The sequence below is a fragment of the Pseudomonas agarici genome, from assembly GCF_001543125.1.
Lineage (GTDB): Bacteria > Pseudomonadota > Gammaproteobacteria > Pseudomonadales > Pseudomonadaceae > Aquipseudomonas > Aquipseudomonas agarici.
This window is the reverse complement of record NZ_CP014135.1, coordinates 481133-594862: the sequence shown is the minus strand read 5'-3', so window position 1 is coordinate 594862 and position 113730 is coordinate 481133. Positions and strand designations below refer to the sequence as shown.

General features: G+C 61.6%; 104 protein-coding genes and 2 pseudogenes (1 of these 106 running past the window's edge). 50 read left to right on the top strand and 56 right to left on the bottom strand.

The genetic code is table 11. From position 1 onward, the window contains the following. The 11 genes from AWM79_RS02760 to tssA form a co-directional block, all read right to left on the bottom strand. Positions 1-1923, bottom strand: partial view of a type VI secretion system Vgr family protein gene (locus AWM79_RS02760; RefSeq protein ID WP_060782108.1) — the 5' portion only. The gene continues 18 nt to the left of window position 1, outside the view; 1923 of the gene's 1941 nt are visible here — the first part of the coding sequence; the start codon lies at positions 1921-1923; its stop codon lies beyond the left edge, outside the window. 59 nt (positions 1924-1982) lie between these two features. Next, positions 1983-4664 (bottom strand): type VI secretion system ATPase TssH, encoded by a 2682-nt coding sequence (gene tssH, locus AWM79_RS02755; RefSeq protein WP_060782107.1) that lies wholly within the window; start codon positions 4662-4664, stop codon positions 1983-1985. Next, positions 4657-5709: a type VI secretion system baseplate subunit TssG gene (gene tssG / locus AWM79_RS02750; protein ID WP_060782106.1), complete on the bottom strand. Its 1053-nt coding sequence runs from the start codon at positions 5707-5709 to the stop codon at positions 4657-4659. Before tssG ends, tssH begins: the two co-directional genes overlap by 8 nt. Next, positions 5673-7532, bottom strand: a complete 1860-nt coding sequence (gene tssF, locus AWM79_RS02745; RefSeq protein WP_060782105.1) for a type VI secretion system baseplate subunit TssF — start codon at positions 7530-7532, stop codon at positions 5673-5675. The genes tssG and tssF overlap by 37 nt, the downstream gene beginning before the upstream one ends. Continuing rightward, positions 7529-8038 carry a type VI secretion system baseplate subunit TssE gene (tssE, locus tag AWM79_RS02740; protein WP_060782104.1) on the bottom strand — a complete coding sequence of 170 codons (510 nt, stop codon included), beginning with the start codon at positions 8036-8038 and terminating at the stop codon, positions 7529-7531. The genes tssF and tssE overlap by 4 nt, the downstream gene beginning before the upstream one ends. Then, positions 8032-8457, bottom strand: coding sequence for a hypothetical protein (locus AWM79_RS02735; RefSeq protein ID WP_060782103.1), 426 nt, complete (start codon positions 8455-8457; stop codon positions 8032-8034). The genes tssE and AWM79_RS02735 overlap by 7 nt, the downstream gene beginning before the upstream one ends. Next, positions 8457-8903, bottom strand: a complete 447-nt coding sequence (locus AWM79_RS02730; RefSeq protein ID WP_060782102.1) for a type VI secretion system amidase effector protein Tae4 — start codon at positions 8901-8903, stop codon at positions 8457-8459. The genes AWM79_RS02735 and AWM79_RS02730 overlap by 1 nt, the downstream gene beginning before the upstream one ends. Before the next feature lie 64 nt (positions 8904-8967). Continuing rightward, the gene (locus tag AWM79_RS02725; protein WP_060782101.1) at positions 8968-9456 is read right to left on the bottom strand and encodes an Hcp family type VI secretion system effector; all 489 of its coding nucleotides are present in this window, start codon (positions 9454-9456) and stop codon (positions 8968-8970) included. Positions 9457-9539: 83 nt separating this feature from the next. Beyond that, positions 9540-11033, bottom strand: coding sequence for a type VI secretion system contractile sheath large subunit (gene tssC, locus AWM79_RS02720; protein ID WP_060782100.1), 1494 nt, complete (start codon positions 11031-11033; stop codon positions 9540-9542). Between the two features lie 15 nt (positions 11034-11048). Beyond that, positions 11049-11564, bottom strand: coding sequence for a type VI secretion system contractile sheath small subunit (gene tssB, locus AWM79_RS02715; protein WP_060782099.1), 516 nt, complete (start codon positions 11562-11564; stop codon positions 11049-11051). Between the two features lie 81 nt (positions 11565-11645). Beyond that, complete coding sequence (gene tssA, locus AWM79_RS02710) at positions 11646-12674, bottom strand: type VI secretion system protein TssA (protein WP_060783933.1); 1029 nt, start codon at positions 12672-12674, stop codon at positions 11646-11648. A gap of 398 nt (positions 12675-13072) precedes the next feature. Here tssA and tagH point away from each other — a divergent pair, with 398 nt between their 5' ends. The 13 genes from tagH (at position 13073) to AWM79_RS02645 (ending at position 30827) form a co-directional block, all read left to right on the top strand. Next, the gene (gene tagH / locus AWM79_RS02705; RefSeq protein WP_060782098.1) at positions 13073-14470 is read left to right on the top strand and encodes a type VI secretion system-associated FHA domain protein TagH; all 1398 of its coding nucleotides are present in this window, start codon (positions 13073-13075) and stop codon (positions 14468-14470) included. 90 nt (positions 14471-14560) lie between these two features. Then, on the top strand, positions 14561-15058 hold the full coding sequence (gene tssJ / locus AWM79_RS02700; RefSeq protein ID WP_060782097.1) for a type VI secretion system lipoprotein TssJ: 498 nt from the start codon (positions 14561-14563) through the stop codon (positions 15056-15058). Positions 15059-15073: 15 nt separating this feature from the next. Then, positions 15074-16408, top strand: a complete 1335-nt coding sequence (gene tssK, locus AWM79_RS02695) for a type VI secretion system baseplate subunit TssK (protein ID WP_060782096.1) — start codon at positions 15074-15076, stop codon at positions 16406-16408. 6 nt (positions 16409-16414) lie between these two features. Next, a complete protein-coding gene (locus AWM79_RS02690) occupies positions 16415-17740 on the top strand; it encodes a DotU family type VI secretion system protein (protein ID WP_060782095.1) in 1326 nt (441 codons plus the stop codon). Next, entirely contained in the window at positions 17737-21240 is a 3504-nt protein-coding gene (tssM, locus tag AWM79_RS02685) for a type VI secretion system membrane subunit TssM (protein WP_060782094.1), read from the top strand. The genes AWM79_RS02690 and tssM overlap by 4 nt, the downstream gene beginning before the upstream one ends. Then, positions 21237-21890 carry a type VI secretion system-associated protein TagF gene (gene tagF / locus AWM79_RS02680; protein WP_060782093.1) on the top strand — a complete coding sequence of 218 codons (654 nt, stop codon included), beginning with the start codon at positions 21237-21239 and terminating at the stop codon, positions 21888-21890. The genes tssM and tagF overlap by 4 nt, the downstream gene beginning before the upstream one ends. After that, positions 21891-22619 carry a PP2C family protein-serine/threonine phosphatase gene (locus tag AWM79_RS02675; RefSeq protein WP_060782092.1) on the top strand — a complete coding sequence of 243 codons (729 nt, stop codon included), beginning with the start codon at positions 21891-21893 and terminating at the stop codon, positions 22617-22619. Between the two features lie 11 nt (positions 22620-22630). Beyond that, positions 22631-25636, top strand: a complete 3006-nt coding sequence (locus AWM79_RS02670; RefSeq protein WP_060782091.1) for a serine/threonine-protein kinase — start codon at positions 22631-22633, stop codon at positions 25634-25636. Continuing rightward, on the top strand, positions 25636-26352 hold the full coding sequence (locus AWM79_RS02665; protein ID WP_060782090.1) for an ABC transporter ATP-binding protein: 717 nt from the start codon (positions 25636-25638) through the stop codon (positions 26350-26352). The genes AWM79_RS02670 and AWM79_RS02665 overlap by 1 nt, the downstream gene beginning before the upstream one ends. Next, positions 26352-27554: an FtsX-like permease family protein gene (locus AWM79_RS02660; RefSeq protein WP_060782089.1), complete on the top strand. Its 1203-nt coding sequence runs from the start codon at positions 26352-26354 to the stop codon at positions 27552-27554. The genes AWM79_RS02665 and AWM79_RS02660 overlap by 1 nt, the downstream gene beginning before the upstream one ends. Next, complete coding sequence (locus tag AWM79_RS02655) at positions 27547-29271, top strand: formylglycine-generating enzyme family protein (RefSeq protein WP_060782088.1); 1725 nt, start codon at positions 27547-27549, stop codon at positions 29269-29271. The genes AWM79_RS02660 and AWM79_RS02655 overlap by 8 nt, the downstream gene beginning before the upstream one ends. Before the next feature lie 94 nt (positions 29272-29365). Further along, the gene (gene tagQ, locus AWM79_RS02650; protein WP_060783932.1) at positions 29366-30310 is read left to right on the top strand and encodes a type VI secretion system-associated lipoprotein TagQ; all 945 of its coding nucleotides are present in this window, start codon (positions 29366-29368) and stop codon (positions 30308-30310) included. Positions 30311-30449: 139 nt separating this feature from the next. Further along, the gene (locus AWM79_RS02645) at positions 30450-30827 is read left to right on the top strand and encodes an SCP2 sterol-binding domain-containing protein (protein WP_060783931.1); all 378 of its coding nucleotides are present in this window, start codon (positions 30450-30452) and stop codon (positions 30825-30827) included. 27 nt (positions 30828-30854) lie between these two features. Here AWM79_RS02645 and AWM79_RS02640 read toward each other — a convergent pair whose 3' ends face one another. From AWM79_RS02640 to exbB, 6 genes are all read right to left on the bottom strand, one after another. Then, positions 30855-32255 carry an aminoacyl-tRNA deacylase and HDOD domain-containing protein gene (locus AWM79_RS02640; RefSeq protein ID WP_060782087.1) on the bottom strand — a complete coding sequence of 467 codons (1401 nt, stop codon included), beginning with the start codon at positions 32253-32255 and terminating at the stop codon, positions 30855-30857. A 78-nt stretch (positions 32256-32333) separates the two neighbouring features. Continuing rightward, complete coding sequence (gene recG, locus AWM79_RS02635) at positions 32334-34409, bottom strand: ATP-dependent DNA helicase RecG (RefSeq protein WP_026013005.1); 2076 nt, start codon at positions 34407-34409, stop codon at positions 32334-32336. Positions 34410-34414: 5 nt separating this feature from the next. Continuing rightward, positions 34415-35335 (bottom strand): hydrogen peroxide-inducible genes activator, encoded by a 921-nt coding sequence (locus AWM79_RS02630; RefSeq protein ID WP_060782086.1) that lies wholly within the window; start codon positions 35333-35335, stop codon positions 34415-34417. 223 nt (positions 35336-35558) lie between these two features. Further along, positions 35559-36308: a TonB family protein gene (locus AWM79_RS02625; protein ID WP_017130343.1), complete on the bottom strand. Its 750-nt coding sequence runs from the start codon at positions 36306-36308 to the stop codon at positions 35559-35561. After that, positions 36305-36733: a TonB system transport protein ExbD gene (gene exbD, locus AWM79_RS02620; RefSeq protein ID WP_017130342.1), complete on the bottom strand. Its 429-nt coding sequence runs from the start codon at positions 36731-36733 to the stop codon at positions 36305-36307. The genes AWM79_RS02625 and exbD overlap by 4 nt, the downstream gene beginning before the upstream one ends. A 6-nt stretch (positions 36734-36739) precedes the next feature. Then, positions 36740-37711, bottom strand: coding sequence for a tonB-system energizer ExbB (exbB, locus tag AWM79_RS02615; RefSeq protein ID WP_060782085.1), 972 nt, complete (start codon positions 37709-37711; stop codon positions 36740-36742). A 187-nt stretch (positions 37712-37898) separates the two neighbouring features. Between exbB and AWM79_RS02610 the strand changes: the two genes are divergently transcribed. Further along, a complete protein-coding gene (locus AWM79_RS02610; protein WP_060782084.1) occupies positions 37899-38753 on the top strand; it encodes an NAD-dependent epimerase/dehydratase family protein in 855 nt (284 codons plus the stop codon). A 55-nt stretch (positions 38754-38808) separates the two neighbouring features. Here AWM79_RS02610 and AWM79_RS02605 read toward each other — a convergent pair whose 3' ends face one another. The 6 genes from AWM79_RS02605 to AWM79_RS02580 form a co-directional block, all read right to left on the bottom strand. Beyond that, on the bottom strand, positions 38809-39546 hold the full coding sequence (locus AWM79_RS02605; RefSeq protein WP_060782083.1) for a hypothetical protein: 738 nt from the start codon (positions 39544-39546) through the stop codon (positions 38809-38811). Between the two features lie 88 nt (positions 39547-39634). After that, positions 39635-40015: a RidA family protein gene (locus tag AWM79_RS02600; RefSeq protein ID WP_017130338.1), complete on the bottom strand. Its 381-nt coding sequence runs from the start codon at positions 40013-40015 to the stop codon at positions 39635-39637. A gap of 32 nt (positions 40016-40047) precedes the next feature. Further along, entirely contained in the window at positions 40048-42153 is a 2106-nt protein-coding gene (gene spoT / locus AWM79_RS02595; RefSeq protein ID WP_060782082.1) for a bifunctional GTP diphosphokinase/guanosine-3',5'-bis pyrophosphate 3'-pyrophosphohydrolase, read from the bottom strand. 60 nt (positions 42154-42213) lie between these two features. Then, positions 42214-42477 (bottom strand): DNA-directed RNA polymerase subunit omega, encoded by a 264-nt coding sequence (rpoZ, locus tag AWM79_RS02590; protein ID WP_010447888.1) that lies wholly within the window; start codon positions 42475-42477, stop codon positions 42214-42216. 169 nt (positions 42478-42646) lie between these two features. Continuing rightward, a complete protein-coding gene (gene gmk, locus AWM79_RS02585; RefSeq protein WP_017130336.1) occupies positions 42647-43267 on the bottom strand; it encodes a guanylate kinase in 621 nt (206 codons plus the stop codon). A 12-nt stretch (positions 43268-43279) separates the two neighbouring features. Further along, positions 43280-44143, bottom strand: a complete 864-nt coding sequence (locus AWM79_RS02580; protein ID WP_060782081.1) for a YicC/YloC family endoribonuclease — start codon at positions 44141-44143, stop codon at positions 43280-43282. 231 nt (positions 44144-44374) lie between these two features. On the opposite strand from AWM79_RS02580, the gene rph reads away from it, so the two are divergent. After that, the gene (rph, locus tag AWM79_RS02575) at positions 44375-45097 is read left to right on the top strand and encodes a ribonuclease PH (protein WP_017130334.1); all 723 of its coding nucleotides are present in this window, start codon (positions 44375-44377) and stop codon (positions 45095-45097) included. A 72-nt stretch (positions 45098-45169) separates the two neighbouring features. Here the strand turns inward: rph and AWM79_RS02570 are convergent, their stop codons facing one another. Then, positions 45170-45949 (bottom strand): exodeoxyribonuclease III, encoded by a 780-nt coding sequence (locus AWM79_RS02570; RefSeq protein WP_060782080.1) that lies wholly within the window; start codon positions 45947-45949, stop codon positions 45170-45172. Between the two features lie 82 nt (positions 45950-46031). Between AWM79_RS02570 and pyrE the strand changes: the two genes are divergently transcribed. Both pyrE and AWM79_RS02560 read left to right on the top strand, forming a co-directional pair. Continuing rightward, on the top strand, positions 46032-46676 hold the full coding sequence (gene pyrE / locus AWM79_RS02565; RefSeq protein ID WP_017130332.1) for an orotate phosphoribosyltransferase: 645 nt from the start codon (positions 46032-46034) through the stop codon (positions 46674-46676). 6 nt (positions 46677-46682) lie between these two features. After that, a complete protein-coding gene (locus AWM79_RS02560) occupies positions 46683-47264 on the top strand; it encodes a DUF4124 domain-containing protein (protein WP_026013002.1) in 582 nt (193 codons plus the stop codon). Positions 47265-47311: 47 nt separating this feature from the next. Here AWM79_RS02560 and argB read toward each other — a convergent pair whose 3' ends face one another. From argB to coaBC, 4 genes are all read right to left on the bottom strand, one after another. Beyond that, a complete protein-coding gene (gene argB / locus AWM79_RS02555; RefSeq protein WP_017130330.1) occupies positions 47312-48217 on the bottom strand; it encodes an acetylglutamate kinase in 906 nt (301 codons plus the stop codon). 52 nt (positions 48218-48269) lie between these two features. Continuing rightward, positions 48270-49664 carry a phosphomannomutase/phosphoglucomutase gene (gene algC, locus AWM79_RS25360; protein WP_208599941.1) on the bottom strand — a complete coding sequence of 465 codons (1395 nt, stop codon included), beginning with the start codon at positions 49662-49664 and terminating at the stop codon, positions 48270-48272. A gap of 1291 nt (positions 49665-50955) precedes the next feature. After that, a complete protein-coding gene (gene dut, locus AWM79_RS02545) occupies positions 50956-51411 on the bottom strand; it encodes a dUTP diphosphatase (RefSeq protein WP_017130328.1) in 456 nt (151 codons plus the stop codon). A 5-nt stretch (positions 51412-51416) separates the two neighbouring features. Further along, positions 51417-52625 (bottom strand): bifunctional phosphopantothenoylcysteine decarboxylase/phosphopantothenate--cysteine ligase CoaBC, encoded by a 1209-nt coding sequence (gene coaBC, locus AWM79_RS02540; protein ID WP_017130327.1) that lies wholly within the window; start codon positions 52623-52625, stop codon positions 51417-51419. A 133-nt stretch (positions 52626-52758) separates the two neighbouring features. Between coaBC and radC the strand changes: the two genes are divergently transcribed. Then, positions 52759-53433 carry a RadC family protein gene (radC, locus tag AWM79_RS02535; protein WP_017130326.1) on the top strand — a complete coding sequence of 225 codons (675 nt, stop codon included), beginning with the start codon at positions 52759-52761 and terminating at the stop codon, positions 53431-53433. A 22-nt stretch (positions 53434-53455) separates the two neighbouring features. On the opposite strand, the gene AWM79_RS02530 is transcribed toward radC, so the two are convergent. Next, a complete protein-coding gene (locus AWM79_RS02530; protein ID WP_060782079.1) occupies positions 53456-55045 on the bottom strand; it encodes an ABC transporter substrate-binding protein in 1590 nt (529 codons plus the stop codon). A 449-nt stretch (positions 55046-55494) separates the two neighbouring features. On the opposite strand from AWM79_RS02530, the gene rpmB reads away from it, so the two are divergent. The 3 genes from rpmB (at position 55495) to AWM79_RS02515 (ending at position 57437) form a co-directional block, all read left to right on the top strand. Further along, the gene (gene rpmB, locus AWM79_RS02525; protein WP_007921114.1) at positions 55495-55728 is read left to right on the top strand and encodes a 50S ribosomal protein L28; all 234 of its coding nucleotides are present in this window, start codon (positions 55495-55497) and stop codon (positions 55726-55728) included. Between the two features lie 12 nt (positions 55729-55740). Next, complete coding sequence (rpmG, locus tag AWM79_RS02520) at positions 55741-55896, top strand: 50S ribosomal protein L33 (protein WP_003177274.1); 156 nt, start codon at positions 55741-55743, stop codon at positions 55894-55896. 158 nt (positions 55897-56054) lie between these two features. After that, complete coding sequence (locus tag AWM79_RS02515) at positions 56055-57437, top strand: hypothetical protein (protein ID WP_060782078.1); 1383 nt, start codon at positions 56055-56057, stop codon at positions 57435-57437. Here the strand turns inward: AWM79_RS02515 and AWM79_RS02510 are convergent, their stop codons facing one another. Next, positions 57438-57800, bottom strand: coding sequence for a cupin domain-containing protein (locus tag AWM79_RS02510; RefSeq protein WP_060782077.1), 363 nt, complete (start codon positions 57798-57800; stop codon positions 57438-57440). It lies immediately after the preceding gene. 239 nt (positions 57801-58039) lie between these two features. On the opposite strand from AWM79_RS02510, the gene AWM79_RS02505 reads away from it, so the two are divergent. After that, entirely contained in the window at positions 58040-59533 is a 1494-nt protein-coding gene (locus AWM79_RS02505; protein ID WP_060782076.1) for an aldehyde dehydrogenase, read from the top strand. A 1-nt stretch (position 59534) separates the two neighbouring features. On the opposite strand, the gene AWM79_RS02500 is transcribed toward AWM79_RS02505, so the two are convergent. Then, a complete protein-coding gene (locus AWM79_RS02500; RefSeq protein ID WP_208599924.1) occupies positions 59535-61088 on the bottom strand; it encodes a phospholipase D family protein in 1554 nt (517 codons plus the stop codon). A gap of 210 nt (positions 61089-61298) precedes the next feature. On the opposite strand from AWM79_RS02500, the gene AWM79_RS02495 reads away from it, so the two are divergent. Further along, positions 61299-61652: a YkgJ family cysteine cluster protein gene (locus tag AWM79_RS02495; protein ID WP_026013001.1), complete on the top strand. Its 354-nt coding sequence runs from the start codon at positions 61299-61301 to the stop codon at positions 61650-61652. 43 nt (positions 61653-61695) lie between these two features. On the opposite strand, the gene AWM79_RS02490 is transcribed toward AWM79_RS02495, so the two are convergent. Then, positions 61696-62184, bottom strand: a complete 489-nt coding sequence (locus AWM79_RS02490) for an Lrp/AsnC ligand binding domain-containing protein (protein ID WP_017130319.1) — start codon at positions 62182-62184, stop codon at positions 61696-61698. 302 nt (positions 62185-62486) lie between these two features. On the opposite strand from AWM79_RS02490, the gene dadA reads away from it, so the two are divergent. The 6 genes from dadA to AWM79_RS02460 all read left to right on the top strand — a co-directional run bounded on the left by dadA (position 62487) and on the right by AWM79_RS02460 (position 69072). Then, the gene (gene dadA, locus AWM79_RS02485; protein WP_017130318.1) at positions 62487-63788 is read left to right on the top strand and encodes a D-amino acid dehydrogenase; all 1302 of its coding nucleotides are present in this window, start codon (positions 62487-62489) and stop codon (positions 63786-63788) included. Next, the gene (locus AWM79_RS02480) at positions 63760-64113 is read left to right on the top strand and encodes a RidA family protein (protein ID WP_017130317.1); all 354 of its coding nucleotides are present in this window, start codon (positions 63760-63762) and stop codon (positions 64111-64113) included. The genes dadA and AWM79_RS02480 overlap by 29 nt, the downstream gene beginning before the upstream one ends. Before the next feature lie 90 nt (positions 64114-64203). Then, a complete protein-coding gene (alr, locus tag AWM79_RS02475) occupies positions 64204-65277 on the top strand; it encodes an alanine racemase (protein ID WP_026013000.1) in 1074 nt (357 codons plus the stop codon). A gap of 115 nt (positions 65278-65392) precedes the next feature. Next, positions 65393-65941, top strand: a complete 549-nt coding sequence (locus AWM79_RS02470) for a cupin domain-containing protein (protein WP_026012999.1) — start codon at positions 65393-65395, stop codon at positions 65939-65941. Positions 65942-66128: 187 nt separating this feature from the next. Continuing rightward, positions 66129-66554, top strand: coding sequence for a c-type cytochrome (locus AWM79_RS02465; protein WP_017130314.1), 426 nt, complete (start codon positions 66129-66131; stop codon positions 66552-66554). A 577-nt stretch (positions 66555-67131) separates the two neighbouring features. Further along, positions 67132-69072: an acetyl-CoA hydrolase/transferase C-terminal domain-containing protein gene (locus tag AWM79_RS02460; protein ID WP_060782075.1), complete on the top strand. Its 1941-nt coding sequence runs from the start codon at positions 67132-67134 to the stop codon at positions 69070-69072. On the opposite strand, the gene AWM79_RS24085 is transcribed toward AWM79_RS02460, so the two are convergent. The 8 genes from AWM79_RS24085 to AWM79_RS02420 form a co-directional block, all read right to left on the bottom strand. Next, positions 69063-70082, bottom strand: coding sequence for a fimbrial protein (locus tag AWM79_RS24085; protein ID WP_244159614.1), 1020 nt, complete (start codon positions 70080-70082; stop codon positions 69063-69065). The two genes, AWM79_RS02460 and AWM79_RS24085, sit on opposite strands and share 10 nt — an antisense overlap. Before the next feature lie 83 nt (positions 70083-70165). Further along, the gene (locus AWM79_RS02450) at positions 70166-70687 is read right to left on the bottom strand and encodes a fimbrial protein (protein WP_060782074.1); all 522 of its coding nucleotides are present in this window, start codon (positions 70685-70687) and stop codon (positions 70166-70168) included. A gap of 58 nt (positions 70688-70745) precedes the next feature. After that, a complete protein-coding gene (locus tag AWM79_RS02445; protein ID WP_017130309.1) occupies positions 70746-71273 on the bottom strand; it encodes a fimbrial protein in 528 nt (175 codons plus the stop codon). 40 nt (positions 71274-71313) lie between these two features. Then, positions 71314-72276, bottom strand: a complete 963-nt coding sequence (locus tag AWM79_RS25490; protein ID WP_082712567.1) for a fimbrial protein — start codon at positions 72274-72276, stop codon at positions 71314-71316. A 61-nt stretch (positions 72277-72337) separates the two neighbouring features. Continuing rightward, on the bottom strand, positions 72338-74938 hold the full coding sequence (locus AWM79_RS02435) for a fimbria/pilus outer membrane usher protein (protein ID WP_060782073.1): 2601 nt from the start codon (positions 74936-74938) through the stop codon (positions 72338-72340). Positions 74939-75075: 137 nt separating this feature from the next. Next, positions 75076-75861: a fimbrial biogenesis chaperone gene (locus tag AWM79_RS02430; protein ID WP_060782072.1), complete on the bottom strand. Its 786-nt coding sequence runs from the start codon at positions 75859-75861 to the stop codon at positions 75076-75078. A gap of 19 nt (positions 75862-75880) precedes the next feature. Beyond that, on the bottom strand, positions 75881-76651 hold the full coding sequence (locus AWM79_RS02425; protein ID WP_060782071.1) for a fimbria/pilus periplasmic chaperone: 771 nt from the start codon (positions 76649-76651) through the stop codon (positions 75881-75883). A 61-nt stretch (positions 76652-76712) separates the two neighbouring features. After that, positions 76713-77276, bottom strand: coding sequence for a fimbrial protein (locus AWM79_RS02420; RefSeq protein WP_060782070.1), 564 nt, complete (start codon positions 77274-77276; stop codon positions 76713-76715). Positions 77277-77574: 298 nt separating this feature from the next. Here AWM79_RS02420 and AWM79_RS02415 point away from each other — a divergent pair, with 298 nt between their 5' ends. Continuing rightward, on the top strand, positions 77575-78243 hold the full coding sequence (locus AWM79_RS02415) for a response regulator (protein WP_017130303.1): 669 nt from the start codon (positions 77575-77577) through the stop codon (positions 78241-78243). Positions 78244-78285: 42 nt separating this feature from the next. Here AWM79_RS02415 and AWM79_RS02410 read toward each other — a convergent pair whose 3' ends face one another. Further along, the gene (locus tag AWM79_RS02410) at positions 78286-78855 is read right to left on the bottom strand and encodes a xanthine phosphoribosyltransferase (RefSeq protein ID WP_017130302.1); all 570 of its coding nucleotides are present in this window, start codon (positions 78853-78855) and stop codon (positions 78286-78288) included. A gap of 55 nt (positions 78856-78910) precedes the next feature. After that, a complete protein-coding gene (rep, locus tag AWM79_RS02405; RefSeq protein ID WP_017130301.1) occupies positions 78911-80920 on the bottom strand; it encodes a DNA helicase Rep in 2010 nt (669 codons plus the stop codon). Positions 80921-81187: 267 nt separating this feature from the next. Here rep and AWM79_RS02400 point away from each other — a divergent pair, with 267 nt between their 5' ends. After that, positions 81188-82858 (top strand): putative bifunctional diguanylate cyclase/phosphodiesterase, encoded by a 1671-nt coding sequence (locus AWM79_RS02400; RefSeq protein WP_060782069.1) that lies wholly within the window; start codon positions 81188-81190, stop codon positions 82856-82858. Positions 82859-82878: 20 nt separating this feature from the next. Here AWM79_RS02400 and AWM79_RS02395 read toward each other — a convergent pair whose 3' ends face one another. Continuing rightward, the gene (locus AWM79_RS02395; RefSeq protein ID WP_060782068.1) at positions 82879-84285 is read right to left on the bottom strand and encodes a NorM family multidrug efflux MATE transporter; all 1407 of its coding nucleotides are present in this window, start codon (positions 84283-84285) and stop codon (positions 82879-82881) included. A gap of 609 nt (positions 84286-84894) precedes the next feature. Here AWM79_RS02395 and AWM79_RS02385 point away from each other — a divergent pair. Continuing rightward, positions 84895-86871, top strand: coding sequence for a methyl-accepting chemotaxis protein (locus tag AWM79_RS02385; protein ID WP_017130297.1), 1977 nt, complete (start codon positions 84895-84897; stop codon positions 86869-86871). A 113-nt stretch (positions 86872-86984) separates the two neighbouring features. On the opposite strand, the gene AWM79_RS02380 is transcribed toward AWM79_RS02385, so the two are convergent. Both AWM79_RS02380 and AWM79_RS02375 read right to left on the bottom strand, forming a co-directional pair. Continuing rightward, positions 86985-88490, bottom strand: coding sequence for a YifB family Mg chelatase-like AAA ATPase (locus AWM79_RS02380; protein WP_060782066.1), 1506 nt, complete (start codon positions 88488-88490; stop codon positions 86985-86987). Between the two features lie 246 nt (positions 88491-88736). After that, a complete protein-coding gene (locus AWM79_RS02375; protein WP_017130294.1) occupies positions 88737-88997 on the bottom strand; it encodes an accessory factor UbiK family protein in 261 nt (86 codons plus the stop codon). Positions 88998-89410: 413 nt separating this feature from the next. Here AWM79_RS02375 and glnK point away from each other — a divergent pair, with 413 nt between their 5' ends. The 5 genes and pseudogenes from glnK (at position 89411) to sutA (ending at position 92357) form a co-directional block, all read left to right on the top strand. After that, a complete protein-coding gene (glnK, locus tag AWM79_RS02370; protein WP_002555808.1) occupies positions 89411-89749 on the top strand; it encodes a P-II family nitrogen regulator in 339 nt (112 codons plus the stop codon). 35 nt (positions 89750-89784) lie between these two features. Further along, positions 89785-91125, top strand: a complete 1341-nt coding sequence (locus AWM79_RS02365) for an ammonium transporter (protein WP_026012997.1) — start codon at positions 89785-89787, stop codon at positions 91123-91125. 207 nt (positions 91126-91332) lie between these two features. Then, a pseudogene (locus AWM79_RS02360) lies at positions 91333-91665 on the top strand (secondary thiamine-phosphate synthase enzyme YjbQ); the annotation flags it as partial. A 161-nt stretch (positions 91666-91826) separates the two neighbouring features. Further along, positions 91827-91919: pseudogene (locus AWM79_RS24810) on the top strand (secondary thiamine-phosphate synthase enzyme YjbQ); the annotation flags it as partial. Between the two features lie 102 nt (positions 91920-92021). Continuing rightward, positions 92022-92357: a transcriptional regulator SutA gene (sutA, locus tag AWM79_RS02355; protein WP_060782065.1), complete on the top strand. Its 336-nt coding sequence runs from the start codon at positions 92022-92024 to the stop codon at positions 92355-92357. A gap of 119 nt (positions 92358-92476) precedes the next feature. Here sutA and AWM79_RS02350 read toward each other — a convergent pair whose 3' ends face one another. Genes AWM79_RS02350 through lptM form a run of 6 tightly spaced genes read right to left on the bottom strand, consistent with a single transcriptional unit; the run spans position 92477 to position 97075 of the window. After that, on the bottom strand, positions 92477-93184 hold the full coding sequence (locus tag AWM79_RS02350; protein ID WP_060782064.1) for an HAD family hydrolase: 708 nt from the start codon (positions 93182-93184) through the stop codon (positions 92477-92479). After that, on the bottom strand, positions 93181-94080 hold the full coding sequence (xerC, locus tag AWM79_RS02345; RefSeq protein ID WP_060782063.1) for a tyrosine recombinase XerC: 900 nt from the start codon (positions 94078-94080) through the stop codon (positions 93181-93183). The genes AWM79_RS02350 and xerC overlap by 4 nt, the downstream gene beginning before the upstream one ends. A gap of 2 nt (positions 94081-94082) precedes the next feature. Continuing rightward, positions 94083-94808, bottom strand: a complete 726-nt coding sequence (locus AWM79_RS02340; protein ID WP_017130289.1) for a DUF484 family protein — start codon at positions 94806-94808, stop codon at positions 94083-94085. Positions 94809-94821: 13 nt separating this feature from the next. Continuing rightward, the gene (gene dapF, locus AWM79_RS02335) at positions 94822-95652 is read right to left on the bottom strand and encodes a diaminopimelate epimerase (RefSeq protein ID WP_017130288.1); all 831 of its coding nucleotides are present in this window, start codon (positions 95650-95652) and stop codon (positions 94822-94824) included. Between the two features lie 4 nt (positions 95653-95656). After that, positions 95657-96904 carry a diaminopimelate decarboxylase gene (gene lysA / locus AWM79_RS02330; RefSeq protein ID WP_017130287.1) on the bottom strand — a complete coding sequence of 416 codons (1248 nt, stop codon included), beginning with the start codon at positions 96902-96904 and terminating at the stop codon, positions 95657-95659. 9 nt (positions 96905-96913) lie between these two features. Then, positions 96914-97075: an LPS translocon maturation chaperone LptM gene (lptM, locus tag AWM79_RS24075; RefSeq protein ID WP_017125495.1), complete on the bottom strand. Its 162-nt coding sequence runs from the start codon at positions 97073-97075 to the stop codon at positions 96914-96916. 215 nt (positions 97076-97290) lie between these two features. On the opposite strand from lptM, the gene cyaY reads away from it, so the two are divergent. The 3 genes from cyaY to rnk all read left to right on the top strand — a co-directional run bounded on the left by cyaY (position 97291) and on the right by rnk (position 98448). Next, positions 97291-97659, top strand: a complete 369-nt coding sequence (gene cyaY / locus AWM79_RS02325; protein WP_017130286.1) for an iron donor protein CyaY — start codon at positions 97291-97293, stop codon at positions 97657-97659. After that, positions 97659-97883, top strand: a complete 225-nt coding sequence (locus tag AWM79_RS02320) for a DUF1289 domain-containing protein (RefSeq protein ID WP_039792128.1) — start codon at positions 97659-97661, stop codon at positions 97881-97883. The genes cyaY and AWM79_RS02320 overlap by 1 nt, the downstream gene beginning before the upstream one ends. Positions 97884-98034: 151 nt before the next feature. After that, entirely contained in the window at positions 98035-98448 is a 414-nt protein-coding gene (rnk, locus tag AWM79_RS02315) for a nucleoside diphosphate kinase regulator (protein WP_017130284.1), read from the top strand. 6 nt (positions 98449-98454) lie between these two features. Here rnk and AWM79_RS02310 read toward each other — a convergent pair whose 3' ends face one another. From AWM79_RS02310 to AWM79_RS02300, 3 genes are all read right to left on the bottom strand, one after another. After that, positions 98455-101301, bottom strand: a complete 2847-nt coding sequence (locus AWM79_RS02310) for a class I adenylate cyclase (RefSeq protein WP_060782062.1) — start codon at positions 101299-101301, stop codon at positions 98455-98457. Positions 101302-101485: 184 nt separating this feature from the next. Then, on the bottom strand, positions 101486-101731 hold the full coding sequence (locus AWM79_RS02305; RefSeq protein ID WP_060782061.1) for a TIGR02647 family protein: 246 nt from the start codon (positions 101729-101731) through the stop codon (positions 101486-101488). A gap of 155 nt (positions 101732-101886) precedes the next feature. Beyond that, positions 101887-102171, bottom strand: a complete 285-nt coding sequence (locus AWM79_RS02300) for a hypothetical protein (RefSeq protein ID WP_017130281.1) — start codon at positions 102169-102171, stop codon at positions 101887-101889. 126 nt (positions 102172-102297) lie between these two features. Between AWM79_RS02300 and AWM79_RS02295 the strand changes: the two genes are divergently transcribed. Continuing rightward, entirely contained in the window at positions 102298-102957 is a 660-nt protein-coding gene (locus AWM79_RS02295) for a glutathione S-transferase family protein (protein WP_060782060.1), read from the top strand. Between the two features lie 50 nt (positions 102958-103007). On the opposite strand, the gene argH is transcribed toward AWM79_RS02295, so the two are convergent. Then, positions 103008-104429, bottom strand: a complete 1422-nt coding sequence (gene argH, locus AWM79_RS02290) for an argininosuccinate lyase (protein ID WP_060782059.1) — start codon at positions 104427-104429, stop codon at positions 103008-103010. Between the two features lie 204 nt (positions 104430-104633). Here argH and AWM79_RS02285 point away from each other — a divergent pair, with 204 nt between their 5' ends. The 8 genes from AWM79_RS02285 (at position 104634) to AWM79_RS02250 (ending at position 112048) form a co-directional block, all read left to right on the top strand. Beyond that, complete coding sequence (locus AWM79_RS02285; protein ID WP_156430070.1) at positions 104634-105695, top strand: sensor histidine kinase; 1062 nt, start codon at positions 104634-104636, stop codon at positions 105693-105695. Then, complete coding sequence (locus AWM79_RS02280) at positions 105692-106438, top strand: LytR/AlgR family response regulator transcription factor (protein WP_017130277.1); 747 nt, start codon at positions 105692-105694, stop codon at positions 106436-106438. Before AWM79_RS02285 ends, AWM79_RS02280 begins: the two co-directional genes overlap by 4 nt. Positions 106439-106576: 138 nt before the next feature. Then, positions 106577-107518 (top strand): hydroxymethylbilane synthase, encoded by a 942-nt coding sequence (gene hemC / locus AWM79_RS02275; RefSeq protein WP_060782057.1) that lies wholly within the window; start codon positions 106577-106579, stop codon positions 107516-107518. Further along, a complete protein-coding gene (locus AWM79_RS02270; RefSeq protein ID WP_060782056.1) occupies positions 107515-108282 on the top strand; it encodes a uroporphyrinogen-III synthase in 768 nt (255 codons plus the stop codon). The genes hemC and AWM79_RS02270 overlap by 4 nt, the downstream gene beginning before the upstream one ends. A 17-nt stretch (positions 108283-108299) precedes the next feature. Next, a complete protein-coding gene (locus AWM79_RS02265) occupies positions 108300-109427 on the top strand; it encodes a uroporphyrinogen-III C-methyltransferase (protein WP_060782055.1) in 1128 nt (375 codons plus the stop codon). Further along, positions 109424-110662: a heme biosynthesis HemY N-terminal domain-containing protein gene (locus AWM79_RS02260; RefSeq protein ID WP_060782054.1), complete on the top strand. Its 1239-nt coding sequence runs from the start codon at positions 109424-109426 to the stop codon at positions 110660-110662. The genes AWM79_RS02265 and AWM79_RS02260 overlap by 4 nt, the downstream gene beginning before the upstream one ends. Before the next feature lie 224 nt (positions 110663-110886). Further along, positions 110887-111399, top strand: coding sequence for a disulfide bond formation protein B (locus tag AWM79_RS02255; protein WP_060782053.1), 513 nt, complete (start codon positions 110887-110889; stop codon positions 111397-111399). A 190-nt stretch (positions 111400-111589) separates the two neighbouring features. Continuing rightward, positions 111590-112048 (top strand): Rsd/AlgQ family anti-sigma factor, encoded by a 459-nt coding sequence (locus AWM79_RS02250; RefSeq protein ID WP_017130271.1) that lies wholly within the window; start codon positions 111590-111592, stop codon positions 112046-112048. Positions 112049-112112: 64 nt separating this feature from the next. Here the strand turns inward: AWM79_RS02250 and AWM79_RS02245 are convergent, their stop codons facing one another. After that, positions 112113-112778, bottom strand: a complete 666-nt coding sequence (locus AWM79_RS02245) for an FKBP-type peptidyl-prolyl cis-trans isomerase (protein WP_060782052.1) — start codon at positions 112776-112778, stop codon at positions 112113-112115. A gap of 332 nt (positions 112779-113110) precedes the next feature. Between AWM79_RS02245 and AWM79_RS25220 the strand changes: the two genes are divergently transcribed. Further along, positions 113111-113730: AlgP family protein (locus tag AWM79_RS25220; protein WP_208599923.1), on the top strand; the 620-nt coding region annotated here is incomplete at its 3' end.

Below are 113730 nucleotides of genomic sequence, written 5' to 3'. Positions count from 1 at the left end.
TTGGGGAAACATGAAATCGACGTTGGCGTCGATGGTGCTTTTGAGCCCTTGGCCCATCGGGGTCGTACCCGCTTTGCCGCCGATATTCATTTTCAGCTTGCCTCCGGTATTGATTTGCGAATCGGCTTCGGAATAGACATTGATCTTTACCCCCGTCAGGTTGATTTCCCCGGTGACATTGAGCTCCAGCACGCTTTTGCCGCAGACCAGGCGCAGGTTTTCACCGACTTCGATCAAGTAGCTTTTGCTGATGGCGTCGGTCTTGCTGCAACCGACCAGGAGTCTGTCGTCATGCTTGATTGCGAAGTGGCGATCATTACCAACGGTCGCCACCTCGTCATTGCCGATGTTCTTATTGCGGTCATGGCCCACCGAATGGCTTTCATCGACCTCGACCACGATGTCCTGGTTGCGCTCGGCATGGATATACAACTGCTCGGCGCCCTTCTTGTCTTCCATGCGGATTTCGTTGAAATTGGCCGGCGTGCCACCCTTGCTCGAACGGCTTTTCATGCCGCTCTGGGTGGCATTGGCGGGCAGGTTGTAGGGCACCGTCTGTTCGGCGTTGTAGACCCGGCCAGTGATGATGGGCCGGTCGGGGTCGCCTTCGAGGAAGCTGACGATGACTTCCTGGCCGATTCGCGGTATCTGCATCGAGCCCCAGTTCTTGCCAGCCCAGGCCTGTGACACACGAATCCAACAGGAGCTGTTTTCGTTAGACTGGTCGTGACGGTCCCAGTGGAAGTGCACCTTGACCCGGCCGAACTGGTCGGTCCAGATCTCCTCGCTGGCGGGACCGACCACCACGGCGGTCTGCGGGCCGTTGACGATGGGCCGCGTGGTGTTCGCCAGCGGCCGGAAGCTCTGCTGCGCGTCGATGCAGGTCAGGTTGCTTTCGAACTGTGCGCCAGTCGCGGCGGCGCCGGACTCCAGGCTTTCCTGGGTCATCTGGTAGCGGGCGGCGACGATCAGGTATTCGCGGTTCTGGTCCTGGCGACCGAAGCCGGTCAGGCTGAACAGGTGCCCGGCACCGACGCCACGGGCATTGCCGTCGAGCTGGACGCGCTCATGCAGGCTCTGGAAGGCTTCGATGCGGGTACGGGCATAATGCTCGCCGTCCTGGCTTTGCACATAGCTGCCGGGGTAGTCGTAGAGCGGGTAGTCGGCGGCGGTGTGCGGGCGCGGCGTGGCCGAGCGCACGCCGATCCGCGCGCTGGGGCGCTGGAAGTCATAGTCGTTGAGTTCCAGGGAGCCAGGTTGGACTTCCTGGGCCAGATGCCAATCGTTGAGGTGGTCGCGCTCGCGGTGCTGGCCGTCCGGCGGGTAGTAGGGCAGCGACTCGTAGCCCGGCGCCGGATGATGCGCGCCATAGGCGTCGGCCAGGACCAGCACGTGCCGATCCTTTTCATGGCGGAAGTAATAGTAGATGCCTTCCTGTTCCATCAGCCGGCTGACGAAATCGAAGCTGTTCTCGCGGTACTGCACGCAGTATTCCCACTCGCGGTAGGGCTGGCTGAGGAGGTCTTCGAAGTCGGAAAAGCCGAGGTCGCGGAACACCTGTTTGATGATCTGCGGGATGCTCTGGTGCTGGAAGATCCGGCAGTCGGAGGTCCGGGTCAGTAGCCAGAGCCAGGGTCGCAGGGTCACCGAATAGCTGGCGAACTGGCCCTGGCTGACGTTCTGGCTGCACCGTGCGACGATGCCGTGAAAGTAGCGCAGGCCACCCTGGATCTGCAGCGACAAGCTCATGGACTTGCCCAGTAGCCGGTTCAGGTCAATAGCGCCGTCGTTGGAGGTCAGGTGCAGTTGGTAGTCGAACAGTTGCCCGAGTTCATCGCCGCCGCCGAATTCCTTGAGCAACAGCACGTCCGGTCCGAGCGGGCTGTGGACTTGGGCCAGGCGGGTGGCTTGGGTGAATGGCATCGGCTATCTCTGGATTCTGTGGGGTTCGGTCTGGCTTGCTCGCCACAAAGGGGTTCGGTTCAGGCAACGGTCTCGCTGAACTGGTAATGCAGTTCGTTGTTGCGCTCGCTGATCCGCACTCCCGCCAAGGCCTTGCCTTCGAGCATGCGCGTGAGGAATTCGCGGCTCATGTCCGGCAACAGGCTGTTGGTCAGGAGGGTGTCGATCATCCGGCCACCACTTTCGGTCTCGGTGCAACGCGAGACGATCAGGTCGATCACCGCGTCGTCGAAATCGAAGGCGACCTTGTGGGTGTTCTCCACACGCTGCTTGATGCGGCCCAGTTGCAGGCCGGTGATTGCCTTGAGCATGCTGTCGCTGAGCGGGTAGTAGGGAATGGTCACCAGGCGCCCAAGCAGTGCCGGCGGGAAGATTTCCAGCAACGGTTGGCGCAGTGCCTTGGCGATCTCCTGCGGATCGGGCACGTGGCCGGGGTTTTTGCACAGGTGCGCGATCAGGTCGGTGCCGGCGTTGGTGGTGAGCAGGATCAGGGTGTTCTTGAAGTCGATCACCCGGCCTTCGCCGTCTTCCATCACGCCCTTGTCGAAGACCTGGAAGAAGATTTCATGCACGTCCGGGTGGGCTTTTTCCACCTCGTCCAGCAGCACCACGCTGTAGGGTTTGCGCCGCACCGCTTCGGTCAGCACGCCGCCTTCGCCATAGCCGATATAGCCGGGCGGGGCGCCTTTCAAGGTGGAGACGGTGTGGGCTTCCTGGAACTCGCTCATGTTGATGGTGATGAGGTTCTGTTCGCCGCCATACATGGCTTCGGCCAGGGCCAGGGCGGTTTCGGTCTTGCCCACGCCGGAGGTACCGGCGAGCATGAACACGCCGATTGGCTTGCTCGGGTTGTCGAGGCCGGCACGGGAGGTCTGGATGCGCCTGGCGATCATCCGCAGTGCATGGTCCTGGCCGATGATGCGTTTTTGCAGGTGCCGGTCGAGGCTGAGCACGGTTTCCAGTTCGTTGCGGGCCATGCGGCCCAGCGGAATGCCGGTCCAGTCGGCCACCACGCAAGCCACCGACTGATAGTCCACGGTCGGCAGGATCAGCGGGGTTTCGCCTTGCAGGGTATTGAGGCGCTGTTGCAGGTCGACGAGCTTTTCTCGCAAGGCGTGTGCCTGTTCGGTGCCGGTCTCGCGGTCGACCACGCCGACGCTTTCGCGTAGTTCGACGCGAGTGGCGAGCAGTTCGTCCACCAAGTCTTTTTCTTCGGCCCAGCGCCTTTCCAGTTCGGCTAGGCGCTCGCGTTCATTGCTCAGCAAGGTTTCGCTGTTGCCCTGGCGGGCGCCGGTATCGATGCCGATGGCGTGTTCGCGGGCAATGATTTGCAACTCGGTTTCCAGCGCTTCGATGCGCCGGCGGCTGTCATCGACGTGCGCCGGTACCGCATGCAGGCTGATGGCAACGCGCGCGCAGGCGGTGTCCAGCAGGCTGACGGATTTGTCCGGCAACTGCCGCGCCGGGATATAGCGATGGGATAATTTGACCGAGGCTTCCAGCGCTTCATCGAGGATGTGCACCTGGTGATGTTTTTCCATGGTCGAGGCGACGCCGCGCATCATCAGCAGGGCCTTGGCTTGCGAGGGCTCGGCGACCTGCACCACCTGGAAACGGCGGGTCAGCGCCGGGTCTTTCTCTATGTGTTGCTTGTACTCGGCCCAGGTGGTGGCGGCCACGGTGCGCAGGGTGCCGCGAGCCAGCGCGGGCTTGAGCAGGTTGGCCGCGTCACCGGTGCCGGCGGCGCCACCGGCACCGACCAGGGTGTGGGCTTCATCGATAAATAGGATGATCGGCTTGGGCGCGGCTTGGACGTCTTCGATGACCTGGCGCAGGCGTTGTTCGAACTCGCCCTTCATGCTCGCGCCGGCCTGCAACAGGCCGACATCGAGACTGCGCAGCTCGACATCTTTCAAGGCCGGCGGCACGTCGCCCGCGACGATGCGTAGGGCGAAACCCTCGACCACGGCGGTCTTGCCGACTCCGGCTTCACCAGTGAGGATCGGGTTGTTCTGGCGCCGACGCATGAGGATATCCACCAGTTGGCGGATCTCCTCGTCCCGGCCAACGATGGGGTCGAGCTTGCCACTTCGGGCCTGTTCGGTCAGGTCGACGGTGAAGCGCTTGAGGGCTTGCTGCTTGCCCATGGCGCTCGGGGCCATGGCGGCGCTGGCTTCGCCCGGCACGGCGCCGACATTGAAGCCGTCGCTGGCGGCCAGGTGGTTTTCCGGCGAGTCGCCGACGTATTCGTCGAAACGTTCGCTTAGGGCCTCTGCCTTGATCTTGTCGAACTGCGCCGACAGTCCCAGCAGCGCATGGCGCAGGCTCGGCGTCTTGAGAATACCGAGTACCAAGTAGCCGGTGCGCACCTGGCTTTCGCCGAACATCAAGCTGCCATAGACCCAGCCGCGCTCCACGGCTTCCTCGACATGGGACGACAGGTCGGTGATCGAGGTGGAGCCACGGGGCAGGCGATCCAGCGCTTCGGTCAGGTCGCGGGCCAGGTGCGCCGGTTCGAGGTTGAACTGGCGCACCAGCCTGTGCAGGTCCGAGTCGTGCAATTGCAGCAACTGGTGCACCCAGTGGGCGAGCTCCACATAGGGATTGCCCCGCAGTTTGCAAAATACCGTGGCGGCCTCGATCGCCTTGTAGGCGACGCTGTTGAGTTTGCCGAACAGCGCGGCGCGACTGATTTCACCCATGCTCTGTGCTCCTTGAGTGGTGGGCTGGTGTGGCGTGTTCGGCGTAATGCCGGGCCAGGATCAGATCGCTGGCATCCTCTGGGGGGGAGCCGATCCAGGTGTTGAAACCCAGGCGAAACCGGCGGTTGAGTTGCAGCCTGGGGATTTCGGGCTGTTCGAGGATCAGGTTGAGATCCCAATCCAGCTCGTGTCCCAGGTATTCGGCGACCCAGGCCACCAGATGGCGGAAGGGCTCGCCATCGGGCAGCAGGCTCATGTATTCATCGAGCTTCAGCGGGCCGAAGCGGATCCGGAACTTGTGCTGGCGGTCCCAGACGTGGCGCCCGAGGCACAAGTCCACCCCCAGTTGGTGGGCGCTGACACCGACCCGGCTGCGCTCCGGCAACTCCAGCCACTGGCCGACGTATTCCTCGATGGCCACCGGCAGGCCGAAATACTCGCCGAGGATCGCCTTCAGGCCGTCCGGGTAGCGGGTCTGCGCAGCCAGGTGGCCGCTGAAGTGCAGCTTGGCGATGTCCGCGATCAAGCTCTGCTTGAGCAGGCTGGGCATGCCTCGGCCACTCAGGGCGGCGAGGCGCGCGGCCCAGTAGTCGTCGTCGGGGCGGTCATGGCTGACGGTCGGTCGCGCTTCGGCCCAGGCCCGATAGAACAGGCTCAGCAGGCGATGATGGAACACATCGAGAAAGCGCTTGCTGGTGCTGTCGGCATGGTTGCGCTGGCGCTCGCGGATGTATTCGGTGAGGTGCAGCGGCAACGGGCCGTTGGGGCCGCCGAGGCCGAAGAAGAATTGCTCCAGGCGCGCCGCGCTGGTCTCGGTGGCCGGCGACAGCGCCGCCAGTGTCGCCGGGGCGAAGGCACAGTCGAGCTGCTGGCCGAGGCGCAACGGGTCGTCCGCCAGGCGCAATGAATGACCGAGGCGCGGCAGGTGCGACGATTCGCACTCGATACGCCGCAGCGCCTGGAAGAAGTCGTATTCCCAGGGTTTGGATTGCATCGCCGTGAGCGTGCTCAGAGGGTCGGACGGCGTCCGGGTTTGGCTTTCCATCGCATGATCTCGCCGCGTTCGGTGGTACGGATCACCGTCTCGGTAAAACTGTTGATCGACACGTAGCGTGCCAGGAAACGTTCGAACACCGCGCCGAGGAGAAACACCCCGGTGCCGCGAAACGCGTTCTCGTCAAATTCCAAGGTGATCTCCAGCCCACGACCGAAGACGATCGGTCCCGGCATGGGCAGACGTCGTGTGCAGGCCTTGCTGCTGACCTCGCGCAGACCTTCGATCTGCAAGTGCAGAGCGGCGTCGTTGCTGTCGCCGTACAGGCGCAGCAGTTCGCGCAGGGCGGCGGCGCCATGGCCCTGTTCGCTGAGCGACAGGTAGTTCAGCGACAATTGGCTGATCAGGCGCCAGGCCTTGTTGTCGTGGGCATGGCTGGCGCGTGGTCGGCTCGGTCCCGCCAGGCAGCGCACCGCCGACACCGGGGCGCTGTCGGCCAGGGTGAAGTCGCTCTGGTCGGTGCCGACGCTCATGAACAGCGGCAGGTCGCGGTTGGTGCACAAGGCGCTGAAGCCCAGTTGATGCAGGTCGTGGCGGTACGGTGCCTGCTGGCTGTCCACCAGGCTGATGAAAGTCTCGCTGCCGATATAGGTCGAGCGGGTGCCCTTGCGCCGTTGTTTGCTGGACAGCACCCGCGGTTCGCGGCGCAGGGTGTAGTAGGCCTGGTCACGGCCATAGCGGGAAGGATCGCGCACGGCATAGAACGGCAGGAATGGCTGGTCAGGCCCGTGGCCATAGCCGGTGACGGCGGTCAGCGAGTGGATCTCTAAGTCCATGGGCCGGGTCCGGTCGGCGATCAGATGGTGTTCGTTGACCTGCTCGGACAGGTGGCTGCGATCGGCGCGCAGGGGGAACAGGTTGATTGCCGGCGTGCAGAAAGGCACGAACTGCGCGCTGCCGACGCTGGCTTCCAGGTTCGGATCGAAGCGTTCGAACAGCACCATCAGTTCCAGCTCCCGGCCCGCGCAGCGTTTAACCGCACGGCCCAGCCCGGCGAACTCGACGAACAGATAGCGTTGGGGCAAGGCGAAGTATTCCTGCAGCAACCGATAGCCCTGGAAGGCCTGGGCCACCACCGGCATCGCCGCCTCGCGGTCGTCGAAGCCGCAGGCGCGCAGAGCGTCGGCTGGCAGGCGTTCAACCCAGTCGCCGCCTGGGGCTCGGGCGAAGACCGCGCAGGCATTGCCCAGCAGTTGCTCGTAGAGCCGGAACGGCTGTTCGTCGGCGCCATTGAGATACAGCGGCAGGCTGTCCAGCTCAAGCTGGTTGAAGGCCAGCCCGGCCCCGGTACGCAGGGTCAGGCGCAGGCCGGCCTTGGCTTTCGGTTCGCTGGCGGCCAGGCGCCCGAGTACCGCCGAGGGGTTGCCGAAGTATTCGGCGTGGCTGACCTGTAGCGGCCATAAGGTCACAGCATGGGCGCTGCGGTATTCGCAGACGGTATGGGTGTCCTTGCCCAGGGGCGTGCGTAGCGCGCTGTCGCGGGGCAGGGTGAAACCGCTGGCTAACGAACCCTCGTCGGGATTGGTCTGCAGTTGCACCACGGTCATCGATGGGGTCGGGGCCAGGTAGTGTGGGTAGGCGATTTCCAGCAGGTTGTGGGTGAACGTCGGGTATTCGGCATCCAGCTTGAGCTGCACCCGTGCGGTGAGGTAGGCGAAACCTTCCAGCAGGCGCTCGACATAGGGATCGGCGCAGTCGATCCCGGACAGCGTCAGGCGCCCGGCGATCTTCGGGTATTCCTTGGCGAACTCGGCGGCGCTTTCGCGCACGTGCCGCAGTTCCTGGTTGTAGAGGTCGAGCAGGCGTGGGTTCATGGGCGTCTCCGTTGCTCGACCGGAACCACGCGCACCTGGCCGGACTCCAGGTCGAGGTCAGTGCGCAGCAACAATGGCAGGGAGACGGGCAGCGTCCAGAGATCCCCCTCGATCTCGAAGCTGAGGGCGTTGTGGTTCATCTCGCCCTGGGCGACCTGGGCGCGGACCTGCAAGGTACTGGCCATGATGCGCGGTTCGAAGGTGACGATAACGTTGTGGATCAGCTCTTTCAGGGCTGGGATATTGATGCTAGAGGCGCTGTAGCCGGCCAGCGCCGGCAGGCCGTAGTTGATCACCGAGGTCCCCGCCGGGGTGTGTGCGGTGGCGTCGGCGTCGAGCAGCGAGGTGGTATTGAGCAGCCAGGTCAGGTCACGCAGCACCGACGCCTGGAGCTGGCTCAGGGACACTACCCGCTTGTCGGTGCCTTCCCGTAGGTGGCCGGGCTCGTCGTCGGTCAACCGGTCCAGCAGGGACAGGTGGACGCGGCGGGCGATTTCGGTCACCATACAAAAGGAGTTATATACATTTTTTGGTCTGTGCCGGGTCCGCAGGACGCGAACGTGCTTACCACTCCCGCTTCCAGGATTCCCTTGATCTGGCGGACAGCCTGCATTTTACTCAGGCAGTGGTGACTGGGCGCCGGCATGTGCTCGCTACGCCAGACCGAAAAAATCGGAATGTTGTCGAACGTTTCTATGCGCAGTTTCTGCTGGTTATTCAAGCTGAAGCTGCAAGGCCATTCCATATCCAGTTTCATGCGACTCTGGTCGGGTCTGACCAGCGTGCATTGGCCTTGATCGTCAACCAGCTGGAGCGGCTGGCCCACGAATATGGCCTGGGTCGTTGGCGTTGTGGCATGTTCGGCGAAGGCGCTCAGGCTGATCAGACCTGTCGCCAGGCCTATGGCAAGCAATGGCTTTTTCATTACGCGAGCTCCCAGAACCAGACAGCTTTGGATCTGTAGAAGAGGTCCTCAGTTAGAGTCAGGCCGCGATTCCATAGATCAATATGATCGCCGGTACGGTTTTCCTCGAACTCCCCTGACTGCTGGAAGCAATCCTTGAAGAAGATCAGCCCCGTCTTGCCCATCAACTTGCGGCGATCTTCGGCGCTGTTACTCAGGATGGTCGGGCGCCCGAGATGATGCTTCCACAACCAGTTCGCCAGCGATTCGGCACCCCTTGCATGCTCGTGCGCACACTTGGGTTCGGTGTAGGTGGACTTGTTGACCTTGATGGTCAGTTCCCTATTGAGCGCAATGCTCATGCGAATAGCACACTGGTTCTTCCAGGGACCATCACAAGCTGGAGGATGCGGCGGGGAGTAGAGTGGATAACTATTCCACAAATTGATAAACGAAGGCTTGGCCATAAATCCGACTCTCTGATTCGAAAGGACATGAAACGCCCCATCGATGACGACGGGGCGCAGGCAATCAAAGCTTGGTGTTCGAGCGGATATTCCAGCCGTATTTGATCGGACCGCCTTCGCGGGCGCCATCGGCTTTCTGTGGTTGGTAGTCGACCCGTACCTGAGCGAAATTCAGGGTGATGGTTTCGGTGGAGCGATCATCGCTGCCAGAGACGCCGGTGCTCAGAGAGGTGATGATGACTTCTTCCAGATTGATCACCAGGTACTCGACCTGGCTGTCGCCACCGGCCTTGCGCACCGTCAGCCTGACCTTGTCGATGTGCTTGCCGCTGCTGCAATACATCATCAGGTTTGGCGTGGACTTGTCGATGTACTTGTTGATCGCCAGGTCGCGGATTTCGACCTTGCCGGCACCGCCTCCGCTGCCGGCATGCATGTTGCCGGACTGGGACATGCCCCAGCTCCAGTTGAGGACGTCGATCTCGTCCTTGTGGGCTTCGTCCTGGGACTCGCCCTTGATGTCGCCGATCTTGATGAAGATATCAACAGCCATGCTTTCTCCTCCGTGGTCTTTACCACGATGTTGTTAGCCGCAACCCGCCTTCGGTGGGGGTTCGCTGTGGTTGCGGGTGCGGGTTACGCCCCTTTCGCCGACGGCAATTTCGAGACCAGGCGCAACGAAACCGTCAGGCCTTCGAGCTGGTAGTGCGGGCGCAGGTAGAACTTGGAGGTGTAGTAACCCGGGTTGCCTTCGATGTCCTCGACCACCACTTCCGCCGCCGCCAGCGGGTGCTGGGCCTTGCTGGTTTCGCTGGAGTGGGCCGGGTCGCCGTCGACGTATTGGAGGATCCAGTCCTGCAACCAGCGCTGCATCTCGTCCTTCTCTTTGAACGAACCGATCTTGTCGCGCACGATGCACTTGAGGTAATGCGCGAAGCGGCAGGTGGCGAACAAGTAGGGCAGGCGGGCGGCCAGGTTGGCGTTGGCGGTAGCGTCCGGATCGTCGTATTCAGCCGGTTTCTGCAGCGACTGGGCACCGATGAACGCTGCGAAATCGGTGTTCTTCTTGTGCAGCAGCGGCATGAAGCCGTTCTTCGCCAGTTCGGCTTCGCGACGGTCGGAGATGGCAATTTCGGTTGGGCACTTCAGGTCCACGCCGCCATCGTCGGTTGGGAAGCTGTGGGCCGGCAGGTCGTGGACCTCGCCACCGGACTCGACGCCGCGAATCCGCGAGCACCAGCCATAGTGCTTGAACGAGCGGTTGATGTTCACCGCCATGGCGTAGGCCGCATTGGCCCAGGTGTATTTGCTGCTGTCGGCGCCGTGGGTGTCTTCTTCGAAGGCGAAAGCTTCCACCGGGTCGGTCTTGGCGCCATAGGGCTGGCGTGCGAGGAAGCGCGGCATGGCCAGGCCGATGTAGCGCGAGTCTTCCGATTCGCGCAGCGAACGCCAGCCGGCGTATTCCGGGGTGGTGAAGATCTTGCTCAGGTCACGCGGATTCGACAACTCCTGCCAGGAGCCCATGCCCATCACCGTCGGCGAAGCGGCGGCAATGAACGGCGCATGCATGGCCGCGCAGACCTTGGACAGTTCGCCGAGCAATTCGACATCCGGTGGCGACTGGTCGAAGTAGTAGTCGCCCACCAGACAGCCGTAGGGTTCGCCACCGAACTGACCGTATTCCTCTTCGTACATCTTCTTGAAGATCGGGCTCTGGTCCCAGGCCGTGCCCTTGAACTTCTTCAGGGTCTTGTGCAATTGCGGCTTGGCGATGTTCAGCACGCGGATCTTCAGTTGCTCATCGCTTTCGGTGTTGCTGACCAGGTAGTGCAGGCCGCGCCAGGCGCTTTCCAACTGCTGGAAATCAGGGTGATGGATCACCTGGTTGATCTGCGCGGTGAGCTTGGCGTCGATGGCGGCGATGATCGATTCAATTGACTTGATGGCATCGTTGGACACCAGACTGGTCTGTGCCAGGGCCTGCTCGGCGAGGGTGCGCACGGCACCTTCGACGGCTTCGCGGGCGCGCTCGGTCTTGGGCTTGAACTCCTGCATCAGCAGGCTGGCGTACTCACTGGGTTCGCTGGTGGTGCTTTGCAGAGGCTGATTGTGTTGCTGCAACTGGGTCATGATCGTTCGTCCTGATTAAGCGCTGGGCTCGGAATCCTGGGGCTTTGGCGCACTCGCCAGGGCCTGGAGCAACGCCGGATCGTTGATGGCTTTCATGATGATTTCCTCGGCGCCGGTCTTGCCGTCCATGTAGGTCAGCAGGTTGGCCAATTGGGTCCGCGCTTCGAGCAGCTTGTTCAGCGAGTCGACCTTGCGCGCCACGGCGGCGGGGCTGAAGTCGTCCAGGCTCTCGAAGGTGATGTCCAGGCTTAGGTGGCCGTCGCCGGTCAGTTCGTTCGGCACGTTGAACGCGACCCGTGGCTGCATGGCCTTGAGGCGCGAGTCGAAGTTGTCGACGTCGATTTCCAGGAACTTGCGGTCGGCCACGGCGGCCAGGGGTTCGGCGGGCTTGCCGGTGAGGTCGGCCATCACGCCCATGACGAAAGGCAACTGGACCTTTTTTTCGGCGCCGTAGAGTTCCACGTCGTACTCGATCTGGACCCGCGGCGCACGGTTGCGCGCGATGAATTTCTGAGAACTTTGCTTCGCCACGTTGCTGCTCCTGGTCGCTGCTGCGACGGTGTAGGCGTCATCGGTATGGGCCGTTAACGTAACTGCGTGGTCCGTGCGGGCTTATTCGCCTTCGGGGCCACGCAGGGTTTCAAACTGGGATATGCCATCGGGAATCAGGTTGCGCACGATGGCTGCAAAGTCGGCGTGGACCAGGTTTTTCGCCCGATTCAACAACACCGGTAGCGGGCTCGAGGGCTCGTGGCGGGTGTAGTAAGCGAGGATGCAGTCAAGGTTGCGCAGCACATCATCGCGGTTGCCGATCTCGCCCGTGGCGCGTGGAACCGCTGCCGCATGGGCGCCGACAGGGTGATGGTCGGGGGGGGCGGCGCCACGCCCGGTGTTGTCGGGTTCCGGCTCGTCGGCGCTGCCCGGGGCATACTCTCCAAGTACTTGCAGTGCGAGCTTGAGCGGCTGGCGCAAGGCGCTCAGGTCGACACCCTGGGCCGAGCCGACCTGCTCGCAGACGAAGCGTTCGATGGCCTCGAGGTTGCCGCAGGCTTCGCTCAAGGTGCGGCGCACGGCTTGCAGTTGCCGTGCATCGGTGTCGCGCAGGGCGCCGCCCAGCTCGTCGGCGCTCAGGCTCTCGTCGGAAAAACCCTGCAGGCCGCTGGCGTTCAGTGCCGCCCGCAGGGTAACGGTGCCGAAGGCCCTGGAGCGGGTCAGCACGCTTTCGCGCAGCAGGCGTATATTGGTTTCGCAGGCCAGGCCCGAGAGCGCATTGACCCGCACAGTGGGGTCATTGTCGTCATCGGCATCGAGCAATGGGTAGAGCTCGGCCCAGTGCCGCTGGAGCAGTTGGTTGATCAGGCTCAGGGCCTGGTTGAGGCCGGCGAAGCCGTGGAGGGCCAGAGCACTTTGCGCCAGGAAATGGGTGATGCGCAGGTCTTTGCTGCGCTGTAGCAGGGCCACGCTTGACTGCTCGATGGCACGCCAGGCGGGAGGCTCGGCCAGGTGCACCGAATCGCCCATGCTACGCTCGGGTTTACCTTGGGCATCGCGCTCCAATTGCAAGAATTGCGCGTCATATTCCAAGTCCTCGCCGCAGGGCGAGTTCGCGGCAACAGCGGCGAGCAACAGTGGCACATCCACCAACTTCGATCTCCTTATCGGGCTGTCGGGCAGCCAGGAATTTGTTTCGAAAGTTTACTTAGAGAACTTCCATGTCTTACAGGTATATACGCTGCAATGCTGTTGAGTCATTACTTCAAAACAAGAAGTTTCACATTTTTGGTGTAGTAGTTATGGCTTGTCAAGTGTAAGCTCTCGGTTCTTTGTTACTGATATGACACACCCGTAGGAATTTTCTGTTATTGGGTCAGAAAGTTTTCGTTTTTTAATATCTCGTAGGAAAAATCCTACTTTCTTTGTTCGGTAAGTTAGTAAGGATTTGACATATTTTTTCCAGGATTCTCGTGACCCGAAACAAGGCCCGCCGCAAGGTCATTGCGGCAGGCTGATCATGTGTGGAAGTACGGCAAGGAGGCGCAATGTCGCTGTGTTTGACTATTACTAGTTATCACAAGATCACCCCAGGTCAATGTTCAGAGAAATCCATGGACAAGGGAGTTATGGCAATTGGCCGTGGCTGCGAAAACGACTGGGTACTTCCCGATCCAGAGCGATTGGTTTCCTCACGACATTGCGTTATTCAATATAAAGAGGGTCGTTACTATCTGACCGATAACAGTACAAATGGAGTGGAGCTGGTTAATGCAGGCATTCGTTTGCGTAGAGGTAACAGCGAGCCATTGCAGGATGGCGAAGTTATCCGTATCGGTGAATACGAGATCCGCGCACGGATCGATTTCAATCTGCAACTGGCCGATGTCGCTCTTTGCGCAGCGGACACTTCCAATAGTTTCGAGGCGCTGATGGGGCGTGCGGCTCCAGCGCCGATACCAGCGTCGGTCAATACCTCCGCGATGCATTTCCAGGGCAGCTCGGCGACGGATACCCTGCCCGACCTGTTCGACTTCCTGGCACCGTCGAGCGTACCGCCGGCTACCCTGCCGGATCATGTGCCGGCGCAGCAGCATGATTTCCGTCCGCCGACACCGTTGAGCCCACCGTCTGCCGTGGCTGCACCTGCGATTGCTAGCGTGGCGGGGGTGATTCCGCAAGACTGGGATCTGGTCGGCGATACGCCGGAGGTCGCGAGCACGCCGCCAGTCGCCGTAGCGGTGATGACGCCCGAGGTTGTCGAGCCGACTTGCGCGCCACCCGTGACAGCAATGACCGAGCCATCCGTTGCGCCTGTGGTTCCGCTACTCGGCTCTCCGGCGCCGACTGAATCGCAGGCGTTGCTGCTGCAAGCGTTCCTGCGCGGTGCGGGTCTGGACCGGTTGCGGATCGACGGCGCCGAAGTGGAGGCACAGATGGAGGCCATCGGGCGCAGTTACCGGCTGATGGTCGAGGGTCTGATCGACGTCCTGCGTGCTCGCAGCAGTCTCAAGGGCGAGTTCCGCATGCAGCAGACGATGATTCGCCCAATGGAAAACAATCCGCTGAAGTTTGCGCCGAATGCCGATGAAGCGCTGCTGTTGCTGCTGCGTCATGGCAACCAGGCCTTCATGGCGCCGGACCAGGCGGTGCAAGACAGTTTCGATGATCTGCGGGCCCACCAGATGGCAGTCATGGCCGGGGTGGAAGCGGCAATCAAACACTTGCTCAAGCGCTTCGAGCCGACCGAGCTGGAGGCCCGTATGAGCCGGCCCGGTGGTTTGTCGAAGCTGTTCAGCGGTTCGCGCCAGGCGCAGTACTGGCAGCAGTTTACCGAGCTGTATACGAACATTTCCCGCGAGGCCGAAGAGGACTTTCAGGACTTGTTCGGACGGGAGTTCAGCCGGGCCTATGAAGAACACAGTGCGCGGTTGCGCGGCGGATAGCGCCAGGGGCTGGCATGGCGGCCGCCGTTCTGCGGGCCGAATGCACAACAGGATTTAACGGAAAGTTCAGCACGTCATTGAGGACGCAGGATGATTCACCGAGTTTTACTCGCCGTAGCCGCGACGCTGCTGCTGAGCGCATGTACCAGGAACGCGGCGGCTCCCGCGCCCGCCGTTGCCCCGGTTGCCGATAGCGCCAGCATTGTCTTGAATTTCCAGGCCAGCGCCGGCCTCAACCCTGGCGCCAACGGCGCGCCGGCTCCGGTGCGCGTGCGTATCTTCGAGCTGAAGAACACCGCCAACTTCAGCCGTGCCGATTATTTCGCCCTGGCGGAGAGGGCCCGGACCACCCTCGGTGCCGATCTGGTCGACCAGGATGAAGTGCTGGTCCGGCCCGGCGAGCAATTGAGCGTCGAGCGCCTGCTCGACCCCGCGACCCGCCAAGTCGGGCTGGTGGTGGGTTATCGCGAAATCGACCAAGCGCTCTGGCGCAGCGTGTTCAACGTCCCGCCCAGACAAGTTACCGACTATCAGATCAGCCTCGATGCGCATGCTGTACGTAGCGCCGTCGAACGCACCGCCCCTTAGGCAAACGGAGAAGCCATGTCCTGGAACAATCGAGTGGTCTGGTCGGAAGGCATGTTCATCGCAACGCAGCACTTCCAGCAGCATGACCGTTATCTGGAAAACCTGATCGATGCCCGCAGTCGCCCGTTGGCGGTCGGCGCCTGGGGTTTTTCCGAGCTGTTGATCGACCAGGGTCTGTTGGCCCAGGGCAAGCTGGCCATCGTTTCCGCTCGGGGCCTGCTGCCGGATGGCACGCCGTTCAATATTCCCCATGACGACGTGGCACCCAGTCCGCTGAACATCGAGGACGGCCTGCGTGACGGGGTGGTCTATCTCGCCTTGGCGCTCAAGCGTGCCGGTGCCCGCGACACCGTTGACGAAAGCGAGGAACTCGGCAGTGCGCGCTACCTGAGCCAAGTGCGCGAAGTGCGTGACGATAACGCACCGTTCGAGAATCGTGCGGCGGTAGCCGTCGGCTCCCGTGCCTTGCGCCTGCTGACCGCTGGCGATGGCCTGAGCGACTACGCGGCCATCGGCCTGGTGCGGATCAAGGAAAAACGTGCCGACCGCGTCCTGGTGCTGGATGAGCGCTATATCCCGCCGGTACTGGACGTGGCCGCCAGTCAGCCGTTGACGGCTTTTCGCAGCGAGCTGGTGGGGCTCTTGCACCAGCGTGGCGAAGCCCTGGCTGGCCGGGTCGTCGCCTCGGGCGCGGGCGGCGCTTCGGAGATCGCTGACTTCATGCTGCTGCAACTGGTCAACCGCGCCGAACCGTTGGTCAATCACCTGAGCCAGTTGAGCCCGTTGCACCCCGAGCGTTTCTACAGCGAGCTGGTGAGCCTGGCCGGCGAGTTTTCCACCTTTTCCCAGAGTGGCCGACGCTCGGCCAAATACCCGCAGTACCAGCACGATGCCCTGGCTTTGAGCTTCACCCCGGTCATGCAGGCGCTACGCGAAGCGCTGTCGATGCTGATCGACAGCAAGGCGACGCCGATTCCGATTGCCGAGAAAGCCTACGGCGTCCACGTGGCGATGCTCACCGACAAGACCTTGATCGACAACGCCAGCTTCATTCTCGTGGTGCGCGCCGATATCCCCAGCGAAACCTTGCGCGGGCGTTTTGCCCAACAAAGCAAGATCGGCTCGGTGGAGCACATCCGCGACATGGTCAACTTGCAGTTGCCGGGTATCGGCTTGTTGCCGTTGCCGGTGGCGCCCCGACAGATCCCGTTCCACGCCGGTTCCACCTACTACGAACTGGATCGTGGCAGCGAGCAGTGGAAGCAACTGACGCACTCCGGTGGCTTCGCGTTCCATGTCGCTGGCGAGTTCCCGGGGTTGGACCTGGCCTTCTGGGCCATTCGAGGATAAGCCGCGATGCACGCCAATGAAGATCCGTTGGGCCAGCCCGCGCCGGTCCCCAACGAACGTACCCAGTTCATGCCGCGCCCCGGTGGCCGGTTGCCGCAAGCCGCGGCCCGAGCCGAGCCGGTGGCGCCCTTGTCGATACCGGCCGCGCCCTTGCCGACTGGCCAGTCGCAGGGCCTGAATCCGTTGGAAAGCGCCGCCGGTGTGTTGCTGGCGTTGCTGACGCGGTTGCGCAACACCATCGCCCATTCGGCGCCGGCGAGCTTGCGCGCGCAACTGCTGGCCTATCTACGTCAGTTCGAAGAGCGCGCCGAAGCCGCCGGGGTTGCCCGCAACGAAGTGCTACTGGCGCGCTACGCGCTGTGCACCGCTCTTGATGAAGCGGTGCTCAGTACGCCGTGGGGCAGTGCCAGTGAATGGGGTAAGCAGAGCCTGCTGATCACCGTGCACAACGAGGCCTGGGGCGGCGAGAAGGTGTTTCAGTTGCTCGAGCATTGCCTGCAGAGCCCACGCGAGCGCCTGTACCTGCTGGAGCTGCTGTACCTGTGCATCTGCCTGGGGTTCGAAGGCCGTTACCGGGTAATGAACGACGGTCGCCGCCAGCTCGATGCCCTGCGCGAACGCGCCAGCGCGACGATTCGCAGCGCCCGTGGCGAGTACGAGCGCGAGCTGTCGCCGCATTGGCGCGGCCTTAGTGTGGCGCGTGATCGCCTGACCCAGTTCGTGCCGCCCTGGGTCGGCGTGGCCCTGGGCCTGGGGTTGCTGCTGGCGCTATTGATCGGTCTGCGACTGCAGCTGGCCGCCGATGCCGAGCCGGTGTTCAAGAGTATCCATGCCCTGGGCGAGATCCCGGTGCAGACCATCGACCGTCCCGTGGCGCAGCCCAAGCGGGTGGAACGGCCACGCCTGGCGGGGTTTCTCGCCGATGAGATCAAGGCTGGCAAGGTCGCCGTCGAGGATCAGGTTGATCGCTCGGTGGTGACCCTTCGCGGCGACGAACTCTTTGCCTCGGCCAGTTCGAGCATCGTCGATGACTTCCAGCCGCTGATGTTGCGCATCGCCGATGCCATCCACCAAGTCAAAGGGCAGGTAAGGATCAGCGGCCACAGCGATAACCGCCCGATCGCCACCCTGCGGTTTCCGTCGAACTGGGCTTTGTCCCACGCGCGAGCCGAACAGGTGCTGCAGATCCTCGCGGCGAAGACCGGCACGCCTGCGCGTTTCAGCGCCGAAGGGCGCAGCGACACCGAGCCATTGGCCTCGAATGCCACGGCCGAGGGCCGGGCGAAGAATCGTCGGGTGCAAATCACCGTTTTGGCGGAGGGAGTCGAGTGAAGGGTTTTTCCGGTTTTGTCATTCGCTGGGTGATCCCCCTGGTGGGGCTGATGTTCCTGAGCGGGATCATCTGGTTTGCCGGCCCGGTGCTGGAAGTGCTCGTGGCGCAAGGTCGGCGCTGGGCGTTGATCATCCTGATTTTCGCGGTGTGGTTCGGCTATCGCCTGTTCCGCTTGATCCAGGCTCACCGCCAGACGGCGAAGGTCATGCAGAGCCTGGCCGCGGAAACCGTGGCGGACCCCGCCAACGTGGCCACCGCCGAGGAACTGGCGATCCTGCGCCAGCGCATGGACGAAGCGCTGGCCTTGCTTAAGAAGGCCAAGCTCGGCGGTGGCGAGCGGCGTAACCTGTACCAATTGCCGTGGTACGTGATCATCGGCCCGCCGGGCTCGGGCAAGACCACGGCGCTGGTCAATTGCGGCCTGCACTTTCCCCTGGCCGCGCAGCTCGGCGCCGGGGCGATCCGCGGTGTCGGTGGCACGCGCAACTGCGACTGGTGGTTCACCGACGAAGCGGTGCTGCTGGACACCGCCGGGCGTTACACCACCCAGGACAGCCATGCCCAGGTGGATAAGGCGGCCTGGCTGGGCTTTCTCGACCTGCTCAAGACCCAGCGTTCGCGCCGGCCCATCGACGGTGCTTTCATCGCCATCAGTCTGTCCGACCTGCTGCTGAGCACCGATGCCGAGCGGGCGGCTCATGCCAGCGCGATCCGTGCGCGAATCCAGGAGTTGTACACCCAGCTCGGGGTGAGTTTCCCGATCTACCTGATGCTGACCAAGCTGGACCTGGTGCCGGGGTTCATGGAGTTCTTCGATGCCCTGAGCAAGGAAGAACGGGCGCAGGTCTGGGGCATGACCTTTGCCTTGGACGACGGCAAGAGCAGCGAAGGTCCGTTGCCGCACTTCAAACGCGAATTCGCGGCGTTGGAGCAGCGGCTCAATGCCCGCCTGGTCGAGCGCCTGCAGCAGGAGCGCGACCCGGCGCGACGCGACCTGATCTACGGTTTCCCACAGCAGTTCGGCGCGCTGAAGGAATGCCTGCAAAGCTTCCTCGACGGCGTATTCAAACCCAACGCCTATGAGAACCGGGCACTGCTGCGCGGCGTGTACTTCACCAGCGGCACCCAGGAAGGCAGCCCGATCGACCGCCTGATCGGTGCCATGGCCCAGAGCATGAACCTGGATCGCCAGCAACTGGCCCGCCAGGATGGCACCGGGCGCAGTTATTTCATCGAGAAACTGTTCACCGCCGTGGCCTTCGCCGAACGCGGGCTGGTCGGGGTCAATCCCACGGTCGAGCGGCGGCGCCGATGGCTGGCCCGTGGCGTGCTGGCAGCAACGGTCGCGGTGGTGGTGTTGGTGGGTACGTTGTGGCTAGTGAGCTACCGCGCCAACCAGGTCTATATTGCCCAGGTCGACCAGAAGGTCGCGCCGCTGGGCCAGAGCGTGCAGAACCTCAGCTCGGCACAGCGCGATGTCCTGGCGGTGCTGGCGTTGCTCAATGCGGTCAAGCACCTGGCCGGCGATGCGCCGGGCTGGTCCGAAGGCCTGGGGTTGTATCAGGGCGACATGCTTGAGGCCGAGTCCGCCAGTGTCTATCGCAAGCTGTTGATCGCGGTGTTCGCGCCGCGCCTGCTGACCCGTGTCGAGGAGCAACTGCACGGTGGTGGCAACTCGGACTTCCTCTATGAGGGGCTGAAGGCCTACCTGATGCTCGCCGACAACGAGCATTACGATGCGCAGTTCATCAAGGCCTGGATCGCCCTCGACTGGGATCGCAGCCTGCCCCGTGATTTGCCTGCGCAGCAGCGGCTGGCCCTGGGCGAGCACCTCAAGGCGTTATTCGAGCGTCGCCCGCCGAATGCCCGACTGGATGAGCGACTGATAGACGACCTGCGCCGACAATTGCAGCAGTTGCCGGTGGCGCAGCGGGTCTACGACCGGGTCAAGCGCCAGAAGCTGCCGGAAGGGGTGCCCGAGTTTCGCTTGAACGAAGCCGTGGGCCGCGATGCCGCGCTGGTGTTCAGCCGCAAGAGCGGCAAGCCGCTGGGCGATCCGCTGAGCGGCTTTTTTACCGCCAAGGGCTATCGCGAGGCGTTCCTGCTGAGCAGCCTGAGCCAGGCCAGAACCCTGGCCGAAGAACAATGGGTGCTGGGCCGTGACCAGGCCGAGCAACAGAATGTCGCCAGCCTGGCGGCGGATGTGCGGCGCCTGTATTTCCAGGACTACCTGCGCCAATGGGAGGCCCTGCTGGCGGATATCGACTTTGTGCCGATCACCAGCGTGGCCCAGGCGGCCGATGTCCTGCGGGTGATTTCCGGTCCGACCTCGCCGCTGAAAAAACTGCTGGTGGCGGTGGCAAAGGAAACCGATCTGCAACAGGAACAACGCTTGCTGGAGGCTCAGGGCCAGAAAGTCGACAGCGGTGTCGATCAGATCAAGCAGCGCCTGGGCTCGATGCTCGGCCTGGAGCAGGCGACCGGCACGGCGCCTGCGGTGGTGAGCGAGGACCCGGTCAGCGCGCACTTCGCCGAACTCAATGCCCTGGTCAACAAGGGCGAGGGCGAGCCGGCGGCCATCGATGGCCTGCTGGCGGACATCAATGCGTTGTACGTGCAGGTCAGCGCCATGGTCGGTGCCAGTGGCGATGCCTTGCTCGGTGAAGCGAAGCACCAGGCCAGCGCCGCCGCCGCGCGGGTCAGCCTGAGCGCCGAGCGCCAGCCGCCGTTGGTCCAGGGGTTGGTCAAATCGGTGGTCAGCGCCACCACCAACAACATGATGGGCGGGGTGCGCAACCAGTTGAACGCGGCTTGGACCCGTGAAGTGGTGAATGTCTACCGGCAATCTCTCGGCGGCCGTTATCCGCTGGCCCCTGGCAGCGCCCGGGATGCGACCTTGGATGACTTCGGCCAGTTCTTCGGGGTGGGCGGGGTGATGGACAACTACTTCCGTAAATACCTGCAACCCTACGTCGATACCTCGGCGGCGACCTGGCGCTGGCAGCCGGGCGCGGCGCAGAAGCTGGGGATTGCACCGAGTGCGCTGCAGACCTTCCAGCGGGCCGCGTCGATTCGCGATGCCTTCTTCCGTTCCGGTGGCACTCAGCCGATCGTGCGGTTCGAGTTGAAACCGCTGGCGATGGATGCCTCGATCAGCCAGTTCCAGCTCGATCTCGATGGCCAGCAGATCAGCTATGACCACGGTCCGAGCCGGCCAGTGGCGATGCAATGGCCCAATCCGGGGAGTATCGGCGTGGTCCGCTTGTCGATCTCGCCGGCTTCGGTGACGGGTCGCTCCGCCATCACCCTGGATGGCCCGTGGGCCTGGTTTCGCCTGCTGGAGCAGTCGGACCTGGTAGCTGGCCAGTCCCCGGACCGTTTCAACCTGCGTTTGCGCGTGGACGGTGCGAGCATCTCCTATGAGCTGCGCGCCAATAGCGCGTTCAACCCGTTCAAGAGTCGTGTGCTCAGTGGCTTCAGCCTGCCGGAGCGCCTATGACGACGGCGGGTTTCTACGGCAAGCTGGCCAGCCGCGGCGACTTTATCAGTCGCGGCCTGCCTCAGGGTTTCGTGGAACCATGGGACGCCTGGCTGGCCCGCGGCCTGCTCGCCAGCCAGCAGCAGCTAGGCAGCGACTGGTTGAATGTGTATCTGGTCAGTCCGCTTTGGCGCTTTGTGCTGGCGCCGGGTGTCTGCGGGCTCGAGGCGATTGCCGGCGTGCTGATGCCGAGTATCGACCGGGTGGGTCGTTATTTTCCGCTGACCATCGCCCAACCGCTGGAGGCCGGACAGGCATTGGCGATGGTGGTCGGTGGCGCCGATGACTGGTTCGAACAGGCCGAGGCCCTGTTGCTGGCAACCCTGCAAGACGAGGCCAGCTTCGAGGTCTTCGACCAGGGTGTGCGCAACCTCGGTGGGTTGCCGTTTGCCAATAAGGCCTCGACCTGTGATTTCGCCGGCTTGCAGCGCTTTACCGCGCTGGATGCGCGAAGCCGTGGCCTGGCCTTGGCCGAGCAGGCCTGTGTCGGTGCGAGTCTGTGGTGGGGCCTGGGTTCGCAGCGGATCGCCGCCGGTCTGATGCGCTGTACAGGGCTGCCGGCGACCGCCCATTTCGGCAGTTTTCTGTTGGGCAGCGGGGTGCCGAGCTAAATGTCCGGCGCTCCTGCAATCAGCTACCGGTCCGCCAGCTACAGCCATGTCGGCATGGTTCGCCAGATCAACGAAGACGCTTGCCTGGAATTGCCCGCCGCTGGCCTGTGGGCTATCGCCGATGGCATGGGCGGGCACACGGCGGGCGATTACGTCGCCAGCCTGATCGTCGACACTTTGCGTCGTATTCCGCCATCGGAGTCCTTAGCGATCTACAGCAACGCCCTGCGCACGCGTCTGGCCGAGGTCAACGCAGCGGTCCGCGAGGAAACCGCCCACCGTGGCGTGTCGATGATGGGCAGCACCGTGGTCCTGCTGGCGGTGCGCGGTGATGCCGCCGTCTGTCTGTGGGCTGGCGACAGCCGCCTGTATCGCCTGCGCGACGGCCAGTTGGAGGGTATTTCCCGCGATCACAGCTACGTCCAGGAGCTGCAGGACAGCGGCCTGCTCAGCGCGGCTGAGGCGCGGGTGCATCCACGGGCCAATATCGTCACTCGGGCGATTGGCGTCGAGGCGCGGTTGGAGCTGTCGATGAGCAACTTCCAGGTGCTCTCCGGTGACAGCTACCTGCTGTGCAGCGACGGCCTGAACAAGACCGCCGAGGATGCGGAAATCCGCGATGTGCTCGGCCACCCGCAGCCCTATGAAGTGGTGCGCAGCCTGGTGCACCTGGGCCTGACCCGGGGCGCTCCCGACAACATTACGGCAATCGTCGTCAAAGCCAGTTGAAGACCCAGCCCATGAACATACTGATTCCCGGATTCGACATAGACGGCCAGATTGGCGAAGGCGCCATGGCCACCGTCTACCTGGCGACCCAACGCTCGCTGGAGCGCAAGGTGGCGCTGAAAGTCATGGTGGCCGCGCTGGCCGCCGACCCGAGCTTCTGCGAGCGCTTCCTGCGTGAAGGCCGGACCCTGGCGCGGCTGTCGCACCCGCATACCGTGACCATCCACGATATCGGCAATGTCGACAAGCTGTACTACATGGCCATGGAGTATCTGCCCAACGGCACGCTCAAGGAGCGCATCGCCGCCGGCCTGAGCCCGGAGCAGGGCCTGGGCTATATCCGCCAGATCGCCTCGGCGCTGGGTTACGCCCATGCTCAGGGACTGGTGCACCGCGATGTGAAACCGGCCAATATCCTGTTCCACGCCGATGGTACGGCGGTACTCTCGGACTTCGGCATCGCCAAGTCACTGGATGATCGCACTCAGTTCACCCAGGCTGGATTCGCGGTCGGCACACCGAGCTATATGAGCCCGGAGCAAGCGCGGGGTCAGGATATCGATGGTCGCGCCGATCTCTATGCGCTGGGCGTGGTGTTCTACGAGATCCTCGTGGGTAAGCTGCCGTATACCGGCACCGACGCGCTGTCCACGGCGCTGGCGCACCTCACCGAGCCGTTGCCGGAGCTGCCGCTTCAGCACGGTCGTTACCAGGACATCCTGCGCCGACTGCTGGCCAAGGACCCGGCGGAGCGTTTCCCGGATGCGGCGACCTTGCTGGCCGCGCTGGACAACCTGCCGTCCGAGACGCTGGAGTCGACCCTGATCCAGCCGCTGGCGGTGCCGACGCCGGTTCCGCAGCCGATGTCGCCGCTGGGAACCGATCTGGGTGGGCTGATCCCGGTGTCGATCGAGATCCCCACCAGCGCACCGGCGCAACCCGTGCCGCGACCGGCTCCACCACCGCAGCTCACCTCGGCTTGCGACTCGCAGCCACCTCGTGGCCCGCTGTTCGCGTTGCTGGCAGTAGCGGCGCTGAGCATGGGGGGCGTCGGTTACTGGTGGCTGGGCACGGATACGCCAGCGACCGCCCTCGCCCCCTCGGGCAGCCAGTCGAGTGCATTCCCGACCTCCGGCGAACCGATCCCGGATGAACAGGACGGCGGCAAGCGGCCCTTGCTGATGGCGGGCAAGAAGACCTTGTTCCAGCGCGTGTTGAGCCAGCCCGGCGCGCAACTCTACAGCTCGCCGGGTGGGCAGAAGGACGCAGTCCTGCCGACGTTTTCGGTGCTTTATGTCTATCAGCGCAAGAGCGTCGATGGCACCGATTGGTTGCGCGTTGGCGCGGCCAGTGACGGGCGCAGCGCGGGCTGGTTGCCGGGCTCGCAGGTCAGCGAATGGAAACAGAGCCTGGTACTGAAGTTCACCGAGCGTTCCGGGCGGGCGCCAGTGATGTTCCTGCGCGAGTCCAGTGACCTCGACCGTCTGTTGGCCGATCCGTCGGCGGCGAAGAACCTGCTGCTCAATGCTCGGAAGAATCCAGCGGACGACCGGCGGGTGCTGGCCCTGGAGCCGGCGGCCAGCGCCGTGCCGCAGAATCAGTTCTACCTGTTGCCGATTTTCGCCTCGCGGGAAAGCTTCGATGAAAACGGCCAGCCGGTGCAGTTGCTCAATGTCGCCTCGATCGACCCCGGTACCGCAGGGCAAAGCGCTGGCAGCAGTACGGCGCCGATAGTGGCGGCGACCGACAACTTCCGTACTGCCATTGTGCTGGTGGTGGATACCACGGTGTCGATGCAGCCCCATATCGACCAGATCCGCGATGTGGTCCATGAACTGCAAAAGCAGATCGCCCAGCGCGGCGAGCTGGACAGCGTCAGTTTCGGCCTGGTGGGTTTTCGCAACAATATCCGCAAGACACCGGGCCTGGAGTACCTGGCCAAGACCCTGGTGACCCTCGACCAGGGCCGCGATCCCGTGCGTTTCCTTGAGCTGGCGCGGCAAGTCAAGGCGTCGACGGTGTCGAGCCACTCGTTCAACGAGGATGCCTTCGCCGGGGTCATGCAGGCGGTCAACGGCATGGACTGGTCTGGCTACGATGGTCGGTTGATCCTGCTGATCAGCGACGCCGGTTCGCTGCGCAAGAACGACCCCTACAGCAGCACCCAAATGAACGAGGCGCAGATTCGCCAGGCCGCGCTGGGCAAGCAGATCAAGATCTATGCGCTGCACCTGCGCAGCGATGCCGGGAAGCAAAATCACACCTTCGCCGAGCAGCAGTACCGGACCCTCACCGCCGACGCCAACCCGAAGATCGGCGATCTCTATATCCCGGTCCAGGGTGGCGACGTGCGCAAGCTCGGCGAGCGGGTCGGCGAGATCGGCGCGGTGTTCGCCAATCTGGTGCATCAGGTTCGTAGCAACCAGCCGCAGGCCGTGCCGCTGCTGGCGGCGGCGAGTCTGGCGGACAAATCGGCGGCCATCGGTTATGCGATGCACATGGATTTCCTCGGGCGCCAGAGCGCCAGCCAGGCGCCGCAACTGGTCAGTGCCTGGACCGCCGACCGCGATCTGACCAACCCGGCCCTGCCGGCGTTCCAGGTCTGTGTGATGCTGACCAAGCTGCAGCTCAACGACTTGCAGCAGTCGCTGAAACTGATTGTCGATGCCGCCCGCAAGACCCAGACCTCGGCCAAGGATTTCTTCCAGGAAATCGCCAGCGCCAGTGCCTATATGAGCCGCGATCCGGCGGCCCTGCGCAAAGGCGGCAACCTTGCCGATGGCGGTGTCCTCGGCGAATACCTGGAAGGCCTGCCGTATCGCAGCAAGTCGCTGAGCATGACCCAGGACCTGTGGTTGTCCCTGAGCGTCGCCGAGCAAGAGGGCTTTATTGACGAACTGGACTCGAAGATCCGTCTCTACCAGACCTTCCACAACGATGTGACCAACTGGGTCCGGTTCGGCGACGCCGAGCCGGGTGACGCGTTGTACCGCGTGCCGTTGTCGACGCTGCCGTGATGATCAGCCTGCGCGAGGTGCGTAAGACGCGGGGCGAGGGCGCCCAGCGCTACAGTTTGGTGATTCCGCGCCTGACCCTGGCGCCCGGCCAGCAGTGGGCGGTGGTTGGCCCCAGCGGCTGCGGCAAGAGCACGCTGCTCGACCTGCTGGCGCTGATCTTGGCGCCGGACCGCGCGAGCCTGTTCACCTTCGATGACCACAGCAGTGCCCTGGACATCGCCGCGCTCTGGCGCCAGGGTCGCCATGCGCAGTTGGCGCAGGTGCGCAGCCGCTACCTCGGCTATGTGTTGCAGACCGGTGGCCTGCTCGGGTTTCTCGATGTGCGCACCAATATCGGCTTGTCGCGCAAGCTGTTGGGGATGGGCGATGACGGCACGGTGCGGCGGCTCGCCGAGCAGTTGGAAATCGCCGATCAACTGGACAAGCCGCCCTGCGCTCTGTCGGTGGGGCAGCGCCAGCGGGTCGCTTGTGCCCGGGCCCTGGCCCATGGGCCGCAACTGTTGCTGGCCGATGAGCCGACCGCGGCGCTCGACCCGCTGAACGCCGGGCGGGTCATGCAGTTGCTGCTGAGCCAGGCCCGTGAGCAGGGTGCGTGCTGCGTGATCGCCAGCCATGACGAAGCGCTGATGCGCGAACTGGGGTTGGCGGTGCTGCGGATCAGTTGCCAACGAGATGCCGATGGCGGTGTCACCGCGACCCTGGGAGCGGCCTCGTGATGCGCGCTGCGCTGGTGGCGGCGCTGGCCTGGCGGGATTATCGCGCCGATGCGCGCCTGTCGGCCTGTTCGGTGCTGGCGCTGGTGGCGGTGATCGCGCCGTTGCTGGTGCTGTTCGGCCTGAAATTCGGGTTGATCAGTAGTCTGACCGAGCGGCTTGAGCAGGACCCCACGGTGCGCGAGATCATTCCCCTGGGAGGCGGCCGTTTCAGTGCGGCCTATATCGCCGAGCTGGGACGCCGCGAAGAGGTGGCGTTCGCCTTGCCGCGTACCCGGCAGATCGCCGCGACCGCCGATCTGTCCACCGGCAAACAGGGCCTGGCACTGACCGTCGAGATGCTGCCGACCGCCGAGGGCGATCCGTTGCTGGGTGGCTTGCCGGCGCCGATTGGGCTGGCGGCGATGTTGTTGAGCCAGACGGTGGCCGAGAAGCTCGGGGTGAGGGCGGGTGATTGGCTGGAGGTGTCCGTCAGCCGACAGGTGGCGGGCCGGGTGGAAAGTCAGCACACACAGATCCAGGTGCAGGCGGTGTTGCCGCTGGAAGCCTTCGGTCGCGATGCGCTGTTTGCGCCGCTGGGCCTGCTGGAGGCCGCCGAAGATTATCGCGACGGTCGTGGCGTGCCGTTGCTGGGCTGGAGGGGCGAATCCACGGGCTCCTCCGCACAACGGGTGTATCCGGCCTTCCGCCTGTATGCCCGCGAGTTGAGCGATGTCGAATCGGTGCGCCGCTATTTCGCCGAGCGCGGCCTGCTGGTCTCGACCCAGGCCCAGACCATTGCTCAGGTGCAGTCCCTGAGCAGCAACCTATCCATCGTGTTCTGGATCATCGCCGCGTTGGCCCTGGCGGGCGCTTTCGCGGCAATTTTCGCCGGGGCGCTGGCGGCGGTCGAACGCAAGCGTCGAGAGCTGTCGGTGCTGCGCCTGCTTGGCCTGGGGACCGCTGCCTTGCTGCTGTTCGTGGTGTTGCAAGCGCTCTACAGCGGACTGTTCGCCGTAGCGTTGAGCGTTGCGTTGTATGCCGTGGCGGAGCAGGGCCTGAATTATCTGTTGGTGCAGGTGGCCGGCGAATACGCCAGCCAGTTGCTGTGGCGTCATTACCTGCTGGCGCTTTTTTCGGTGTTGGTGGCCTGCACCCTGGCTGCCGCCCTCGGTGGCTGGCGTGTGGCGCGGATAGAAGCTTCGCAAGGAATCCGAAATGTTTAAGCTGCACGCGGCCCTGGCGGTTCTTGTCGGTTCCCTGGTCGTGGATGGTACGGTCCGGGCCGACGACGACGGCAACAAGCTGGACAACCCCAAACCCTTGAGTGGCGATATCAGCCTGCCGCTGCCGTGCGACGGCGAGATGGTGTTCCGCTACGTCTATATCCTCGCCCAAGGCCTCCTGGATGATCGTGAAATCAGCCTGGGCTACCCCTTCAGCGAAGATGAGCCCGGCTATAAGCAGTCGTTCATTTCCGGCTACCGCCGCGACTTTATCAACGGCCAGTTCACCTTCGAGGATCTGCCCATCGATTGGCAGAAAGCCATTTCTCCGACCCTGCCGAAAATCGATAGCGGCTCGCCATTGAAGCCGATGTTCTATTTCATGGGCAAGTACCCGGTGACGGCGCGCCAGTACGCGCTGGTTATGGCCCAGGCGCCATCGCTGGCCGGCGATGAGCCGGTCCCGGTCTGCGAAGCGCCGCCGGGCATCGCCGGGCGCCTGCCCAAGGTCAAAGTCTCGCGGTTCGATGCCGAGCGTTTTTCCGCCGTCTACAGCGCCTGGCTGATGAAATATCACCGTGATCGCCTGCCGGTCAGCGGTCGGGGCTCATCGGCCGACGACGGTGGCCTGGGGTTCGTGCGCCTGCCGACCGAAGTCGAATGGGAGTTCGCTGCCCGTGGTGGCCAGGCGGTCAGCCGCCAGGACCTGGAAGGCCGGCTGTTTCCCCGGCGCCAACCGGGCAGCGATAGCGACGGCCCGCTGGCCGATTACGCGGTGTTCAACCAGGTCGCCGGCGGTACCGGCCAGGCGGCGCGCCTGATGCCGGTGGGAACCAAGCTGCCCAACCCCATCGGGTTGTTCGATGTGCTCGGCAATGCCGCGCAGATGGTCCAGGAATCCTTCCAGTTGGTGCACGCCGGGCGGCGCCAGGGCGCCTATGGCGGTTTTGTGGTCAAGGGCGGTAACTACCTTGAGGGCGAAGGGACGCTGTTTACCGGCATGCGCCGCGAGTATCCGCTGTTCGCCGCCGACGGTACCGAGCAACGCAACGAGACTACCGGTTTGCGGGTGGCCGTCGGCGCGCTGTCGGCGCCGCGCTCGCGCTACAAGGAATTGTTCAGCCAATGGGAGAAGGAAGGCCGCCTGGCGGCCCTGACCGATGCCATCGACGATGCCCGGGACCCGACCAAGCGCCTGGACGGGATCATTTCCGCCAGCAGCGACCCGCGTCTGCAAGCCGAACTGGGACTGGTCAACGAAGAGCTCAAGCGCAACGTCTCGCTGATCGCCCGCCAACGCGAGGAAGCCGCCGGCAACCTGATCCAGTCGGCGGCCCTGGTGGCCGAAACCGTCAACAACTACAACATCCGCCTGACCAACCTGAAGAAGAGCCGCCAGCAGGTCCTCGACGCCAAGGACGAGGCCAGCGCCGTGCTGTTCGCCACCGCCATCGATAACGGCAGCAGCGCGCTGGACGGCGCCGTGACGATTTATATCGACAACCTGGCAACGGCCACGCGCTACACCGATGCGGTGATCCAGGGGCAGCTCCAGCGGGTCAAGGAAGAACTCAATCGCAAGCCCGTGCTCGGCAACAGCCTGGTGGCACGGGCGACCTTGTTCGTTCGTCATGTCGAGGACTACCGCAAGCAACAGCGGGCCGATCCGGCGGCGATCTTGAACGCGTTACTCGCATCGACCGCCCAGACGCCTTGAGCGGTCGAGATCCGGCGAGTGTGGGTCTGTACGAAAACTAGCCGGGCGGCAGGGTGCCGTCCGGGCAAGTCAAACCAAGATAGGGAACATGAACATGACTTTCTCCAGCCAACCCCTTGCCTTAACCTCCAAGTGCCGTGCCGCGCTGTGGGTTGTCGCCGGATTCAGCACCGTGCTGATCGGCGGTTGCGCCACATCCGCGACCTCCAAGGTCGGCGCGATCACTAAGGTCGAGTACTACCCGGCCTGCTACGAGCCGGTGCAACACCTGCGTGCCACGGACTCGGACATGACCAAGTCCGTTGCCACCGGCGCGGTCTTCGGTGCCTTGGGCGGCGCGGCCCTCGGCGCGCTGACCGGCGACTCCGACAAGCGGGGTCGCAACGCCGCCATCGGTGCCGCCGGCGGTGCCCTCGCGGGCGGCGCGGTGGGCTACTACACCGAGAAGCAGAAGCAGATCACCGATGACAACCAGCGTATCGGTTCCTATGCCACCGATATCAACAAGAGCTCCGCCGATATCGATCGCAGCACCGCCTATGCCAGGGCGTCCCAGAGTTGCTACCAGGGCGAGTTCACCAACCTGGTCAATGCGCGCAAGGCCAAGACCCTCAACGACACCGAGGGCCGCAAGCGTCTGGCGGAAATCGTTGCCGGCCTGAAAGAGTCCAATGACCTGATCGTCGCGGTGCATGGCAAGGCTAGCGAAGACCTGAGCAACTACACCCAGGCCTACGAAAAAGACCTGCAGACCGTCGGTGTCCAGCGCAAGGACGTGGTCACCGTGGCGCGCGCCGATACCGCTCCGGTGGTTGCGCCGGGCGCTGGTAAGGGCAAGAAACCAGTCAAGGTCGCGAAGCGGCCAGCGCTGCCGACCGTGCCGAAAGAAGCGGTCGCGACCGAGAAGACCCTCCAGGACGCCAACGCCAAGAAAGCCGCCAGCCAGGAAGTAGCGACCATCGGGCAGTCTCAGGTCAACAGCATGTGCAGGAACCCGGATCTGGGCGACTGGGCACCGGTGCCTTGCCCGAACGTCTGAGTGACCAATGGGTTATTAACATGCTGAGATAAGCAGCAAACGCCCACCGATCTTCTTGTAATGAAGCAGATCGGTGGCGTTCCCCGAACAAATCGCTACACTGCGCCGGCTATTCAATTTTTTCGCCGAGGCGCTGTGCATGAAATTCCGTTTTCTTCTCTGGGCACTGGGTCTGCTGATGGCCCGGGCCAGTCGCAATAATCCAGCGTTCCAGCAGCAACTGGCTGATAAGACGCTGGTCTTCCAATTGCAAACCCTGGACGGCAAAGTGGCGCGTCACTTCACGGTCAAAGACCAGCGCATTACCAGCAAGTCCGGGACTTATCCAGAGCCGACGTTTGCCATTGCGTTCAAGGATGCCGCCTACGGCTTCGCCACGATGCAGGCGAAGAACAAGCAACTGGCGTTCATGTCAGGGATTCAAGACAAATCGATCCAGATCAAGGGCAACCCAGCGTTAGTGATCTGGTTCCAGGGCCTGACCCAGTACCTCAAACCGAAGAAAAACAAGGCCTGAGGTCTGACTATCAGGGCTGCCACAGTGTCAGGGCTGGCTGAACTGCGAAGCCAGTTCGCGCAGCAACACTTCTGCTTCCAGTACCTTATTCACCACGTCCTCGGCCTTGTCGCGGCTCAGGCCGAGGCGGGCGAGCAGGGTATCGGGAATCTCTTCTTCCTGCCCGGAACCGATGTTGTGGCTGCGCAGTAGACGTACCGCCAGGCACACCAGGTTGGGGTACTCGGCATAGTCGCCATCGTAGCTTGGGTCGTGCTGGAAGCGCAGCGCGGTGGCCAGTTCCTCCGGCATATCCCAGTAACGCATCAGCCAGGAACCGATCTGCTCGCGGCTGATCCCCAACAGGTGCTGCTCGACATAGCTGTGACACAGGTGCGGGTTGACCTCCAGGTGGCGGCAGATCAGCGAGAAGTGCGGTGGGAATACGTGGGCCAGCAGCAGGTAGCCGAAGTTGTGCAGCAGCCCCGCCAGATAGGTCAGGCCGGCTTCCGGACGCTGTGTGCGAGGCATGGCGCGGGTCAAGCCTTCGATCACCGCAGCGGTGTAGATCGACTGCTGCCAGTAGGGTGTGCTGTGTTGTGGGCGGTCTTTGGGCAGGCTCAGGGTCTTGCCCAGAGCCAGGCCGAGGGCCAGGTTGATCACCAGATCGAAACCCAGCACCCGCACAATGGCATCTTCCACCGAGCGAATCTTGCCCGGCGAAGCGTAATACGGTGATGCCGCCCAGCTCACCACCTGCGCGGCCAGTGCCGGATCGGTCTCGACCACTCCGGTGATGTCGTCGATTGTCGCATCGGGATCGACCCGCAGCTTGATGATCTTCTGCGCGGTTTCCGCCAGGGGCGGGATCTCGATGATCGCTTCCAGGCGTTGCTGGATACGCCGGGCGGTAAAGGCTTGGACCGCTTGAGTGATTTCCTCGCGGTCATCGTCCGGGCGGTCGAGGTTCAGGCGGATGCTGCTCAGCGCTTCGCCGAAGCTGGCGGCGCTGGCCTTGGTGAGCAGGCTCTTGAAGTCGTCGCTGGAGATTTCCAGCAGCAGGCCGAGCTCACCGGAGCTGATCAGCACACTGGGTTCACGCAGCAGTTGTTCTTCGTACAGGCAAGGCGAGTTGATCAGCGCCGGCAGGCCCGGTAGCCGGTGCAGATTGTGTTTGCCGAGCAGGTGCTGCAGGCGCTCGGTTGGCACGGCTGTCAGGCGCCGACCGGTGAGTTCGGTCAGGCGGTTGAGGTCGAGCAGTTGGCTCTGTGGGAACAGGACCATAAGCGCGCCGATTGCGTCGTCGAGCAGCACCGCTTGTACCTTGCGAGCCACCGGTAGGCCAGGCAAGTCTGTGACTTCACGGTAGTTGATGGCTAACTTGTCGAGCAGCAGTCGGACCACAGACGGGGTGTGCGGGGTTGCATCGATGAGGGCAACTTCTGTCATGGTCTGTATCCGGTTTCCTACAATTTTACCAGTATAACCAGCTTATCCTGGTGACCGGGCCCTGAATTGTGAGGTCTATCACACTTGGCCGTATTGTTGCCCATGGCGCAGCCAGCGCTCCAACAGCGGACTGACATGTTGTGGCCAGCGGGCGAGCAAAGCTTGGGCCGCGTCACGCACGGCAGGGAGCAGATCGGCGTCGCGCATCAGGTCGGCCACCTTGAATTGCAGCAGGCCGGTCTGGCGGGTGCCGAGCATCTCGCCGGGGCCGCGTAGCTCCAGGTCTCTTTCGGCAATGATAAAGCCGTCGTTGGTTTCACGCATGATGCCCAGGCGCTGGCGTCCGATCTGCGACAGCGGTGGATGGTAGAGCAGCACGCAATGACTGACGGCGCTGCCCCGGCCAACCCGACCGCGTAACTGATGCAGTTGCGCCAGGCCCAGGCGCTCGGGGTTTTCGATGATCATCAAGCTGGCGTTGGGCACATCGACACCCACTTCGATCACGGTGGTGGCCACCAGCAGTTGCAGGTTACCGGCCTTGAACTCGGCCATCACTGCGGCTTTTTCCGCTGGTTTCATGCGTCCGTGGATCAGCCCGACGCGCAGTTCGCCGAGGGCGGCGGTCAATTCTTCGAAGGTGGTTTCGGCGGCCTGACAGGTCAGCTCTTCGGATTCTTCGATCAGCGTGCAGACCCAGTAGGCCTGGCGCCCTTCGGCACAGGCGGCGCGTACCCGCTCGACCACTTCGAAGCGTCGGCTGTCGGCCACCAGCACGGTGTTCACCGGTGTGCGTCCGGGCGGCAACTCGTCGAGGATCGAGGTGTCGAGATCGGCGTAGGCGCTCATCGCCAACGTGCGGGGGATCGGGGTGGCGGTCATGATCAACTGATGCGGGCACATGCGTGCGCCCACGCCTTTCTGGCGCAGGGCCAGGCGTTGCTGAACACCGAAGCGGTGCTGTTCGTCGATGATCACCAAGGCCAGGTTGTGGAACCGCACTTCGTCCTGGAACAGTGCATGGGTGCCGACCACCATCGGTGTGCCGCCGGCGATTTGTTCCAGGGCGGCGGCGCGGGCCTTGCCCTTGAGTTTGCCGGCCAGCCACGCGGTTTCGATACCCAGTGGGGTCAGCCAGCGCTGAAAGTTGATGAAGTGCTGCTCGGCGAGGATCTCAGTCGGCGCCATCAGCGCCACCTGGTAGCCGGCCTCCAGGGCCTGCAAGGCGGCCAGGGCGGCGACCACGGTCTTGCCGGCGCCGACATCGCCCTGGATCAGTCGTAGCATCGGCTCGGGTTGGCTGAGGTCGTAGGCGACTTCGTTGGCGACCCGTTGCTGGGCACCGGTGGGCGGGAATCCCAGGTTGGCGAGAAACCGCTCCGGCAATTGGCGGGCCTTGGGCAAGGCCGGCGCGCGCAAGGCCCGCAGGCTTTCGCGCAGGCGTTGCTGAGACAGTTGGTGAGTGAGCAGTTCCTCGAAGGCCAGGCGATGCTGGGCCCAGTGATGACCGAGGGCGAGTTCCTCGACGTCGGCATCGGCCGGCGGCTGGTGCAGGTAGCGAATAGCATCGTCCAACGGCGCCAATTGGTAGTCGCGTGCCAGCTCCTGGGGCAGCCAGTCCGGCAGGCTGCGTGGACCGAGCATCGCCAGGCTTTGCTGGCTCAGCAGGCGCAGGCGCTGCTGGGTCAAGCCTTCGGTCAGCGGATAGATCGGAGTGAGGGTCTGGTCCACCGGCGGTGGTTCGTCGCCGGTCAAGGCGCGGTATTCCGGGTGATAGATCTCCAAGCCCGAGGCGCCGGGGCGGGCCTCTCCGTAGCAGCGCACCTGAGTGCCGCGCTTGAAACCTTCTTTCTGCGCATTGCTGAAGTGGTAGAAGCGCAGGCTCAGGCTACCGGTGCCATCGTTCAGACGCACCAGCAGGCTGCGACGCTTGCCCATGACCACGTCGGCGCCGCTGACCATGCCCTCGATCACCGCGTCCTGGCCGGGTCGCAGAGCGCCGATGGGCACGATACGGGTGCGGTCCTGGTAACGCAGGGGCAAGTGAAACAGTACGTCCTGGATGTTCTCCAGACCGACCTTGGCCAGTTTCTCGGCCATGGCTGCGCCGACCCCCTTGAGTGCCGTGACCGACACTTGCGACAGCTCAGTCACGGCATTCAGCTCGCGACGGGCGGCTTGGCCACCGAGCACAGGCGGATCGAGTCGGCGAGGATTTCAATCGCCTTGGGGCGTGGGAAGCTGGCACGCCAGGCGATGACCACGGTGCGGAACGGCACGGGCGGCGCGAGTGGCCGCACCTCGATGACGCCGGGCGCGTAGTGATGGCTGTCCACCGCCGAGAATGGCAGCACGGAAACACCGAGCCCGGAGGCGACCATGTGGCGGATGGTTTCCAGGGAGCTGGATTCAACTGTGGTGTGCTTGGCCGCTTCGCTGCCCTTGACCAGGGTCGGACACGCTTCGAGGACCTGGTCGCGGAAGCAGTGGCCTTCGCCCAGCAGCAGCAGGCTCTTGTCGTTGAGCAGGGCGCTGTCGATAGTTTCCTTCTGGGCCCAGGGGTGCGAGGCTGGCATCAGCACGTAGAATGGCTCGTCATACAGCGGCAAGGTCAGCACATCGGCTTCGCTGAACGGCAGGGCGATGATCACCGCGTCCAGTTCGCCGTTGCGCAGCTTGTCGCGCAGGATATGGGTGAAGTTTTCCTCGATATACAAGGGCATCTGCGGGGCGACCCGATGCAGTTGCGGAATCAGGTGTGGGAACAGGTAGGGACCGACCGTATAGATCGCACCGACTTTCAGCGGCGCGACCAGTTGGTTTTTCCCGGCCTGGGCCAGTTCACGGATGCCCTGGGCCTGTTCCAGGACCTTTTGTGCCTGGGCAACAATGCCTTCGCCGACTGGCGTCAGGCGCACGGCGCTCTTGCTGCGCTCGAAAATCAGCACACCGAGTTCGTCTTCCAGCTTTTTCACGCCCACCGATAGCGTCGGCTGGCTGACATGGCAGCGTTCGGCCGCGTGACCGAAATGCTGCTCTTGGGCAAGGGTAACGATGTAGCGTAATTCTGTCAGAGTCATAGCAAGCGTCCATAAGGTTGCAGGCCAAGCATAACGGCTGCAATCGATAGACGCACGTTATCAGACGCAGGATAAGTGACGATTGTCGTTAATTTAATTAAACGACCGATTTGTGGGAGTGGACCGCAAGCTCCGGGGAATACCGCACCTGCGGGAGTGGGCTGGCTGGCGACGTTTTCAGCGGCCATCGAGGGTTTTCTCGCGACGGTTCGGCGTCGCTCCTCTAGCGGCCACGTTTGTCGATGGAGTAGACGAAGGGCGCGACAATCTCAATGCTGCCGTTGGTGAGCATGTCTGCCGGTGGCTTGGGCAGCGGCTCGGCACGGCGGATCATTTCCAGAGTAGCACGGTCCAGGTCGGCATTGCCCGAGCGGCCCACCAACTCGTAAGAGAGGACCTTGCCTTCGGCATCGACGACGAAGCGCAGACGGTTCAGGCCTTCCTTGCCACGCGATTGAGCAGCCGGCGGGTACTTCTTGTATTTGCTCAGGTGTGCCAGCAAAGTGCCCTCCCAGCTTGCCTTGGCGGCGAGCTGCTGTGGCGAAGGCCCCGGTGCCGGTGCGGCGGATTTTTCCGGAGGGCGGTTGGTCGGCGGCTCTTCGGCAGGCTTCTCTTCCTTGGGCTTTTCCTTTTCCGGTTCCTTCTTCACTTCCGGTTTCGGTGGCTGCGGTTTGGGCTTGGGTTTGACTGGCTTTGGTACCGTGATCGTCGGCTTCGGTGCTTCGGCGAGCTTGGGCAACGGCGGTTCTTCCACGGGGGCCGGTGGCTGCGGTGGCGTCACCACCTTGGGCGGTGCCGGAGGCGGCGGAGCTGGCGCAAGAGGGGCCAGCTCGACCATCATGGCCTGCGGCGGCAGTTCGATCGGTTTGGACACCGACCAGTTCAAGGTGGCGAGAATCGCCGCCGCGTGAATGCCCAGCACCAGGGCCAGGCTGGCGCCGTAACGCGTCAGCTTATGGCGCGTCGTGATCATTTCTTGGTTGCCGTCTCGAGTCCGACCAGGCCGACCTTCAGGTAACCGGCTGTGCGCAGGGAATCCATGACGCGCATCAGGTCGCCGTAGTCCACGCCCTTGTCGGCCTGGAAGAAGATGGTGGTGTCTTTTTTGCCGTGGGTCTTGGCGTCCAGGGCTGCCCCCAGGGACTCGGCCTTGACCTCGTCTTCACCGAGGAACAGGCGTTGATCGGTCTTGACGCTGAGGAACAGCGGCTTCTCCGGACGTGGAACCGGCTTGGCCGTGGAAGCAGGCAGGTCGACCTTGATGTCCACGGTGGCCAGAGGGGCCGCGACCATGAAGATGATCAGCAGCACCAACATTACGTCGATAAACGGCGTGACGTTGATTTCATGGTTCTCGGCCAGATCGTCGTCCGCGCCTTCTTTCAAATGCAGACCCATGGCCGATTACCCTACTTTGACCATGTGCGGTTGGCTGGTGCGTTCCGGCAGCAGGTGATCGAGATCGCGGCTGACCAGCAGCAGGACTTCAGCCGAAGCGTCGGACACCTGGGCCTTGTAGCCGGCGATGGAGCGGGCGAAGACGTTGTAGATCACCACCGCCGGGATCGCGGCGACCAGGCCCAGGGCAGTGGCCAGCAGGGCTTCGGCGATGCCGGGGGCAACCACGGCGAGGTTGGTGGTCTGGGTCTTGGCGATGCCGATGAAGCTGTTCATGATGCCCCATACGGTACCGAACAGGCCAACGAACGGCGCGGTAGAACCGATGGTGGCGAGCACGCCAGTGCCGCTGCTCATGTTGCGACCACAGGCGGCGACCAGGCGTTCCAGGCGGAAGCTGACGCGTTCCTTGATCCCTTCTTTCTCGCGGCTGTTGGCCGACAGGCGCATTTCTTCGAGCGCGTCGTGTACCAGCAGGTTGGCCAGGGTGCCCGCCTTGGCTGCGCTGGCGCTGGCTTCCTTGAGGGTGGTGGCGGTCTTCAGGTTGGCGATTTCACCACGCAGACGACGTTTGGCGCCCAGCAACTCGAAGCCTTTGGCGATCCAGATGGTCCAGGTGATGATCGAGGCGATGGCCAGGCCGATCATGACTATCTTCACGATGATATCGGCATTCTTGTACATACCCCACGGCGACAGGTCATGGCCCAGGCCCAGGCTGGTGTCCTCGGCTGGCAGCACGTCGATGTCGGTCGGCGTGGCGCTTTCAGCCTGGACCGAGTCGGCAGCGACGCTAGGGGTGGCCTGTTCGGTCGTAGCCGGTGCGGTGGCCGCAGGCGCGCTGTGGTGGGTCGGCTCGTCGGCGAATACGGCGGTCGGGGCCAGCAGCAGGCTGAACAGCAACGCAGCAATCGAACGCCAGGCGCGTGAAGGGGTGTGGAGCTGGTTTGGCGAGGCGGTGGATTGATTGCGTATCATGCTGGCCGGACCTGAGCGAATTAAAATGGATCTTGTCCTTCCAGGCCTCGTTGGGCCGAGAACAAATGGTCGGGCATTATTGCAAGTAATTCTTGTTAACAGAAGTGATAGTGTCTGTTTTTTCTTTCATTGCTAGCGGTTCGTCCATTCTCGACGCTAGTCCTTGGCTCTTTTGTGGAGATTTCCGATGTCTGCTCCTTCTGTTCTGATCGCCGGTTGTGGTGATGTCGGTGGTCGTCTGGCAACTCAATTGCTGGTCCGGGGTTGGCAGGTGTATGGCCTGCGCCGCTCGATTTTGCGCCTACCGGAAGGTGTTCTGGGGGTGGCGGGCGACCTGTTCGCCGAGCAGCGTCCGGCGGACTGGCCGAGCGGTCCACTGGATTACCTGGTGTATTGCGCGGCGGCCACCGATCACGATGAAGCCGGTTATCGGGCTGCTTATGTCGAAGGCTTGCGACATGTCCTGAACTGGCTCAAGCAGTCGCAGCAGCAGCCCAGGCGCTTGCTGTTCGTCTCCAGCAGCAGTGTGTATGTGCAACGCCAGGGCGAATGGGTCGATGAAACTTCGCCAACCGAGGCCGAGGGTTATTCCGGGCGCTTGATGCTCGAGGCCGAGCAACTGGCGCTCGACAGCGATTTTCCGGCGAGTCGGGTGCGTCTGACGGGGATCTACGGGCCAGGCCGCGAGTGGTTGTTGACGCAGGTGCGTCGCGGATATCAGGTGGCTGTCGAGCCGCCGTTATATAGCAACCGCATTCATGTCGATGACGCTGCCGGGTTGCTGGCGTTCCTGCTGGAGGCGGATCGGGCGGGCAAGGCGTTGGAGGATTGTTATATCGGCGTCGATGACACGCCAGCGCCCCTGGCCGAGGTGGTGGGCTGGTTACGCGAGTACCTGGGGGTGACCGGGTGGGACACCGAGTCCAGTGTTCGTCGCACTGGCAGCAAACGTTGCAGCAATGCCCGGGCGCGGGCGCTGGGTTGGGTGCCTGGGTACGCAAGCTATCGCGCGGGGTATGCGGCGATTCTTGGCGGGCGTTGAGAGGCGTTCATGGAGCCCGCTCACTGCAAGGGGGCTGCGCAGATGAGGGCTTGCCCTACTTCTCCAGCAGCCACTGGCGATTGCCGGGGTAAAGCTGTGGTTGTTCATCGGCTTGAGCCGAGTTCAACGCCTGGAAAATTTCCAGTTGCTTGTCCTTGCGCACAAAGATCCAGGCACTGCCCTGGTCACCCTGTTGCAGCCAGATACTGTCGTTACCGCTGCTCATGGACGCACAGTCGCCCGCCAGGCACAGCGCATAGCGGTCGTTGCCCGGCAAGCCTTCGAGGCGTCCGTCCGCAAAGAATTTCACCCGAGCACCTTCACCTGGGCCGCTGACGATTTTCCAGTCGCCACCCATATAGCTCGAATAGAGGGCTTGTTCGAAGCTGGCGCCGACCGGGGCACCGACCGGCAGCTCTGCCTGGGCGCGGACAAACGGTTGTTCGGGCTCGGAATCGCTGGCGCCCTGAATCAGCTCTTTGCCGTCCCGGATCAGTGAGGTGCCGGTGCTGCCATAGAAATCAACATGCCACTTCTGCTTGCCGTCTTCTCGCACATGCCCTTCAGGGCGTTCGAAGCCGTTGCTGTATTTAGCCTGGCCGTTGCGGGTGTCGACATTCCATTCCAGGTTCGGCCCGTAGGTTTCCAGGGCTTCACGCAAGCTGCCCTTTTTTACGGCCGCGTCGATGGCCTTTTGGTTGATCCAGGTGCCGCTGATGTCATATTTGGCGGGGTCGCTGGCACAACCGCCGAGCAGGAGGGCAAGCGCCGAGAAGGCAAGCACTTTGTGCATGGTGGAATCCTTGCAGACGAGGCTGGCGCAGTGTGGAAGGCTGCACCAGGCCGTGCGGGGTTGTTCCGCGGGAACGTGACCGCAGTGGTTATTCGATGACCAGGATCGCGTCCATTTCGACCTGCGAGCCACGGGGCAGGGCTGCGACACCGATGGCGGCGCGAGCCGGGTACGGTTGTTCGAAGTACGTGCCCATGATCTCGTTGACCTTGGCGAAATGGCTCAGGTCGGTCAGGAAGATGTTCAGCTTGACGATGTCCTTGAACGAGCCGCCGGCTGCTTCGGCCACTGCCTTGAGGTTCTCGAAGACCTGGACGGTCTGAGCTTCGAAGCCTTCGACCAGTTCCATGGTTTTCGGGTCCAGGGGAATCTGCCCGGACATGTATACGGTGTTGCCGGCCTTGATCGCCTGGGAGTAGGTACCAATGGCGGCCGGGGCCTTGTCGCTGCTGATAACGCTTTTGGTCATGCTTGACTCCTTGTAATGTTTGGGCTGGGCGGTTACGCGCGCATGCGGGTAATGCGGATCACCCCGGTCAGGGCGCGCAATTTCTTGATCACGCGGGCCAGGTGTACGCGGTCGTGCACGCTGACCACCAGTTGGACCACACTAATGCGACCATCGCGTTCGTCCATGCTGATTTTCTCGATATTGCCATCGGCCGCGTTGACACTGCTGGCCAACAGGGCGATCAGGCCGCGCTGGTGTTCCAACTCCACACGCAGCTCGACGTTGAATTCGCCGGTGACATCCTTGGCCCAGGAGAGCTGGATGCATTTTTCCGGATTGTGGCGGATTTCGCTGATATTACGGCAGTTGTCCAGGTGTACGACCATGCCCTTGCCTGCGGACAGATGGCCGACAATCGGGTCGCCGGGGATCGGCGTGCAGCACTTGGCATAGCTGAGTACCAGGCCTTCGGTGCCGCGAATCGCCAGCGGACCTTCAGGGCTGGGCAGTTGTTCGCCTTCGCCGAGCAGGCGGCGGGCGACCACGTAGGCCATGCGGTTGCCCAGGCCGATATCTTCCAACAGGTCCTCGATCAGCTCCAGGCGGTACTCGTTGAGCATCAGTTGGATACGTTCGGCCGGGATTTTGTCCAGGGCACTGTCGAAACCGTTGAGGACTTTGTTCAGCAGGCGTTCGCCAAGGCTGATGGATTCGGAGCGGCGCTGTAGCTTCAAGGCATGACGGATATGTGTGCGAGCCTTGCCGGTGACCACAAAGTTGAGCCATGCCGGGTTCGGTCGGGCGCCAGGGGCGCTGACGATTTCGACGGTGGAACCGCTTTGCAACGGCTCGGACAGTGGCGCGAGACGACGATTGATCCGACAAGCAATGCAGCTATTGCCGACATCGGTGTGTACCGCATAGGCGAAGTCGACCGCCGTGGAGCCTTTCGGCAACTCCATGATCCGGCCTTTGGGCGTGAAGACGTAGACCTCGTCGGGGAACAGATCGATCTTCACGCTCTCGATGAATTCCAGGGAGTTGCCAGCGCGCTGCTGCATCTCCAGCACGCCCTTGACCCACTGGCGGGCGCGGGCATGGGTGCCCTTGGGCTGCTCGTCGCCGCTGGACTTGTACAGCCAGTGGGCGGCGATGCCGTTGTTGGCCATCTCTTCCATTTCGCGGGTACGGATCTGGATCTCGATCGGCACGCCGTGCATGCCGAACAGTGTCGTATGCAGCGACTGGTAGCCGTTGGCCTTGGGAATCGCGATGTAGTCTTTGAAGCGACCGGGCAGGGGCTTGTACAAATTATGTACAGCGCCGAGCACGCGATAGCAGGTATCGACCTTGTCGACGATGATCCGGAACGCGTAGACGTCCATGATCTCGTTGAAGGCCCGGCGTTTGCCGCGCATCTTGGTATAGATGCCGTAGAGGTGCTTCTGTCGGCCGCTGACCTCGCCCTGGATGCCATCGATGGCCAGGCAGTGGCTGAGGGATTGCTCGATCTTGTTGACGATTTCCTTGCGATTGCCCCGGGCGCGCTTGACTGCCTGGTAAATCCGCGCCGAACGCATCGGGTGCATGGCCTTGAAGCCAAGATCTTCGAACTCGACGCGGATCGCATGCATGCCCAGCCGGTTGGCGATGGGTGCGTAGATTTCCAGGGTTTCCTTGGCAATGCGTCGACGCTTCTCGCCGGACAGCACCTCCAGGGTCCGCATGTTGTGCAGGCGGTCGGCGAGCTTGACCAGGATGACGCGGATATCGCGGGCCATGGCCATGGCCATCTTCTGAAAGTTTTCCGCCTGGGCCTCGGCCTTGGTCTCGAAGTTCATCTGGGTCAGCTTGCTGACCCCGTCGACCAGTTCGGCCACGGTCTCGCCGAACTGCGCCTGCAGCGCTTCCTTGGCGATTCCGGTGTCTTCGATCACGTCATGCAGCATCGCGGCCATCAGGCTCTGATGGTCCATGTGCATGTCGGCAAGGATATTGGCCACCGCCAGCGGGTGCGTGACGTAGGCTTCGCCACTGCGACGACGTTGGCCATCGTGGGCTTGTTCGGCGTAGAAATACGCCCGGCGGACCAGATTGACCTGGTCGGCGCCGAGGTAGGTCGATAAGCGATCGGCGAGGGCGTCTATGCTCGGCATGAGGTTTCCCTCGACCGAAGCCTTGTACCTTGCGCCGTGCTGTCTCGACCCGGCATAGGTTTAGACGGCCTCGTTGGACTCGTCCTCGAACGCCGCGAACAGAGGTTCGTCTTCGACGATCTCCTCGTTGGCGATCATTTCGTAGCTCACCAGGCCTTCGGCAATTTCACGCAGGGCCACAACGGTAGGCTTGTCGTTTTCCCAGGCGACTTTCGGCTCTTTGCCACCGGTCGCCAGTTGACGAGCACGCTTGGTGGAGAGCATGACCAGCTCAAAACGGTTATCCACGTGTTCTAGGCAGTCTTCAACGGTTACGCGGGCCATGGTGTTCCTCGTAGCAAATGCGGTAGGCGCGCTGCCCGGATGGGCGAGCGGACTGAACAGTTTAAAAAATCACCAGCGATTAGGGAAGCGCTGTTTTTTTGCAGACGCCTAAGCGTGCTACTGATAAGTAGCAATGTAAGGCCCCCGTAGCGGCTTTGGGAAGCCTTGGTTACGCCAGCAATTCACTCAGCAGGACGCTGAAACGCTGCTGCTGGGATTGCTGTTGCAACTGGTTGGCGCGGAAAATCGCCTTGAGGTCGTCCAGCGCATGGGCAAAATCGTCGTTGATGATCAGGAAATCGTATTCGACGTAGTGACTCATTTCACTGACCGCTTCGCGCATCCGGCCTTCGATGATCTCGTCGCTGTCCTGGCCTCGGTTGGTCAGGCGCTGGCGCAGGGCGTGCTGGGTCGGCGGCAGAATAAAGATCGATTTGGCTTGGGGCATTTGCCGGCGTACCTGTTCGGCGCCCTGCCAGTCGATTTCGAGGATCAGGTCGTGGCCTTCGTCGAGGCTCTGCTGCAGGTGACTCTGCGAGGTGCCATAGAGATTGCCGAAGACTTGCGCCTGCTCAAGGAAGTCGCCCTGCTCGATCATCCGCACGAACTCCGTGCGGTCGACGAAGTGGTAGTTCACTCCGTCGACTTCGCCCGGACGCATGGCGCGGGTGGTATGCGAGACCGAGACGCGGATCTGCGGTTGAGCATCGATCAGCGCCTTGACCAGGCTGGTCTTGCCCGCGCCCGACGGTGCGGAAATGATATAGAGGGTGCCAGTGCTATGGGTCATGTCGGGGTAGCCTTACTCGATATTCTGTACTTGTTCGCGCATCTGCTCGATCAACACCTTGAGGTTGACCGCTGCGGTGGTGCTGCGCGGGTCGAAGGCCTTGGAGCCTAGGGTATTGGCTTCGCGGTTGAGCTCTTGCATCAGGAAGTCCAGGCGCCGGCCAGCGACCCCGGCGGATTTGAGCACCCGGCGTACTTCGATAATGTGGGTGCTCAGGCGGTCGAGTTCTTCGGCCACATCGCTTTTCTGTGCCAGCAAGACCATTTCCTGTTCCAGGCGTAGCGGGTCCAGCTCGGCCTGCATGTCGGTGAAGCGGTCGAGGATTTTCTGGCGTTGGGTGGCAAGCATTTGTGGCACCAGCTCGCGCAGGATCAGGACATCTTCCTCGATAGAGGTCAGGCGTTCGTTGATCAAACGGGCCAGCTCCGCACCTTCGCGCTCGCGGCCATTCTTCAGCTCCTTGAGGCCTTTATTGAACAAGGCCAGCGCTTCCTTGTTGAGGGCTTGCGGGTCGCTGGCATCGGCCACCAGCACGCCAGGCCAGGCCAGCACTTCCAGCGGATTCAGCGCGGCCGGCTGCTTGATCAGGCCGGCGACGGTCTCGGCGGCGGCAATCAGTTGCGTAGCGCGTTCGCGGTCGACCTGCAGTGGCTTGCCGGTGGTTTCCTCGCTGAAGCGCAGAGTGCATTCCAGCTTGCCCCGTGACAGTCCCTGGCGCAGGGCCTCGCGCACTGCGCCTTCGAGGTCGCGAAACGCTTCCGGCAGGCGCAGGTGCGGCTCCAGGTAACGGCTGTTCACCGAGCGCAACTCCCAGCTCAGGGTGCCTTGGATTGCGGCGCTTTCGACGCGGGCGAAGGCGGTCATGCTGTGGACCATGGAAGTACCTCGCTGTTCGGGCCTGCCGGCGTTGCCGGGCTTGACCTGATAAATAAATGAACGCCGAGCGGCAGCAAAGGCACGGGATTGTAGCGCAGTGCGGTGAATGCCCCAAAACTTGTGGGAGCGTTTCATGGGTTTGGCGCGACGGTAACTTTTAAGCAGTGCCCAGCACAGGCTATGACCTCTATAATGCCGGGTAGATTTCCGTCCCTGTGCAGGTATTCCCAGATGAAACGTCCAAGTGGTCGTGCCGCCGATCAGCTCCGCTCGATCCGCATCACCCGCAACTACACCAAACACGCCGAGGGATCTGTACTGGTCGAGTTCGGTGACACTAAAGTGATTTGTACGGTCAGCATCGAGAATGGGGTGCCACGCTTCCTCAAGGGGCAAGGTCAGGGCTGGCTGACCGCCGAGTACGGCATGTTGCCGCGGGCCACCGGCGAGCGTAACCAGCGCGAAGCGAGCCGTGGCAAGCAGGGCGGCCGGACCCTGGAAATCCAGCGCTTGATCGGTCGGTCGTTGCGCGCTTCGCTGGATATGTCCAAGCTGGGCGACGTGACCCTGTATGTCGATTGCGATGTTATCCAGGCCGATGGCGGTACCCGCACCGCCTCCATCACCGGTTCCATGGTGGCGCTGGTCGATGCCCTGGCGGTGATCAAGAAGCGTGGTGGCCTCAAGGGCGGTAGTCCGCTCAAGCAGATGATCGCCGCCGTCTCGGTGGGCATGTACCAGGGTGAGCCGGTGCTCGACCTGGACTACCTGGAGGACTCCGCCGCCGAGACCGACCTTAATGTGGTGATGACCAGCACTGGCGGTTTCATTGAAGTTCAGGGCACTGCCGAGGGCGCGCCGTTCCAGCCGGAAGAGCTGAATGCGATGCTGGCACTGGCACAAAAAGGCATGAACGAGATCTTCGAATTGCAGAACGCTGCGCTGGCTGACTGATTATTCGGATTTTCCCGCCAGCCACAAAAAAGCCGACGCGATGTCGGCTTTTTTGTGGCTGTGGATAACTGCTCAGATAGTCAGCATCCAGTCGTAGTCGACGATCAGCGGCGCGTGCTGCGAGAAGCGCGGCTGGCGCGGCAGGCGTGCGCTGCGCACGAAGCGGCGCAAGCCCGGCGTTAGGATCTGATAATCGAAGCGCCAGCCGAGATTGAGCATCTCGGCCTGCTCGTTATCCGGCCACCAACTGTACTGGTCGCCTTCGCGGCTGACTTCGCGCAGGGCATCGACATAGCCCATGTTGCCGACAATCTCGTCCATCCAGGCCCGTTCAGGCGCCAGGAAACCCGGAGATTGCTGGCTGTCGCGCCAGTTCTTGATGTCGAGCTTCTGCTGCGCCACGTAGAGTGAGCCACAGTAGATGTACTCGCGTCGCTTGCGCCGCTGTTTATCCAGGTAGCGGGCGAAATCGTCCATAAGCTTGAACTTCTGGTTCAAGTCTTCATCGCCGTTGCGCCCTGATGGAAGCAGCAAGGTCGCAATGCTGACCTTGTCGAAATCGGCTTGCAGGAAGCGCCCATAGCGGTCTGCCGTCTCGAAACCGAGACCGCTGATGACAGCCTTCGGTTGCAACCGCGAATACAGAGCCACGCCACCTTGGGCGGGGACTTCGGCATCGCAGGCATAAAGGAAGTAGCCATCCAGTTGGAAGGCTGGGTCGTCCAGTTCAAAGGCGGAGGCGCGGGTGTCCTGCAGGCAGATAACGTCGGCATTCTGGGCTTGCAGCCAACTGAGCAAACCTCGCTCGACTGCGGCCTGAATACCATTGACGTTCACACTAATGATCCGCATAAATGGCCCCAAAAATCACGTGCGTGTATGATACCCGAGGTCTACCTAATTAGCTAAATCCGTGGTACTTGGGACTTTCTTCATGCAGGCGTATCAGCGCGATTTCATTCGTTTTGCCATCGATCGCGGGGTTTTGCGCTTCGGTGAGTTCACTCTGAAGTCCGGACGCACCAGTCCTTACTTCTTCAATGCCGGCCTGTTCAACTCGGGCTCCGCCCTGGCTCAGTTGGGGCGTTTCTATGCCGCGGCGATCATCGACAGCGGTATGGCTTTCGACGTCCTGTTCGGTCCGGCCTACAAGGGCATTCCCCTGGCGGCCGCGACCGCCGTGGCGTTGGCCGAGCATCACCGGCTCGATCTGCCATGGTGCTTCAACCGCAAGGAGGCCAAGGCCCATGGTGAGGGCGGCAGCCTGGTTGGCGCGCCCTTGGCGGGCAATGTGCTGATCGTCGACGACGTGATCACTGCCGGCACCGCGATTCGTGAAGTGATGCAGATCATCGCCTCCCAGGACGGTGCCCAGGCTGCGGGCGTGTTGATTGCGCTGAACCGCCAGGAGCGCGGCAACGGTGAGTTGTCGGCGATCCAGGAAGTGGAGCGTGACTTCGGGATTGCGGTAGTCAGTATTGTGTCGCTGAACCAGGTCCTTGAATTCCTCGCCGACGACCAGCAGCTCAAGCAGCATCTGCCGGCGGTCGAGGCTTATCGCGCACAATACGGGGTCTGACCCTTCTTGAGGCTCGGATACCCGTGGCTGGCCCTGGTTCTTGGGGCTTCTGTCGCCGTGCAGGCGGACGATGTGCTGCTGTACCGTTATGTCGATGACAAGGGCGTGACGGTATTGAGCCGTCAGGGCGTACCGCCGGAGTACATCGGCCAGGGTTATCAGGTGCTCAACCCACGTGGCCGGGTGATCCAAACCGTGGCCCCGGCGCTCAGCGTCGAACAGATCCAGCGGCAGCAGGTCGAGAAAGTCCAGGCCGATGCCAATGCCCGGTTGCTGCGGCGTTACTCCAGCGTCGATGAGGTCGACAAGGCGCTGGCGCGCAAGCTGGTCGAGCTGGATGGATTGATTGCCAATGCGCAGACCAATCTCCAGGCGTCGCTGGCCCGCCAGGCCAGTTTGCATGGTCAGGCAGCGGAGCAGGAGCGCGCTGGCAAGGAGGTTTCTCCACAGCTGCTGGCCCTGCTCGCCGGTTTGCGCGATGAGCAGGCCCGAATGAAAGCCGATATTGATAAGTATCAGGCGGCGCGGGTCCAGTCCCAGCGGGATTTCGCGGCGGACCGGGCGCGGGTCGAGCAGTTGTTGCGCTGATTGGCAAAAAAGCCCTACCCGGTTTCCCGGAGCAGGGCTTTTTATTGCTAGTGGCGCTTGCGATTGCTGATCAGGGTGCCCATGCCGGTATCGGTGAAGATCTCCAGCAGGACGGCATTCGGCACCCGGCCGTCGATGATCAGCGAGCTGCCAACGCCGCCCTGGACCGCCTCCAGCGCGCACTGGATCTTTGGCAGCATGCCGCCGTAGATGGTGCCGTCGGCGATCAGGCCGTTGACCTGGTCAGTGCTCAGGCCGGTCAGAACGTTGCCTTGCTTGTCCATCAGGCCCGCAATATTGGTCAGCAGCATCAGCTTTTCGGCCTTCAGTGCTTCGGCAATCTTGCCCGCGACCAGGTCGGCGTTGATATTGTAGGACTCGCCATTAGCGCCCACGCCAATCGGCGCGATCACCGGAATGAAATCGCCCTTGACCAGCAGGTTCAGCAGATCGGTGTTGATACCGACCACTTCGCCGACCTGTCCGTAATCGATGATTTCCGGTGCGGTCATTTCCGGGGTCTGGCGGGTCACGGTGAGCTTTTTCGCACGAATCAGTTCCGCGTCCTTGCCGGTCAGACCGATGGCGCTGCCGCCATGGCGGTTGATCAGGTTGACGATGCTCTTGTTCACCAGGCCACCGAGGACCATCTCCACCACGTCCATGGTCTGTGCGTCGGTGACGCGCATGCCGTCGACGAAGTGGCTCTCGATGGACAGGCGCTTGAGCAGGTCGCCGATTTGCGGGCCGCCACCATGCACCACCACAGGGTTGATACCCACGGCCTTCATCAACACGATATCGCGGGCAAAGCCGGTCTTCAGCTCTTCGCTTTCCATAGCGTTGCCGCCGTACTTGATTACCAGCGTCTTGCCGACGTATCGGCGAATGTAAGGCAACGCTTCGGAAAGAACCTTGGCGGTATTGGCGGCGGCATCGCGTTCGAGGGTCATTCAGGGCTCCGGTGGAACAGGTGGTCAGACGGTGTTTTACACCGTCTGGAGGTCAGAACGGTAGTAGCAGGTCGGGTGCAACGCGTTTGAGCTGCGCGTGGAACACATCCTTGATGCGCTGCAGCTCGGCTTCGGTATCGGCTTCGAAGCGCAGCACCAGCACCGGTGTGGTGTTGGAGGCGCGAACCAGGCCCCAGCCTTTGGGGTAGTCGACCCGCACACCGTCGATGGTGGTCAGGTTGGCGTCGCCCCATTGTGCGTCGTGCAAGGCTTCAATGATGCTGAATTTGCTCTCGTCAGTCACATTGATATTGATTTCCGGCGTGGAAATATCATTGGGGAAAGTCGCGAACAGTTCCTCGGCGCTGGCTTTCTCCTGGCTGAGGATCTCCAGCAGGCGCGCGGCGCTGTAGATGCCGTCGTCGAAACCGAACCAGCGCTCCTTGAAGAAGATATGGCCGCTCATCTCGCCTGCCAGCAGGGCACCGCTCTGCTTCATTTTCTTCTTGATCAACGAGTGACCGGTCTTCCACATGACTGGGCGGCCGCCATATTCCTGAATCAAGGGAATCAAGCGCCGAGTGCATTTGACATCGAAGATGATATCCGCGCCCGGATTGCGCGACACCACGTCCTTGGCGAACAGCATCAGCAGGCGGTCGGGGAACACGATGCTGCCGGTGTTGGTCACCACGCCGACACGGTCGCCGTCGCCGTCGAAGGCCAGGCCCAGGTCGGCGTTGGTTTCCTTGACTTTGGCGATCAGATCCTCGAGGTTTTCCGGCTTGCCAGGGTCCGGGTGATGGTTCGGGAAGTTGCCGTCGACGTCGCAGAACAGCGCAATCACTTCGCAGCCCAGGGCTTCGATCAGTTGCGGGGCGATCACGCCGGCGGCGCCGTTGCCGCAATCGACCACCACCTTGAGTTTTTTCGCCAGTACGATGTCTTCGCGGATCTGCTTGAAGTAGCGGTCGAGGATATCGACTTTCTCGATGCTGCCCTTGCTACTGCTCAAATCGTTGGTTTTCAGGCGGGTATGCAGGGCCTGGATCTGTTCGTTGGCCAGGGTGTCGCCGGCGATGACGATCTTGAAGCCGTTGTAGTTCGACGGGTTGTGGCTGCCGGTGAGCATGACCCCGGACTTGCCGGCCAGCACGTTGGCGGCGTAGTACAGCGCCGGTGTCGGCACCAGACCGACATCGCTGACATGGCAGCCGCTGTCGTACAGGCCCTGGATCAATTGTTGGACCAGCTCCGGGCCGGACAGGCGTCCGTCACGGCCAACCGATACATTCGGTTCGCCCTGGGCCAGGCTCTGGGAGCCGATGGCGCGACCGATCCAGTAAGCAGTTTCGGCGGTCAGGGTTTCCGGAATCGTGCCGCGAATGTCGTAGGCGCGAAAGATGCTGTCGGGGAAAGTCGGGACAGTGCGTGTGGTGCTGTTCATGGCGAGAGGATGCTCCGTTCTCAGGAAATCTTGGTTTTCGTCGAGAATGTCGATATCAGGGATATCGGTATCTTGGAACAGCGGGTCGATCCATTCGGCAACTTGGGTGGCAGTCTGGATTGGCGCTGGGGCACTGCTGGTCGTCGGGCCTGGATCGATGCCGGGATTATTCGCGGTGGCGACAGGCTGACCGTTGCGCTGAGAGAAGCGTGCCAGATCCTGCGCCAGTCCGTTGAGGGCCGGCAGGCTCAAACCGAAGGCTTTGACGGTTTTTCCGCCAGAGAGTTCGTGAAACAACTGTTCCAGCTGTCGGACATCGCCGTCGAGGCGGTTTTGCAGGCGTTTGTGGGTCAGATAGATGCCCAGCAAGGCGCCGCCCAGGGCGAACAGGGCGGCAAGTGCCGTCAAGACGTAGGCGCTCAAGGGGTAAGGCAACTTGAGCAAGGGGCCGGGGCTGAATTTCAGCACCCAGTTGGGATTGCCGGTGCCCAAGGGATAGCTTGCGTCCGTGGTGGCCGTTCCGCGCTGATCCAGCACTTGTTCCGGGCTACCGAAGACACTTTGCGTCAAGCGCAACTCACCCGTCTGCGGGTGCGATGTGGCGAGGGGTTGGAGCAGTCGTTGCAGATCGAAGACCAACAGCAGGGTGCCGCCACTTTGGGTTTCGGCGGGCGCCGTGAGCGAGGCGACGCTATAGACCAGCCAACGTTGGCCAAATTTGTAGGCTTGTGGCGCCGGACGGGTCCCTCGCTCGGCACGGGTGATCATATCCAGCACCGAGAAATTCAGCGGCGCGGCGCGGTCATTGCCCGGTTGGGCCTGGCCGGGTAGGTAGAGTTGCGCGTCCACCAGGCCGTTGGCGAAGCGCAGGCCTGCTTCCGCGGCCTTGACCTGATCGGCATTCTGGCTTTGCAGGGCCTTGAGCAGCGAGGGGTCAAGGGCCGTCGCCTCGGTCTGGGCGATCAGATCGTGGGTCGCCTGGCTCAGACCCGCGGACGCCACAAGGCCGGGGAGCAGCGCATAGTTGCTGCGCAGCGTGTGGCTCCACGGCTCGACCACGCCAAACCACAGCAGCGCGGCAGCCAGGACCAGCCCGCTCAAGGCAATCCCCAACCCTGGTAACAAAGTCGTGGTGACATCGCCTGGAGGCTCATGGCCGTTGCGTTCATGACCGTTGGCGTTTTTTGCGCTGCGTTTGATGCCTTTCAAATACCGCCTCCGCGAAACTCATCCTCAAATGCAGCGCGAATTATTCAGGCCGGGTGCGGGACCCGACATGAATCAGCGTAGGTCAATGGCTGCCGGAATGCCCGAACCCCCCGGCACCGCGTTGGCTTTCGTCGAACGCCTCGACCAGCTCGAAGTGCGCCTGTACCACCGGCACCAATACCAATTGGGCAATGCGCTCGCCGACGGCGATATTGAAGGCGGTCTGGCCGCGGTTCCAGCACGAGACCATCAGCTCGCCCTGATAGTCCGAGTCGATCAGGCCGACCAGGTTGCCCAGCACGATACCGTGTTTGTGGCCCAGGCCGGAGCGCGGCAAGATCAGCGCGGCCAGGCCCGGATCGCCGATATAGATCGCCAGGCCGGTAGGGATCAGCAGGGTCTGGCCCGGTTCCAGCACGCTGTCATGTTGGAGCATGGCACGCAGGTCGAGGCCGGCCGAGCCAGGTGTGGCGTACTGCGGTAGCGGGAACTGGTTGCCGATGCGTGGGTCGAGAATCTTGGCTTGCAAAGCATGCATGTGGATTAAACCTGGTTCAGTCGTGTGGCGATAAAAGAGATCAGTTGGCGGGCAATCTTGCCTTTGCTGGTCTGGGCGAAAAGTGTCTCGTGTAGCTCCCGATCGATCACGCTGCAGGCGTTTTCCTCGCTGTTGAAGCCGATACTGGGATTGGCCACGTCATTGGCGACGATCAGGTCGAGGTTCTTGTCTTTCAGCTTGCGCGCGGCGTAGTCGAGCAGATGCTCGGTCTCGGCGGCAAAACCGACGCTGAATGGGCGATCGGGGCGGGAGGCAATGGTGGCCAGAATGTCCGGGTTGCGCACCATCTGTAGCAGCAGGCCGTCGCCGTTCGTAGGGTCTTTCTTGAGTTTTTGCCGGGCGACGACTTCCGGGCGATAGTCCGCGACTGCCGCCGAGGCGATGAACAGGTCGCACGGGATCGCGGCTTCGCAGGCGGCGAGCATGTCTCGGGCGCTGACCACATCGATGCGGGTGACCCGATCCGGAGTCGGCAGGTGTACCGGACCGGTGATCAGGGTGACACGGGCACCGGCTTCGACGGCGGCCTCGGCCAGGGCAAAACCCATTTTCCCGGAGCTGTGGTTGGTGATGTAGCGTACTGGGTCGATGTTTTCCTGGGTTGGGCCGGCAGTGATCAAGACCTGCTTGCCGGTCAGCGCCAGGTGCTGGAAGCAGTCGGCGGCGCGCTGGGCCAGGTCGCTGGCTTCGAGCATGCGCCCCAGGCCGACATCGCCGCAGGCCTGGCTGCCGGAGGCCGGGCCGAAGACTTTCAGGCCCCGGCTCTGCAACAACTGGGTGTTGGCCTGGGTCGCTGGGTCGCGCCACATGGCCTGATTCATCGCCGGGGCGATGGCCACGGTGGCGTCGGTGGCGAGCACCAGGGTGGTCAGCAGGTCATCGGCGATGCCTTGGGACAGCCGTGCAATCAGGTCGGCGGTCGCGGGCGCGATCAGCACCAGATCGGCCCATTTGGCCAGTTCGATATGGCCCATCGCGGCTTCGGCTGCCGGGTCGAGCAGATCCAGGTGCACCGGGTGCCCGGACAGTGCCTGCAGGGTCAAGGGGGTGATGAACTCGCTACCGCCACGGGTCATGACCACGCGCACTTCGGCGCCCTGATCGATAAGTCGGCGAACCAGCTCGGCGCTCTTGTAGGCGGCAATGCCGCCGCCGACGCCGAGAACGATGCGTTTCCGATACAGCCGCTGCATAGGCTTGCCTTTTAGTCCAATGATTGCCACCCCTGACGACGCCTCCCCAGGCCGGATCAGGGGTAAAAAAGATGGGCTACGATAACACAGCGCCCGTTATGGAACAGCGGGCCCCAAAGGACAGGGAGGTGTGATGAGTATCCGTAATTGGCCGGCCGCGGAGCGGCCACGGGAGAAGCTTCTGCAACTGGGATCGGCGAATCTGTCCGATGCCGAGCTACTGGCGATCTTCTTGCGCACTGGCGTTTCCGGCAAAAGTGCGGTGGATTTGGCGCGACATCTTTTGGGAAAATTCGGTAGTTTGCGTAGCCTGCTGGAGGCGGATCAGCGCGAATTCAGCCGTGAGCTGGGCTTGGGGCCAGCGAAGTTCGCGCAGTTGCAGGCGGTGCTGGAGATGGCCCGCCGTCATCTGGCCGAGCGCCTGCGCCGTGATTCTGCCCTGGAAAGCCCAGGGGCGGTGCGCGATTACCTCAAGGCGATGCTGCGCCATGAACCTCATGAGGTGTTCGGTTGCCTGTTTCTGGACGCCAAGCACCGGGTGCTGGCCTTCGAAGCGCTATTTCGCGGTTCCATCGACAACGCCAGCGTCTATCCACGGCAAGTGGTCAAGCGGGCGCTGGCGCACAACGCGGCGGCGTTGATTTTGTGCCACAACCATCCTTCGGGCGTTGCCGAGCCCAGCCAGGCGGATCGGCTGTTGACCCGGCGTCTGCAGGACGCGCTGGAGTTGGTCGATGTGCGGGTGCTCGATCATTTCATTATCGGCGAGGGCGAGCCGTTTTCGATGATGGAGCATGGGTTGATGTAATGCGCCCTCGATGAATGTTCGATCAATGCTTGAGAGTGATCCTGGAGAAGTCCTGGCGCCCGAATGGGCTCACCTGATAACCCTGGACATCCTGGCGTACCAGGGCGAAGGCGGTCGGATGGGCCAGTGGCAGCCAGAGCGCCTGTTGCTGGATCTGGGCCTGGGCCTGCTGGTAGAGCTTGCTGCGCACGCCCTGTTCGCTGGTGGTTTTCCCGGCGCTGATCAGCTTGTCCAGGCCGGCATCGCAATAACGCGCGAAGTTGGTGCCGGACTTTACGGCGGCGCAGGAAAATTGTGGGGTCAGGAAGTTGTCCGGGTCGCCGTTGTCGCCAGCCCAGCCCATGAACAGCAAGTCATGCTCGCCTGCCTTGGCGCGACGAATCAGCTCGCCCCATTCGATCACGCGAATTTGCGCCTGGATACCTATTTGCGCCAGGTCAGCCTGCAGCAGCTGCGCGCCAAGGCTCGGGTTGGGGTTGAGCAAACTGCCTGAGGGACGGGTCCAGAGGGTGGTCTTGAAACCGTCCTTGAAGCCGGCCTTGGCCAGCAACGCCTTGGCCTTCGCCGGGTCGTAGGCGTAGCCGGGCAGATCCCCGGCATAGCTCCAGGTATTGGACGGGTAAGGGCCATGGGCGGCTTCGGCGGTGTCTTCGAAGACGGCCTTGAGGTAGCTGGTCTTGTCGAAAGCCAGGTTGATCGCCTGGCGGACTTCCGGCTTGTCCAGCGGTGGATGCTGGCTGTTGATGGCCAGGAAGGCAGTCATGAAGGCCGCGTTCTTCTCCACTTTGAGCGCAGGGTCCTTGCTCGCCGAAGCGACGTCCAAAGGCTTGGGCGACAGGGCGATCTGGCATTCGTTGCGTCGCAACTTCTGCAGCCGCACGTTGGCGTCCGGGGTGATCGCGAATATCAGGTTGTCGACCGCCGGTTTGCCGGCGAAGTAGTCCGGATTGGCGGTATAGCGGATCGACGCATCCCTCTGGAACTGCCTGAAAACGAAGGGGCCGGTGCCGATCGGTTGACTGTTGAGTTTCTCCGGCGTATGGGCGGCCAGCAACTTGTCGGCGTATTCCGACGAATAGATGGAGGCAAAGCCCATACTCAGCGCCGCCAGAAAGGTCGAGTCCGGGTGATCCAAGGTAAAGCGCACGGTCAGCGGATCGATGGCTTCGATGCGTTTGATCAGAGCTGGCAGTTGCAGCGATTGGGCATGGGGGAAACCGCTTTGGGCGATCTTGTGCCAGGGATTGGCTGGGTCCAGCATGCGTTCAAAGCTGAAGCGGACATCGGCCGCAGTCAGGTCGCGAGTCGGCTTGAAGTAGTCGGTGTGGTGGAATTTTACCCCCGAGTGCAGCTTGAAGTCGTAGGTCAGGCCGTCATCGGAGACGTTCCAGCTATCGGCCAGGCTCGGCACCAGCTTGCCGCCGGCGGCGTCGAAGTCCACCAGGCGGTTCATCAGCACATCCGCCGAGGCGTTGGTGGTGGTCAACGAATTGTATTGCACGACGTCGAAGCCCTCCGGGCTGGCTTCGGTGCAGACGCTCAGCGAGGTCGCGGCCAAGGCCTGTGGGCTGAGAAACGGGACGAGCAATAGCGGTAGGGCAGCGAAACGCATATTCAGTTTCCTTTGCAGGTCGTTGTCCCATCTGCGAGTGCAGTCTGGAAAAGACCCTACCCTAGTGCTCCGGGCGACAATTGACTATCCCATTTTTACTCGACTTGACCAAGGTGCCGTACAATTGGACGGTCTTTTCCACACGGGACTTGCGGTCTTTCTCTGGCGAGCGAAGCTTTGTGCGACGAGCGGCATTTGTTGCGCAAGCCCTCGGCGCTAGCGTCTTGTATCCGATTTTCGGGCGTTCGACACGGTTTTAATCGCACTGAATGTTGTTGCGCCGTGGTCTTTCTGGTATAAAGCAGCGCTCTTTTCTAGGGGCCCGGTTCCTTCGCTTGTAGGTGTAGCCGGTAAGACCCTTAAAGAAACGCGGCGCCTGGCGCCAAATGACTGAGAGATTAAGCGGCCAACCCATGCCGGGTTGGGCATGTGGTTTAGAGGGCTGAGGCATGTCTAGAGTCTGTCAAGTTACCGGTAAGGGTCCGGTGACTGGGAATAATATTTCCCACGCAAACAACAAAACCCGTCGTCGTTTCCTGCCAAACCTGCAGCATCACCGCTTCTGGGTTGAGTCGGAGAAGCGTTTCGTGCGTTTGCGCGTTTCCGCCAAGGGCATGCGTATCATCGACAAGCGCGGCATTGATGTCGTGCTGGCCGAACTCCGTCGCGATGGCAAGGTATAAGGGAGCTAAATCATGCGTGAATTGATTCGTTTGATCTCGAGCGCCGGTACTGGTCATTTCTACACGACTGACAAGAACAAGCGCACTACTCCGGACAAGATCGAGATCAAGAAATATGATCCGGTTGTTCGCAAGCACGTGATCTACAAGGAAGGCAAAATCAAGTAATTGATTTTGTTTTTTAAAAAACCCCGATTGACTCGGGGTTTTTTTTGTCTGTTTTTCAGACATTTCCTTCATGTCGCATGGCCTTTTCCTGCGTCTCTCCCGTTGTGCCTTTTCTAGACTGGCTGAACAACGGGACAACGTAGTCATGGAGGGCATGGATGATCATTGCAAGGATGTTTGCATTGCTGTTGCTGGTAGTCTTGGCGGCCGCCAGTGTCGCGGTATCGGCGGCACCGTCGACCGATGACGAAACCGGCGCCGAGGCTTATGTGCGCCGGGTGATCGCGGCGACGCGAACCGCCTGGCCGGCGCTAAGCGGGTTCAACCCGGCCACTCGGGTGTTTGCCGATATCCAGTTGCTGACCAGCGATGGCCAACGCGCCTGGGTGATAAGTGCGCGGGGTGGGCACGAGGTGGATATGGCGCCAGTCAGGAAGCTGGGACTGTCCCATGAGTACCTGCGCTACCAGAAGATCCTCTGGCAAGGTCGTCCAGCCATTTTTGTCGGCTTGGGCGAAACATTGCCGGAGGACGAACGGCGGCGATTGAAGGATCCCCAGGCGGTTCCCGAGCTGTTCAATCTGGCGACCCATGAAGCCTTTCATTTTTATGTGGAAGCAGGTTGGGCGCACCTGCCGGGGGCTGAGCGCGGCATCCTGTATCCGGCGCTCGCCGAGCCGAGGCTGTATCGCAACCTGATCATTCGTCACTTGCTGGCGGCGGCCCAGGGACAACCCGAGGGGTTGGCGCGGGCCAGCCACTGGTATCGTCGCTGGCTGAGTGAGCATGCCGACGAGGCCAGGCGTATCGGTAATACCGACCGCGCCGAAGGCAGTGCGCGTTATGTGGAGTCGGTGGGGCGACTACTGGCCCAAGGGGTTCGGCCAAACTCCGCCGAGTGGTCGGCGTTGATGCTGGAGGCACTGGCGCGGCAAGGGCAGGAGGACTATCTGGTCGCCGACCATGAAAGTTACGTGCTGGGGGACCTGGCTGGGTATTTGCTAGATCGCCAGGGATTGGACTGGCTGGCGCGTGTTGCACGGGGGGAGACACCGCTGGCGATTTTGCTGGAGTCGTTGCCTCCTCTCGCCACGCCCGCCGACGCGGTGTTGAGCCAACGCATCGGTGCGGCCGTTGCCGAGGCCAATCGCCAGGCGGCGCTAGCCTTCGAGCCGTTTGTGCAGCGTTTCAACGATCCTTCGGGCGGACGCCTGCTGGTGTCGAATCGGGCCATGCAGGGCAGTTTCGAGATCGACCACTCCTACCTGTTGGCCACGCAGCCGGAGAAAGTCGAGGTCGGGGTACGTGCCGGCTTCGCCTTCGGCGACGGTCGAATCGAGCTCAGGAACACAACCGTCGCGACCCAGGTGCAGAAAGCCTGTGGCCGCGAGGATCTCTACTGGATCCTGGCTCTGACGGCGGACGAGTTGGCGAAGGACGTCGACGGTCGCCTGCGTGTCGAGCGCGACGACCTTAAGGTCGACCTTCCTTATCCGGTCCGGTCCCTCGATGACCCGCGCATTTGGTGCGTCGAGGTCTGATCAGACGCTCTGTTCGAACACCACGTAGATCTTGCGGCAGTGCTCCAGCACTTCCCAGGTGCCCTTGAAGCCCGCGGGAATGACGAACCGATCACCGGCGCGCAAGGTCTTGGCGTTGCCCTCAGTGTCACGCAGGACCGAGACGCCTTGTACGATCTCGCAGTATTCGTGCTCGGTATAGTTCACCGTCCAGTGGCCGGCCTCGGCCTCCCAGACGCCGGCATTCATCTGTCCGCACGGGCTGGCATAGTGATTGAAGATCGTCTGTTGCGGATCACCCTTGAGCACCTTTTCCGGTACTGGACGAAAGCGTTCGGGCGTGGTGCTGGCTTCGCTGAAGTCGACGATGTCCTGGATGCTCATGCTGCTTTTCCTCGGCAGTGATAAGGCGGATGGCTGGAAGCGCCGAGTCTATGTTTATTAAATCGAACATGGCAACGGCGTTTAGCGATCTTGTGTCAAATATATTGAAACTTCGGGCGCCACTGGTTTAGGGTGGTGACTGCCATGGGCCGAAAAACAGGGCTCGTCGGGCAAAATTCTGGACGGTGCTGGCGCAAGTAGGCGTGGCGCTTCTATTTCAATAAAAGGAGGACACTCGCATGACTACCCTGACCCGTGCTGACTGGGAACAACGCGCCCGTGAGCTGAAGATTGAAGGCCGCGCCTACATCAATGGTGAATACACCGCCGCTGTTTCTAACCAGACGTTCGAGTGCATCAGCCCGGTCGATGGTCGCCTGCTGACGCATGTTGTGAGCTGCGATGCCGCCGACGCCCAGCGTGCCGTGGAAAATGCCCGTGCCACTTTCAATTCTGGCGTCTGGTCGCGCCTGGCGCCGGCCAAGCGCAAGGCGGCGATGATCCGTTTCGCCGCACTGCTGAAAACCCATGCCGAAGAGCTGGCCTTGCTGGAAACCCTCGACATGGGCAAGCCGATCACCGACTCGCTGTCCATCGACGTCGCGGGTGCGGCTCAGGCATTGAGCTGGAGCGGTGAAGCCATCGACAAGATCTATGATGAAGTCGCCGCGACGCCCCATGACCAATTGGGCCTGGTGACCCGTGAGCCGGTTGGAGTGGTCGGCGCTATCGTGCCATGGAACTTCCCGCTGATGATGGCCTGCTGGAAACTCGGTCCGGCGTTATCCACCGGAAACTCGGTGATTCTCAAGCCGTCGGAAAAATCCCCGCTGACCGCCATCCGCATTGCCGCCCTGGCCGTCGAAGCCGGCATTCCGGCGGGTGTGCTAAACGTGCTGCCGGGTTACGGCCACACTGTTGGCAAGGCGCTGGCCCTGCATATGGATGTCGATACCCTGGTGTTTACCGGTTCGACCAAGATCGCCAAGCAACTGCTGATTTACGCTGGCGAGTCGAACATGAAGCGTGTCTGGCTCGAAGCCGGCGGCAAGAGTCCGAACATCGTCTTTGCTGACGCACCGGACCTGCTGGCCGCCGCCGAAGCTGCGGCCAGTGCTATCGCCTTCAACCAGGGCGAAGTCTGTACTGCCGGGTCGCGTCTGCTGGTCGAGCGTTCGATCAAGGACTCCTTCCTGCCGCTGGTGATTGAAGCGCTAAAAGCCTGGAAGCCCGGCAACCCGCTGGACCCGGCAACCAATGTCGGTGCTCTGGTGGACACCCAGCAGATGAACACGGTGCTGTCCTACATCGATTCCGGCCATGCCGATGGCGCCCAACTGGTGGCCGGCGGCAAGCGTACCCTCCAGGAGACCGGCGGGACCTACGTCGAGCCGACGATTTTCGATGGGGTGAGCAATGCGATGAAAATCGCCCAGGAAGAAATCTTCGGCCCGGTGCTGTCGGTGATCGCTTTCGATAGCGTCGAAGAGGCTATTGAGATTGCCAACGACACGCCCTACGGCTTGGCCGCCGCTGTCTGGACCGCGAACATCTCTAAGGCTCACCTGACCGCCAAGGCCCTGCGGGCCGGCAGCGTGTGGGTCAACCAGTATGACGGCGGTGACATGACCGCGCCGTTCGGTGGTTTCAAGCAGTCGGGTAACGGTCGCGACAAGTCGTTGCATGCGTTCGACAAGTACACCGAACTGAAGGCGACATGGATCAAGCTGTAAATTAGAGCATGCGCTCCAGGCCGATTCGGGTGGCGAGCCAGGCATTGAGCCGACGCCACCAACTCCCGGGTTCGCGATGCAGCACATGAATCTGTCCGTTGTCTTCGGTGATCCACACCAATTGCCCGGCCTCCTGTCGTGGTTCGTAGCTCAAGGCCGGGGCCATACCCTGCAGGGCCAGGGCACGCAGGTGTTCGGCCAGTTGCGGGCTGTCCACCAGCACGCCGACCTCCGTGTTCCACAGCACCGAGCGCGGGTCGAAATTGAACGAACCGATAAAGGATTTCTGCCGGTCGAAGATCATTGCTTTGCTGTGCAGGCTGGAGTTCGAGCCCTTGGAGAAGCCACTGTGGAATAGGTGCGGGCCGCTGCCGCCACGGTCACCCGGTTGGCGGCGCAGTTCAAAGAGTTTTACCCCGTGTTCCAGTAGCGCCCGGCGATAGGGCGCATAACCGCCGTGCACGGCTGGCACGTCGGTGGACTCCAGCGAATTGGTCAGCAGGCTGACGGTCACCCCGGCGTCCGCGCGTCCCGTCAGGTACACCAGCCCCGGCTGGCCGGGAACGAAGTACGCGGAAATCATCATCAGCTCGGTATGGACATTGCGCAGCTCGGGCGCCAGTTGGGTGGTCAGCAGCAGGTGCGGGTCGGGTTCGTTCCTGGCCAGCACCTTGCTCGGCGCATCCCACAAGGCCTGGTTCCAGGCCCAGATCAGCTCGCGGCGCCAGGTATCCAACTGGGGGCGGCGCTGGTAATCGGCCAGGCGCTGATACAGCGCGGGGTTCTGCTGGCGCCAGGCATCGAGGGATTGTTCCAGCCGGTTGCGGGTGTTGGCCAGGTCTCGGACGGTGGGTAGGCGCGAGAGCAATTCACCGATGGGCTTGCTCAGGGCGCTGTTCCAGTATTGATCGAAGCTCTGGCCGAGTTGTCCGGCCACCGGTCCCACGCCGAGCATGTCGATATCGGTGAAGTTCAGGTCCGGTAGCGCGCCGAAGTACTCGTCGCCCAGGTTGCGCCCACCGACGATGGCGGCGCTGTTGTCGGCCAGCCATAGCTTGTTGTGCATCCTTCGGTGTTGCTGGGACAGATTGAACAGCCGGCCCAGGGTTCGCGTGGCCACAGTGCTGCGCCCCAGGTCCAGCGGATTGAACAGGCGGATCTGGATATTCGGGTGAGCCGCCAGGGTGGCGATGATGTCGTCCAAACCGTCGCTGCTGGTGTCGTCCAGCAGGATCCGCACGCGCACGCCGCGATCAGCGGCCTTGAGCAGTTCGTCCACCAGCATTCGCGTGCTCAAGCCGTCGTGGACGATGTAGTACTGCAAGTCGAGGCTGCTCTGGGCGTTGCGGATCAGTTCAGCTCGCGCCCTGAAGGCCTCGCCGCCATTGGGCAGCAAGCGAAAGCCCGAGCGCCCCTGGTAGGCGGCGGCCTGGGCCTGGAGTGCGCGACCGAAGGCCGAATCCGTTGCCGGCAAGGCCTGGCTGGGCAGCCGGGGAGTGTCCAGTGAGGCGCATCCGCTCAAGAGCAGGGCGATCAACAGAAAATAGAATTTCAAGCGTAGTCGCCCTAAATCATGGCAGGTGTCGGTATATAGATGCTGCCCGGTGACCAAAGGTCAATCGCTGCCGTAGGCATTTTCGGTCGACAGCTTGATCGTCGCTGCGCCAACCTTGCGAACGGGCAATCGTGGCGCGATTTCCGCTGTCTGGACTAGGGCTTTTCAGGCAAAATCCTCTCTTACTCTCGTCTCCGGTAGCCGCATCGAATGAGCTGCAACAGTCAGAAAATCCGCTTTCTCCGGCAGCAGATACCGTCTTTCGAGTGCGTTCCGGGCTGCCACGATTGTTGTGGGCCGGTGACTACCTCGTCGGCGGAAATGGCTCGTTTGCCGCGCAAGACCGTGGCCGAACAGGAAGCGGCGCTGAACGAACTGAACTGTGTACACTTGGGGCCGAACGGCTGCACAGTGTACGACGAGCGCCCGTTGATCTGCCGCTTGTTCGGCACCACGGCGAGCCTGCCGTGCCCCAATGGTCGGCGCCCGACGGAGATGATCCATCCACGGGCTGAAAAGCAGGTATACGACTATATCGCCAGCACCCGCCAGGTTTTGGTCTGATCCCCTTCGATCTATGGGGAGGAGCTCAATCGAGGAAGCAGTGTCAATCCGGAATCGGCAGGCTCAGGCTTTCCTTCACCTCTTCCATCACGATATAGCTCTTGGATTCGCGTACATGGGGCAGCTTGAGCAAGATATCGCCCAGTAGTTTGCGATAGGACGCCATCTCGGAAATCCGCGCCTTGATCAGATAGTCGAAGTCGCCCGAGACCAGGTGGCACTCCAGCACATGCGGTAGTTTCAGCACAGCGCGGCGGAACTCCTCGAAGGTGTCGCCGGACTTGTAGTCCAGGCTGATTTCGACGAACACCAGCAGGCTGCCCTTGAGGTGCTGTGGATTGAGCCGGGCGTTGTAGCCCATGATGATCCCTTCGCGTTCCAACCGTCGAACCCGCTCGGTACAGGGCGTGGTGGACAAGCCGATTTTTTCGCCCAGCTCGGTGAACGAGATGCGCCCGTCGGCCTGGAGAATTCGCAGGATATTACGGTCGATCTTGTCCAGCTCACGCTTGGTCTGGTGATTAGTGCGCATAGGGAATTCCCCTCCGTGGCAGATAATGTGAAAGCTACCGCGCTCGGCCATCCAGCGTTAAAAAAGCTCGGGATGCCCCATTGACAGCCAGTAAAGTCGCCCGCGACCCCGACCGGCCTCGCCTGTTTTGCCTTCGCTCGCGACGCTTTCACATCATCTGCCGAAAAGCCACATAGCCGAGAATTCTCGCCAAATATAGGCGCTTATATAGTGAAAAGCACTGGCTATTGTTTCTTACACTGCGCGCAGTATCACGTTGAACAACAAACATCGGCGGCAGGCTGCGATTGGGAGACATACACATGCGAGTTCTGGTATTGGGCAGTGGCGTCATCGGTGTCGCCAGTGCTTATTATCTGGCCCGGGCTGGCTTTGAAGTGGTGGTGGTCGACCGTCAGCCCGCGGCTGCCATGGAAACCAGCTTCGCGAATGCCGGCCAGGTTTCCCCGGGTTATGCCTCGCCATGGGCTGCGCCAGGGGTGCCGCTCAAGGCCATCAAATGGCTGCTGCAACGCCATGCGCCGCTGACGATCAAGGCCACCGCCGATGTTGACCAGTATCTGTGGATGGCGCAGATGCTGCGCAACTGCAGCGCCAACCGGTACGCGGTGAACAAGGAGCGCATGGTCCGTCTGTCCGAGTATAGCCGTGACTGTCTCGACGAATTGCGCGCCGAAACCGGCATTGCCTACGAGGACCGCCGTCTGGGCACCACCCAGCTGTTTCGTACCCAGGCGCAACTGGATGGCGCGGCGAAAGACATCGCGGTGCTGAAAGAGTCCGGCGTGCCCTACGAATTGCTCGATCGTGCGGGCATCGCCCGGGTCGAACCGGCCTTGGCGAATGTCACCGATATCCTCGCCGGCGCTCTGCGTCTGCCGAACGACCAGACCGGCGACTGCCAAATCTTCACCACTCGCCTGGCCGACATGGCCATCAAGCTGGGCGTGGAGTTCCGCTTCGGCCAGGACATCCAGCGTCTCGAGGCTGTGGGTGATCGGATCAACGGCGTGTGGATCGACGGCAAGTTGGAAACCGCCGACCGCTATGTGCTGGCCCTGGGCAGCTATTCGCCGCAGTTGCTCAAGCCGCTGGGCATCAAGGCACCGGTCTATCCGCTCAAGGGTTACTCGCTAACCGTGCCGATCACTCAGCCGGAGATGGCCCCGACTTCGACCATTCTCGATGAGACCTACAAGGTCGCGATCACCCGCTTCGACAATCGTATCCGGGTGGGCGGCATGGCGGAAATCGCCGGTTTTGACCTGTCGCTTGACCCGCGTCGACGCGAAACACTGGAGATGGTCGTCAACGACCTTTATCCTCTGGGCGGCGACCTTCAGGCAGCCAGCTTCTGGACCGGCCTGCGCCCGGCCACCCCAGACGGTACGCCGATTGTAGGTGCCACGCCGTTGCGCAATCTGTTCCTGAACACCGGTCACGGTACGCTCGGCTGGACCATGGCCTGTGGCTCCGGTCGCCTGCTGGCCGACTTGATGGCGAAGAAAACGCCACAAATCAGCGCCGAAGGGCTCGATATTTCACGTTATGGTAATCATCAGGAGACTGCAAAACATGGCAATCCAGCGCCAGCTCACCAATGAGCGCATGAGCCAGATCGTCGTTCACGGCGGGACTGTGTATCTGGCCGGGCAAGTCGGCGACGACATGAGCGCCGGGATTGAGACACAGACCCGTGAAGCTTTGGCCAATATCGAACGTTTGCTGGACCTGGCAGGCACCGACAAGACCCAACTGTTGTCGGTAACCATCTACCTGAAAGATGTCGATGCCGATTTTGCCGGCATGAATTCCGTTTGGGACAAGTGGTTGCCCAAAGAGACGGCCCCGGCACGCGCAACGGTCCAGGCCAAGCTCTGCGAACCGGAAATCCTCGTCGAGCTGTCCGTCGTGGCCGCCCTGCCTTAACGCAAGGTCCCTCTCCCGGCATGGCGTGTGGCAACACCGCGTGTCATGCCGGTTTTTTATTCCCAACCGACCGTCCAGAAGTCTGCCGCCATGCGTCCTGCCCGTGCCCTTATCGACCTCCAAGCCCTGCGCCATAATTACCAACTGGCCCGTGAAGTATCGGGGGCCAAGGCGCTCGCCGTGATCAAGGCCGATGCCTATGGTCATGGCGCCGTGCGTTGCGCCCAGGCGCTGGAAGCCCAGGCCGACGGTTTTGCCGTGGCCTGTATCGAGGAAGCGCTGGAGTTGCGCGCCGCGGGTATTCGCGCACCGATTCTGCTGCTGGAAGGCTTTTTCGAGGCCGACGAGCTGGCGCTGATCGTCGAGCATGATTTCTGGTGCGTGGTGCATTCGCTGTGGCAACTGGAGGCCATCGAGCAGACTGCGATCGATATGCCGATCACCGTCTGGCTGAAGTTGGATTCAGGCATGCACCGTGTCGGCCTGCACCCGGCGGATTACCAAACGGCTTACCGGCGCCTACTGGCCAGCGGCAAGGTGGCGCAGGTCGTGCTGATGAGTCATTTTGCCCGCGCCGATGAATTGGGGTGCCAGCGTAGCGACGAACAGGTCGCGGTGTTCGAAGCGGCGCGTCAGGGCCTGGTGGCCGAGGTCAGCCTACGTAACTCTCCGGCGGTGCTGGGCTGGCCGAAGATTTCCAGCGACTGGGTGCGTCCGGGAATTCTACTGTTTGGCTCCACGCCTTTCGGTGACGAACATCCGGTCGCGTCGCGCTTGCAGCCGGTCATGACCCTCGAATCGAAAATCATCAGCGTGCGCGAGCTGCCGACCGGGGAGCCGGTGGGCTACGGCGCCAGGTTCATCACGCCCAAGCCAATGCGCGTCGGTGTGGTCGCCATGGGCTATGCCGACGGTTACCCGCGTCATGCGCCGACCGGCACGCCGGTGCTGGTGGCCGGCCAGCGCAGCCAGTTGCTGGGGCGGGTGTCGATGGACATGCTGTGTGTCGACCTGACGGACGTACCGCAGGCCGGGCTCGGTTCGACCGTGGAATTGTGGGGCAAAAATATCCTCGCCAGCGAGGTGGCGGCTTGCGCTGAGACCATCCCTTACCAGATTTTCTGCAACCTGCGGCGGGTTCCGAGGCTCTACCTCGGGAGCTAGTGGCCTGTACGGTGTTGGCGAAATGTGGACGGGGCAAAGTGTTGTAAATACTGAACGCTATGCCATGATATCGTTCAATGACAACAATTGCCTGAATCCCTGGGAGACTGCCGCATTGGACGTCGGTGAACGACTGCAATCCATCCGCAAACTGAAAGGTCTGTCTCAACGTGAACTCGCCAAGCGTGCGGGCGTCACCAATAGCACCATTTCAATGATCGAGAAAAATAGTGTCAGCCCCTCGATCAGTTCGTTGAGAAAAGTGCTGGGCGGCATTCCCATGTCGATGGTCGAGTTCTTTTCCGAAGAGATACTCCAAGAAATACCGACGCAGATTGTCTACAAAGCCAATGAACTGATCGACATCTCCGATGGCGCCGTGACCATGAAACTGGTTGGACGAGCCCACCCGAGCCGTGCCATCGCGTTTCTCAACGAAATTTATCCGCCCGGCGCCGATACCGGCGAAGAAATGCTGACTCACGAAGGTGAGGAAACCGGCATTCTGGTTGAAGGTCGGTTGGAACTGGTGGTCGGCGCGGAAACCTTCGTACTCGAAGCGGGCGATAGCTACTATTTCGAAAGCACTAAGCCGCACCGCTTTCGTAATCCGTTCGACACACCGGCGCGACTCATCAGCGCAGCGACCCCCGCCAACTTCTGATAACCCGAGGCGCCCGCTAAGGCGTTTCGGGAGGCCCGGCGGTACGGATACGTGATTGGGATAATACCCCTGTAACTCCAAGGGTTGTTTCGCAGTGCCGGTCTTATCGCTATACTCACGCCTGCCTGCGAAACCGTGGTTCGGGGTGTGATTAGCCACCATTGAGGGTGTACGCGTGAATCCAATTATGAAAATGCTGGCCGTACCAGCAACCTTAGTCGTCCTATGGACAATCAGTGCTCAAGCTTCGACAACCAACGACGATATTGCCAAACGCCTGGAGCCGGTCGGCCAGGTCTGTGTACAGGGCAAGGAGTGCAAGGGAATGGAAGTCGCCACCCCGGTCGGTGGCGGTGGCGGCGCCAAGACGCCCGACGAGGTGATTGCCAAACACTGCAATGCCTGCCACGGTTCCGGCGTGTTGGGCGCGCCAAAAATCGGCGCGGAAGGTGCTGCAGATTGGGCTAAGCGTGCGAAGGAGCAGGGTGGCCTGGATGGCTTGCTGGCCAAGGCCATCACCGGTATCAACTCGATGCCGCCAAAGGGCACTTGCGCCGACTGCTCCGATGCCGAACTCAAAGGAGCCATCGAGAAGATGTCCGGCCTGAAATAATTTTGAGTGGGGTGATGGCACCATGATCTATGGAAGGCGAGCTTATTACTCGCCTTTTATTTTTCAGCAAAAAGGCGCTTAAGGTATTTGCCAGATGAGTTGATCACTGCTTTGTAAATACTATGACCATCGTGCATCCGAAGCAGTTTGCAGTTTGGCATAGACATGATGAGCGGGGAGTGGGTCGCGATAATGAATGGTGATCCATTTTCAGCAAGCTCACATACTTTCAGAATGAAGTTCAACTGCTTTTATGGGGAAAGAGAGACTTCCGGCTCATCGAGAATATACAGTCCATTGGCCTTGAGCCGGTATTGAAACAGGGCCTCCATTGCTTCTGAAATTCGCATGGACTTTTATTCGGTATTTTTAGGGGGTTTATTTTTTATAAGTGTTAAAAGTAGTCTATGGACTAACTTGTTGGTCAGACTTTTAATTCAATGGAGTCTGTTTCTTCGTTATGAAAGGTGGTTTTGAGTTTTTAATTGGATGAGCGCTACCTCCAGAATGTATCCCTCCCTGCAATCTTCGAGGTATGGTTGCTGATCCTTGTTGGAAAGTGGTCTAGGAGGATCGCATGGTGCAGGCGTGTTCTATCGAGCGGGCAGTCGACGAGGTGTTGGCGCGGTTGCCGGCGCATATCCACATGGGTGTGCCACTGGGGTTGGGCAAACCCAATCGTTTCGTCAATGCCCTGTACCGGCGTATCTGCCAGTTGTCGGAGCGGCGGTTGACGATCTACACGGCGCTGACCCTGGGGCGCCCCGCCCTGGGCGACGGCTTGCAACGGCGCTTGCTCGAACCCTTTGTCGAGCGGGTGTTCGGTGATTACCCGGAGCTGGATTTCCTCGCCGACCTGCGTCGCGGCCAACTACCGCCGAATATCCATGTCGAGCAGTTCTTCCTTCAACCGGGCAGCCTGCTCGACAGCGCTCCCGCCCAGCAGGATTATGTCAGCAGCAATTACAGCCACGCGGCGCGGGATATCAATGCCTGTGGCCTGAACCTGGTGGCCCAGTTGGTCGCCGCCGATGCGCGGCAACCGAACCGGTTGAGCCTGAGCTGTAATCCGGACATCACCCTTGACCTGCTGCCGATGATCGCCAAGCGCCGTGCAGCCGGTGAAACCATCTTATTGCTGGCCCAGGTCCATGGCGACCTGCCCTATATGGAGGGCGATGCGCAAATCGACCGTGAGGCCTTCGACCTGCTGATCGACGAGCAGGAGCAAAGTACGTTGTTCTCCACTCCGAACATGCCGGTGGGCTGCCAGGATCATTTTATCGGCCTGCATGCCAGTACGTTGGTGCGCGATGGCGGGACCTTGCAGATCGGCATCGGCTCCATGGGCGATGCGCTGACGGCGGCGCTGCTGGCCCGTCATGCCGATAACGACAGGTATCGGGCGCTGCTGGCTGATATCGACGTGTTGCCCTGGAAGTCGCTGATCGAGCGCGAGGGCGGTGTGGACCCCTTTGCCAAGGGGCTTTACGGTTGCAGCGAGATGTTTGTCAACGGCCTGCTGGTGCTGGCCGATGCAGGGATCGTGCGGCGCAAGGTGTATACCGATATCGCCACGCAGCGCCAGGCCAATGCCGGGTTGCTCGATGAGACGGCGGCGGTCGGCGGCGTCGTGGTGCATGGTGGCTTCTTTCTCGGGCCTGACAGCTTTTACCAGCGTCTGCGGCAGTTGCCGAAGGAGCGGCTCGCCGAGTTCAATATGACCGCCATCAGCTACATCAACGAGCTGTATGGCCAGGAGGAACTCAAGCGCCTGCAACGCCTGGAGGCGCGCTTCATCAACAGTGCCTTCACCATGACGCTGCTCGGGGCCGGCGTCGCCGACCAGTTGGAAGACGGTCGGGTCGTCAGTGGGGTGGGCGGGCAGTACAACTTCGTGGCCCAGGGACACGCGCTGGAAGGGGCACGCTCGGTGTTGATCCTGCGCAGTTGGCGTGAATCGGCGGGCGAGGTCAGTTCGAATATCGTCTGGGAGTATGGTCATTGCACTATTCCCCGGCATCTGCGCGATATCGTTGTGACCGAGTACGGGGTTGCCGACCTGCGTGGCAAGAACGATGCGGCGGTGATCGAGGCGTTGCTCAATATCAGCGATTCGCGGTTCCAAGCCGGGCTGATTGAACAGGCGCAGAAGGTCGGCAAGCTGCCGAAGCATTTCCGCCTCGATCCGCGTTTTGCCGATAACAGCCCGGAGCGCCTGCAGGCAATTCAAACACGGCATCCGCGGTTGTTCGCGGAGTATCCGCTGGGCAGCGATTTCAGCGCCGAGGAGCGCGATCTGCTGCGGGCGCTGAATTGGCTCAAGAGCAAATTCAAGCTGAGCGAGGTATTGGAGTTGGGCAAGGCGACGCTGGACGCCCCCGAGCCCTCGGTATTCGCGGAGCACTTGCAACGTATGGAGCTGGTGCAACCGCAAGGCCTGCGCGAGGAGTTGTACCAGCGTCTACTGCTGGCCGGGCTGCAGGCCACTAGAGGGCTAGAGGGCCATCAGTTGTAGCTGATGTTGACGGTCACGGTACTGATCAGCGTGCCTTTGGTGAGCGTACCTGTGGTCTTGTGATATGCCGCGCCCAGCGGCAGCACAGCCCGATTGCTTGACACCGGCACGGTGCGCGAGCCGTTGTTGCTGAGAGTCGTTTCGACGCCGCCGATTCGCGAGTAAAGCCACAGGCCAACACCGGCGGCTGTACCTGTGCTCCTGAACAGCGCCGCGTTGCCGGTGGCCGGTGTGCCGCTGAACCTGAAGGTCACGTTGGAGGCATTGCGACAGTTGGCGCTGATGTCGAAGGTTTTCTTGGCCAACCAAGTACCGGTGAAGTTCGAGAGCCGGACGGTGTCCAGCGGCACCGTGCGATTGACATCGCCCACGGCAAGATCGCAAGTAGGTGTTGGAACAATAATGGTGCCTCTGCCCAGGGTGATGTTGAATTCATACGGATTGGCACTCACGGGCCTTGGCTCCCACCACGTGCGGGCAATAGTGCGCGGAACAATATTCCCGGAAGACAGTGTTCCGGTCTTTATCAGTCTGTAAGTGATGTCATAGCCATAGTTGTCACCATGCACCGCAAGGTTGGTCTGACTGTACGTGCGCTGTGTATTGTTACTCTGGATCCCGGTCAGAGTGTTGTGCGCGCCGACACGAGTGCCGCCGTTGGTTCTGAATACAATCCCGATTCCGGGCATCCCTGTTGGGTAGACGCTATAGGATCGGGATCCATCGTTGTAGCTCGATACCGCGCCGGCAGCTCCCTGTGCGCTGAATTTCACATCGGTGTTGCTCGTGCAAAACCAGCGAACCCGCATGCTTGCATGACTGACACTCAAAAAATTGTTCCACCCTGTCAGTGGGCTACCGACAGAAACGTTGTCTGTGACGGTGACAACGCCAAGATCACCGGCAAATCCACCTGGGTGGTAGACAGAAGACGTGCACGCGGCGAACGCATGTCCAGACATGGACAATAACAGTGCCGTTGCGGATGTTACCTTGTAAGGCCCGTTCATTTGCCTCCCCTGTTTTTCAATATTTGGGCTCCTGGAAACGACACATGCCGTCTGCCTGAAGCTGTTGCCGATCCAGCCATGTCTCAGTTGTAGGTGACGTCCACTGTCGCCTGGCTTTCCAGCGTCCCTTCGCGTACCGCGCCAATCTTCCAGTAGGCGGCCCCCAGTGGCAGGACTGCCAGGCCGCCGCTCGGGGTCAGGGTGCGGGTATTGTCGTTGCCGTCTGCGCGGATAGTCTGTTGTACGCCGCCCTGGTGCGAGTACAGCCACAGTCCCAGGCCGCTGGCATCACCCGTGTTGGCGAACCGGGCGGCATCCGCAGGGGCCGGCGTGCCGTGAAACGTGAAGGTCACGCTGTTGATATCCGAATCGCAGCGGGCACTCAGTTCGAAGGGCTTGTGACCTGCCGAGTCGGTGTGGGCGAAATCGCTGACCTTGACCGGCGGCAGGCGAATGGGGCGCTCGATATCGTCGGCAATCAGGTTGCAGGTGCCCCCCTCGACGGTGCCTTCGATCTGCAGGTTTCCCGGGGTCAGGACCTCGGTGGCCGAGGCCTGGGCGATGGCCGCAACCGTCAGCGCCAGAAGTATCAGATACGTTTTCATGGGGTGTTGTCCGTTCTAGAGGCCGACTGGAGGTCGCGGCCAATCAGGGCCTCGCATGTCAGTTGTAGGTAATGGTTACGGAGGCCGTGGTCAGCAGTGAGCCTTTGGCGACGGTGCCGATTTTTATGTAGTGGGCGCCCATGGGCAGTACCGCGCGGCCGGAGCTTGCTGCAATGGTTCGCGAGCGAGCGGTTGCGGTGCCGTTGGCCGGGAAGTTGTAGGTACTTCCGCCGATGCGCGATTGAATCACGGTCGCGAGGCCGCCCGCCGTGCCGGTGTTGGCGAAACGTGTGGGGGAGGTGGCGGATGGCGTTCCGCTGAAGGTAAAGGTGACATTCCTGACGTCCGAATCGCAGTTGGCGGTCAGATTGAACTCTCGGAGACCGGTCCATTCGGTGCTATCGAAATCACTGACCTTGACCGTGGGTAGAGTGATCTGGCGGTTGACGTCGCCGGTGTCCAGATTGCAGGTGCCACCCTGAATATCACCGCGAAAGGTCAGAGTGCCTTGCGTGGCGGCTTGGGTGGTGGCGGAAATCGTTGTGGCGGTGATCCATAAGGAGAGTACAAAAAGCGGTGTTTTCATGGCCGGGATCCTTCGAAAATGTCGTCGATCATTGATGTGTTTAGTTGTAGGAAATATTCACGGTGACGGTGCTCGCCAGCGTGCCCTTGGTCAGAGCAGCGTTGGTCTTGTGATACTCCGCGCCCAATCGCAGCACGGCGCGGTTGGCGGATACCGCCACGGCGCGGGCGCTGTTGTGGCTGACCGTCTGGTTAGGTGTATGCAGCCATAGCGCAACACCGCCCGCCGTGCCGGTATTGGCAAAGAGTGCGGAGTTTCCGGGCGCTGGAGTGCCGGTGAATCTGAAGGTGACGGTCGAGGTGTTGGTGCAGTTGGCGGTCAGGTCGAAGTGTTTAAGGCCGGCCGAGACACCGGTGAAATTCGAGATCCGGACGGGATCCAGGGTGATCGTGCGGTTGACATCGCCAGCGGCGAGGTCGCAGGTGGGAGAGGCTGCAACAATCACTTTCGTGGCAGTATAGTAATTGCCCACAATGAAGTTATAACCGTAACCGCTACTACCGAATATGTGCTGATAGGCCTGTTGCGCCTGTATTGTGCCTGGAGAAACATTGTCATGTGTCTTGATGATTTCCACTTCGACATAGTCCACGGCGGAAATCCCCAGATCGGTGGTGCGGCTGTAGTTGCGATTTTGAGTGAAGTTAGGGGAGCCATCCAAAAACCTGAAACGAATGCCAATGCCTGGCACACCAGTCGTAAATACATTGGAAAAACCGGCAACGGGGGCGGCGGCATAGGTCAAACCGCGTTGATAAGTATAAGTGCCTGCCGTACAGCGGATATGGGTACGTGCGCCACTCGTCATCAAACGTTGTTGAAATAGAACTTTTCCGACCGGATCATGACGATTTACGGTAATGCTGGCAGGTCCGCCGAATGATCGGAAGTCTCCTCCTCCCGCCCCTTGGATGTATTGACAGTCCGCCAATACCCAGAGCGGGAAGAGCATCGAGGTTATCAGCATAAACAGGCTGAGAGATCGCGTATTTAGTAGAGCCATGGGATTGCTCCAGCATCAAAATTCAAAATGGAAAAAGAAGGTTCGACAGGGCATCACTGTCTCATTTGGTTTCCCCGTATCGGGTGGTTCCACCGGTCTCATCGAGACTGGCATCGGCCCGGCAATCTCCCCTCATCTGCCGCAAACCTTCGGAGTCGGCGACACTATTCAGGTCATATGCGATCCAGCAGGTGTCCGCTGGGGTCGGGCCCCACTTGACCGTCAACCGACCGCTCTCTTGCGGCAAGCGGACGAACGCCTTGCTGTTCTGCCCGACCACGCCCACGCTGGCCTCGCTTTCATCGAACACATCGGCGCCGAACGGTAACGGACTGTTATCCTCGCGGCGGGCATCGATGATCACGGCCCGTCCGCTGCTGGTCTCGTACTTCATCACCACCACGGAACCGGATCGGGGGGCGATGTTCTGCGAAGCGGCCTTGAGCTCCACATCGTGGGACATGTCCCTGGGATCAAGTTCGACCACGTTCTGACGGTACGGTGTGAGGTGGGGCACTACCGCGTAGCCGTTGTCGTCCACCTGGGCCTCATTATTGCTGCCGACCCATGCGCCACTGGCGCCGGGGGCGTGGACCAGCCCGATGGTGTCGCCCAGTTCCGGCGTCAAGGTCAGGCCGCCGGCGTGGGCCACCAGGCCACCGGACAAGCTCGCCGATTGCGAGTGATAGCCGTTACCCTGACTGAAGCCGGTAGAGGCCACGGCATAGCGGCTGCGGTATTGCAGGTCGGCGTTGAAACTATTGCCGATGCCGTTGTTGGTATGGCTGGCCGAGACTCCGTAGTTGAGTTCGCTACGCTCACCCCAAGTGCCGCTCAGGCCCGATCTGACACTGCTTTGCCGGTCGCCGTGGGTGAGAGTACTCGACAGGTTCGGTGCGCGGTTCGAGTAGCCCAGTGGCAGGCTGACGGTGAGGTCGATCTGGTTGCTGCTGCGCTCGGTGAGCAGGTCGCGGCTGCGCTGGGCGCTGATGGTGTAGTTCATGCGTTGCCAGGAACTGCTATAGCCGGTGCTGAAGCTCAGTGTGCCGCCCTTGCGGTTCCAGTAGTTCTGCGACGAACCGGTGAGGAATACCGATCCTTGGTCCAAGCTCTGATTGAGGCTGATATCCAGGCGCTCGCGCACCCGGCCCACACCTTCCAGGTCACCGCCCTGGCGGGCGATTTCACGCAGTTGTGCGGTGTCGCGGGCGTTGAGGAAACCGTCGGTGGAGTAGCGGAAGGCCCCCAGGGCGAAGTTGGTCCCGGTGTCGGCGAAGTTCTTGTTGTAGCGAGCCTGCAGGCTCTGGCCCTGGCGCTTGGCAAGCCCCGGCAGTTCGGCCTGGGAGGCGGTCAAGTCGAGGGAAATCGCCCCCACTGGGGTGTTGAACGCCGCCCCCAGCAGTTGCGACTGGTAGCCTTGCGAGGCCAATACGCCGGCATAACCGGTGACCAGGTTATTGAGACCGTATTGGAAGGTGCCTTGGGCCAGCCACGGCTTGCTGTCGAGGCCGAGCTCGTTCATCTCGCCGACGCTCAGCGAGTAACGGCTATAGCCCGGACGGATCAGGTTCACGTTGGAGGCGAACGGCACGATGAACTGCCGTTGCCGACCGTCGGACTCGGTGACGGTGACCTCCAGGTCGCCGCCGTAACCGGTGGGGAACAGGTCGTTGAGTACGAACGGACCTGGTGGCACGGTGACTTCGTCGAGCAAGATGCCGCGCTGGCGCACGCTGACCCGGGCGTTGGTCTCGGCCACCCCACGGACGATGGGGGCGTAGCCCGTCAGTGAGTCGGGTAACATGCGATCATCGGTGGACAAGGTTATGCCGCGCAGGCGGATGCTGTCGAACAACTCGCCGGAGGTATAGATCTCGCCGGTCATGAGTTGCGATTGCAGCCCAGGCAATTCCCGTTGCACATAGGTGGCGCTGCTCTGGTAGCCACTGGTGGCTGAGTTGCTGCTGTAGGCGCCGTTGTGCCGCAGGTGCCAGCCGTTCAGGTTGAGGCCGGTGTGCAGCCCCAGGTAGTTGGAAAACGATGAACGGCCCTGATTGTTGTTCATGAAACCGTTGGCATTGTAGCGGATGAATGCCGCGTTCACGCCCGCATCCCAGTGTTCCGGACTGACGTAGCCGCGGGCGGTGCGTGACAGGTAGAGCTGTGGTACTTGCAGGTCCAGGCGTCCGTCGCCGGTATCGAAGCTGGCGGTGGCGCCGGGTATGTAGGTGCCGATATCGCCACAGGTCGGTAGGGCCGGTAATGCCGGCGGAACGGTTACGCCGGCTTCGGTGGCCTTTTGTGCGAGCCCGTCGAGATCGATTCCGAGCCTGATCAACAGAGGGCGTTCGAGGCAGAGCTGAGCGTTGTTCTGCCCCTCGACGGTAGCGAAGGTCAGTTCTTCCTGGCCGATCCAGTTGCCGTTGATGGAGACATCTGCACGGTACAGGCCCGGCAGGACCACATTGCCTTCGTTGAAGCGCGAGATGTCAATCTGCCCGCCGCCGCCGGGAAAGAACGCCGGATTGAACTCCACCCGCTCGACCTCGTTCGCCGCCCAGGCATTGCCGGCGGCCAGCAGTAGGAGGCTGTGAATGACGTGAGCCAGACGGTTGCGTGGGGCACGTAATCCACCGGGTACAGATTGTGTCTTCGATCTCATCGCTAACGTTCCAAACCTTGTGTGTTGCCGGATTCGGGCAAGCCGGACCCGACCGTCGCGCGTTGTTGATCGCGGACGGGGCGGGAATCTCTTTATGGACTGGCGTTCCAGGCGCGCCAGGCGCCGATGTCAGTCGGTCATGGTGTGACCTGGGCCTTGTGCGAGTGTCGGGCGCCGTAGTCGTCGATGGTCTGGAACTCGACCCATGCATCGGCCTTCGGTGTCGACTTGAGGCTCGGCAGGGGGAAGCGGTTATTCACTTTGGGGTTGACCATGTTTTCCGGTCCGGTTTGGCCGACCGGCTTGGCATGGTGTTGGCCCGCCGCAACCAGTTCCACCGAATCGAAGTTCAGGTGGTAGGGCGTCGGGTTGTGCACTTCCAAGCTTTGCCCCTGATCACCGTTAACCAGCCTCCAACTTAGTTTTTCCACCGCCTGCATAGGGTCGTAGGGCAGGTTCCGCGGTCGGAAAAACACCTTGATGCGCGTGCGGAATGCGAGCTGTAATTGGTTGCTCTCCGCCGAGTCCTGGGCCTTGGGCGGTACTTCCAGCATGTTGAGCCAGAACAGGCTTTCCTTGTCCGTGGGCAGCGGTTCGCCGGTATAAGCCAGCCGGACGACCTGCTGCTTGCCCGGCTCCATGCGAAAGATCGGGGGAGTCGCCAGGAAGGGCACGCGGGCCTGTTCCGGCGCCACACCTTCGTCGCCGGTGTCTAGCCAGACCTGCACCAGGGCTGGCCGCTGGTTTTTGTTTTCGAAGCGTATCGTCACCTCCTTCTGGTTGGCCGGATACACCACCCGGGTGCCGGTGATGATGACGCTGGCCTGCGCCGTGACACTGCTGCCCAGCGCCAGGGCCATCAGCATGGACAGGCCGCAGAGGCGGCTGAGCGTGGTGATGCGTGACAATCTGCGGGTGTTCATGAGCTATGGTCGGTCCGGTTCAAGAGGTGATGTCGGCGCTGTGGCTGACGCGCGCGCCGAAGTCGCTGATTGCGGTGAACTCGACCTTCAGGGCGCCGGTGGGCGGCGTTCGCAGGGCAGGCAGCGGGAAGCGCTTGATATCGCCGGACGGCAGTAACAGGCTGTCGTTGACCTCTTTGCTCGGGGCTTTTGGATAGCGTTCATTGCGGCCTTTGCCCACCAGCTCCACCGAGCCTAGCGAGACGTGATAGGGCGTCGGGTTGACGACTTCCAGAGCGTGGCCACCCTCGTGGGGCACCAGCTTCCAGCTCAGTCTTGGTGCCGCGGCACCCTTCGGATAGGGCAATCCCTGCGGTCGGAAGAACACGCGCAGGCGGGAGCGGAATGACAGTTCCAACAGATTTCTGTCGGCGGCATCGGCCGAGGTTGGCTGCACTTCCAGTACATTCAACCAAAACAGGCTTTCGCGGTCCGTGGGCAACGGCTCGCCGGTATAGCGTAGGCGCGGGGCTTGCTGCTTTTTCGGTTCAATGCGCAAGATCGGCGGTATCGCGGTAAAGGGGGCTTGCGCGGTGGCGGGCGTCGCCCGTTTGTCGCCGTCATCGAGCCAGAGCTGAACCAGGGCGGGACGTTCGCCTTTGTTCTCCAACCGGACCACGACCTCCTGTTGTTCGGCGGGATAGATCACGCGCGCGCCATGGATGACCACGGCGGCCAGTGAGGAAGTAGCGTGCAGCGATGCCGTCAGAAAAGCACAGATGACCATGCCCGAACGAGCCAGGTTGTTCATTGGCGAAGCTCTCGTGTGGAAGGCTGGACCCGCGACAGGGCGCGGGTCCGTTGGATGATGCTTAGTCGGCGTACTCGATCATGAAGCCGACCCGAGTGGCGACCTGGCCTTCACCCGCCGCGCCGGTGGCGTAGTACTGAGCAGCCAGGGGAATGACCGCCTGGTTGTCGGCGATGACCACGCCTTCGGATTTTTCGGTGTAGACGTGGATCGGCGTGCCATCGCGCTGGGTCACCTCGACCTGGACGTTGCTCGCGGCGTCGCCGCTGCTGTCGATGTTCAGGCGGCCTGTGGCAACGTCGATTGCTGGGCTGGTCGGGTCGAATGCGACCAGTGCGGTACGACCGTTGGTGCAGGCGGTTTCGCCCGGCGCGCCCACGCGAATCGAGAAACCGGTGAGGTTGGCGCGATCGCCGGCGTGGGTCAGACGCGCCGCGGACACACCTCCCAGGTCGACGTTCTTGACCACGGTGCCACCACCGGGCGCTTCGCCTTCGATGGTGCAGGTCACGTCGGTCACCAGGCCGTTGAAGTTGATGACGCCGTCGTTGGCGGCGGAAGCCGGCAGGGCGATGAGTGCTGCCAGGGCCAGGGACACGGCGGCAGAGACTTGCGAGATTTTCATGGAATTACCTTGAATGGTTTCAGTTGATTTCCCCTCCGGCAGCCCGCCGAGTGGAGAGTGGTAGCCTGTCGGATGAGGGGGCTACTCTCGCGCAGCCAGAGTCGATGGAACATCGAGATAACTCGAAACGCTGAAGTTTCGTGATTTCTCGAAGGGCTTTCCGTTTGTGCTCTCGGCGCTGGGTGCTATAAGCCTGAAAGTTCTGTAGGTATTCGCCGCGCCCGTCGCTGGCGGCTCGGTTTTTTCTCAGGAGGTCTAAAAAAAGATGACTAGCGCAGTCCCTGGTTCCTACACGGTAATGTTGTTGGACGATCATGAACTGATAAGGGTGGGGACGGCCTTGTGGCTGTCGAAGGAGCCTGACTTTGAGGTTGTCGGGTCCTTTTCCACGGGCAGGGAGTTGCTCGATGCCCTGGCCGTGCGCCAACCCGATATTGTCGTCATCGACTTCATGCTTGGTCCGACTGAGATCGACGGCATCAACCTGATTCGTGCCTTGAGGGTGCGTTATCCCGATTGCCGGCCGCTGGTGCTCTCGGCCCACTACACCCCGGCGACTGTGTCGCTGGCACTACGGGCTGGAAGCTGGGGCTTCTTTGGCAAGACCCAGCGCCTGGACGGTTTGGCGGCGGCGATCCGCACCGTGGCCCGTGGGAAGATCTATCTGCATCCGGTGATGGCCAGGGAAGTGGCGACGGTGTCGGAGACGGAGGTGTATGAGGCGGCGAGCGCCACTGAGCAGGTATCGGCCTGTGCCCATGACATTCTCTCGCCCAGGGAGAGGGAAGTGCTGCGCTGTTTTCTCGATGGTATGTCGGTGAACGGGATCGCCGAGAAATTTTCGCGCAGCGCCAATACCATCAGCACACAGAAACAGTCGGCTTATCGCAAGCTCGGGATCAAGACCGACAGCGAACTGTTCAAGTTGTCCAGTTCGTTGCGAGACCCCAATGCGATGGGCTTCTGACGTCGAGCGGCCAGCAGGGCTGTGCCTGCGTTGGCGCTCGTGTCAGATAAAGGTCACCACGCCATCGGCCAGGGATTTCACTCGGGCCAGCGATTCTACGCGATAGCCTTGAGCGTCCAGTTCGGCACGGCCGCCCTGGAACGACTTCTCGATCACGATGCCCAGGCCCGCCACCGTCGCGCCGGCCTGCTTGATGATCGAGATCAGGGCTTGGGACGCCTTGCCGTTGGCCAGGAAGTCATCAATGATCAGCACCCGATCGCTGCTGGTCAGGTGACGCGGGGAGACCGCCACGGTGCTTTCCACTTGCTTGGTGAAGGAATAGACGGTTGCCGACAGCAGGTGCTCCGTCAAGGTCAGGGACTGGTGCTTGCGGGCGAAAATCACTGGTACGCCGAGGTTCAGCCCGGTCATGATCGCCGGAGCAATGCCTGAGGCCTCGATGGTGACGATCTTGGTGATGCCCGAATCGGCGAACAGCGTGGCGAATTGGTCACCGATCAGTTTCATCAACTGCGGGTCGATCTGGTGGTTCAGGAAGGCGTCGACCTTCAGGACCTGATCGGAAAGCACGATGCCTTCTTCGCGAATTTTCTTATGCAGTGCTTCCACGGAACGTCCTCAAGTAGCGCGTGTTGCGCTGAAGATTAGATAAAAATAGTTAATTCTAGCGCTTTAACATGGCGCGGATATCCGCCAACGCGGAGTTGCCGCGAACGGCCTTCACTTCGGTCGGGGTGTCATCGTTGCCTTCCCAGGCCAGATCGTCAGGCGGCAGCTCATCGAGGAAGCGGCTGGGCGCGCAATCGATGACCTCGCCGTATTGCTTGCGTTTGGCGGCGAAAGTGAAGGCCAGAGTCTGGCGCGCGCGGGTAATCCCGACGTAGGCCAGGCGCCGCTCTTCCTCGATGGTGTCGGCTTCGATGCTGGAGCGGTGAGGGAGAATCTCCTCCTCCATGCCCATGATGAACACATAGGGGAACTCCAGTCCCTTGGATGCATGCAGCGTCATCATCTGCACGCCTTCGGCACCGTCTTCCTCTTCCTGCTGGCGTTCGAGCATGTCACGCAGGACCAGCTTGCCGATGGCGTCCTCGACGGTCATGTCGCCGTCTTCGTCTTTTTCCAGGGTGTTCTTCAGCGCCTCGATCAGGAACCAGACGTTGCCCATCCGGTAATCGGCGGCCTTGTCGCTTGAGCTGTTAGTGCGCAGCCAGTTTTCGTAGTCGATGTCCATGACCATGCTGCGCAGGGCCGAAATCGGATCCTCGCCAGCGCATTGCTCGCGCACGCGGTCCATGAAGCGCTTGAAGCGTGCCAGGCGGTCGGTGAAGCGATTGTCCAGATGTTCCCCCAGGCCGACTTCGTCGATGGCGCTGTACATCGAGATCTTGCGCTCGGTGGCGTAGTTGCCGAGCTTTTCCAGGGTGGTCGAGCCGATTTCCCGGCGTGGTACGTTGATGACCCGCAGGAACGCGTTGTCGTCATCCGGGTTCACAATCAGGCGGAAGTAGGCCATCAGGTCCTTCACTTCCTGGCGTCCGAAAAAGCTGTTGCCGCCGGACAGGCGATAGGGGATCTGGTGGTGCTGCAGCTTCAATTCGATCAGCTTGGCCTGGTAGTTGCCGCGATAGAGAATGGCGAAATCGCTGTAGGGACGATCGGTGCGCAGGTGCAGGCTGAGGATTTCCATGGCCACGCGCTCGGCTTCGGCGTCCTCGTTGCGGCAGCGGATCACGCGGATCTCATCGCCGTGCCCCATCTCGCTCCACAGTTGTTTTTCGAACGCGTGGGGGTTGTTCGAGATCAATACGTTGGCGCAACGCAGGATGCGGCTGGTGGAGCGGTAGTTCTGCTCGAGCATCACCACTTTCAGGGAGGGATAGTCGTCCTTGAGCAGCATCAGGTTTTCCGGGCGCGCGCCTCGCCAGGCATAGATCGATTGGTCGTCGTCGCCCACCACAGTGAACTGGTTGCGTGTGCCAATCAGCATTTTCACCAACAGGTATTGGCTAGCGTTGGTGTCCTGGTATTCGTCCACCAGCAGGTAGCGGACCTTGTTCTGCCACTTTTCGAGAATGTCGGCATGTTCCTCGAACAGTTTCACTGGCAGCAGGATCAGGTCGTCGAAGTCCACCGCGTTGAACGCCTTGAGCGTGCGCTGGTAATGGGTGTAGACGATGGCGGCGGTTTGCTCCTTGGGATTGCGTGCGTTTTCCAGGGCCTGGGGCGGCAGGATCAGGTCGTTCTTCCACGCGCCGATCATGTTCTTGATTTCGTCGACGCCGTCGTCGCCCGAGTATTCCTTTTGCATGATGTCGGTCATCAGGGCCTTGACGTCGGCTTCGTCGAAAATCGAGAAACCCGGTTTGTAGCCCAGCCGCGTATGTTCCTTGCGGATGATGTTCAACCCCAAGTTGTGAAAGGTCGAGACCGTCAGGCCGCGGCCTTCGCCGCCCTTGAGCAGCGTGCCGACGCGTTCCTTCATTTCCCGCGCTGCCTTGTTGGTAAAGGTCATGGCGACGATGTACTGAGCGCGGATGCCGCAATTTTGGATCAGGTGGGCGATCTTGCGGGTGATCACGCTGGTCTTGCCGGAACCGGCACCGGCGAGCACCAAAAGAGGGCCGCCGACGTAGTTCACGGCTTCTTGCTGCCGGGGGTTGAGTCGGGACATGGCGAAGTCAGTAGTCTGTTACGAGAAAGGGCAGGCATTTTAGCAGGCTGGACAGATTCTGCCGCGACTCTCCGACACGGCGACCTACCACGCGATCTAAATTTGCCGGTTTTGTTAGTTTCCCGCAGGATGCACGAAGAATTTAAGGCTATTGTGCAAGTTTGCACGGTACAAAGAAGCAGTTGAGAATCAACTGTGTTTGTAGTCACTGCGCGGCGCGTCATAATGCCTTTCGCCACTATTTTTTGCAGAGTCTAGGGAGCTAGCTTGTCCGAGCCTGTCGAACCCTTGCGTTTGCTGCTTCTGACCGAAGATCCGATGTGGGCGGCGTTGTTGCGCGAGTGTCTCGCTCCGATGGGCGATGCATTCGTATTGGTCACTGCGACATCCTGGGAGCGGGTCAGCGGCCTCTTCGAAGACCAATGCCCGACGATATTGCTGAGTGTACCCGGTCTGCAGCCGGCGCCTGGGCGCTGCAGCCTGCCGACGGTGCTGTTGCTCGACAGTGAGCCGGACGTAGCGCCGCTGGGTGTCAGTGACTGGCTGGTCCGTGCGGACCTGGACGCCTCGACCCTGCGTCGCTGCCTGCGTTATGTGCATGAGCGTGGGGTGCTGGAAAACACCCTGCAACGTCTCGCCGAACAAGACCCGCTGACCGGCATCGCCAATCGCCAGGGATTCCAGACCCTGCTGACGGCACGCCTGGCCGAGAATGAAGGGCGCGGCCTGGCCCTTGGGCACCTCGACCTGGACAACTTCCGCCATGCCAACGATGCGCTGGGCCACCAGGCCGGTGATCGGCTGATCCTGCAAGTGGTCGCACGCCTCAAGAGTCAGCTCGAAGCCGGCGATCAGTTGGCTCGCCTGGGCAGTGACGAGTTCGCTTTGTTGATCGATACCCGCCGGGCGCCGCAGCGGGCCGAGTGGATGGCTGAGCGGATCATCGAAGTGATGGCCGAACCCTACTGGGTCGATGGCGAAAGCCTGCTGATCGGTTGCAGCCTGGGCATCGCCCATGCCCGTGCCAGAGCCGGTGCCGACCCACTGATGTGGCACGCGCACATTGCCATGCAACAGGCTAAAAGTACCCAGGGCTGCACCTTCCATATCTTCAACGAGCTCATCAATCGCAATGCCCGCAGCCTCGCCGACCTTGAAAGCGAGCTGCGCCGGGCATTGCGCCGTGACGAACTGGAGTTGCACTACCAGCCCCGCCTGGATTTGAGTAGCGGGCAGATCGTTGGCCTCGAAGCCCTGGTGCGCTGGCGACACGGCGAGCGCGGGCTGTTGGCGCCCAGCGAGTTCGTGCCGCTGGCCGAGCAGAGTGGGCTGATCGTGCCACTGGGCTACTGGGTGATTTCCCGGGCCCTGCGAGATATGCAGGACTTGCGCGAGCGTGGGTCGAGGCCGTTGCACATGGCGGTCAACCTGTCTTTCCGGCAGTTCCAGGATAGTCAATTGCTGTCGACCTTGAGTCGGCTGATTGCCGAGCGCGGCGTCGAGGCGCAATGGCTGGAATTCGAACTCACCGAAACCGCAGTCATGCGTCGCAGCGATTTGGTCAAGCAGACCATGGATGCCCTGGGACGGCTGGGGGTGCGTTTTTCTCTGGATGACTTCGGCACCGGTTTCTCCTCTTTTGTGCACCTCAACAGCTTGCCGATTGCTTTGCTCAAGGTTGACAAGAGTTTCGTCGGTGGCATGGAGTTGCGCGAAGAGAACCGCAAGCTGGTCCACGCCATGATCAACCTGGCCCACAATCTCAAGCTGGAAGTCGTGGCCGAAGGTGTCGAAACGCCGGAGCAACTGGCGCTGTTGCGCGGTTTTGGCTGCGATCAGGCCCAGGGTTACCTGATCAGCAGACCGCTGCCGCTGGTGGAACTGGTCGAGTACCTGGCGCTCGGTGCCAGCCGGCAGGGTGCGCGGGAGATCTGTTGAGCCCTCAGGAGCCGGCATTCCTACGACGGTCGTGGTGTTTTCAGATCGAACTCACGGCGCTGATCACTACGCTCAAGCATCCGCTGCATGCGCCATTCAAACGCCAGGGTCAGGCTCACTGCCGCGAACGCCAGCCCCAGGGCCAGGCCCCACCAGACCCCGGTGGGTCCCCAGCCGATATTGAACGCCAGCAACCACGCTGCCGGTGCGCCAATCAGCCAGTAGCAGCCGAGCCCGACGAGGAAGGTCGTCTTGGCATCCTTGAGCCCACGAATCGCGCCCATGGCGATGGTCTGGGTGCCGTCGAACAGCTCGAACCAGGCAGCTACGGCCAGCAGGCTGACGGCTAGCTCGATCACCGGGCGGAACGCCGGGTCATTGTGGTCCAGGAACAATCCGATCAGTTGATGCGGTACGAGCCAGAAGAGCATGGCGAAGGCCAGCATGGTTACCGCGCCGAAGGTGATACCGACCCGCCCCGCGCGCCGCGCATCCAATAGTTGCCCAGCCCCGTAGTGCTGGCCGATGCGCAGGGTGATGGCATAGGAAATCCCTGCCGGAATCATGAACGCCACCGAGACGATCTGCAGGGCAATCTGGTGGGCCGCCAACTGGGTGCTGCCCATAGTGCCCATGCACAGTGCGGCGAAGGCGAACAGGCCGACCTCCACCGCGTAGGTACCGCCGATGGGCAAGCCCAGTCGCCAGAGCTCGCGCAGGTAGTGCCGGTTCGGCCGTAACAGACCGCGGCGCAGGGGATAGTCGCGATACGCGGCATGCCGCTTGATATGCCAGGCCAGGGCCAGGGCCATGCAGTTGGCGACGATGGCGGTGACCAGACCGATACCGGTCAACCCTAGCCGGGGCAGGCCGAACATCCCGGTGATGAATGCATAGTTGAGCGCAAAATTGGCCACGGTACCGCACAGGCTGATCACCATTACCGGAGTGGCGCGTCCCAGGGCGCTGGTAAAGCCGCGCAGGGCCATGAAGCTCAGGTAGCCAGGCAGGGCAAACGGCAGTGCGAGCAGGAATTGGCCGGCTGCCTGCACGTTGCTCGGCGTCTGGCCGAACAGCAGCAGGACCGGCTTGAGGTTCCACAGCAGTAGGCCGGCGCCCAGCGCCATGATCCAGGCCAACCAGAGCCCGGCCTGGGTCAACCGGGTGGCGCCCTCGACATCGCCGGCACCGTGACGAATGGCCACCAGGGTGCCGACCGCAGCAATCACGCCGAGGCAGAAAATCGACACGAACGAATAACTCGCCGCGCCCAGGCCGCCTCCGGCCAGAGCCTCGGGGCTTAGGCGGGCCATCATCAGGGTGTCGGTCAGCACCATCAACATGTGCGCCAACTGCGAAGCGATCAACGGCCCCGACAGCCGCAGGATGGCCCGGAGTTCGGTACGTGCTGGATGCCGCATAATCATCAGACTCAAAAAGTGGCAGGCTAGTGGCCTGTACGATCAGTTCGTTAGCTCAAGTTCTAGTGCCAGAAGTCCATGGTCAAGGCGCTGTGACGAGTCATAGCCGGCCATGGCGAGGAACAGCTACGTTGGCCAGGGACTTGTGGCGCCGAAATTGACTCACAGAGCTCACCACACAGACCACTAGGGAAAGGATTGATTCTCGGCGCCTGCGAGGATTTGCACAAAGGAGTAAAACTCATGTGAGTGCCTTTTTTGTAAGTTTTTCGCTGTTTTGCCATCGCCAGCCTCACCAGCTTTCGAGGCCCAGGCGCGACGCCGTTCGTTCGCGCTGCAAAAAAAGCCGATCAGCCGGAGCGCGGCCAACGGGCATCTCCCGTCGCAGTGAGGGATCGGCTGGCTGTTTTCCGAGCGGATTTTCCTCATCGAAATGGCTCGTCAGTCCGGGATTTGTGCGATATCCATCGAGTTTACTCAAGTATCGCTGCGGGCCGCCGAATCTACCCATATGGAGCTTTTGTTCAGAAAGTCTCATTTAGGATTCTTTTTAGAATTATTACCGGGTAGCGCCATGGGATCAGGGTGATCCGACCGCTCGGCTAGGAGCTGTTCATGTCTCAACCCCGTGCTCGAATCGCCACGCAACTGGGTCTGGCGCTTGCTGCTATCCTGGCAGTGGTCATCAGTGGCAGTACTGTTTTCGCTCTGCGCTCGCTGGACTCCGCTAACCTCGACACCCGTGAAGAGCACCTAGCCAGCGAGGCGCGCCTGCTGGCCGAGCAGTTGACCACCTTCCACGACACCTTGCGCGAAAGCACTCAGCGTTTGAGCGGATTGTTCGAAAAACGCTTCAGTAGTGGTCTGAAGGTGCGACCCGAAGCTTCAGTGGCTGTTGCCGGTACCCTGGCTCCCGGGTTGTACCTGGGCGATCATCTGCTCAACAACGATTTCAGTGAAGTCGACGAGTTCAAGCAGATGTCCGCCGGCGTCGCGACCTTGTTCGTGCGCAGTGGCGACGATTTTATTCGGGTCAGCACCTCCCTGACCAAACAAGACGGCAGCCGCGCTATCGGCACCTTGCTCGATCACCAGCACCCAGCCTACGCCAAACTCATGGCCGGTCAGAGTTATGTGGGGCGCGCCTTGTTGTTCGATCGGTCCTACATGACCCAATACACCCCGGTGCGTGACAGTGCTGGCAAGGTGTTTGCAGTATTGTTTGTTGGCTTCGACTACACCGATGCGCAGAATGCCCAGTTCGACAACCTCAAGCGTTTTCGGATCGGCACCACCGGCTCCCTGTCGTTGCTCGACGAGCAGAAACACTGGCTGGTGCCGCCGGCGGGGGTAAAGGATCTCGACCAGGCGGTACCGGTGATCATCGACCTGGCCAAACAGCCGGGCCACGGTCGTTTCTGGAGCGACAAAGGCAATGATCTCTATAGTGTGACAGTATCATTCGAAGGTGGACCTTGGACGGTGGTGGCAAGCATGCCCAAGGCCGAGATTCGCCAAGTGACCTGGAGTGTCGGTATTCGTCTGGTGCTGAGCAGCGTACTCGCGATGTTGTTGGCGGTCGGTGCGACGGTGTGGCTATTGCGTGGCAAGCTGCAACCGCTGAGGGACCTGGTGCGCCAGGTACAGGCCTTGGGTGCGGGTGACCTGAACGTAAGGTCGAATGTCTCGAGTCATGACGAAATCGGCCAATTGGCCGGCAGCTTCAACCAGATGGGGCAGGCGCTTTCGACCATGGTCGAGCACATCCGCAAGGCGGCCGGCGAGGTCAACAGTCGCGCCAAGACGTTGTCCGGCCTATCCGGCGAGGCCTATGAGGGAATGGAGCAGCAGTCCGGTGAAATCACCAGCATGGCGGGTGCGGTTGAGGAGTTCAGCGCGACTTCGCTGAACATCGCCGACAATATGGGCAATACCGAGCGCCTGGCTCTTGAAAATGCCCAGCAGACACGGATCGGTCGGACCTCTATGGAGCAAGCGTCATCCTCCCTGGAGCAGATCGCGGCGGCGCTCAACGGCACCGCGACAGTGATCAATACGCTGGGGCAGCGCTCCCAGGAAATCGGCGGCATTGTCGGGGTGATCACCTCGATTGCCGATCAGACCAACCTGTTGGCGTTGAACGCCGCCATCGAAGCGGCCCGTGCCGGCGAGCAGGGGCGCGGTTTTGCCGTGGTAGCAGATGAAGTGCGCAGTCTGGCGGGCCGTACCCGCGAGGCGACTGCCGAGATTTCCGGGATGATCCACAGCATCCAGCAGGAGACCAGCCACGCTATCCTGACTATGGAGCAGGGCAATGCGCTGATGCAGGAAGGTCTGTCGCGTAATGCCAACGTTGCCTCGGCGCTGGCGCGGATCGACGAACAGAGCCGCTCGGCAGGCCAGCAGTTCGCCGCCGTCACCAGCGCCACGCAGGAGCAGAGCAGCACTGCGACCCTACTCAGCAGCAACCTGCAAAGCATCGCGCGGGCCAACATCGAACAGCGCGAAGCGGTCTCCAACCTTGCGTTGACCGCTAAGGAACTGGAACGCCTGGCGGCCGACTTGCACCGGGAGGTTGATCGGTTTTGCTGACTGGGCGAACGCGGCCTATCGGACAGCGCGACATCAATTAGTGACCTGTACGGTGAGTTCGTTGGCGCAAGTTTGGAGGCCAGGGGCGGTGGCGCCGACATTGACTGATAGAACTAACCACACAGGCCACTAGCACTGGGCCGATATTGCAACGCCTCGGCCAGATGATCACGGCTGATGGTTTCCAACTGTTCCAGATCCGCCAGGGTCCGGGCGACTTTCAGCAATCGATGCGCCGCCCGCAGCGACAGGGTCAATCGCTCGCAGGCGGTTTCTAGCCAGTTTTCATCGGCGGTGGATAACGTGCAGTGCTCTCGCAGACTCTGCAAATTAAGAAAGGCATTGGCGCAGCCCTGGCGCTGTTGCTGGCGCTGACGGGCTTGTGCCACCCGTATCGCAGCTTTGGCGGTATTGTTTCCCGGCTCCCTGGCAGGGCTCAATGCCGTGGCTTCGCGGGCCACGGTCAGGTGCAGATCGATGCGATCCAACAGAGGCCCGGACAGCTTGTTGCGATAGCGCTGGATCTGTTCCGGTGTGCAGCGACAGCGGTTGGCGGGATCGCCAAGATAGCCACAGGGACAGGGATTCATCGCCGCCACCAGTTGGAAGCGGGCCGGGAACCGCACGCGGTCGCGGGCTCGGGAAATAACGATCTGGCCCGACTCCAACGGCTCGCGCAAAACCTCCAGCACTTTGCGGTCGAACTCCGGCAGTTCGTCGAGAAACAGCACGCCGTGATGGGCGAGGGTGATCTCACCGGGCTGTGGCCTGGAACCGCCGCCCACCAGCGCCGGGCCGGAGGCCGAATGATGGGGCTGGCGAAACGGTCGCTGCGGCCAACTGCTTAATGGCACATGGCTGGCCACCGACTGGATCGCCGCCACTTCCAGCGCTTCCTGTTCATCCAGTGGCGGTAACAGGCCGGGCAGACGGCTTGCCAGCAGCGTCTTGCCGGTGCCGGGCGGACCGCTGAATAACAAATTGTGAGCGCCGGCTGCGGCGATCAGCAGGGCACGTTTGGCGGCGAGTTGGCCCTGCACTTCGCTCAGGTCCGGATAGGGTTTGCCCAGGTGCAACAGACCATCGGATTCGAAGGGCTGGATCGGTGCATGTCCGTTGAGGTGGGCAACCAGTTGCAGCAGGTGATCGACGGCAATCACCGTTAAGCCCGAGGCCAGCGAAGCCTCTTCGGCATTGGCCTGCGGTACCACCAGCGTGCGTCCGGCGGCGCGGGCGGCCAATGCAGCCGGTAGCACGCCGCGCACCGGGCGGATGGCACCGGACAAGGCCAGCTCGCCCAGGCACTCCAGATGGTCCAGCGTCAGGGCCGGCACCTGCGCACTGGCGGCGAGGATGCCGAGGGCAATTGCCAGATCAAAGCGCCCTCCGTCCTTGGGCAAGTCCGCGGGGGCAAGGTTGAGGGTGATGCGTCGGGCTGGAAAGTCGAGGGCCGAATTGAGGATCGCGCTGCGAACCCGGTCCTTGCTTTCCTTCACGGCGGTTTCGGGTAAACCGACCAGGGTGAGTGTCGGTAGGCCGTTGGCCATGTGGGTTTCCACGGTAACGGCGGGGGCTTCGACGCCCACCTGGGCGCGAGTGTGGACGATAGCCAGGGACATGCTCTTTCCTTGAGCGCAAAGGGGCGCTTGCTGCGGTTCTGAAAGGCTAGTCGAGGGGGGAAAGGGGTTGCGGGATTTTATGTGTCCAGACGATTCGTTGTTTAGCTTGTTAGCGATAGCGTTAAGCTTGCTGGGATCGTTGGCGATGTGTGAGGTGAGCAATGATCAAGACAGACGCACATGTCCCGCCAGTGGACTAAATCAGTACCACGGGCCGGGGCTTCTGTCTGTTGACGCGTCGAACCATCACGCCCCCGGCGGATTCAGCCTGGCCTCCAACTCCGCCACTTTCGCTTCCAAACTCTCCAATCGTGCGCGGGTGCGGGCCAGGACCACCATCTGGCTGTCGAATTCTTCTCGGCTGACCAGATCCAGCTTGCTGAAGCCGCTTTGCAACAAGGCTTTGAACTGGTTTTCTATTTCATCGCTCGGCAATGGGGTTTCGCCACTGAACAGGCGAGAGGCGTGGCCGCTCAGGGCGTCGAGAAAGGCTTTGGGCGCGAGCATGGTGCGGGTTCCAGATACGAGGGCGTCCCAGTGTACCACGCCGTGTCTATAGTGATTTACCAGGGCGGTGGCGCACGCTTTTTGCGCAACACACCGATCGGTCGTGCGCCGTGGTGGTGCGTGTTACCTGCCAGTGGGTGGAATTTTTGCTCTCCACGGCGATCAAGGAATTGAAATCAGTAGGTTTTGTAGAGATGGCAAGGTTTCTGCTTAGTCGTTGGTAACCCATGCACTGATGCCGTCACTGTGACCAAGTGGTGCGGTAAGCGGAGCAGGGAAGCTTCGCCGACAGCGGTTAGCCAGCATCGACAGGCTGATCGGGGCCAACGATGCGTTACAAAGCCAGGCACTGCGCTTAGACTTGAGTCGGGTTTGTTTTCCTGGGGCAAGTCCACCCATTCGGAGAGAGTTTCATGAAGCTAGTCACTGCCATCATCAAGCCGTTCAAGTTGGACGACGTGCGCGAGTCGTTGTCCGAAATCGGCGTGCAGGGCATTACCGTTACCGAGGTCAAAGGCTTCGGGCGGCAGAAGGGTCACACCGAGCTGTATCGCGGCGCGGAATACGTGGTCGATTTCCTGCCCAAGGTGAAGATCGATGTCGCCATCGACGACAAGGACCTTGATCGGGTTATCGAGGCGATAACCAAGGCCGCTAACACCGGCAAGATCGGTGACGGCAAGATCTTCGTGGTCAATCTGGAACAGGCTATTCGCATCCGTACCGGCGAAACCGATACCGACGCCATCTAAGCTGCGTTAAACCCAACGCCCCAGGAGAAAACCATATGACTCTGCGTAAATTCGCAGGGCTAGGAGCGCTGTTGTCCCTCGTAATGCCGGCCTTGGCCATGGCGGCGGACTCGGTACCGGCTCCGGTCCTCAATTCCGGCGATACCAGCTGGATGTTGATCTCTACAGCCCTTGTGCTGTTCATGACCCTTCCAGGCCTCGCGTTGTTCTACGGCGGCATGGTGCGCTCGAAAAACATTCTTTCGGTGATGATGCAGTGTTTCGCCATTACCGGTCTGATCACCCTCCTGTGGTTTGGCTATGGCTACAGTATGGCGTTCGATACCACCGGGATGGAGGCTGGCGTCGTCAACTACAATTCCTTTGTCGGCGGGCTGGCCAAGGCTTTCCTCGCCGGTATCACGCCCGCGAGTATGACCGGCCCGACGGCGTTGTTTCCTGAAGCGGTGTTCGTCACCTTCCAGATGACCTTTGCGATCATCACCCCGGCGCTGATCGTCGGTGCCTTCGCCGAGCGGATGAAGTTCTCGGCGATGCTGATCTTCATGGGCATCTGGTTCACCCTGGTCTATGCGCCGATTGCGCACATGGTCTGGAGCGGTCCGGGTTCGTTGCTGGGAGACTGGGGCGTACTCGATTTCGCGGGCGGCACCGTGGTGCACATCAATGCCGGTATTGCCGGGCTGGTGACTTGCCTGGTACTGGGCAAGCGCAAAGGCTTTCCGGTCACTCCGATGGCACCACACAACCTTGGCTACACCTTGATCGGCGCGGCCATGCTGTGGGTCGGCTGGTTCGGCTTCAACGCTGGCTCCGCCGCCGCCGCCAACGGTACCGCCGGCATGGCGATGCTGGTGACTCAGATCGCGACCGCCGCCGCCGCGCTGGGCTGGATGTTCGCTGAGTGGCTGAGCCACGGCAAGCCAAGTGCTCTGGGGATCGCCTCGGGTGTGGTCGCCGGCTTGGTTGCCATTACTCCGGCTGCCGGTACTGTTGGCCCGATGGGCTCGCTGATCATTGGCCTGGCGGCCGGTGTGGTGTGCTTCTTCTGCGCCACCACGTTGAAACGCCGGCTGGGTTACGATGACTCCCTGGACGCCTTCGGCGTGCACGGTATCGGCGGTATCCTCGGCGCAATCCTGACTGGCGTGTTCGCCGCACCGTCGATGGGCGGATTCAATGCCGCGACCACCGATATCGCTGCCCAAGTCTGGATCCAGTGCAAAGGTGTCGGTTTCACCGTTATCTACACGGCGCTGGTGACTTACATCATTCTCAAGGTGCTGGATGTGGTCATGGGCCTGCGTGTGAGCGAAGAAGAAGAATCGATCGGCCTCGACCTGGCGCAACACAACGAGCGCGGCTATAACCTGTAGGCCAAAAAAAAATGCCCGGCTTGCCGGGCTTTTTTTTGCCTGGGTTTTGTCAGTGCCAAGAGGACTCAAAGGACTTACCAGAGGCATTTCGGCGAAAACACCGGGCCTATTTCCCGTGGGCCGATGGCTTACAGCATGGCAGGCGTATTAGGCGCTTTGCTTTTTTCCTGAGCGCGCTAGAATGCGCGCCGATGGGCGCAGAACTGTATGTGGCAACAGACACTGATTACTTTGCGGGCCAGGCCCCAGGGTTCTCATTTGGTGACCCAGGAGTTGCTCGATGGCTTGCCTGAACTGAGGGCATGTCGAGTCGGACTGTTGCATTTTTGGCTGCAACATACCTCGGCCTCGTTGATCGTCAACGAGAATGCCGATCCGGCGGTTTGCCGTGACTTCGAAGTTTTTTTCAACCCCCTGGTGCCGCAAGGCGAGCTCGGGTATGAACATAACGACGAAGGCACGGATGACTGGCCGGCGCACTTCAAGGCCAGTTTGCTAGGCTGTCAGCTGACTTTGCCGGCAACGGCGGGATGGTTGGCGCTGGTGGCCTGTACGGTGAGTTCGTTAGCTCAAGTTCGGATGCCGGAAGTCCATGACCAAGGCGCTGTGAGGAGTCATAGCTCGGCTATGGCGAGGAACAGCAACGCCGGTCAGGGGCGGGTGGCGCCGAAATTGACTCACAGAACTGGCCACACAGGCCACTAAGTAGCTGGCAAGGTGTCTATTTGGGCGAACACCGTGATCATGGCGGTGCTCGTAAAGTCCTTGTCACCCTGCAGGGTGATGGGGCATAAGCCGCTGAGATTCAGCGGATGTTGATTTTTTCCGGCGGCCTTCGACAGGCGGCGCAGCTGGGCTATAACTAATCTGCTTTTTCGCAAGTCATGAGGTAGAACATGAGCGACGATGATCTGGAAAACGATGACCTCGAAGTAGGCGACGAAGACGAAACCGAAAAGGGTCTGGAAGCGGTAGGTGAAGACGTAGATGTTGCCGATGACGACGACGACAGTGGCGATGTCCCCGCATCGGCTGCCAAGGGTAAGGCCAAGGCCGCCGTGTCGGTTGATGAGCTACCCAGCGTTGAAGCCAAGAATAAGGAGCGTGATGCTCTGGCTCGGGCGATGGAGGAGTTCCTCGCACGCGGTGGTAAGGTGCAGGAAGTCGAGGCCAATGTGGTGGCCGATCCACCCAAGAAGCCGGATAACAAGTACGGTAGCCGACCTATCTGAGTGTCAGTTTTCTCGCTCCTCGAAAAAGCCTGCCGTCGCTGCGGGCTTTTTCATGTCTGTAAAATAGAGGGGAAAGCAGGCTTTGTGGCGTTCCGACGAGCCCTCTCGCCACAAGGGGGTCAGGCTCCGGTGTTCCAGCGGGTCAGCAGCTCCGGCAGTTCGGTCAGGCTGCGGATCTGCGCATCCGGCTGCTTGTTCGTTTCCCAGGCCTTGCCCATGGGGTTGTACCAGATCGCCCGCAGGCCAGCCTGTTGCGCCCCGGCGATATCGTCGCCAGGATGGTCACCGATATGCACCGCCGCCTCGGCCGGGACATTTCCGCCGCATACCAGCGCCTCGTGGAACAGCCGTGAATCGGGCTTGGCAATGCCGATGTCTTCGGCGCAGAGGGCAAAGCGGAAGTAATCGGCCAGGCCCAAGCGACGCACATCGGCATTGCCATTGGTGATGACGCCCAGGGCAAAAGAGCGGCTGAGCGTCTCGAGGGTCGGCTCGACCTCGGGAAACACCTCGATCTGATGCCGGGCATGAATGAACACCTCGAATGCGTCCTCCGCCAGCGTTGTTGCCTGCCCAGGGGCGTAACCGGCCTCTTCCAACGCGTGGAACAGCACTCGGCGGCGCAGGGCGCTGATGCGGTGCTTGAGGGCCGGCTCCTTGAGCAGCACTCGTTCGCGAATCGCCCACAGGTGTTCGATCGGTATGCTCCCCAGGTCCGGTGCGTGCCCGGCGAGCCATTCGCGTAACACGTTCTCGGCGCTGTGGATCACGGGGGCGGTATCCCACAGGGTGTCGTCGAGATCGAAGGTGATCAGCTGAATCCTCATGACTCACTATCCTTGCTGCGTTTGGCCCTGGGATGGGCGCTGTCATAGACGGTTGCCAGGTGCTGGAAGTCCAGGTGGGTGTAGATTTGCGTGGTCTTGATGTCCGAGTGGCCGAGCAGTTCCTGAACCGCGCGCAAGTCCTGGGAGGATTCCAGCAGATGGCTGGCAAAGGAGTGTCTGAGCATGTGCGGGTGCAGGTTCTGTCCCAGCTCGCGCTCGCCGGCAGCCTTGACCCGCAGTTGGATAGCTCGGGGCCCGAGGCGCCGGCCTTGCTGGCTGACGAATACCGCATCGTCCATGGGATTGCTCAAAGCGCGCAGCGGCAGCCAGGTCAGCAGGGCTTCGCGGGCCTTGCGGCCGATTGGCAGCAGGCGGGTCTTGCTGCCCTTGCCGTGGACTTGCACCAGACCATCGGCCAGGTCCAACTGGTCCAGGTTGAGTCCAGTCAGCTCCGAGAGGCGCAGGCCCGAGGAGTAGAACAGTTCAAGAATGGCTTGGTCGCGCTGGGCAAGAAAGTCATCCTCGACGGCGCCGTCGAGCAGTTGCAGGGCACGATCGGTGTCGAGGGTCTTGGGCAGCCGGCGTTCGCCCTTGGGCGGCGCCAGGCCGGTGGCCGGGTCGTGGTTGCACAGGCCTTCGCGGTTCAGGTACTGGTACAACCCACGGACTGCCGACAGCAACCGTGCCAGGCTGCGTGAGGATTGTCCCTGCTGGTGCAGGCGCGCAACCAGTCGTCGCAGCCGCTGGATATCCAGGGTAGCCCAGCTGCCGATCTGTTCCTTTGCGCAGAAGGCCAGGACCTTGTTCAGGTCGCGCCGATAGGCTTCGAGGGTATGGGGGGACACCTGGCGCTCACTGCGCAGGTGCTCGCAGTAGGCGTCCAGTTGCCGTTCCACGACTAGCGCACCGAGCGCAGGGCGTGGGTGAAGCGCGGGGCGACACGTCCCAGGACTTCGGCGATATAGCTGAGGAACAGTGTGCCGACCGAGCTTTTGTAGTGATGTGGGTCGCGACTGGCGATGGCGAGCACACCGTGCAGGCCCAGATGGCTGATGGCGACCACGGCGGTGGAGCCGATCTGCTTGCGTTGTTCTTCGCCGAACAGGAAATCCAGCTCATGCTCGCGCAGGCTGCCGCTGATGCTCTTGCCTTCCGAGAGCAGCCCGCCGATCGCCTGCTGTGCGTCGGCGCCGCTGACCCAGCGACCCACCGGCATGGCATTGTCGCTGAACAAGATCAGGCTGACGAAGGGTACCTGGAAATCTTGGCGCAGGCTGTCTTCGACGGCCATCACCAGGTCCTCCAGGCTGGCCGCGTCCATCAGCGCGAGAATCAGCCGGCGGGTCTTGTCGAACAGCCGATCGTTGTCCCGGGCAACGTCCATCAGTTGCGAAAGCCGGTGGCGCATCTCGATATTGCGGTCGCGCAGGATCTTCATCTGCCGTTCGACCAGCGACACGCTATCACCGCGTTGGTGGGGAATGCGCAGCGCCGGCAGTAGTGCTTCGTGCTCGACGAAGAAGTCCGGGTGAGCCTCCAGATAGGCGGCGACGGTCGCCGCCTCCAAGCTTTGCACAGGCAGTTCGTTGGGCTCTTCGGTTGGAGCCTGAGGCTGATCGGTCATGACGTTCGCTCGCTTATAGACGCACTTGTCCTTCATACACCCGTACCGCCGGCCCGGTCATCATGACCGGTTCGCCGTCACCGGCCCACTCGATGAACAGACGTCCGCCGGGCAGATCGATGGTCACTGGCGAATCCATCCAGCCCTGGCTGATGGCCGCAACCGCTGCCGCGCAAGCGCCAGTACCGCAGGCCTGGGTTTCCCCGACCCCACGCTCCCAGACGCGCAGTTGTGCGCGCTGGCGATCAATCACCTGCAGGAAGCCGACGTTGACCCGCGCCGGGAAGCGCGGATGGTGTTCGATCTTCGGTCCCAGCTCGTGCACCGCAGCACGGTTGATATCCGTGACCCGCAGCACCGCATGGGGGTTGCCCATGGATAGGGCCGCCAGCTCGACGGTCTGGCTGTCGACTTCCACCTGATAGCTCAGCGCCTGTGCCTGTGCCTGGAACGGAATGTCTGCCGGCACCCGGCGCGGGGCGCCCATGTTCACGCTGATCTGACCGTCCTGGCGCACGTCCAGCTCGATGATACCGCTCTTGGTCTCCACACGGATCTGCCGCTTGGCAGTCAGACGCTTGTCCAACACGAAGCGCGCGAAGCAGCGGGCGCCGTTGCCGCATTGTTCCACTTCCGAGCCGTCGGAATTGAAGATCCGGTAACGAAAATCAACCTCGGGATTACTCGGCGCTTCGACGATCAGCAACTGGTCGAAGCCGATGCCGGTGTGCCGATCACCCCAAAGCTTGGCGTGCTTGGGCAGGATGTGCGCGTGCTGGCTGACCAGGTCGAGGACCATGAAGTCGTTGCCCAGGCCGTGCATCTTGGTAAAACGCAGCAACATGGTCTTACTCCGGCAGCAGGCTTTCGCCGGCGTGCAACTCGGTCAAGGTCTCGCGACGGCGGACTTCGATCATCTGTTCGCCATCCACCAGCACTTCAGCGGCGCGGCCGCGAGTGTTGTAGTTGGAGCTCATGACAAAACCATAGGCACCGGCCGAGTGCACGGCCAGCAGATCGCCTTCCTCCAGCGCGAGCTGGCGATCCTTGGCCAGGAAGTCGCCGGTTTCGCAGATCGGCCCGACGATGTCGTAGGTCCGTGGCTCGCTGTCACGCGGGTGTACGGCGGTGACGTTCATCCAGGCCTGGTACAGCGCCGGGCGGATCAGGTCGTTCATCGCCGCGTCGACGATGGCGAAATCCTTGTGTTCGGTGTGCTTGAGGTACTCGACCCGGGTCAGCAGTACGCCGGCGTTGGCGACGATAAAGCGACCCGGTTCGAACATCAGCGTCAGGTCGCGGCCGGCGGTGCGCTCGCGCACGGCCTTGATATAGTCGGCCACCTGTGGTGGTTCTTCATCGCGATAACGCACGCCTACGCCACCGCCGAGGTCGATATGGTGCAGGTAGATGCCGCATTCGCCGAGGCGATCGATCAACACCAGCAGGCGGTCGAGGGCATCGAGGAACGGTGGCAGGCTGGTCAGTTGCGAGCCGATATGGCAATCGACGCCCAGTACTTCCAGGTTCGGCAGTTGTGCGGCGCGGACATAGACTTCTTCCGCGTCGGCAATGGCGATGCCGAACTTGTTTTCCTTCAGGCCGGTGGAGATGTACGGGTGAGTGCCGGCATCCACGTCCGGGTTGACCCGTAGCGAGATCGGCGCACGCACGCCCATCTGCGCCGCTACCACTTGCAGGCGCTCCAGCTCGTCGGTGGACTCGACGTTGAAGCAGTGTACGCCGACTTCCAGAGCGCGACGCATGTCGTCACGGCTCTTGCCGACGCCGGAGAAGACAATTTTGTCCGCCGAGCCGCCAGCCGCCAGGACACGCTCCAGCTCGCCACGGGAAACGATGTCGAAACCGGCGCCCAGGCGCGCCAGGACATTTAGCACGCCGAGGTTGGAGTTGGCCTTGACCGCGTAGCAAACCAGGTGCGGCGCACCTTGCAGGGCATCGGCATAAGCGTGGTACTGCGCCTCGATATGGGCGCGGGAGTAGACGTAAGTCGGCGTGCCGAAGTGCTCGGCGATGGCAGACAAAGCTACACCTTCCGCGAACAGCTCACCGTCGCGGTAGTTAAATGCGTCCATGGTGATCCCTTAGTAGGTGTCGTGCTTGTGCGCTTTGGCCTGCGAGGACTTGGCCTGGTCGTCCGGGTTCTGGCTGTCATCGGGAAGATACAGTGGGCCTTTTTGACCACAGGCTGAGACCAGGCAAGCGATCGCGAGGAGCGCGGCTAGGGACGAGATCAGGCGCTTCATGGCGAAATCCTTTGTAAAAGCATTAATTGCGCCCGAGTATACCGGCCACCCGGCAGCTTGCCTATGCGGGCCGCCGGCCGGATTTTGCCGGGTCGATCAGGCCGGCACGATTATTGATGTCGTTGTCGCTCCAGGGTGGTTATGCTTTGCAATCATCCGCGAGCGCCCGTATCTTCGGGCACCTGGAGTGGCCAGTATTTTTTGAGGTTCGCGCAATGAGTTTGACTGAAGCCCGTTTTCACGATCTGGTCGATAGTACCCTGGAAAACCTGGAAGAGGTGTTCGACGAGAGTGGCCTGGATGTAGACCTGGAAAGCTCCGCTGGTTTGCTCACTGTGAAGTTCGAAGGCGGTAGCCAGTTGATCTTCAGTCGCCAGGAACCTCTGCGTCAGCTTTGGCTGGCGACCTCCCGGCCCTCCGGCGGCTATCATTTCGAGTACAAGGAAAGCAGCAGCGAAGATGAAGACGGCAGCTATTGGTTCTGCGTGAAGAGCGAAGAGAAGCTTAATGAAATCCTGGCGCGGTTTACTCTGCCCTTTAGTCGGGACCGAGACGATATCAACCTGGATTTTGAAGAGATCTGATTGTGACGCAGCAAGCCACACCGGCAAGACCCGCCAAACCGTTGTATAGCAACGTCAGTCCCGCCGTGCCTTCGCCTTGCGTGAGCCTGTGCCGGCTCGATGAGCAAAAAGTGTGTATCGGCTGTTTTCGGCATGTCGAGGACATTCGCCAGTGGCGCTCGGCGGACGACCAGCGCCGCCGGGTGATCTGCGAGCAGGCGCGCCAGCGCCGGTTACAGGCCTGACGGCAGGGCCGACCCGCTTCTGCGACTTGTGTATTTATGCTGCTGTGATAGTGTCCGATTACGCCTCGCGATGACGAGGCAGTGAAAACCCCGCCTTTCGTGGCGGGGTTTTGCTTTTATCGCGCAGAAAAAAAAGGAGTCTGCCTGGATCATGAGCACCGCACCTTCCATCATCCTCACCCGTCTCGATGTGCAGCGTCTCGAGCGCCTGATCGATAGCCTGGACGACTCGCTTGCGGGCGTTGTCGCGTTGCAGGCCGAACTGGATCGCGCTGACAGCGTCGTGGGCCACGAAGAAGTGCCCGCCGGTGTCGTGACCATGAACTCGCGAGTCCATTGTCGCGAAGAAGGGAGTGGCAAGGACTATCACCTGACCCTGGTCTATCCCCAGGATGCCGATGCCGATGCCGGCAAGATCTCGATTCTCGCGCCGGTCGGCAGCGCCTTGCTCGGCTTGCAGGTCGGCCAGCACATCGACTGGCCGGCGCCGGGCGGCAAGACCCTGAAACTGGCCTTGTTGGAGGTGGAGTACCAGCCGGAAGCGGCCGGTGACTTTCACCTCTGATCGACCTCAAGTCTGTTTCAGGGCGATATTCAGCGAGCTTTCCAGGTCTGCCTTGTAGCGCAGGTACAGGTTGGTCGAGCCCATGCCTTCGCCAACCAAGGCGCTGAGGTCCAGGTCGGTTATATAGCAGCGATAGCGCTCTGCCTCGCGACGCTGGCCGATAATCTCCTGGGCGACCGCAATAAACAGCTGGTTGCCGTATTCCAGTTCGCAAAACTCTCGCTGATTGCAGTACAGGGTGACTTGGACCTCGTTCGGCCCGACTTTGCCGAGGATCGCCTGAACATCGTAGAACGGCTTGTTGACCGGCGTCTGCGGCACGGGGCGGGCCTCGACCCGGCGCGCTCGGCCCGGTGCCGAGGGCAATAGCTGGTAATACAGGGTTTCCAGTGCGCCGGCGGGCGATGTCGAGTCCATCGGCATCAAGGCTTCGCGGCGCTGTAGGATCGACTGTAGGAAGCGTTGCAGTGGCACCAACAAGCTTTGCTCGTCATGGAACGGCAGGCGCTGTTGCCACAGAGCATTGAACTCATCCAACACATACAAGTCGGCATGGCTCTCGTTGATCCGAAAGAACACCTGTATGCAGCCGGGTTGCCCCATCGGCAGCACCAGGGCCAGGTCGTTTTCCTCCATCGCCCGCAGATCCAGGTGCAGCGGGCTGTAGCTCGACAGGTCGGCACTCAGGTAGTCAAGCAGTGTCGACAGGCTGTCCAGGGCAATATGGCGAACTTGGCCGGGCACCAGCTCCAGTACGTGGTAGCGCTGTTGGACCTTCAGCAGGTAGCGGTGATTGAGGTCGCCGATCAATAGTTCCTGGGCAGTGTTGAGTACTTCCTCGACGCGCTGGGCGATGAATGGCGCGCGGTTGTGGCAGAAACAACGTACTTGCAGCCTGGGCAGCTCGCGCCCCAGCGGTAGGTTGTTGAGGTAGTCGCACAGGCAGTCGAGCAGGGCGTGGGGCCCGTCGTAACGACTGACCTGCACCTCGTTCCAACTGTTGAGGGTGACTTGGTCGAGGGTCAGTACCAGATTTTCGCGGACACCGGCGTAACTCAGGGAGTCAGTACGTTCGGTGGTCATCAAGATATTCAGATCCCGGTGGTGCTTGAGCGGGTCGACGCCGATATTGACCAGCAACAGCACCTCGCTCGGGATGCTGGGGCGCAGCAGCGGTTCTTCGCCGACGGTGCTCAGCGGCAGAGCGATCGCCTGCTGCAGGCTGCCCAGCAGATTGAACAGCTCGAACTCAGTCAGGTCGCTGCCGCCGGGGTGTAGGGCCAGGCGAGTGCTGCTGTCGATTACGCCGTTGCGGTGGCACCAAGTCAGCAGTTCGAGTAGTTGGCGGCTGCGCTTGATTGGCGCGAAGTGTTCCCACTCCTGGGCGCCCAGGCTGCCGTTGTAGAGGCCCCAATGGGTCTGCCCCGGTTCCTTGCGGTTAGGCGATTGCACCAGGGTCAGGGTGTCTTCGGCCAGGTCCGGGGCGATGCCGGGGTTGATGAACTCGATCTTGCCGGCCTTGCGCTCGAACGCTGCATACAACCGACGACCGAGCACGTTGAGGTCATGCTTGTTGATCAGGCTGACCGCCTGCTCGGTACGGGCGAACTGGGTCAGGAAGCGATAGCTGTAGTTGAGCTCGTTGACCAGCGCACGGCGTTCGGCGCTGACCTGGCGAACTTTCCACTGGCTGCGACTGTCGAGTAGTGTCAGTTGCCGCCGGTCCCAGCCCCATTCGCCGGTCAGGCGCTCCAGCAGTTGGCGTTGCCAGCTAGTGTTGCGCGAGTGGTTGCCGGTGAGCTTGCGGTTGACCTTCAGGTACAGGCTGCGCCGTACCAGTTCCAGGCGTTCCGGTTCGTTGCGGGCCTTGAGGTATTCTTCGATTCGTCGATAGACCACGATATAAGGGTCCAACTCGTCGAGGTCCAACTGGTTGGCGAACACCGCCTGCTTGAAGCGCAGGCTCAAGCACTGGACCTGCGGATGTTCGCTGGCATAGACCTCGATCAGCAGCAGTTTGAGCACCGACTTGTAGGGCGACTCGATACCCTTGAACAACTGCCAGAGCCCGGCACCGATGAACTCACCTGGCGGGATTTGTGCCAGATGGCCGAGGTCCAGGCCCTCGTCTGCGCGGATAAAGCGCTTGGACAGCAGGGCATGCGTGTATTGGTCGTAGCGCGGCTCTTCATACACCGGCACCAGCCACCACAGCGGGGTGCGCCCGGCGAGCCAGATGGCGGTGCGATAGAACTCGTCCAGCAACAGGTAGTGCTGGGCGCTGCCGCAGTCCTCTGAACTCAGCGCAGCGTCTCGCTCGCCACGAACGAAACGCGCTGGGTTGATCAGGAAGAAATGCGCTTCGGCGCCCTGGCTGGCCGCCCAGGTTTCCAGCAACTGGCATTTCCTGCGCAGTTCCGTCAGCTCGCCCTGGTTGAGGTCGCTGGCATGGCAGACCCAGAAGTCCATATCGCTCTGGTCGGCCTGGGCCAGGGTACCCAGACTGCCCATTAGGAATAACCCGTGAATCGGTCGTGGCGGATTGCCGTGACGAGCCTTGTAGGAGAAGGAGCGGGTCAGGCGCTGGGCTTCGGCCAGGGCCGAGTCATTCGGCTCATAGTTCGACAGCCCAGCCGGCGTACTGCCCGAGACATAGCCGGGCAGCAGGGGGTGATTGACATGAAAAAACAGCGGCAACACGTTCAGTACCGCCTGCTGTCGCGACGACAGGCCTTCCATGGCGCGGCCAAGTCGACCCTGGTTGAGCTTGAGAAAGCGTGAGCGCAGTTGGCTGAGCACTTTGCGGTCGATGCCCTCGTCCAGGTTCGGGCGAATTTCGTGGGTGTGCGTCATTTCAAACCCAAACCGGCTCCTTGGCACTCGACAGTAGGAAATCTCTGAAGATCGGCAGTTTACAGGCTAAGCGAGCGGTGCTTTAAGCTGAATTTGGCGAAAGATGTCAACTTGCCAGATGAGCGGCCACGGTTTGCCCGCGCAATCCGTAAAAAAGCGGGGATTGCGTGGGCTTCGGGCGAATTCAGGCGGGCTCTTTGACGCTCAGGATAGTCAGCAGGCCTTGGGCATGTTCGGCGGCGTCACGGCCCAGGCTGGTCAGGTAACCCCCGTCGACTTGGGTGATCAGCTCCTTATCGAACAGGCGTTTGGCGGCGGCGATGGCTTTCGGGGCAGCGGTCTGGTGAATTTTCAGACCTTCCTGGGAACTCCCCAGGTTGAACAGTGCGAGGATTTCCAGTTCGGCAACCAACTCAGGGGTATACGACATAAGGACTCCAGACTTTCTAGGAATTATTGGACAGAGTTCCTAAGGTGATCCCACTTGCACGGACTGTCCAGTGCCGGGTGAGCGCTTGGCCGGAAGCAGGCGTGGAATCAGTTGTTACGGGGTTTTACCAGTGTAGACAGTCCTTGCTCAAGCGCTCATTGATTTTCGGGCGGCAGCTTTGGCAAGGCTCGCAAGGCGTCTTCGTACCACTGGGTATCGAACGCGCGATCATCGTCGAGCATCGCGTCGATTTCCACCGCCAGTACATGGGCCATGAGGTTGAGGATCTCGTCGCGTTCGTAGCCGACCAGGGTCAACTTGTTGAACATGGCCTTGGCGGCTGGAGGAGTATCGCTTTCGATCTGGTTTTCGATGGCCTGGATCAGGGTGCTCTCGGCAAACGCTTCGTCGTCGTTATCGAGATCGATGGGTTCGCTCATGGCGGGCTCCTCAAGGAAAGGTTGGCAGTTTACCCTTATTCGGCAAGGTAATGCTGCTGGTCGATTGTCGTGCAGTGCTCTATAACTGCCTGCGCCAACCACCCTACACGCCCTGGAGGTTTTGTGATGCTCAAGCTTTATGGATTTGCTGTCAGCAACTACTACAACATGGTCAAGCTGGCATTGCTCGAAAAGGGTTTGTCCTTCGAGGAAATCCCGTTCTACCCCGCACAGACGCCCGAGGTCCTGGCAATCAGCCCGCGCGCGAAAGTCCCGGTACTGGGCGTGGAGCAGGGCTACATCAGCGAAACCAGCGTGATCCTCGAATTCCTCGACGACACCCAGGGCGGCAAGGCGTTGCTGCCCAAGGATCCATTCCAGCGGGCCCAGGTGTTGGCACTGGCCAAGGAGATCGAGCTGTATATCGAACTGCCGGCGCGAGCTTCGTTTGCCGAAGTGTTCTTTGGCATGCCCGTGCCGGAGGCAATCAAGGAAAAGACTCGGACCGAACTTTTGCTGGGTTTTGCCTCGCTCAAGCGCCATGGCAAGTTCGCCCCCTATGTGGCGGGCAGCGAATTGAGCGTGGCGGATCTGTATTTTCTTTACAGCGTCGACCTGGCCTGTGCGGTCGGTCAGAAGCTGTTCGGGATTGATCTGTTGGCCGAGATGCCGCAGGCGAAGGCCTTGCTGGAGCGGCTGCAGCAGACTGCATATGCGCAGCGGATCGCGGCGGACAAGGACGCCGCGATGCCGGAGTTCCTGGCGATGATTGCCGCCAGGAAATAACAAAAACCTGGCGAGCCGCAATGCCATGGAGGCCTAATGCGGTCTTGAGGTCAGTTGGCGTCGCTAACCGGCAAGGACTGGCGGCTGGCGAGCAGTGCCTGGCCGCGGGCGACCGCCGCCTTCACCTGCTCTGGCGCTGTGCCGCCGATATGGTTACGGGCGTTGACCGAGCCTTCCAGGGTCAACACCGTAAACACGTCTTGGTCGATCTGGTCGCTGAACCGACGCAATTCTTCCAGGCTCATTTGTGCCAGGTCCTTGCCGCTTTCCACACCGTACTTCACCGCATGGCCGACGATCTCATGACAATCGCGGAACGGCAGGCCACGGCGTACCAAGTAGTCCGCCAGATCGGTCGCGGTGGAGAAACCGCGCACTGCCGCTTCGCGCATCGTCGCGTGTTTGGGTTTGATCGCCGGGATCATGTCGGCGAAAGCCCGTAGCGAATCGCGCAGGGTGTCGGCGGCGTCGAACAGCGGCTCTTTGTCTTCCTGGTTGTCCTTGTTGTAGGCCAGCGGTTGGCCTTTCATCAGGGTCAGCAGGCCCATCAACGCACCGAATACCCGGCCGGTCTTGCCGCGTACCAGTTCCGGCACGTCCGGATTTTTCTTCTGCGGCATGATGGAACTGCCGGTGCAGAAGCGGTCCGGCAGCTCGATGAACTGGAATTGCGCGCTGGTCCAGAGCACCAGCTCTTCGGAGAAGCGCGACAAGTGCATCATCGCGATGCTGGCCGCCGAGCAGAATTCGATAGCGAAGTCGCGATCCGAAACGTTGTCCAGGGAGTTGCCGCCGACCGCTTCGAAACCCAATAGTTGGGCCGTGTATTCGCGGTCGATGGGGTAGGTGGTGCCGGCCAGTGCGGCGCTGCCCAGGGGCATACGATTGGTGCGCTTGCGGCAGTCCACCAGGCGTTCGTAGTCACGGCTGAGCATCTCGAACCAGGCCAACATATGGTGGCCGAAGGTCACCGGCTGCGCGGTCTGCAGGTGGGTGAAGCCGGGCATGATACTGTCGGCTTCACGCTCGGCCTGTTCCAGCAGGCCTTTTTGCAGGCGGGAGATTTGCGCCAGGATCAGGTCGATTTCGTCCCGCAGCCACAGGCGGATATCGGTGGCAACCTGGTCGTTGCGGCTGCGCCCGGTGTGCAGCTTCTTGCCGGTGACGCCGATACGGTCGGTCAGACGCGCCTCGATGTTCATGTGTACATCTTCCAGGTCCACGCGCCAGTCAAAGTTGCCGGCCTCGATTTCCCCCTGGAGGGTGGTCAGTCCGTCGATGATGCTGTCGCGCTCGGTATCGCTCAGGACGCCGACCTTGGCCAGCATCCTGGCGTGGGCGATGGAGCCCATGATGTCGTGACGATAGAGGCGCTGGTCGAACGTGACGGAGGCGGTGAAGCGTGCGACGAAGGCGTCGACGGGTTCACTGAAGCGGCCGCCCCAGGACTGATTGGTCTTGTCGGTGCTCATGGATTCGCTCGTGATCTACTGAAAGTGGGTTGCCGGAAAAGTCGTTGCTGATCATAACAGGGTTGTCCCGACTGGCGCTGACGCGGGGCGCGCGGTTTTTATTGCGAGCGCACCGGTCAGATGGCTTGTCGGCGACGGCGCAGGCGCGGAGACTGGGTGTCTCGTTTTGGGAATACGCCCCGTATGCCAATCTCACGAACGAAAATGGCGCCTGGTGCGCCGGCGACAGCGGAATTCTTTCTACCGCAGCTCTGCCTGCCAGAGGCGCTGCTGGTGCTGGTGGTATTGGCCGAGCTGCTGGTGATGGTATTGGTCTTGTCTGAGTCGATGCCTGGCGGTTTCGACTGGGTACGCTTGGCACTGACCTCGCTGTACGTGCAGTGGATCGTGCTGCTGTCGGCGGCGGCGCTCTGTGGCGCCCGGTCCTGGCTGGTGCGCCTGCGTCCCGCAGTGGCGGGCGCCTTGTGCTGCGCCCTGGTGATCGGCTTGACGCTGACTTGCACGGCCCTGACCGAGTACTTTGCCCTCGCCGAGCGGCAGGTCGATGCCGGCAGTTTCAGTCGTTATCTGCGCCATGGCTTGATCAGCCTCATCATCTCGGCGCTGATGCTGCGCTACTTTTATCTGCAGAGTCAGTGGCGACGCCAGCAGCAGGCGGAACTGCGAGCGCGGCTCGAAGCACTACAGGCACGGATCCGACCGCATTTCCTGTTCAACAGCCTGAACAGCATTGCCTGCCTGGTGAGGAGCGATCCACGGCAGGCCGAGCAGGCGGTGTTGGATCTGTCCGACCTGTTCCGGGCCAACCTCGCCCAGTCAGGGAGCCTGGTGTCCTGGCGCGACGAGCTGGAATTAGCGCAACGATATTTGTCGATCGAACACTATCGTCTTGGCAACCGTCTACAGTTGGACTGGAGGGTGGGGACAATTCCGGATGATTTGCCGATCCCGCCACTAACCTTGCAACCATTGCTGGAAAACGCTCTGATCCATGGAATCGCGCCGCGGGTCGAAGGCGGGGTGGTCAGAGTCGAAGCCAGCTACAAAGAGGGAGAGTTCATATTGTGTATCAGCAATCCCTACGACGATGCTGCCCGGCAGCAGGTGTCGAGCGGTACTCAACTGGCGCTAGTGAACATTGGTGCCCGACTTACGGCACTTTTTGGGCCTCGCGCTAGTCTTACCATGGATCGCCGTGACGGACGTCACTTCACTTGTCTACGCTATCCTTGTACGAGACTCACGCAGGAATCCAGCGCAATATGAATGTCCTGATCGTTGATGACGAACCACTGGCCCGCGAGCGCCTGAGCCGTTTGGTTGGCGAACTCGAGGGTTACAGTGTCCTGGAGCCCAGCGCCACCAATGGCGAAGAGGCCTTGGCCCTGATCGACAGCCTCAAGCCGGATGTCGTCTTACTCGATATCCGCATGCCCGGCGTGGATGGGTTGCAGGTGGCCGCGCGTTTGTGCGAGCGCGAAACGCCGCCGGCGGTGGTGTTCTGCACCGCCCATGACGAGTTTGCCCTGGAGGCGTTCCAGGTCAGCGCCGTGGGGTATCTGGTCAAGCCGGTGCGTGCCGAGCACCTGCTTGAAGCCTTGAAGAAGGCCGAGCGGCCCAACCGCGTGCAACTGGCCGCCCTGACCCGGCCGGCCGCGCAGAGCGGCGCCGGCCCGCGCACCCATATCAGTGCGCGGACCCGCAAGGGGATCGAGCTGATTCCGCTCGACCAGGTGATCTATTTTATCGCCGACCACAAGTATGTGACCTTGCGCCACGAAGGCGGCGAGGTGTTGCTCGATGAGCCGTTGAAGGCCCTGGAGGACGAGTTCGGCGATCGCTTCGCGCGTATCCATCGCAACGCCCTGGTGGCCCGCGAACGCATCGAGCGTCTGCAACGCACGCCTCTGGGGCACTTCCAGTTATTCCTCAAGGGTCTCAACGGCGATGCGCTGATCGTCAGTCGGCGCCATGTCGCCGGTGTGCGCAAGATGATGCAACAGCTTTAATCCGGGGCTTGTCGCAGGCCCCGTGATTCGTTCATTGGCTGTTCCGAGCCGGAGAGGCAGCAGAGTTTCTGATACAAGACAAAGCTAGCCGGGCCGAACTGTTATTATCTGCCGTATCTATTCAGTACGGATCGATCTATGTCCTCTCGCGAAATCCGCATCGCTACCCGTAAGAGCGCGCTGGCCTTATGGCAGGCCGAATACGTCAAGGCTCGCCTGGAACAGGCTCATCCGGGGTTGAACGTGACCCTGGTGCCGATGGTCAGTCGCGGCGACAAGCTGCTGGACTCGCCGCTGTCGAAGATCGGCGGCAAGGGATTGTTCGTCAAGGAACTGGAAACCGCGCTGCTCGAGCATGAGGCGGACATCGCCGTACACTCGATGAAGGACGTGCCGATGGATTTTCCCGAGGGACTCGGTCTGTTCTGCATCTGCGAGCGCGAGGATCCTCGCGATGCCTTCGTTTCCAATACCCACGCCAGTCTGGATGCGTTGCCGTCGGGCGCTGTGGTCGGTACTTCGAGCCTGCGTCGCCAGGCGCAATTGTTGAGTCACCGTCCAGACCTGCAGATCCGCTTCCTGCGTGGCAACGTCAACACTCGTCTGGCCAAGCTCGACGCTGGCGAGTACGACGCCATTATCCTGGCGGCGGCGGGGCTGATCCGGCTGGGCTTCGAAGATCGTATCACCTCGACCATCAGCGTCGAAGACAGTCTGCCGGCGGGTGGTCAGGGCGCGGTCGGTATCGAGTGCCGTAGCGCCGACAGCGAGATTCATGCACTGCTCGCGCCGCTCCATCACGCCGACACCGCCGTCAGGGTCAGCGCCGAGCGGGCTCTGAACAAGCACCTCAACGGTGGCTGCCAGGTGCCGATTGCCTGTTATGCCGTGCTCGAAGGCGAGCAGATTTGGTTGCGTGGCCTGGTCGGCCAGCCTAACGGGGGCTTACTGCTGAGCGCTCAAGCACGTGCTCCGCAAGCGGATGCTCAGGCGTTGGGCGTGCGGGTTGCCGAGGATTTGCTGGGGCAGGGCGCGGACGTCATCCTCAAGGCTGTCTATGGCGAGGCCAGCGAGGAATGAGCGGTTGGCGTCTGCTGCTGACGCGGCCGGCGGATGACTCGACCGCGCTTTCGGCGGTACTGGCCGAGGCCGGGATCTTCAGCAGTGCCTTGCCGCTGCTGGAAATCGAGCCGCTGGCTATCGATGGCGCCGGGCTGACGAAGATTCTCAAGTTGCCTTTCTATTCGGCGGCAATTGTCGTCAGCAAACCGGCTGCGCGCCTAGGGTTGGAGCTGGTGGATCAGTACTGGCCGCAACCGCCGTTGCTGCCCTGGTTCACCGTGGGTATCGCGACGGCCAAGCTGCTGGACGACTATGGCTTGCGGGTGGGCTACCCGGCCGATGGCGATGATAGCGAGGCCTTGCTCGATTTGCCGGCCTTGCGCGAGGTCCTGGCGCAGCCCGATCCCCGTGTGCTGATCTTGCGCGGCGAGGGTGGCCGCGAGCTCCTGGCTGAGCGTTTACGCAGTCAAGGTGCTAGTGTCGACTATCTGGAACTCTATCGCCGCCGCTTGCCGGCGTATGCCGAGGGCACCCTGATCCGACAGATTCACGGGGAACGCCTGAACGGGCTGATGGTCAGCAGTGGGCAGGGTTTTGAACACCTGCAGCAATTGGCGGGGGCGGATTGGCCGCAAGTGGCCCGGCTGCCATTGTTTGTTCCAAGTCCTCGGGTGGCGCAGATGGCCCGTGCCGCCGGGGCACAATATGTAGTGGATTGTCGTGGTGCCAGCGCCACGGCTTTGCTGGCGGCGCTACGGGAGTTCCCCGTACCCGCTTTCTGAATGCGAAGGATGGATACGTGAGCGAAGCAGCCTTGCCAAAAGAACAAGCTCAACCGGTGCCCGAGGCGCCGGTCAAACCGCCGGTGGCGCCTGTCGAGCGCCGTGGCAATGGTCTGGCGATCCTGGCGTTGCTGCTGGGTGCCGCTGGCGTGGCCGCGGGCGGCTGGGGTGTCTGGCAGGTGCGCAACCTGCAGGCCCATCACCTGCAGCAGAGTGGGCAACTGCAGGACCTGGGCAACCAGGCGCAGTCGCTCAATTTGAGCGAGCAGCAATTAGCCCTGCGTCTGGATCAGTTGCCGGGCGCCACCGAACTGGAGGATCGTCGGCGTCTGGTGGCGCAATTGCAGGGCGATCAGCAGCGCCTGAGTCAGCGCCTGGACAGCGTCCTGGGAGCCAGTCGCAAGGACTGGCGCCTCGCCGAGGCCGAGCATTTGTTGCGCTTGGCCACGTTGCGCCTATCAGCGTTGCAGGATATCCCCAGTGCCCTGGCCCTGGTCCGGGGGGCCGACGATATCCTACGGGAACAAAACGACCCAGGCTCCTTTGCTGCCCGCGAACAATTGGCCAAGAGCCTGGCGGCGCTGCGCAATACCGAGCAGCCGGATCGTACTGGACTGTTCCTGCAACTGGGTGCGTTGCGTGACCAGGTCGCACAGCTCAACGAGCTGGCGCCGGAGTACCAGGACCGCGGTGATTCCCTGCTGGGCCTGACCTCCGATGGCGACGGCGCCAGTCGCTGGGCGCAGTGGTGGGACGAGATTTCTCGCTATATCCGTATCGACTTCAACGCCAACAAGAACATTCGGCCGCTGCTCGCCGGGCAGAGCCTGACTCAGGTTCGCCTGGCCTTGAGGCTGGCACTGGAGCAGGCGCAGTGGGCGGCCCTGAATGGCCAGGCAGGGGTTTACACCCAGGCGCTGACAGAGGCCCGTGATGTGTTGACCGGCAGTTTCAACCCAGACAGTCCGCAGAGCAAGGGCATGGTCGAACAACTTAGCGAGCTGAGCGAAAAACCGGTGACGGTGCTGACTCCGGATCTCGCCGCGACCCTCGGTGCCGTCCAGGCTTATCTCGAGCGCCGGCAGGTGGAAGTCGATAGGCCTGTGAGCGGCAACGCCAACCCGACGCAGGAGGCCCGTCCATGAAACGGTTTATCGCGATTGCACTGCTGGTCATTGTCGCGGCAGGCCTGTTGGGTTTCGCGATTTCCAGGCATGCCGGTTACGTTCTGATTGCCTATGACAGCTTTCGTTACGAATCCAGCCTGTGGGCATTCCTGGCCGTGCTGCTGGTGTTGTGGCTGGTCTATCGGCTGGTCAGATTCCTCGTGGGCTTGGTTACGGCGTCGAGTTCGGCTGCCAATCCCTGGTCCCGCCGCAACCGCAGCCGGCGGGTTTGGCTGGCTATCGAGCAAGGCCAGATGGATCTTGCCGAAGGCCGTTGGGCCAGCGCGCAGAAGCACTTGCAGCGGGCTGCCGAGGCAGAGCGCCAGCCACTGCTTTATTACCTCGGCGCGGCGCGTGCGGCCAATGAGCAAGGCAAATATGAAGAGTGCGACAGCTTGTTGGAGCGCGCACTGACGCGTCAGCCGCAGGCCCAACTGGCGATCGCGCTGAGTCACGCGCAGTTGCAAGTGGACCGTAGCGATACCGAGGGTGCTTTGGGTACGCTGCAAGCCATGCACGAGCTGCATCCTCACAGTATCCAGGTGCTGCGCCAGTTACAGCGGCTGCATCAGCAGCGTGGCGACTGGTCGGCGGTGGTCCGGCTGTTACCGGAGTTGCGCAAGAACAAGGCGCTGGCACAAGGTGAGCTGATTGAGCTGGAGCGACGCGCCTGGGGTGAAAACCTCAGTCTGGCGGCGCGCCGTGAAGAGGACGCTACAGCGGCTCTGCAATCGCTGGAGCGGGCCTGGCAGCAATTGTCCTCGTCCCAACGGCAGGAACCGCCACTGGTGTTGGCTTATGCCGAGCAACTGCGTCGGTTGGGGGCCGAGGTCCAAGCCGAGGAAGCGTTGTACGCGGCGCTCAAGCGTCAGTACGATAGCCATCTTGCGCGTTTGTATGGGTTGCTGCGCGGGCGCGATCCGGCTCGCCAGCTACAGACCGCCGAGGGCTGGCTCAAGGAGCATCCGGCCGATGCCAGCCTGTTGCTAACACTGGGGCGCTTGTGCCTGCAAAACAGCTTGTGGGGCAAGGCTCGCGATTACCTGGAAGGTAGTCTGCGGGTGCAGCGCAACCCGGAAGCCTGTGCCGAGCTGGCCAGGCTGCTGGCCCGGTTGGGAGACACTGAGCGTAGCAATCTGTTGTTTCAGGAGGGCCTTGGCCTGTTGGACGAACGCTTGCTCGCGATGCCTCTACCGGTGTCGGTGAGCGCCTAGAAGAGACTGGGACGGATGGTTCGCGATGAGCGCCCGTCTCAGGCTCCTGGCCTATTTCCCTGTAATACTCTGATACCGAAATCCTACTCGCTACTTAATGGTTTCATAGGATGTCTGTCGGTAATTCCCTACAGGCTTGAGGAATTATCTGCAGTGACCCTGCTTGAAAGGGCCAAGGCCTTTCCTCTACCGTAACTGCCTGTCTCTCCTGTTACGGAAAAGCCATGTTCTTGGCCCGCTCACGCTCTCTGTTCTCTCTCGCTTTTCTGGCGGCGACCCTGGTCATGGGGGCATCGTTGTACCTGGAGTATGGAGTCGGGCTGAAACCGTGCTCGCTGTGCGTGATGCAACGCCTATTTCTCGGCGGCTTCTGCCTGGTCAGCCTGGTGGGCGCATTGCACGGACCCGCGCGCATCGGCCGCTGGGTCTATGGTGCGCTGGGGCTGGTGTTCGTGCTGGCGGGTGCGGCGACGGCGGTCCGGCAAGTGCTGCTGCAGCGGGTGCCATTGGAGGAACTGATGATCTGCCAGCCCGGACTGCATTGTCTGATGCAGCAGGTATCTCCCTTCAAGGCACTGATCTTGATGTTCCGGGCGACCGCCGAGTGTGCTCAGATCCACTGGACCCTGTTCGATCTGAGTCTCCCCGAGTGGAGTTTGCTGGCATTTGTCGGCATGGGTATTCTGGCGATCTATCAGATAGTTGGCCCGGCCACAGGCTCTAAGCACCGCACCTGAAGCAGCCTATCGCCGTCCTCGGGATTAAACACTTGTATGAACTTTATCTCCTGCGTACCTTGAAGCGGGTGTCGTGCGGGCATAATCTGGCCCGCACGTGTTATTGCAAATAGGTTGTTTTGTTTGGCCAAGTCAGAATCCTCGGTTTATACGAGGTCGGGCGGCACGACCCAGAAGGGAAGAGATCACCATGCTCGAAAGTTGTCAGAATGCTCAGGAACGTTGGGGTGGAGTGCATCTGCTGATCGACCGCTGGTTGCAGGCGCGTCACGAACTTGTACGAGCCTATGATGCTCTTGGAGCCGAGCCCGGAGCTCTGGCGGACAATCGCCAATCGCTCCAAGAGTTTTGCGGGGGCTTAGTGGATTATGTGTCGGCCGGCCACTTCGAAATCTACGAACAGCTCACCGGTGAGGCTAAGGTCTTCGGTGATGAGCGCGGGCTGGAGCTGGCCGAGACGATCTATCCACGTATCGAGGTGATCACCGAGAAGTTGCTGGCTTTCAACGACCTGTGCGACGCCGGAAAATGCGTGGCGCAGAAGTTCCAGGAGCTGGGTGGGTTGCTGCACGAACGCTTCGAACTCGAAGACTGCCTGATCGAGGTACTGCACACCTCGCACAAGCAAGAGTTGGTCGATCCGGCTTGAGGTGTAGCGATTTCTCGATGAAAACGGTGCGTGGGGCGCACCGTTTTTCGTTTGTGGGACGAGCTCAGTTGGCGACGCCCAACAATTCGATATCGAATACCAGCGGCGTATAGGGGGCGATCAGGTCACCCGCGCCATCCGCGCCATAGGCTTGTGCCGAAGGCAGCACCAGGCGCCACTTGGCGCCGACCGGCATCTGCGGCAACGCGCTGCGCCAGCCATTGATCACACTGTCCAGGCGAAACCATTGTGGTTGGCGGTTCTGGTCGAACACCGTGCCATTGGGCAAGTGTCCTACATAACGTACTTGCACCCGGCCATTGGCAGCTACTTTTTCGCCGGTGCCTGGGGTCAGTTCGGTCATCAGGATTCCATTGGACAGCTCCCGGACACCCGGCTGGGCTTTTTCTCGGGCGAGGAATTCTTTCTCGGCTTCGAGGGCTATTTCGCTTTGCGGCTTCGTCGATTCCGCGACGATTCGGGCTTCGTGAGCGGCCAGGATCTGCTCGATTCGCTCCTGCTTCAAGGCCAGCGGCTTGCCCTGGTAAGCCTGCTGCAAACCTTCGATCAGGGCTTTGAGCTGCAGGCCCGGAACCTCCTGGCGCAAGCGTTCGCCGAGGCTAGCGCCCAGGCTATAGGCAAGGCCCTGGGCATCGTCGGTTGTTTCTTTTGGCGCGCCCTGGGCCAGCGGCAAAACCAGGCACAACGACAGCAGTAGATAACGCGACATGGAGATTCTCCGGCCTGTGATCCGAAGGATTATGCCAGTGCTGCGCGATGGTTGTTGGAGCACCCGCGACACCATGAAAAACTGCCGCGGGCGGTGTGATCGAAACTGGCGGTGGAGCGCGACAAAGAGTGCGCGCCCGGTCTGCAAAAATACGATGAAATATCGCCTGGGCGAGAAGAATTTTATCGGCAATTGTTTGGCTCGCCCAATGATCCCGAAGAACTTTTTTTGCCGCATGCAACGCCCGGCATTCGATACTGTCAACATGCCCTAGCGGCGTTAGTCACAGAGGGCTAGTATGAGCCGCACTCACGTCAGCCAGGAGGTAAACCATGTCGGCCACCAAGAAGCCTGTAAATACTCCGTTGCACTTACTCCAACAGTTGTCGGGCAGCTTGCTCGAACATTTGGAAAACGCTTGTTCCCAAGCCCTGGCTGATGCTGAAAAATTGCTCGCCAAACTGGAAAAACAACGCGGTAAAGCACAAGAAAAATTGCATAAATCCCGGACCAAATTGCAGGATGCCGCAGCCGCTGGAAAAGCCAAGGCGCAAACCAAAGCCAAGACGGCCGTCAGTGAGTTGGAAGACCTGCTCGACAAGCTGAAAACCAGCCAGTCCGAAACCCGCTCCTACATTTTGCAACTCAAGCGCGATGCGCAAGAGAGCCTGAAGCTGGCGCAAGGTATTGGGCGTGTGAAAGAAGCTGTTACCAAGGCTCTGTCTACTCGAACTGCCCAAACTGCTGCGCCGGTCAAGGTTGCTGCCAAACCAGTTGCTGCTAAAGCTGCTGTTACCAAGCCGGCGACCAAACGGGTTGCTGCTAAAACGGCTGCCGCCAAACCGGCTATTGCTAAAACCGCTGCCGCTAAGCCTGCCGCCAAACCGGCTGCTGCTAAAACCGCTGCCGCTAAGCCTGCCGCCAAACCGGCTGCTGCTAAAACCGCTGCCGC

Bases quoted from the DNA above. Each gene is read 5' to 3' on its own strand.
- AWM79_RS25490 (WP_082712567.1), bottom strand. From the start codon at position 72,276: ATGGCTCTACTAAATACGCGATCTCTCAGCCTGTTTATGCTGATAACC.
- exbB (WP_060782085.1), bottom strand. From the start codon at position 37,711: ATGATACGCAATCAATCCACCGCCTCGCCAAACCAGCTCCACACCCCT.
- AWM79_RS02690 (WP_060782095.1), top strand. From the start codon at position 16,415: ATGCACGCCAATGAAGATCCGTTGGGCCAGCCCGCGCCGGTCCCCAAC.
- AWM79_RS02245 (WP_060782052.1), bottom strand. From the start codon at position 112,778: ATGTCGCGTTATCTACTGCTGTCGTTGTGCCTGGTTTTGCCGCTGGCC.
- cyaY (WP_017130286.1), top strand. From the start codon at position 97,291: ATGAGTTTGACTGAAGCCCGTTTTCACGATCTGGTCGATAGTACCCTG.
- AWM79_RS02570 (WP_060782080.1), bottom strand. From the start codon at position 45,949: ATGCGGATCATTAGTGTGAACGTCAATGGTATTCAGGCCGCAGTCGAG.
- AWM79_RS02450 (WP_060782074.1), bottom strand. From the start codon at position 70,687: ATGAAAACGTATCTGATACTTCTGGCGCTGACGGTTGCGGCCATCGCC.
- AWM79_RS02725 (WP_060782101.1), bottom strand. From the start codon at position 9,456: ATGGCTGTTGATATCTTCATCAAGATCGGCGACATCAAGGGCGAGTCC.
- tssE (WP_060782104.1), bottom strand. From the start codon at position 8,038: ATGGTGACCGAAATCGCCCGCCGCGTCCACCTGTCCCTGCTGGACCGG.
- tagH (WP_060782098.1), top strand. From the start codon at position 13,073: ATGTCGCTGTGTTTGACTATTACTAGTTATCACAAGATCACCCCAGGT.
- tssC (WP_060782100.1), bottom strand. From the start codon at position 11,033: ATGACCCAGTTGCAGCAACACAATCAGCCTCTGCAAAGCACCACCAGC.
- tssH (WP_060782107.1), bottom strand. From the start codon at position 4,664: ATGGGTGAAATCAGTCGCGCCGCGCTGTTCGGCAAACTCAACAGCGTC.
- AWM79_RS02415 (WP_017130303.1), top strand. From the start codon at position 77,575: ATGTTGTTGGACGATCATGAACTGATAAGGGTGGGGACGGCCTTGTGG.
- AWM79_RS02660 (WP_060782089.1), top strand. From the start codon at position 26,352: ATGCGCGCTGCGCTGGTGGCGGCGCTGGCCTGGCGGGATTATCGCGCC.
- radC (WP_017130326.1), top strand. From the start codon at position 52,759: ATGAGTATCCGTAATTGGCCGGCCGCGGAGCGGCCACGGGAGAAGCTT.
- lptM (WP_017125495.1), bottom strand. From the start codon at position 97,075: ATGAAGCGCCTGATCTCGTCCCTAGCCGCGCTCCTCGCGATCGCTTGC.
- AWM79_RS02350 (WP_060782064.1), bottom strand. From the start codon at position 93,184: ATGAGGATTCAGCTGATCACCTTCGATCTCGACGACACCCTGTGGGAT.
- AWM79_RS02640 (WP_060782087.1), bottom strand. From the start codon at position 32,255: ATGACAGAAGTTGCCCTCATCGATGCAACCCCGCACACCCCGTCTGTG.
- AWM79_RS02670 (WP_060782091.1), top strand. From the start codon at position 22,631: ATGAACATACTGATTCCCGGATTCGACATAGACGGCCAGATTGGCGAA.
- dut (WP_017130328.1), bottom strand. From the start codon at position 51,411: ATGCATGCTTTGCAAGCCAAGATTCTCGACCCACGCATCGGCAACCAG.
- AWM79_RS02435 (WP_060782073.1), bottom strand. From the start codon at position 74,938: ATGAGATCGAAGACACAATCTGTACCCGGTGGATTACGTGCCCCACGC.
- AWM79_RS02255 (WP_060782053.1), top strand. From the start codon at position 110,887: ATGTTCTTGGCCCGCTCACGCTCTCTGTTCTCTCTCGCTTTTCTGGCG.
- AWM79_RS02365 (WP_026012997.1), top strand. From the start codon at position 89,785: ATGACTCTGCGTAAATTCGCAGGGCTAGGAGCGCTGTTGTCCCTCGTA.
- tagQ (WP_060783932.1), top strand. From the start codon at position 29,366: ATGACTTTCTCCAGCCAACCCCTTGCCTTAACCTCCAAGTGCCGTGCC.
- AWM79_RS02530 (WP_060782079.1), bottom strand. From the start codon at position 55,045: ATGCGTTTCGCTGCCCTACCGCTATTGCTCGTCCCGTTTCTCAGCCCA.
- rnk (WP_017130284.1), top strand. From the start codon at position 98,035: ATGAGCACCGCACCTTCCATCATCCTCACCCGTCTCGATGTGCAGCGT.
- AWM79_RS02280 (WP_017130277.1), top strand. From the start codon at position 105,692: ATGAATGTCCTGATCGTTGATGACGAACCACTGGCCCGCGAGCGCCTG.
- AWM79_RS02305 (WP_060782061.1), bottom strand. From the start codon at position 101,731: ATGTCGTATACCCCTGAGTTGGTTGCCGAACTGGAAATCCTCGCACTG.
- AWM79_RS02260 (WP_060782054.1), top strand. From the start codon at position 109,424: ATGAAACGGTTTATCGCGATTGCACTGCTGGTCATTGTCGCGGCAGGC.
- AWM79_RS02630 (WP_060782086.1), bottom strand. From the start codon at position 35,335: ATGACTCTGACAGAATTACGCTACATCGTTACCCTTGCCCAAGAGCAG.
- pyrE (WP_017130332.1), top strand. From the start codon at position 46,032: ATGCAGGCGTATCAGCGCGATTTCATTCGTTTTGCCATCGATCGCGGG.
- AWM79_RS02600 (WP_017130338.1), bottom strand. From the start codon at position 40,015: ATGACCAAAAGCGTTATCAGCAGCGACAAGGCCCCGGCCGCCATTGGT.
- AWM79_RS02505 (WP_060782076.1), top strand. From the start codon at position 58,040: ATGACTACCCTGACCCGTGCTGACTGGGAACAACGCGCCCGTGAGCTG.
- AWM79_RS02735 (WP_060782103.1), bottom strand. From the start codon at position 8,457: ATGAAAAAGCCATTGCTTGCCATAGGCCTGGCGACAGGTCTGATCAGC.
- AWM79_RS02270 (WP_060782056.1), top strand. From the start codon at position 107,515: ATGAGCGGTTGGCGTCTGCTGCTGACGCGGCCGGCGGATGACTCGACC.
- AWM79_RS02655 (WP_060782088.1), top strand. From the start codon at position 27,547: ATGTTTAAGCTGCACGCGGCCCTGGCGGTTCTTGTCGGTTCCCTGGTC.
- AWM79_RS02460 (WP_060782075.1), top strand. From the start codon at position 67,132: ATGGTGCAGGCGTGTTCTATCGAGCGGGCAGTCGACGAGGTGTTGGCG.
- AWM79_RS02605 (WP_060782083.1), bottom strand. From the start codon at position 39,546: ATGCACAAAGTGCTTGCCTTCTCGGCGCTTGCCCTCCTGCTCGGCGGT.
- AWM79_RS02420 (WP_060782070.1), bottom strand. From the start codon at position 77,276: ATGAAAATCTCGCAAGTCTCTGCCGCCGTGTCCCTGGCCCTGGCAGCA.
- AWM79_RS02610 (WP_060782084.1), top strand. From the start codon at position 37,899: ATGTCTGCTCCTTCTGTTCTGATCGCCGGTTGTGGTGATGTCGGTGGT.
- rpoZ (WP_010447888.1), bottom strand. From the start codon at position 42,477: ATGGCCCGCGTAACCGTTGAAGACTGCCTAGAACACGTGGATAACCGT.
- AWM79_RS02495 (WP_026013001.1), top strand. From the start codon at position 61,299: ATGAGCTGCAACAGTCAGAAAATCCGCTTTCTCCGGCAGCAGATACCG.
- lysA (WP_017130287.1), bottom strand. From the start codon at position 96,904: ATGGACGCATTTAACTACCGCGACGGTGAGCTGTTCGCGGAAGGTGTA.
- AWM79_RS02665 (WP_060782090.1), top strand. From the start codon at position 25,636: ATGATCAGCCTGCGCGAGGTGCGTAAGACGCGGGGCGAGGGCGCCCAG.
- dadA (WP_017130318.1), top strand. From the start codon at position 62,487: ATGCGAGTTCTGGTATTGGGCAGTGGCGTCATCGGTGTCGCCAGTGCT.
- rph (WP_017130334.1), top strand. From the start codon at position 44,375: ATGAAACGTCCAAGTGGTCGTGCCGCCGATCAGCTCCGCTCGATCCGC.
- argH (WP_060782059.1), bottom strand. From the start codon at position 104,429: ATGAGCACCGACAAGACCAATCAGTCCTGGGGCGGCCGCTTCAGTGAA.
- AWM79_RS02645 (WP_060783931.1), top strand. From the start codon at position 30,450: ATGAAATTCCGTTTTCTTCTCTGGGCACTGGGTCTGCTGATGGCCCGG.
- coaBC (WP_017130327.1), bottom strand. From the start codon at position 52,625: ATGCAGCGGCTGTATCGGAAACGCATCGTTCTCGGCGTCGGCGGCGGC.
- rep (WP_017130301.1), bottom strand. From the start codon at position 80,920: ATGTCCCGACTCAACCCCCGGCAGCAAGAAGCCGTGAACTACGTCGGC.
- AWM79_RS02465 (WP_017130314.1), top strand. From the start codon at position 66,129: ATGAAAATGCTGGCCGTACCAGCAACCTTAGTCGTCCTATGGACAATC.
- rpmG (WP_003177274.1), top strand. From the start codon at position 55,741: ATGCGTGAATTGATTCGTTTGATCTCGAGCGCCGGTACTGGTCATTTC.
- AWM79_RS24085 (WP_244159614.1), bottom strand. From the start codon at position 70,082: ATGAACGGGCCTTACAAGGTAACATCCGCAACGGCACTGTTATTGTCC.
- AWM79_RS02675 (WP_060782092.1), top strand. From the start codon at position 21,891: ATGTCCGGCGCTCCTGCAATCAGCTACCGGTCCGCCAGCTACAGCCAT.
- hemC (WP_060782057.1), top strand. From the start codon at position 106,577: ATGTCCTCTCGCGAAATCCGCATCGCTACCCGTAAGAGCGCGCTGGCC.
- tssG (WP_060782106.1), bottom strand. From the start codon at position 5,709: ATGGAAAGCCAAACCCGGACGCCGTCCGACCCTCTGAGCACGCTCACG.
- argB (WP_017130330.1), bottom strand. From the start codon at position 48,217: ATGACCCTCGAACGCGATGCCGCCGCCAATACCGCCAAGGTTCTTTCC.
- AWM79_RS02385 (WP_017130297.1), top strand. From the start codon at position 84,895: ATGTCTCAACCCCGTGCTCGAATCGCCACGCAACTGGGTCTGGCGCTT.
- alr (WP_026013000.1), top strand. From the start codon at position 64,204: ATGCGTCCTGCCCGTGCCCTTATCGACCTCCAAGCCCTGCGCCATAAT.
- tssF (WP_060782105.1), bottom strand. From the start codon at position 7,532: ATGAACCCACGCCTGCTCGACCTCTACAACCAGGAACTGCGGCACGTG.
- AWM79_RS02380 (WP_060782066.1), bottom strand. From the start codon at position 88,490: ATGTCCCTGGCTATCGTCCACACTCGCGCCCAGGTGGGCGTCGAAGCC.
- sutA (WP_060782065.1), top strand. From the start codon at position 92,022: ATGAGCGACGATGATCTGGAAAACGATGACCTCGAAGTAGGCGACGAA.
- AWM79_RS02250 (WP_017130271.1), top strand. From the start codon at position 111,590: ATGCTCGAAAGTTGTCAGAATGCTCAGGAACGTTGGGGTGGAGTGCAT.
- AWM79_RS02310 (WP_060782062.1), bottom strand. From the start codon at position 101,301: ATGACGCACACCCACGAAATTCGCCCGAACCTGGACGAGGGCATCGAC.
- spoT (WP_060782082.1), bottom strand. From the start codon at position 42,153: ATGCCGAGCATAGACGCCCTCGCCGATCGCTTATCGACCTACCTCGGC.
- AWM79_RS02515 (WP_060782078.1), top strand. From the start codon at position 56,055: ATGATCATTGCAAGGATGTTTGCATTGCTGTTGCTGGTAGTCTTGGCG.
- tssJ (WP_060782097.1), top strand. From the start codon at position 14,561: ATGATTCACCGAGTTTTACTCGCCGTAGCCGCGACGCTGCTGCTGAGC.
- glnK (WP_002555808.1), top strand. From the start codon at position 89,411: ATGAAGCTAGTCACTGCCATCATCAAGCCGTTCAAGTTGGACGACGTG.
- AWM79_RS02510 (WP_060782077.1), bottom strand. From the start codon at position 57,800: ATGAGCATCCAGGACATCGTCGACTTCAGCGAAGCCAGCACCACGCCC.
- AWM79_RS02580 (WP_060782081.1), bottom strand. From the start codon at position 44,143: ATGGTCCACAGCATGACCGCCTTCGCCCGCGTCGAAAGCGCCGCAATC.
- AWM79_RS02445 (WP_017130309.1), bottom strand. From the start codon at position 71,273: ATGAAAACACCGCTTTTTGTACTCTCCTTATGGATCACCGCCACAACG.
- AWM79_RS02375 (WP_017130294.1), bottom strand. From the start codon at position 88,997: ATGCTCGCGCCCAAAGCCTTTCTCGACGCCCTGAGCGGCCACGCCTCT.
- dapF (WP_017130288.1), bottom strand. From the start codon at position 95,652: ATGTTGCTGCGTTTTACCAAGATGCACGGCCTGGGCAACGACTTCATG.
- exbD (WP_017130342.1), bottom strand. From the start codon at position 36,733: ATGGGTCTGCATTTGAAAGAAGGCGCGGACGACGATCTGGCCGAGAAC.
- AWM79_RS02490 (WP_017130319.1), bottom strand. From the start codon at position 62,184: ATGCGCACTAATCACCAGACCAAGCGTGAGCTGGACAAGATCGACCGT.
- tagF (WP_060782093.1), top strand. From the start codon at position 21,237: ATGACGACGGCGGGTTTCTACGGCAAGCTGGCCAGCCGCGGCGACTTT.
- AWM79_RS02300 (WP_017130281.1), bottom strand. From the start codon at position 102,171: ATGAGCGAACCCATCGATCTCGATAACGACGACGAAGCGTTTGCCGAG.
- algC (WP_208599941.1), bottom strand. From the start codon at position 49,664: ATGAACAGCACCACACGCACTGTCCCGACTTTCCCCGACAGCATCTTT.
- AWM79_RS02425 (WP_060782071.1), bottom strand. From the start codon at position 76,651: ATGAACAACCTGGCTCGTTCGGGCATGGTCATCTGTGCTTTTCTGACG.
- AWM79_RS02625 (WP_017130343.1), bottom strand. From the start codon at position 36,308: ATGATCACGACGCGCCATAAGCTGACGCGTTACGGCGCCAGCCTGGCC.
- AWM79_RS02395 (WP_060782068.1), bottom strand. From the start codon at position 84,285: ATGATTATGCGGCATCCAGCACGTACCGAACTCCGGGCCATCCTGCGG.
- AWM79_RS02285 (WP_156430070.1), top strand. From the start codon at position 104,634: ATGGCGCCTGGTGCGCCGGCGACAGCGGAATTCTTTCTACCGCAGCTC.
- AWM79_RS02730 (WP_060782102.1), bottom strand. From the start codon at position 8,903: ATGGCCAAGCCTTCGTTTATCAATTTGTGGAATAGTTATCCACTCTAC.
- gmk (WP_017130336.1), bottom strand. From the start codon at position 43,267: ATGACCCATAGCACTGGCACCCTCTATATCATTTCCGCACCGTCGGGC.
- AWM79_RS02480 (WP_017130317.1), top strand. From the start codon at position 63,760: ATGGCAATCCAGCGCCAGCTCACCAATGAGCGCATGAGCCAGATCGTC.
- AWM79_RS02430 (WP_060782072.1), bottom strand. From the start codon at position 75,861: ATGAACACCCGCAGATTGTCACGCATCACCACGCTCAGCCGCCTCTGC.
- AWM79_RS02295 (WP_060782060.1), top strand. From the start codon at position 102,298: ATGCTCAAGCTTTATGGATTTGCTGTCAGCAACTACTACAACATGGTC.
- AWM79_RS02340 (WP_017130289.1), bottom strand. From the start codon at position 94,808: ATGACCGATCAGCCTCAGGCTCCAACCGAAGAGCCCAACGAACTGCCT.
- rpmB (WP_007921114.1), top strand. From the start codon at position 55,495: ATGTCTAGAGTCTGTCAAGTTACCGGTAAGGGTCCGGTGACTGGGAAT.
- tssK (WP_060782096.1), top strand. From the start codon at position 15,074: ATGTCCTGGAACAATCGAGTGGTCTGGTCGGAAGGCATGTTCATCGCA.